Origin of the sequence: Ciceribacter sp. T2.26MG-112.2 (assembly GCF_900492205.1) — a bacterium.
Lineage (GTDB): Bacteria > Pseudomonadota > Alphaproteobacteria > Rhizobiales > Rhizobiaceae > Allorhizobium > Allorhizobium naphthalenivorans_A.
Genome location: NZ_UEYQ01000002.1, coordinates 1 through 112,435 on the forward strand (window position 1 = coordinate 1; position 112,435 = coordinate 112,435).

The 112,435-nt window shown below is 63.6% G+C and carries 102 protein-coding genes; 48 read left to right on the forward strand and 54 right to left on the reverse strand.

Features of this window, described 5'->3' with window-relative positions; translation table 11 throughout:
* Window positions 1-76: 76 nt before the first annotated feature.
* Window positions 77-1,078 (reverse strand): zinc-dependent alcohol dehydrogenase, encoded by a 1,002-nt coding sequence (locus DYZ14_RS03595; protein ID WP_154719420.1) that lies wholly within the window; start codon window positions 1,076-1,078, stop codon window positions 77-79.
* Between the two features lie 281 nt (window positions 1,079-1,359).
* On the opposite strand from DYZ14_RS03595, the gene ribA reads away from it, so the two are divergent.
* The 3 genes from ribA to DYZ14_RS03610 are packed head-to-tail and all read left to right on the forward strand — an operon-like array spanning window position 1,360 to window position 4,001.
* Window positions 1,360-2,466: a GTP cyclohydrolase II RibA gene (ribA, locus tag DYZ14_RS03600; protein WP_154719421.1), complete on the forward strand. Its 1,107-nt coding sequence runs from the start codon at window positions 1,360-1,362 to the stop codon at window positions 2,464-2,466.
* Window positions 2,467-2,472: 6 nt separating this feature from the next.
* Window positions 2,473-3,252, forward strand: coding sequence for a CDP-alcohol phosphatidyltransferase family protein (locus tag DYZ14_RS03605; RefSeq protein ID WP_154719422.1), 780 nt, complete (start codon window positions 2,473-2,475; stop codon window positions 3,250-3,252).
* Window positions 3,249-4,001, forward strand: a complete 753-nt coding sequence (locus DYZ14_RS03610; RefSeq protein ID WP_154719423.1) for an FkbM family methyltransferase — start codon at window positions 3,249-3,251, stop codon at window positions 3,999-4,001. Before DYZ14_RS03605 ends, DYZ14_RS03610 begins: the two co-directional genes overlap by 4 nt.
* A 14-nt stretch (window positions 4,002-4,015) precedes the next feature.
* Here DYZ14_RS03610 and DYZ14_RS03615 read toward each other — a convergent pair whose 3' ends face one another.
* On the reverse strand, window positions 4,016-4,939 hold the full coding sequence (locus DYZ14_RS03615; RefSeq protein WP_154719424.1) for a lysylphosphatidylglycerol synthase transmembrane domain-containing protein: 924 nt from the start codon (window positions 4,937-4,939) through the stop codon (window positions 4,016-4,018).
* A 62-nt stretch (window positions 4,940-5,001) separates the two neighbouring features.
* On the opposite strand from DYZ14_RS03615, the gene DYZ14_RS03620 reads away from it, so the two are divergent.
* Entirely contained in the window at window positions 5,002-6,645 is a 1,644-nt protein-coding gene (locus tag DYZ14_RS03620) for a sulfatase (RefSeq protein ID WP_232365426.1), read from the forward strand.
* A gap of 59 nt (window positions 6,646-6,704) precedes the next feature.
* Here DYZ14_RS03620 and DYZ14_RS03625 read toward each other — a convergent pair whose 3' ends face one another.
* Genes DYZ14_RS03625 through DYZ14_RS03635 form a run of 3 tightly spaced genes read right to left on the reverse strand, consistent with a single transcriptional unit; the run spans window position 6,705 to window position 10,899 of the window.
* On the reverse strand, window positions 6,705-8,282 hold the full coding sequence (locus DYZ14_RS03625) for an acyl-CoA dehydrogenase family protein (protein ID WP_154719425.1): 1,578 nt from the start codon (window positions 8,280-8,282) through the stop codon (window positions 6,705-6,707).
* Window positions 8,283-8,287: 5 nt separating this feature from the next.
* A complete protein-coding gene (locus DYZ14_RS03630; RefSeq protein ID WP_154719426.1) occupies window positions 8,288-9,049 on the reverse strand; it encodes an SDR family NAD(P)-dependent oxidoreductase in 762 nt (253 codons plus the stop codon).
* Entirely contained in the window at window positions 9,046-10,899 is a 1,854-nt protein-coding gene (locus DYZ14_RS03635) for a feruloyl-CoA synthase (protein WP_154719427.1), read from the reverse strand. Before DYZ14_RS03635 ends, DYZ14_RS03630 begins: the two co-directional genes overlap by 4 nt.
* 141 nt (window positions 10,900-11,040) lie before the next feature.
* Here DYZ14_RS03635 and DYZ14_RS03640 point away from each other — a divergent pair, with 141 nt between their 5' ends.
* From DYZ14_RS03640 to DYZ14_RS03665, 6 genes are all read left to right on the forward strand, one after another.
* The gene (locus tag DYZ14_RS03640; protein WP_115671259.1) at window positions 11,041-11,835 is read left to right on the forward strand and encodes a crotonase/enoyl-CoA hydratase family protein; all 795 of its coding nucleotides are present in this window, start codon (window positions 11,041-11,043) and stop codon (window positions 11,833-11,835) included.
* A gap of 10 nt (window positions 11,836-11,845) precedes the next feature.
* Entirely contained in the window at window positions 11,846-12,319 is a 474-nt protein-coding gene (locus DYZ14_RS03645; protein WP_154719428.1) for a MarR family winged helix-turn-helix transcriptional regulator, read from the forward strand.
* Window positions 12,310-13,191, forward strand: a complete 882-nt coding sequence (locus DYZ14_RS03650) for an amidohydrolase family protein (protein ID WP_154719429.1) — start codon at window positions 12,310-12,312, stop codon at window positions 13,189-13,191. Before DYZ14_RS03645 ends, DYZ14_RS03650 begins: the two co-directional genes overlap by 10 nt.
* Before the next feature lie 43 nt (window positions 13,192-13,234).
* The gene (locus DYZ14_RS03655) at window positions 13,235-14,350 is read left to right on the forward strand and encodes a C4-dicarboxylate TRAP transporter substrate-binding protein (protein WP_154719430.1); all 1,116 of its coding nucleotides are present in this window, start codon (window positions 13,235-13,237) and stop codon (window positions 14,348-14,350) included.
* A gap of 69 nt (window positions 14,351-14,419) precedes the next feature.
* A complete protein-coding gene (locus tag DYZ14_RS03660) occupies window positions 14,420-14,935 on the forward strand; it encodes a TRAP transporter small permease (RefSeq protein ID WP_154719431.1) in 516 nt (171 codons plus the stop codon).
* Complete coding sequence (locus DYZ14_RS03665; RefSeq protein WP_154719432.1) at window positions 14,932-16,239, forward strand: TRAP transporter large permease; 1,308 nt, start codon at window positions 14,932-14,934, stop codon at window positions 16,237-16,239. Before DYZ14_RS03660 ends, DYZ14_RS03665 begins: the two co-directional genes overlap by 4 nt.
* 174 nt (window positions 16,240-16,413) lie before the next feature.
* Here DYZ14_RS03665 and DYZ14_RS03670 read toward each other — a convergent pair whose 3' ends face one another.
* Window positions 16,414-17,343: a methylenetetrahydrofolate reductase gene (locus DYZ14_RS03670; protein WP_154719433.1), complete on the reverse strand. Its 930-nt coding sequence runs from the start codon at window positions 17,341-17,343 to the stop codon at window positions 16,414-16,416.
* A 203-nt stretch (window positions 17,344-17,546) separates the two neighbouring features.
* Here DYZ14_RS03670 and purU point away from each other — a divergent pair, with 203 nt between their 5' ends.
* On the forward strand, window positions 17,547-18,395 hold the full coding sequence (purU, locus tag DYZ14_RS03675; RefSeq protein ID WP_154719434.1) for a formyltetrahydrofolate deformylase: 849 nt from the start codon (window positions 17,547-17,549) through the stop codon (window positions 18,393-18,395).
* An 18-nt stretch (window positions 18,396-18,413) separates the two neighbouring features.
* On the opposite strand, the gene DYZ14_RS03680 is transcribed toward purU, so the two are convergent.
* From DYZ14_RS03680 to DYZ14_RS03695, 3 genes are read right to left on the reverse strand one after another with little or no spacing between them, the layout of a single operon-like run.
* Window positions 18,414-18,734 carry a YciI family protein gene (locus DYZ14_RS03680; protein WP_154719435.1) on the reverse strand — a complete coding sequence of 107 codons (321 nt, stop codon included), beginning with the start codon at window positions 18,732-18,734 and terminating at the stop codon, window positions 18,414-18,416.
* A 4-nt stretch (window positions 18,735-18,738) separates the two neighbouring features.
* Complete coding sequence (locus tag DYZ14_RS03685) at window positions 18,739-19,581, reverse strand: class III extradiol dioxygenase family protein (RefSeq protein WP_154719436.1); 843 nt, start codon at window positions 19,579-19,581, stop codon at window positions 18,739-18,741.
* Window positions 19,574-20,626: an alpha/beta fold hydrolase gene (locus DYZ14_RS03695; protein ID WP_232365427.1), complete on the reverse strand. Its 1,053-nt coding sequence runs from the start codon at window positions 20,624-20,626 to the stop codon at window positions 19,574-19,576. The genes DYZ14_RS03685 and DYZ14_RS03695 overlap by 8 nt, the downstream gene beginning before the upstream one ends.
* A gap of 226 nt (window positions 20,627-20,852) precedes the next feature.
* On the opposite strand from DYZ14_RS03695, the gene DYZ14_RS03700 reads away from it, so the two are divergent.
* Complete coding sequence (locus DYZ14_RS03700; RefSeq protein ID WP_154719437.1) at window positions 20,853-21,587, forward strand: GntR family transcriptional regulator; 735 nt, start codon at window positions 20,853-20,855, stop codon at window positions 21,585-21,587.
* A 152-nt stretch (window positions 21,588-21,739) separates the two neighbouring features.
* Window positions 21,740-23,149, forward strand: coding sequence for a vanillate/3-O-methylgallate O-demethylase (gene ligM, locus DYZ14_RS03705; protein WP_154719438.1), 1,410 nt, complete (start codon window positions 21,740-21,742; stop codon window positions 23,147-23,149).
* A gap of 145 nt (window positions 23,150-23,294) precedes the next feature.
* On the opposite strand, the gene DYZ14_RS03710 is transcribed toward ligM, so the two are convergent.
* From DYZ14_RS03710 to DYZ14_RS03735, 6 genes are all read right to left on the reverse strand, one after another.
* Window positions 23,295-23,993 (reverse strand): ABC transporter ATP-binding protein, encoded by a 699-nt coding sequence (locus tag DYZ14_RS03710; RefSeq protein ID WP_154719439.1) that lies wholly within the window; start codon window positions 23,991-23,993, stop codon window positions 23,295-23,297.
* The gene (locus DYZ14_RS03715) at window positions 23,993-24,739 is read right to left on the reverse strand and encodes an ABC transporter ATP-binding protein (protein ID WP_154719440.1); all 747 of its coding nucleotides are present in this window, start codon (window positions 24,737-24,739) and stop codon (window positions 23,993-23,995) included. The genes DYZ14_RS03710 and DYZ14_RS03715 overlap by 1 nt, the downstream gene beginning before the upstream one ends.
* Window positions 24,736-25,767 (reverse strand): branched-chain amino acid ABC transporter permease, encoded by a 1,032-nt coding sequence (locus tag DYZ14_RS03720; RefSeq protein WP_154719441.1) that lies wholly within the window; start codon window positions 25,765-25,767, stop codon window positions 24,736-24,738. The genes DYZ14_RS03715 and DYZ14_RS03720 overlap by 4 nt, the downstream gene beginning before the upstream one ends.
* Window positions 25,764-26,624: a branched-chain amino acid ABC transporter permease gene (locus tag DYZ14_RS03725; RefSeq protein ID WP_154719442.1), complete on the reverse strand. Its 861-nt coding sequence runs from the start codon at window positions 26,622-26,624 to the stop codon at window positions 25,764-25,766. Before DYZ14_RS03725 ends, DYZ14_RS03720 begins: the two co-directional genes overlap by 4 nt.
* Window positions 26,625-26,681: 57 nt before the next feature.
* Window positions 26,682-27,845, reverse strand: coding sequence for an ABC transporter substrate-binding protein (locus DYZ14_RS03730; RefSeq protein WP_115671275.1), 1,164 nt, complete (start codon window positions 27,843-27,845; stop codon window positions 26,682-26,684).
* A 393-nt stretch (window positions 27,846-28,238) separates the two neighbouring features.
* Window positions 28,239-28,913: a GntR family transcriptional regulator gene (locus DYZ14_RS03735; RefSeq protein WP_115671276.1), complete on the reverse strand. Its 675-nt coding sequence runs from the start codon at window positions 28,911-28,913 to the stop codon at window positions 28,239-28,241.
* Window positions 28,914-29,035: 122 nt separating this feature from the next.
* Between DYZ14_RS03735 and DYZ14_RS03740 the strand changes: the two genes are divergently transcribed.
* The 5 genes from DYZ14_RS03740 to DYZ14_RS03760 all read left to right on the forward strand — a co-directional run bounded on the left by DYZ14_RS03740 (window position 29,036) and on the right by DYZ14_RS03760 (window position 34,975).
* Entirely contained in the window at window positions 29,036-30,040 is a 1,005-nt protein-coding gene (locus DYZ14_RS03740) for a TRAP transporter substrate-binding protein (protein WP_154719443.1), read from the forward strand.
* Between the two features lie 63 nt (window positions 30,041-30,103).
* A complete protein-coding gene (locus DYZ14_RS03745) occupies window positions 30,104-30,682 on the forward strand; it encodes a TRAP transporter small permease subunit (RefSeq protein ID WP_154719444.1) in 579 nt (192 codons plus the stop codon).
* Complete coding sequence (locus DYZ14_RS03750) at window positions 30,679-31,995, forward strand: TRAP transporter large permease (protein WP_154719445.1); 1,317 nt, start codon at window positions 30,679-30,681, stop codon at window positions 31,993-31,995. Before DYZ14_RS03745 ends, DYZ14_RS03750 begins: the two co-directional genes overlap by 4 nt.
* Window positions 31,992-33,428 carry a malonyl-CoA decarboxylase gene (locus tag DYZ14_RS03755; protein ID WP_154719446.1) on the forward strand — a complete coding sequence of 479 codons (1,437 nt, stop codon included), beginning with the start codon at window positions 31,992-31,994 and terminating at the stop codon, window positions 33,426-33,428. The genes DYZ14_RS03750 and DYZ14_RS03755 overlap by 4 nt, the downstream gene beginning before the upstream one ends.
* A complete protein-coding gene (locus DYZ14_RS03760; protein ID WP_154719447.1) occupies window positions 33,425-34,975 on the forward strand; it encodes a malonate--CoA ligase in 1,551 nt (516 codons plus the stop codon). The genes DYZ14_RS03755 and DYZ14_RS03760 overlap by 4 nt, the downstream gene beginning before the upstream one ends.
* Window positions 34,976-34,999: 24 nt before the next feature.
* Here the strand turns inward: DYZ14_RS03760 and DYZ14_RS03765 are convergent, their stop codons facing one another.
* The 7 genes from DYZ14_RS03765 to DYZ14_RS03795 form a co-directional block, all read right to left on the reverse strand.
* Complete coding sequence (locus tag DYZ14_RS03765) at window positions 35,000-35,395, reverse strand: RidA family protein (RefSeq protein WP_154719448.1); 396 nt, start codon at window positions 35,393-35,395, stop codon at window positions 35,000-35,002.
* 47 nt (window positions 35,396-35,442) lie between these two features.
* Window positions 35,443-37,248: an ABC transporter ATP-binding protein gene (locus DYZ14_RS03770; RefSeq protein WP_154719449.1), complete on the reverse strand. Its 1,806-nt coding sequence runs from the start codon at window positions 37,246-37,248 to the stop codon at window positions 35,443-35,445.
* A 2-nt stretch (window positions 37,249-37,250) separates the two neighbouring features.
* Window positions 37,251-38,105 carry an ABC transporter permease gene (locus DYZ14_RS03775; RefSeq protein WP_445292276.1) on the reverse strand — a complete coding sequence of 285 codons (855 nt, stop codon included), beginning with the start codon at window positions 38,103-38,105 and terminating at the stop codon, window positions 37,251-37,253.
* A gap of 5 nt (window positions 38,106-38,110) precedes the next feature.
* A complete protein-coding gene (locus DYZ14_RS03780; RefSeq protein WP_195949841.1) occupies window positions 38,111-39,052 on the reverse strand; it encodes an ABC transporter permease in 942 nt (313 codons plus the stop codon).
* Window positions 39,053-39,073: 21 nt separating this feature from the next.
* The gene (locus DYZ14_RS03785) at window positions 39,074-40,591 is read right to left on the reverse strand and encodes an ABC transporter substrate-binding protein (protein WP_154719452.1); all 1,518 of its coding nucleotides are present in this window, start codon (window positions 40,589-40,591) and stop codon (window positions 39,074-39,076) included.
* Window positions 40,592-40,658: 67 nt separating this feature from the next.
* Entirely contained in the window at window positions 40,659-42,140 is a 1,482-nt protein-coding gene (locus DYZ14_RS03790) for a M81 family metallopeptidase (protein WP_154719453.1), read from the reverse strand.
* A gap of 527 nt (window positions 42,141-42,667) precedes the next feature.
* Complete coding sequence (locus DYZ14_RS03795; protein ID WP_154719454.1) at window positions 42,668-43,756, reverse strand: D-TA family PLP-dependent enzyme; 1,089 nt, start codon at window positions 43,754-43,756, stop codon at window positions 42,668-42,670.
* A 191-nt stretch (window positions 43,757-43,947) separates the two neighbouring features.
* Between DYZ14_RS03795 and DYZ14_RS03800 the strand changes: the two genes are divergently transcribed.
* The gene (locus DYZ14_RS03800) at window positions 43,948-44,811 is read left to right on the forward strand and encodes a MurR/RpiR family transcriptional regulator (RefSeq protein ID WP_154719455.1); all 864 of its coding nucleotides are present in this window, start codon (window positions 43,948-43,950) and stop codon (window positions 44,809-44,811) included.
* Between the two features lie 12 nt (window positions 44,812-44,823).
* On the opposite strand, the gene DYZ14_RS03805 is transcribed toward DYZ14_RS03800, so the two are convergent.
* The 7 genes from DYZ14_RS03805 to paaN form a co-directional block, all read right to left on the reverse strand.
* Complete coding sequence (locus DYZ14_RS03805; RefSeq protein ID WP_154719456.1) at window positions 44,824-46,779, reverse strand: 3-hydroxyacyl-CoA dehydrogenase NAD-binding domain-containing protein; 1,956 nt, start codon at window positions 46,777-46,779, stop codon at window positions 44,824-44,826.
* Between the two features lie 6 nt (window positions 46,780-46,785).
* The gene (locus DYZ14_RS03810; protein ID WP_445292260.1) at window positions 46,786-47,532 is read right to left on the reverse strand and encodes an ABC transporter ATP-binding protein; all 747 of its coding nucleotides are present in this window, start codon (window positions 47,530-47,532) and stop codon (window positions 46,786-46,788) included.
* Window positions 47,474-48,259, reverse strand: coding sequence for an ABC transporter ATP-binding protein (locus DYZ14_RS03815; RefSeq protein WP_154719458.1), 786 nt, complete (start codon window positions 48,257-48,259; stop codon window positions 47,474-47,476). The genes DYZ14_RS03810 and DYZ14_RS03815 overlap by 59 nt, the downstream gene beginning before the upstream one ends.
* Window positions 48,256-49,212 (reverse strand): branched-chain amino acid ABC transporter permease, encoded by a 957-nt coding sequence (locus DYZ14_RS03820; RefSeq protein ID WP_195949815.1) that lies wholly within the window; start codon window positions 49,210-49,212, stop codon window positions 48,256-48,258. Before DYZ14_RS03820 ends, DYZ14_RS03815 begins: the two co-directional genes overlap by 4 nt.
* Before the next feature lie 2 nt (window positions 49,213-49,214).
* On the reverse strand, window positions 49,215-50,087 hold the full coding sequence (locus DYZ14_RS03825) for a branched-chain amino acid ABC transporter permease (RefSeq protein ID WP_154719460.1): 873 nt from the start codon (window positions 50,085-50,087) through the stop codon (window positions 49,215-49,217).
* Window positions 50,088-50,186: 99 nt separating this feature from the next.
* A complete protein-coding gene (locus DYZ14_RS03830) occupies window positions 50,187-51,329 on the reverse strand; it encodes an ABC transporter substrate-binding protein (protein WP_154719461.1) in 1,143 nt (380 codons plus the stop codon).
* 38 nt (window positions 51,330-51,367) lie between these two features.
* On the reverse strand, window positions 51,368-53,020 hold the full coding sequence (gene paaN / locus DYZ14_RS03835) for a phenylacetic acid degradation protein PaaN (protein WP_154719462.1): 1,653 nt from the start codon (window positions 53,018-53,020) through the stop codon (window positions 51,368-51,370).
* A gap of 107 nt (window positions 53,021-53,127) precedes the next feature.
* Here paaN and paaG point away from each other — a divergent pair, with 107 nt between their 5' ends.
* The 4 genes from paaG (at window position 53,128) to DYZ14_RS03855 (ending at window position 56,391) form a co-directional block, all read left to right on the forward strand.
* Window positions 53,128-53,922 carry a 2-(1,2-epoxy-1,2-dihydrophenyl)acetyl-CoA isomerase PaaG gene (paaG, locus tag DYZ14_RS03840; protein ID WP_154719463.1) on the forward strand — a complete coding sequence of 265 codons (795 nt, stop codon included), beginning with the start codon at window positions 53,128-53,130 and terminating at the stop codon, window positions 53,920-53,922.
* On the forward strand, window positions 53,919-54,356 hold the full coding sequence (gene paaI, locus DYZ14_RS03845; protein ID WP_210209274.1) for a hydroxyphenylacetyl-CoA thioesterase PaaI: 438 nt from the start codon (window positions 53,919-53,921) through the stop codon (window positions 54,354-54,356). The genes paaG and paaI overlap by 4 nt, the downstream gene beginning before the upstream one ends.
* Window positions 54,357-54,383: 27 nt before the next feature.
* On the forward strand, window positions 54,384-55,694 hold the full coding sequence (gene paaK, locus DYZ14_RS03850; protein WP_154719464.1) for a phenylacetate--CoA ligase PaaK: 1,311 nt from the start codon (window positions 54,384-54,386) through the stop codon (window positions 55,692-55,694).
* 97 nt (window positions 55,695-55,791) lie between these two features.
* On the forward strand, window positions 55,792-56,391 hold the full coding sequence (locus DYZ14_RS03855) for a TetR/AcrR family transcriptional regulator (protein ID WP_115671299.1): 600 nt from the start codon (window positions 55,792-55,794) through the stop codon (window positions 56,389-56,391).
* A gap of 97 nt (window positions 56,392-56,488) precedes the next feature.
* Here DYZ14_RS03855 and paaZ read toward each other — a convergent pair whose 3' ends face one another.
* From paaZ to DYZ14_RS03895, 8 genes are all read right to left on the reverse strand, one after another.
* On the reverse strand, window positions 56,489-58,552 hold the full coding sequence (gene paaZ / locus DYZ14_RS03860; protein ID WP_154719465.1) for a phenylacetic acid degradation bifunctional protein PaaZ: 2,064 nt from the start codon (window positions 58,550-58,552) through the stop codon (window positions 56,489-56,491).
* Between the two features lie 71 nt (window positions 58,553-58,623).
* Window positions 58,624-59,700 (reverse strand): 1,2-phenylacetyl-CoA epoxidase subunit PaaE, encoded by a 1,077-nt coding sequence (gene paaE, locus DYZ14_RS03865; protein ID WP_154719466.1) that lies wholly within the window; start codon window positions 59,698-59,700, stop codon window positions 58,624-58,626.
* A 20-nt stretch (window positions 59,701-59,720) separates the two neighbouring features.
* A complete protein-coding gene (paaD, locus tag DYZ14_RS03870) occupies window positions 59,721-60,242 on the reverse strand; it encodes a 1,2-phenylacetyl-CoA epoxidase subunit PaaD (RefSeq protein ID WP_154719467.1) in 522 nt (173 codons plus the stop codon).
* Between the two features lie 10 nt (window positions 60,243-60,252).
* Window positions 60,253-61,029 carry a 1,2-phenylacetyl-CoA epoxidase subunit PaaC gene (gene paaC, locus DYZ14_RS03875; protein WP_154719468.1) on the reverse strand — a complete coding sequence of 259 codons (777 nt, stop codon included), beginning with the start codon at window positions 61,027-61,029 and terminating at the stop codon, window positions 60,253-60,255.
* Window positions 61,029-61,313 (reverse strand): 1,2-phenylacetyl-CoA epoxidase subunit PaaB, encoded by a 285-nt coding sequence (gene paaB / locus DYZ14_RS03880; RefSeq protein WP_148155246.1) that lies wholly within the window; start codon window positions 61,311-61,313, stop codon window positions 61,029-61,031. The genes paaC and paaB overlap by 1 nt, the downstream gene beginning before the upstream one ends.
* Window positions 61,314-61,376: 63 nt before the next feature.
* Window positions 61,377-62,375 carry a 1,2-phenylacetyl-CoA epoxidase subunit PaaA gene (gene paaA / locus DYZ14_RS03885; RefSeq protein ID WP_154719469.1) on the reverse strand — a complete coding sequence of 333 codons (999 nt, stop codon included), beginning with the start codon at window positions 62,373-62,375 and terminating at the stop codon, window positions 61,377-61,379.
* A gap of 17 nt (window positions 62,376-62,392) precedes the next feature.
* Window positions 62,393-63,598, reverse strand: a complete 1,206-nt coding sequence (pcaF, locus tag DYZ14_RS03890) for a 3-oxoadipyl-CoA thiolase (protein ID WP_154719470.1) — start codon at window positions 63,596-63,598, stop codon at window positions 62,393-62,395.
* A 171-nt stretch (window positions 63,599-63,769) separates the two neighbouring features.
* On the reverse strand, window positions 63,770-64,645 hold the full coding sequence (locus DYZ14_RS03895) for a PaaX family transcriptional regulator C-terminal domain-containing protein (protein ID WP_154719471.1): 876 nt from the start codon (window positions 64,643-64,645) through the stop codon (window positions 63,770-63,772).
* Between the two features lie 283 nt (window positions 64,646-64,928).
* Between DYZ14_RS03895 and DYZ14_RS03900 the strand changes: the two genes are divergently transcribed.
* The 3 genes from DYZ14_RS03900 to DYZ14_RS03910 all read left to right on the forward strand — a co-directional run bounded on the left by DYZ14_RS03900 (window position 64,929) and on the right by DYZ14_RS03910 (window position 66,955).
* The gene (locus DYZ14_RS03900; protein WP_210209275.1) at window positions 64,929-65,543 is read left to right on the forward strand and encodes a TetR/AcrR family transcriptional regulator; all 615 of its coding nucleotides are present in this window, start codon (window positions 64,929-64,931) and stop codon (window positions 65,541-65,543) included.
* On the forward strand, window positions 65,540-66,319 hold the full coding sequence (locus tag DYZ14_RS03905) for an efflux RND transporter periplasmic adaptor subunit (RefSeq protein ID WP_195949817.1): 780 nt from the start codon (window positions 65,540-65,542) through the stop codon (window positions 66,317-66,319). The genes DYZ14_RS03900 and DYZ14_RS03905 overlap by 4 nt, the downstream gene beginning before the upstream one ends.
* A 240-nt stretch (window positions 66,320-66,559) precedes the next feature.
* Window positions 66,560-66,955, forward strand: a complete 396-nt coding sequence (locus tag DYZ14_RS03910) for a hypothetical protein (RefSeq protein WP_154719473.1) — start codon at window positions 66,560-66,562, stop codon at window positions 66,953-66,955.
* A gap of 21 nt (window positions 66,956-66,976) precedes the next feature.
* Here DYZ14_RS03910 and DYZ14_RS03915 read toward each other — a convergent pair whose 3' ends face one another.
* Complete coding sequence (locus tag DYZ14_RS03915; protein ID WP_154719474.1) at window positions 66,977-67,690, reverse strand: cyclic nucleotide-binding domain-containing protein; 714 nt, start codon at window positions 67,688-67,690, stop codon at window positions 66,977-66,979.
* A 234-nt stretch (window positions 67,691-67,924) separates the two neighbouring features.
* On the opposite strand from DYZ14_RS03915, the gene DYZ14_RS03920 reads away from it, so the two are divergent.
* The 9 genes from DYZ14_RS03920 to moaA all read left to right on the forward strand — a co-directional run bounded on the left by DYZ14_RS03920 (window position 67,925) and on the right by moaA (window position 80,692).
* Window positions 67,925-70,669, forward strand: a complete 2,745-nt coding sequence (locus DYZ14_RS03920) for a nitrate/nitrite transporter (RefSeq protein WP_154719475.1) — start codon at window positions 67,925-67,927, stop codon at window positions 70,667-70,669.
* Window positions 70,670-70,686: 17 nt separating this feature from the next.
* Window positions 70,687-74,445, forward strand: coding sequence for a nitrate reductase subunit alpha (locus DYZ14_RS03925; protein WP_154719476.1), 3,759 nt, complete (start codon window positions 70,687-70,689; stop codon window positions 74,443-74,445).
* Window positions 74,442-75,980 (forward strand): nitrate reductase subunit beta, encoded by a 1,539-nt coding sequence (narH, locus tag DYZ14_RS03930; protein ID WP_154719477.1) that lies wholly within the window; start codon window positions 74,442-74,444, stop codon window positions 75,978-75,980. The genes DYZ14_RS03925 and narH overlap by 4 nt, the downstream gene beginning before the upstream one ends.
* On the forward strand, window positions 75,980-76,693 hold the full coding sequence (gene narJ, locus DYZ14_RS03935) for a nitrate reductase molybdenum cofactor assembly chaperone (protein ID WP_154719478.1): 714 nt from the start codon (window positions 75,980-75,982) through the stop codon (window positions 76,691-76,693). Before narH ends, narJ begins: the two co-directional genes overlap by 1 nt.
* Before the next feature lie 11 nt (window positions 76,694-76,704).
* Complete coding sequence (gene narI / locus DYZ14_RS03940) at window positions 76,705-77,421, forward strand: respiratory nitrate reductase subunit gamma (RefSeq protein ID WP_154719479.1); 717 nt, start codon at window positions 76,705-76,707, stop codon at window positions 77,419-77,421.
* Between the two features lie 4 nt (window positions 77,422-77,425).
* Window positions 77,426-78,343, forward strand: a complete 918-nt coding sequence (locus DYZ14_RS03945; RefSeq protein ID WP_154719480.1) for a peptidylprolyl isomerase — start codon at window positions 77,426-77,428, stop codon at window positions 78,341-78,343.
* Between the two features lie 111 nt (window positions 78,344-78,454).
* On the forward strand, window positions 78,455-79,120 hold the full coding sequence (can, locus tag DYZ14_RS03950; RefSeq protein ID WP_154719481.1) for a carbonate dehydratase: 666 nt from the start codon (window positions 78,455-78,457) through the stop codon (window positions 79,118-79,120).
* Entirely contained in the window at window positions 79,117-79,665 is a 549-nt protein-coding gene (locus DYZ14_RS03955) for a DUF2478 domain-containing protein (RefSeq protein ID WP_154719482.1), read from the forward strand. The genes can and DYZ14_RS03955 overlap by 4 nt, the downstream gene beginning before the upstream one ends.
* Complete coding sequence (gene moaA / locus DYZ14_RS03960; protein ID WP_154719483.1) at window positions 79,655-80,692, forward strand: GTP 3',8-cyclase MoaA; 1,038 nt, start codon at window positions 79,655-79,657, stop codon at window positions 80,690-80,692. Before DYZ14_RS03955 ends, moaA begins: the two co-directional genes overlap by 11 nt.
* A 29-nt stretch (window positions 80,693-80,721) precedes the next feature.
* On the opposite strand, the gene DYZ14_RS03965 is transcribed toward moaA, so the two are convergent.
* Window positions 80,722-81,618, reverse strand: a complete 897-nt coding sequence (locus tag DYZ14_RS03965; RefSeq protein WP_154719484.1) for a helix-turn-helix domain-containing protein — start codon at window positions 81,616-81,618, stop codon at window positions 80,722-80,724.
* A gap of 175 nt (window positions 81,619-81,793) precedes the next feature.
* Here DYZ14_RS03965 and DYZ14_RS03970 point away from each other — a divergent pair, with 175 nt between their 5' ends.
* From DYZ14_RS03970 to DYZ14_RS03995, 6 genes are all read left to right on the forward strand, one after another.
* Window positions 81,794-83,020 (forward strand): amino acid ABC transporter substrate-binding protein, encoded by a 1,227-nt coding sequence (locus tag DYZ14_RS03970; protein WP_154719485.1) that lies wholly within the window; start codon window positions 81,794-81,796, stop codon window positions 83,018-83,020.
* Window positions 83,021-83,185: 165 nt separating this feature from the next.
* The gene (locus DYZ14_RS03975) at window positions 83,186-84,058 is read left to right on the forward strand and encodes a branched-chain amino acid ABC transporter permease (protein WP_154719486.1); all 873 of its coding nucleotides are present in this window, start codon (window positions 83,186-83,188) and stop codon (window positions 84,056-84,058) included.
* Complete coding sequence (locus tag DYZ14_RS03980) at window positions 84,055-85,008, forward strand: branched-chain amino acid ABC transporter permease (RefSeq protein WP_154719487.1); 954 nt, start codon at window positions 84,055-84,057, stop codon at window positions 85,006-85,008. The genes DYZ14_RS03975 and DYZ14_RS03980 overlap by 4 nt, the downstream gene beginning before the upstream one ends.
* Window positions 85,005-85,733: an ABC transporter ATP-binding protein gene (locus tag DYZ14_RS03985; RefSeq protein ID WP_154719488.1), complete on the forward strand. Its 729-nt coding sequence runs from the start codon at window positions 85,005-85,007 to the stop codon at window positions 85,731-85,733. Before DYZ14_RS03980 ends, DYZ14_RS03985 begins: the two co-directional genes overlap by 4 nt.
* A complete protein-coding gene (locus DYZ14_RS03990) occupies window positions 85,726-86,439 on the forward strand; it encodes an ABC transporter ATP-binding protein (protein WP_154719489.1) in 714 nt (237 codons plus the stop codon). Before DYZ14_RS03985 ends, DYZ14_RS03990 begins: the two co-directional genes overlap by 8 nt.
* A 19-nt stretch (window positions 86,440-86,458) precedes the next feature.
* Window positions 86,459-87,910 carry an aldehyde dehydrogenase gene (locus DYZ14_RS03995; protein ID WP_154719490.1) on the forward strand — a complete coding sequence of 484 codons (1,452 nt, stop codon included), beginning with the start codon at window positions 86,459-86,461 and terminating at the stop codon, window positions 87,908-87,910.
* A gap of 101 nt (window positions 87,911-88,011) precedes the next feature.
* Here DYZ14_RS03995 and treZ read toward each other — a convergent pair whose 3' ends face one another.
* Window positions 88,012-89,805: a malto-oligosyltrehalose trehalohydrolase gene (treZ, locus tag DYZ14_RS04000; RefSeq protein WP_154719491.1), complete on the reverse strand. Its 1,794-nt coding sequence runs from the start codon at window positions 89,803-89,805 to the stop codon at window positions 88,012-88,014.
* Between the two features lie 319 nt (window positions 89,806-90,124).
* Between treZ and DYZ14_RS04005 the strand changes: the two genes are divergently transcribed.
* Entirely contained in the window at window positions 90,125-90,892 is a 768-nt protein-coding gene (locus tag DYZ14_RS04005) for an SDR family oxidoreductase (RefSeq protein ID WP_154719492.1), read from the forward strand.
* A 60-nt stretch (window positions 90,893-90,952) separates the two neighbouring features.
* On the opposite strand, the gene msrA is transcribed toward DYZ14_RS04005, so the two are convergent.
* From msrA to denD, 4 genes are all read right to left on the reverse strand, one after another.
* The gene (gene msrA, locus DYZ14_RS04010) at window positions 90,953-91,462 is read right to left on the reverse strand and encodes a peptide-methionine (S)-S-oxide reductase MsrA (protein ID WP_154719493.1); all 510 of its coding nucleotides are present in this window, start codon (window positions 91,460-91,462) and stop codon (window positions 90,953-90,955) included.
* A gap of 122 nt (window positions 91,463-91,584) precedes the next feature.
* Window positions 91,585-93,369: an IlvD/Edd family dehydratase gene (locus DYZ14_RS04015; protein WP_154719494.1), complete on the reverse strand. Its 1,785-nt coding sequence runs from the start codon at window positions 93,367-93,369 to the stop codon at window positions 91,585-91,587.
* Window positions 93,366-94,283, reverse strand: coding sequence for an NAD(P)-dependent oxidoreductase (locus DYZ14_RS04020; protein WP_154719495.1), 918 nt, complete (start codon window positions 94,281-94,283; stop codon window positions 93,366-93,368). Before DYZ14_RS04020 ends, DYZ14_RS04015 begins: the two co-directional genes overlap by 4 nt.
* Window positions 94,280-95,263: a D-erythronate dehydrogenase gene (gene denD / locus DYZ14_RS04025; protein WP_154719496.1), complete on the reverse strand. Its 984-nt coding sequence runs from the start codon at window positions 95,261-95,263 to the stop codon at window positions 94,280-94,282. The genes DYZ14_RS04020 and denD overlap by 4 nt, the downstream gene beginning before the upstream one ends.
* Before the next feature lie 239 nt (window positions 95,264-95,502).
* Between denD and DYZ14_RS04030 the strand changes: the two genes are divergently transcribed.
* From DYZ14_RS04030 to DYZ14_RS04055, 6 genes are all read left to right on the forward strand, one after another.
* Entirely contained in the window at window positions 95,503-96,888 is a 1,386-nt protein-coding gene (locus DYZ14_RS04030) for an FAD-binding oxidoreductase (protein ID WP_445292278.1), read from the forward strand.
* 32 nt (window positions 96,889-96,920) lie between these two features.
* Window positions 96,921-97,637 (forward strand): FadR/GntR family transcriptional regulator, encoded by a 717-nt coding sequence (locus DYZ14_RS04035; protein WP_154719497.1) that lies wholly within the window; start codon window positions 96,921-96,923, stop codon window positions 97,635-97,637.
* 178 nt (window positions 97,638-97,815) lie between these two features.
* Window positions 97,816-98,991, forward strand: coding sequence for a fumarylacetoacetate hydrolase family protein (locus DYZ14_RS04040; protein ID WP_154719498.1), 1,176 nt, complete (start codon window positions 97,816-97,818; stop codon window positions 98,989-98,991).
* 11 nt (window positions 98,992-99,002) lie between these two features.
* Window positions 99,003-99,536 (forward strand): TRAP transporter small permease, encoded by a 534-nt coding sequence (locus DYZ14_RS04045; protein ID WP_154719499.1) that lies wholly within the window; start codon window positions 99,003-99,005, stop codon window positions 99,534-99,536.
* Entirely contained in the window at window positions 99,536-100,813 is a 1,278-nt protein-coding gene (locus DYZ14_RS04050; RefSeq protein WP_154719500.1) for a TRAP transporter large permease, read from the forward strand. The genes DYZ14_RS04045 and DYZ14_RS04050 overlap by 1 nt, the downstream gene beginning before the upstream one ends.
* A 50-nt stretch (window positions 100,814-100,863) precedes the next feature.
* Window positions 100,864-101,868 carry a TRAP transporter substrate-binding protein gene (locus tag DYZ14_RS04055; protein ID WP_154719501.1) on the forward strand — a complete coding sequence of 335 codons (1,005 nt, stop codon included), beginning with the start codon at window positions 100,864-100,866 and terminating at the stop codon, window positions 101,866-101,868.
* 178 nt (window positions 101,869-102,046) lie between these two features.
* On the opposite strand, the gene DYZ14_RS04060 is transcribed toward DYZ14_RS04055, so the two are convergent.
* The 10 genes from DYZ14_RS04060 to DYZ14_RS04105 all read right to left on the reverse strand — a co-directional run bounded on the left by DYZ14_RS04060 (window position 102,047) and on the right by DYZ14_RS04105 (window position 112,228).
* Complete coding sequence (locus DYZ14_RS04060) at window positions 102,047-102,967, reverse strand: DMT family transporter (protein ID WP_232365429.1); 921 nt, start codon at window positions 102,965-102,967, stop codon at window positions 102,047-102,049.
* Between the two features lie 32 nt (window positions 102,968-102,999).
* Window positions 103,000-104,202: a mandelate racemase/muconate lactonizing enzyme family protein gene (locus DYZ14_RS04065; RefSeq protein ID WP_154719502.1), complete on the reverse strand. Its 1,203-nt coding sequence runs from the start codon at window positions 104,200-104,202 to the stop codon at window positions 103,000-103,002.
* Between the two features lie 20 nt (window positions 104,203-104,222).
* Complete coding sequence (locus DYZ14_RS04070) at window positions 104,223-104,939, reverse strand: FadR/GntR family transcriptional regulator (RefSeq protein WP_154719503.1); 717 nt, start codon at window positions 104,937-104,939, stop codon at window positions 104,223-104,225.
* A gap of 107 nt (window positions 104,940-105,046) precedes the next feature.
* Window positions 105,047-105,892 carry a fumarylacetoacetate hydrolase family protein gene (locus tag DYZ14_RS04075; protein ID WP_154719504.1) on the reverse strand — a complete coding sequence of 282 codons (846 nt, stop codon included), beginning with the start codon at window positions 105,890-105,892 and terminating at the stop codon, window positions 105,047-105,049.
* A gap of 23 nt (window positions 105,893-105,915) precedes the next feature.
* Entirely contained in the window at window positions 105,916-106,662 is a 747-nt protein-coding gene (locus DYZ14_RS04080) for an SDR family oxidoreductase (RefSeq protein WP_154719505.1), read from the reverse strand.
* Window positions 106,663-106,843: 181 nt separating this feature from the next.
* Entirely contained in the window at window positions 106,844-107,869 is a 1,026-nt protein-coding gene (locus tag DYZ14_RS04085) for an Ldh family oxidoreductase (RefSeq protein ID WP_154719506.1), read from the reverse strand.
* Window positions 107,870-107,957: 88 nt separating this feature from the next.
* On the reverse strand, window positions 107,958-108,869 hold the full coding sequence (locus DYZ14_RS04090; RefSeq protein ID WP_154719507.1) for a dihydrodipicolinate synthase family protein: 912 nt from the start codon (window positions 108,867-108,869) through the stop codon (window positions 107,958-107,960).
* A 158-nt stretch (window positions 108,870-109,027) separates the two neighbouring features.
* Window positions 109,028-110,170, reverse strand: coding sequence for a M24 family metallopeptidase (locus DYZ14_RS04095; RefSeq protein WP_154719508.1), 1,143 nt, complete (start codon window positions 110,168-110,170; stop codon window positions 109,028-109,030).
* 34 nt (window positions 110,171-110,204) lie between these two features.
* Window positions 110,205-111,467: an NAD(P)/FAD-dependent oxidoreductase gene (locus tag DYZ14_RS04100; RefSeq protein ID WP_154719509.1), complete on the reverse strand. Its 1,263-nt coding sequence runs from the start codon at window positions 111,465-111,467 to the stop codon at window positions 110,205-110,207.
* Window positions 111,468-111,517: 50 nt separating this feature from the next.
* Window positions 111,518-112,228: a GntR family transcriptional regulator gene (locus tag DYZ14_RS04105; protein WP_154719785.1), complete on the reverse strand. Its 711-nt coding sequence runs from the start codon at window positions 112,226-112,228 to the stop codon at window positions 111,518-111,520.
* Window positions 112,229-112,435: the final 207 nt, after the last annotated feature.

The window sequence follows — 112,435 nt, forward strand, 5'->3', positions numbered from 1 at the left end:
GGGCAGGCTGTGGGCGATCATGATGTGATCACGGACTTCAACGGCGAACATGGGGCCTCACTCTCAAGTATTGGTCTCAGTAGTGGATACGATGACAAAGGGTTTCCGGATCGGCGAGTATGGCCGGATAAGCCTTCTCGAGGTCGGCGAACAGGGTCTCGCCGGAAATCAGGGCATCGAGGCGGTCGTCGCGCAGCAGGTCGAGGGCCTTGGCAAGTCGTCTTGCATAGGTCCAACGCGCACGCCGCGACGGCGGTACCGACCCCACCTGGGAACTGACGATGGTCAGCCTTCGCGCATGGAAAGCGCCGCCAAGCGGCAGGCTGACGGGTCTGTCGCCGTGCCAACTCGCCTCGACGACGCGTGCCTCCTGCCCGGCCAGTTCTATTGCGCGGGCCAGCGCCTCGGCTGAACCGGACGCGTTGACAGTCACGTCGAATTCGCCGGTGACCTCGTCGCCCGAGGCAAAGTCGAGACCGAGACTTGCGGCCAGTGCCCCTCTTGCCGGGTTCCGGTCGATGAGCAAGACCTCGGTTCCGGCGATGCGCGACGCGAGATAGGCGACGAGGGCGCCGACGACGCCCGCGCCGAACACCGCGACCCGGTCACCCGGCAGGATGTCCGCGTCCCAGACGATATTCAGTGCCGTCTCCATGTTCGCCGTGAGCACTGCCCGCGCCGGCGGCAATCCGTCGGGCAGGACAGTCACGGCGGCCTCGCCGACGGCGAAGACATCCTGATGCGGGTGAAGGCAGAATACGGTCCTGCCGAGAAGCGATGCATGGCCTGCTTCGATCCGCCCGACGGCCGAATAGCCGTACTTCACCGGAAAGGGGAATTCTCCGCCCATGTGGGGGCCGCGCATGCGCTCGAATTCGCTCGTGGGCACACGGCCGTTGAAGACAAGGTTCTCCGTACCGCGGCTCACGCCGCTGAACAGCATACGCACGAGCACCTGGCCCTCCGCCGGCTGTGGCAGGGCCTCGTCCCTTATCTCGCATGTGCCGGGGCTCGGGAGCCACAACGCGCGGGCGCTTCCGCCTCCCGTCTTGCTGGCTGTCCTGGTGTCCAGGTTCATTCATCTCCTCCTCAGCGACGCAGCGCGGCCAGCATTGTAGAACGGGACCTTTGCGCGGAATGCGGAATTTGCGGCAACGATGCCTCGAATTATCGGATGACGCCACGGAGTTCTCGCCAACCGGTGGGTTCAGATATCACCGCTCATAGCGCGATGCCGCAAGGCGCGATTGCGCCGGCGTGCAGATTCCTTGTCACTTTGTGCGCGGGGCAGGGCAACATGAATGATCCGGCCGGGCCTTCCACGCGTAACTTTGGTACCGGACATTTTGGAGAACTCTGATGACACCGTTTGATGACCAAGGCTTTCAGTTTGCCTCGCCGGCCATGCAAGTGGAACGCGCAGTCGCCGAATTGCGGTTCGGCCGGCCGGTCATCCTCGGGGAAGGCGCGCGCCGGATCGCCGTATTGGCGCTCGATAGCGCGGCCCCGTCCGTCTACGACCAATTCGCCGCCGCCGTCGACGGGAAGCATTCGCTTTTACTGACATCGCACCGCGCCGCAAGGCTGTTGCCGGGCACGCGCGGCGACATTTCGGTCCCGCTGGACGGGGTCGCGTTCGCCGAGGCGTCGCGCCTCGCCTACGGGCTTCAAGCGCCGGCACCGGCCCGCTGGCGCGCGGCCGACCCGTTGATGGGCGCCTCTGCCGAACTGGCTCGACTGGCGCTTCTGCTGCCGGCCATGGTCTGCGCCGACATAAACGGTTTCGAACACCGGTTCGCGGCCTGCTGCACGCTCGACCGATCGCTCCTCGCGACCGCCGCCGCCGGAAGACAGAAATTCGATATCGTGGTCCGCACCCGCGTTCCCCTGCGTGATCTCGGCGATGCCGAGTTCGTCGTCTTTCGTGGCGGAGTGGCGCAGAAGGATCAGGTCGCGATCGTGGTAGGCCAGCCCGATCTCAGCGCCCCGGTGCCGATCCGCATCCATTCCTCCTGCATCACCGGCGATCTCTGCGGTTCGCTCAAATGCGATTGCGGTGACCAGCTGCGCAACGGATTGGCAGCGCTGAAGGAGGCAGGCGGGGGCGTGCTTCTCTATCTCGACCAGGAGGGACGTGGCACCGGCATCGGCGCCAAGATGCGGGCCTACGGCTACCAGCATCTCGGGCTGGATACGATCGATGCCGATGCCGAACTCGGCTATGGCAGCGACCACCGCCGTTACGAGGCGGCGATCGCGATGCTGCGCTTGCTCGGCATCGCCGATGTTGTCATATTTACGAACAACCCGGCCAAGATGGCAGCGCTTGCCGACGGTGGCATCGCGGTGGACAGCCGCGTTGCCATCACGGGCGAGGTGACGGCCGAGAATGCCCGCTATCTGCGGACGAAGAAGGCGCGGGCCGGCCACATGCTGGATATAGAGGCGCTTCTTGCCGCGGAATAGGCGAACATGACGACGAAGGAACGATCAGTCGTACAGGCGGCCGTCGCGGACGGGAGAGCATCTCCGGCGCTAAAGACGAGCGCGCTGATGGTTCTTGGCAGCGTTTTCGCCGTAGCGCTCGTCGGTTATGGGCTGGCGGCCGTCCAACTGTCGCTCGGCCGTGACGCGCTCGTCGCGGCGACGGTCCTGCTCCTGTTGATCTTCGCGCTCGTCGTCAACGGACTGCATCACCACGGCTTCGAGCGCTTTGGGCTGGCCAATGCGGTGACGGCCGTTCGTGCCGCTCTCGTCAGCATGGCCTGCGCTATCGTCGTCTTTCCCGACGCCCTGCAGCAGGCGCAACCCACTCTATGGGCGCTTGTCGCGCTCGTGCTCGTGGCCCTCGCGCTCGACGGCGTCGACGGTCACTTGGCCCGTCGCTTTTCACAGGAGTCCGAGCTTGGTGCCCGGTTCGACATGGAGGTCGACGCGCTGCTGATCCTCTGCCTGTCCGCGGCGGCGTTCCTCCTCGACAAGGCGGGAGCTTGGGTGCTGCTGATCGGGTTGATGCGCTACGGCTTTGTGCTGGCACAATATCCTTTGCCGCGCCTCGCAGGCTCGCTGCCGCCGTCTCTCAGGCGCAAGGTCGTCTGTGTGGTGCAGGTCGCGGTGCTGTGCCTGATCCTCTTACCTGGCATCGCCCCGCCCGTTTCGTCATGGCTCGCCGCCCTGGCCCTGCTGTTGCTGTCCTATTCCTTCGCCATCGATTGCCTTTATCTCCTCGGCAAGGCGGAGGCCGACGAATGAGCGGCAGGAACAGCGTCGACACCGCGATCGGCGTCGCCCGCTCGCTTCTGATCTATTACGGCCAGCCATGGCGCCGATGGCAGCTCAGGCGCTTCTATGGCGGCCTGATCACGCCGGGCGACCTCGTCTTCGACATCGGCGCCCATGTCGGCAGCCGCAGTCGCACGCTGCTTTCACTCGGCGCCGAAGTGGTGGCGGTGGAACCGCAGCCGGTCTTTGCCGACTTGATCGAGATGCATCTGGCGAAACGGTTGAAGGGTTTCGAGCGGGTGGCGGTTGGCGCAGGCGAAGGCGAGGCGGTGCTGCATATTTCAAGCCGCCATCCCACGGTGACGACCATATCCGACCGCTTCATCGAGGGCGCCAGCCATGCCGATGGTTTCAGGAACGTCATCTGGGACAGGGAAATCCGGTTGCCGATGACGACGCTCGACCGGCTGATCGACAAGTACGGACCGCCCGCCTTCTGCAAGATCGATGTCGAAGGAGCGGAAGCGGACATCCTGCGCGGCCTCTCCCGGCCGATCGGGCTCATCGCGTTCGAATACACACCCGCTCTGCCTGAGATCGCCCGCGAAGCCATTGACCGGCTCCGGCATCTCGGCAACTACCGTTTCAACCGGGTGATCGGCGAAAGGCACAGCTTCGTCGAAGCGGAATGGACCGACGCGGATACAGTCCTGAAGGCTCTCGCCATGCTCGCACCGGAAAGCCCGTCCGGCGATGTCTACGCCCGACTGACGCCATGACGCCCGTTCCGGCCCTATTTGCGGAGGCGCAGCCCGCCGAGCAGGGAGCCGGCCAGGACGAGCAGGCCGGGCAGGGCAGTGCCCGCAAGAGAGAACACGCCATACAACAGGCTCGCGGCGAGGCCTTCCGCGCCGGTGAAGCCGAAGAGCGGCCAGAGCGCTGCGGCGGCTGCTTCCCGCGTGCCCCATCCGCCAATGCCGATGGGAACCAGCATGGTGAGAAGGCAGAGCGGAACCACGGTTACGGCGGCGATCGACGGCAGCGTCGCGCCGACCGCGTCGGAGGCCAGCAGGAAGGTCAGGACATAGCTTGCGACGATCAGGGCGCTGAGGCCGGCCTGCACCCCCAGCGCCCCGTCCTTCCAGAACGCGGCGTGAATATCGGGGCCGAACCGGCCAAGCCGAGCCTTGAGGGGGACGGCGAACCATCCGACGGCGGCGCCAAGAGCGACAACGACGGCCATCACGGTCCAGATCGCCGGCGAAAGGGAGATCGGCAGACGGTCGGGCATGAGGATCGGCCAGGCGATCAGGCCGAGGCAGGTGAGCAGGAAAAAGGCGAGTTGGCCGGACAGGCGCTCCAGCACGACGGCGGTCGCGGCCCGTTTCCAGCCGCCCAAATTTTCTTGTCGGCTACGGTAGACGCGGGTTGCATCGCCGGCGATGCCGCCCGGCAGGATCTGGTTGAGAACGCCGCCGAGATAATATTCGCGGACGGCGATCCGAACCGATATAGGATGACCCAGCCGGGCGGCGGTGAAACGCCAGCGCAGCGCCGACAGCACGATCTGCACCTGGACCACCAGAACGGCTGCCAGAATGTGTCCCAGCGGTACCCGGCCGAGCGCTTCGATCACGCTCACCGGATTGACGGCGAAAAGGAGGGCCGCGAGAAGCAGGAGACCGGCGGCGATGGTGAATGCCTTCAGCTTTCGCATCGCGGTCTCGTTTCGGGGCGATCTTTCAAGATTACATTCCACTCTGCAGGAAGGTGAACCGGATGACGTGGCAAGGATCGGACGGTGGGCGCATGCATGTCTCCGGACGGCGGGCCGTGCTTTCGGTCCTCATATTCGCCTTCATCGGGTTTGCAGCCTGCATGATGCCGGACAATCCGGGCGCTTTCCATCCCGCCGCCTTCTTGCGGATACCGCTTGAGGTTCCGCTGCTCGCGCTCGCCTTGCTTCTGTTGCCGCGGCGGATGGCCGCCCTCGTCGCGCTTCTTGCCACGGCCGTCGTGTTTTGTCTTCTGTTTCTGAAGCTCGCGGATGTCGGAGTGCTCTCCGCCTTCCAGCGGCGCTTCAATCCCTATCTCGACCTTAAGATGCTGTTCGACGGCTGGAACCTGCTTTCCGGGGCCGTCGGCAAACTTGGCGCGGCTCTGGCGATTGGCTTGGTGGCGGCAGCCCTGACCGCGCTGATCGGCGCTTTCTGGTGGGCCTGCATCCGGATGACGCGGCTTGGCCGGCAAGCCCGGCGCGCGGCGGTTGTCGGTTTCGCGGTCATCCTCGCCGTTGGCCTCGGTTTGCTGGCGGGCGGTTCCCGGGTGGGGCTGAAGGATGTCGCCGAACTGCGGGTGGCTTCCTATCTCGGTGAACGACTTTCGCTCGTGGCCCGCTCCGTCGCCGAGATCAGGCGATTCGAAAGCGAGCTCGCGGCCGACGCAGGATATGCCGGTGGCGACGGTCTCTTCGCCCGCATCAGGGGACGCGACGTGATCCTCGTCTTCATCGAATCCTACGGGCGCAGCGCCATCGAGGATCCGCGCTATGGTGCTCTGATCAAGCCGCGCCTCGACAGCGTCGATCGGCAGTTGCAGGCGGCGGGTTTCTCTGCTGCCAGCGGCTGGACGCGTTCCCCGACCGTCGGGGGCCTCAGCTGGCTTGCCCACGGCACGCTGCTGTCGGGCCTGTGGGTCGACAGCCAGGCGCGCTATGACCTCTTGATGAAGAGCGAGCGGGCGAGCCTCAACCGGCTGTTTCGCGACGCCGGATGGCGGACGGTGGCGGTCATGCCGGCGATCACCATGGACTGGCCGGAGTCCGCCTACTACGGTTACGACCAGATCCTCGCGTCGAAGGATCTCGGCTATCGTGGCAAGCCGTTCAACTGGGTGACCATGCCGGACCAGTACACGCTTTCTGCCTTCGATCGCCTCGCCCGCCGGCCGGCGCGTGACGCGGGCGAGCCCGTCATGGCCGAGATAGCGCTCATTTCCAGCCATGCGCCGTGGACGCCGGTGCCGAAGCTGATCGATTGGCAGGCTGTCGGCGACGGCACTGTTTTCAACGACCAGGCAGAAAGCGGAGACTCGCCACAGGTGTTATGGGCCGATCACGACCGCGTCCGCCGGCAGTATATCGAGACCATCGACTACACGCTGGAAACCTTGGGTGATTACATCGCCCGCTTCGGCGGGGATGCCGTCTTCATCGTGCTCGGCGATCACCAGCCCGCCGCGCTCGTCACCGGACCGGATGCCTCGCGTGCTGTGCCGTTCCATGTCGTCAGCAGGGATGTCTCGCTCATCGAAGCCTTCCGATCGGATGGCTTGACGATGGGGATGACGCCGGATGGCCAGGGTCCGGAACCGTCGATGGATAGCATGCGAGACCGTTTGATACGCCATTTCAGCGCGCGGTGAGGCCGAGGTCCCGCGCCTTCCGTTAAATCCTGTTACCGCTCCATTTCGAGGGGCGCCGACTATTCGGGGCCGACCATTTCGAGTCTCAGGGCCATCCAGCCCGAAACCGCCCGCCAGGCCGCGCTCATATAGTCGTTCGCCTGGTAAAGAGCGGTGTCCGGGTCAGCCTGCAGGGCCATCATGCGTGTGCTGAAATCATCGAAGTCATCGAGTATGCGAAGGACGTCGGCAACCTTCTCCGGGTGTCGGACCGCCAGTCCATCGATCTCCTGTCGCGCCCGCCTCAGGAAGGCACGCAGGCCGCGACCTTGCTCCCGCCAGAGCCTTCGGGTCAGGAAATCCAGCGCCTGCATGCCGGTCGTGCCCTCGTAGATCGTCATCACGCGGGAATCTCGCAGATATTGTTCGAGCGGCCAGTCCTTCGTGTAGCCGGCGCCACCAAGCACCTGAATGGCAGCATTGGCGACGTCGAAACCGGCGCCTGCACCGAAATTCTTGATGAGCGGCAGCATCCAGCCCGCCAGGTCGCCAAGTTCCCGGCGGAGCTCGTCATCCGCTTCGAGACGGGCTAGATCCATGATGGTGGCTAGCTCCAGCACCGCCGCCCGCAGCACCTCCGTGCGTGACCGGATCTCATGCAGTTGGCGGTGCACGTCCGGATGGTCGGCGATCGGCACGGCGGGCTGTTCGGGCGGGCCCCCCTGGCGGCGATCGGCGGCGTAGCTTTCCGCAATATCGGCCGAAGCCGACGCAATGCCGAGCCCCTGGCAAGCCGTCAGCAGGCGCATCAGCTCGATCATGGCAAAAAGCTCGGGCAGGCCCCGGCCCTGTTCGCCGATCAGAATGCCGCGTGCGCCTTCGAAGCGCAGGGCGCAGGTGGGGGAGCCGTGCAGCCCCATCTTGTCTTCGATCCGGTCGAGCGAGATGCCATTCGGTCGGCCATCGATCAGATTGGGGACGAGAAACAGGCTGAGGCCCCTTGTGCCCGGCAGGTCGCCGGTGCGCGCCAACAGGCAATGGCCGATCCGCTCCGTCATGTCGTGATCGCCAAAGGAGATCCAGATCTTCTGTCCGCTGATGCACCACGCGCCATCGATCAACTCGGCCCGGGTGCGCAACCGCCCGACGTCCGAGCCGGCCTCCGGTTCGGAAATACAGATGGTCGCGGCCCATTCGCCCGAGGCCAGCCGCGGCACCCATTCGGCGGCAACCTCCGCATCCGCCGCCTTGGCCAGCAGGTGAGATGCCGCACGAGCCGATCCGGCCGCCATCATCAGCGCCACGCAGCCCCGCTCGAAGAGCGGCGCGCAGGCGGCGTGAACGGTGAGCGGCAGGCCCTGGCCGCCAAACCCCTCCGGCACATCCATGCCGAGCCAGCCGGCCTGCGCATACTGGCGATAGGCGTCGGCAAACCCGGCCGGCGTCCGGACGCGGCCCTCGGTCACGGTGCAGCCTTGGCGATCGCCCGGCGTGTTCAGCGGCTGAAGCACGCCCTCGGCAAAAGCGGCGGCCTCATCGAGGATGGCTCGCGTGGTCTCGTCGTCGCAATCGGGGTGCAATGCCTGCAGCCGTTTCCAGCCGGGGGTTACCTGAAGCAGTCGCGCGGTCCGTGCCGCCTGTCGTGCGAATGCCGACATGTGCGTCACTTCGGCTGCATGCGGATCGCCCCGTCGAGGCGAATGACTTCGGCGTTAAGATACTGGTTCTCGACGCAGAAGCGGACGGCATCCGCATATTCCGCCGGATCGCCGAGCCGCGAGGGATAGGGAATGGAAGCGGCGAGACTCTGTTGCACTTCGGCCGGCAGAGATTTGAGCAGAGGCGTCGCGAAAATGCCGGGTGCGATGGTGTTGACCCTGATGCCGAAACGGGCGAGTTCGCGCGCCGCCGGCAGGGCCATGGAGACGATCGCGCCCTTGGAAGCCGAATAGGCCACCTGACCGATCTGTCCGTCGGTGGCGGCGACCGAGGCGGTATTGACGATCGCGCCCCGCGCCTTGTCGTCAAGTTCCGGCAGATCCGCCATATGCGCCGCTGCAAGCCGCATCATGTTGAAGGTGCCCATCAGATTGACGCGGATGACCTTTTCGAAATCGCCAAGCGGCATCGGGCCATCGCGGCCGATCACCCGGGCGGCAGGACCGATGCCGGCGCAGTTGACGAGGATTCTGAGGCCATCGCCTGCCTCGCCGGCGCGGCTGATCGCGCGATCGGCATCGGCCTCGCTGGCGACGTCGCCGGCAATCGCCACGCCACCGATCTCCGCTGCGACCCGCGCGGCGGCATCCTCGTTGAGATCCATGACATGAACAATGGCGCCACGGGCGGCGAGCATGCGCGCGGTTGCCTCGCCAAGACCCGATCCGCCGCCCGTTACCAATGCGCTGCTGCCCTCGATCTTCATGCTGCCATCTCCTTTTCGAAACGTATGACGTCTTCGCCGCCGTGATAGAGGGCGGCCACCAGATCGGCTCGGTGCGACAGCATCGCACGCTGATTGATCGAACCCTTGTCGGTCACCTCGCCGCGCTCGAAGCGGGGTGGCTCTTTGAGCAGCATGATCCGCATGACGCGGGTCGCCGAGCCGGATGCCGAGCGTGCGTGCCCGGCGAGCTTTTCGGCGAGTGCCGTACGGACCTCGGGGGATGCCAGGATATCCGCATCGCTCAGGCCGTCGCCGCCGGAAACCACGGCTCTCAGCGCGGGAAGGAACGGCACGACGAGTGCGCCGAGTTCCTCGCGGTCGGCACCGGTGATCACGGCATCGCGGATAAGGCCGCCGAATTGGTCGACCAACTGGGCGCGCAGTTTGCCGACGGCGACCCATGTGCCGGTCTGCAGCTTGAAGTTCTCGGCGATCCGGCCGTCGAAGAAGAAGCCGTGCCTGGGGTCGTGGTCGACGGCGAACTTCACCGCGTCGCCGATCATGTAGAAGCCCTCGTCGTCAAAGGCGGCGGCCGTCAGTTGCGGGCTGCGCCAGTAACCGGGCGTGACATTGGGCCCCTTCAACCGCAGTTCAAACTTGTCCTCGACCGGTACCAGCTTCAGGGTGATCCCCTGCGCCGGAATGCCGATATTGCCCGGTCTTTCCTGCGGCTCGGTGCAATAGAGCGAAAACGGCGCCGTCTCGGTCGAGCCAAGGCCGGTACCGATATGCACCGGCTCGCCGCCTGCCTGTTTGGAGAGTTCCTTGAGGCTATCCCAGGTGTGCTGCGCCATGCCGGCCCCGGCATACATCAGCATCTTCAGGTCGCGGAAGAAGGTATCCCGGAGCACCTCGTCGTCGTGCATGGCATGAACCAGCATCTCGTAGCCGGCCGGCACGTTGAAGTACCAGGTAGGGGAGACCTCGCGCAGATTGGCGATCGTTTCCTTGATCCCCGTCGGCGTCGGCCGCCCTTTGTCGATGTAGAAGGTGCCGCCATGGTAGATGATCATATTGAACACCTTGTTGCCGCTCGCCGTGTGGTTCCACGGCGCCCAGTCGACGACGATCGGCGGATCCTCGCGCAGGAAGGCATAGCAATCGGCGATCATCTCCTGGTTTGAGCACAGCATGCGCTGGGTCTGGATCACGGCCTTGGGCGAACCGGTGGTGCCGGAGGTGAACAGGAACTTCGCCACCGTGTCGGGGCCGACGGCGGCATGGGCCGTATCGACCGCAGGGCCGGGTTCGACATCGAAGAGCTCTGGCAGGCGATGCGATGGCCGGCCCGGTGGCGGATTGCGCAGACAGACCACCGGCACATCGGGCGGGAAGGCCGCAGCGATGGCGGCATGGAAAGGGGCCGCATCCTCGACGAAGACGAGGCCGGGGGTGATCTGGCCGACAATGTCCTTCAGCTTGTCGAATTCGTTCGATGCGGTCGCATAGGCCGGCGAGATCGCCGCCGACGGAATGCCGACGTGCTGTGCGGCCAGCGCGACCAGCGCATGGGCGATCGAGTTGTCCGAAAGGATGATCAGCGGACGTTCCACCGAAAGGCCGAAATCGAGAAAGGCCTGGGCGAGTGCCCGTATACGGGCCATGGCCTCCCCATAGGAAAGCTTGCGCCATGAGCCGTGCTCGTCGCGCTCGGCCATCCATGTCCGGTCGGATGCTGTCTTGGCCCAATGGACGAAACGCTCGGTGATCTTGTCGGGATAGGGCCCGAGCGCATCGCAGCGCCAGATCAGGATGGAGCCATCGGGTCGCTCCTGCCACTCAAGCTTGGGTGACCACAGCTTGATGGCGCGCATGTGCCTTGTCGTCATGACTCTCCTCCCAGAATGCCAGCAACGATATCAATAGCCCCTCCCGGGCGTTGGAATTTTGTTTACAAAGAAACAATCCCCTTGTAAACAATCGACAAGAAAACAAAATCAAAACACATTTGATCCAAGGAGCTGCCGACGATGGGCGTGGATGTTGCATCGCATTTCGTAACCTATGAAACCGTGGGCGAGATCGCGCATATCGGCCTGAACCGGCCGGAAAAGCGCAATGCGATCAGTGACCGTTTCGTCGAAGCCATTGCGGACGCCGTTGCCAGGGCCGAGCGCGAGGCGAAGGCCGTCGTGCTCTACGGACACGGCAATCATTTCTGCGCGGGCCTCGATCTGGCTGAACATGTGAAGAAGACGGCGATCGAAGGCGTGCGCGGCTCTCGCCGCTGGCATGCCGTTTTTTCCGGCATCGAACACGGCACTATCCCGTGGTTCTCGGCCTTGCATGGCGCGGTTGTCGGCGGTGGCCTGGAACTGGCCGCCTCCACCCATATTCGTGTCGCCGACGAGACCGCCTTCTTCGCGCTTCCTGAAGGGCAGCGCGGCATTTTCGTCGGCGGTGGCGGATCGGTGCGAGTGGCACGGCTGTCGGGGGTGGCGCGCATGACCGACATGATGCTGACCGGTCGCGTTGCATCGGCCGCCGAGGCGGAGCGCTGGAACCTCGTGCAATATGTCGTTCCGGCCGGCGAAGCGCGCAAGAAGGCGCATGACCTGGCGGTGGTCGCGGCCTCGAACGCGGCGCTGTCGAACTATGCCGTCATCAATGCCTTGCCGCGCATCCAGGACATGGCCAAGGAGGACGGCCTCTTCGTCGAATCCTTCATCTCCTCCTTCACCGCCACCAGCCCGGAAGCTGAAGAACGGCTGCAGGCCTTCCTCGACAAACGTGCGGCGCGCCTGAAGGCGCCCGGCGCGAATTGAGGAGAGCATCGTGGATCTGTCTCTCCGCAGCGTCGATCAGGTCAAGGTGGGGGCGCTTTCCGGTTCGCTCGGCTTTCTCTTGCGGCTGGCGCAGTTGCGCGCCTTCGAGGATTTCTTCTCCGACCGCGGCCCACGTGGCCTGAAACCCGGCGAGTTCTCGGTGCTCTGGGTCATCGCCCGCAATCCCGGCATCCGCCAGAGCGCGCTCGGCCAGCGGCTGATGATCAAGCGGGCCCACATGACTAAGCTGATCCGCGTGCTGGAGGAGCAGGGTTTCGTTTCGCGGGAGATCCCGGATGCCGACCGGCGCGCGGTCGAGCTGACATTGACGCGGGCAGGCGAGGATGCCGTCGAGACGGCCGCCGCGGCCTTCTTCGGCTACGAGGAAACGACCGGCGCTCCGCTCAGCAAGCGCGAGCAGGCGCAGTTGATCGCGCTTCTGCAAAAATATGTCGGTCTGGAGGAGGAGCAGACATGCCGTTAAACATCGACGATCTGGTCGCGATCGACTTCCACACCCATGCAGAGGAGCCGTGCTGCGGCCCACGCGACGACGGATATGACGAGTTCCAGGCCGGCATGGCCAATTACTTCAAGAATCCGGCCGGGGCACAAGGCATGCTCCCGACGGTTCAGGAGACGGCAACCTACTACCGCGAGCGCAAGATCGCCTGCGTGATCTTCCCCGTCGATGCCGAACGGGAGACCGGTTTTCGCCGCTACGAGAATGAGGAAGTGGCGCGGATCGCCGCGGAAAACACCGACATCATGATCCCCTTTGCCTCGATCGATCCGGCCAAGGGCAGGCTCGGCGCCCGCGAGGCCCGCCGTCTGGTACGCGAATTCGGCGTCAAGGGCTTCAAGTTCCATCCGACCATGCAGGGCTTCTACCCCTATGACCGTAGCGCCTATCCGCTCTATGAGGCCATCGCCGAGGAAGGTGCGATAACCCTGTTTCATACAGGGCAGACCGGCGTCGGCGCCGGTATGCGCGGCGGCATGGGCATGCGGCTGAAATATTCCAATCCCATCCATCTGGACGATGTGGCGGCCGATTTTCCCGACATGCCGATCATTCTCGCCCACCCCTCCTTCCCCTGGCAGGAGGAGGCGCTGTCCGTCGCGACCCACAAGCCCAACGTCTATATCGACATGTCCGGCTGGTCGCCGAAGTATTTTCCGCCGATCCTGATCCGCTACGCCAATACCATGCTGAAGCACAAGATGCTGTTCGGCTCGGATTGGCCGGCGATCACACCGGATCGGTGGCTCAAGGATTTCGAGACAATCGACATCCGTGACGAAGTCCGTCCGCTTATTCTCAAGGAAAACGCGCGGAGACTGCTGAAGCTTTAAAATCTATCGCCCGTAACGTGTTCTGAACTGGGAGGAAATGAACATGAAACGCATGCTGCATATGATCATGGGGCTTGCTGCCCTGGCTGCCACGACCGCCGATGCCCGCGAATTGCGCGTCGCACCCGGCGCACCGCCTGCCCATCCGTCCAACAGCCATCTCTATGGAAAGCTCGTCGAATATCTGCCGGAGGTCTCCGGTGGAAACCTCACCGCCCAGATGCTCGGTCCCGAAGTGGTGGGCCTCGGCCAGATGAAGGATGCGCTCCAGAGCCAGCTCGTCGAAGTCGGCAACCTGCTGCCGCTCTATTTCCCGGCCGACCTGCCGAACATGTCGCTGGCCGGGGAACTGGCACTTTCCGGTCGCGAGCCGCACGCCATGGCGGCGGCGATGACGGAATACATGGTGACCTGCGACACCTGCCAGGCGGAGCTGAAGAAGTTCGGCGTTGTCTATCTGGGCTCGGGCTCCTCGGACGTCTATGCGCTCCTGACCAAGACACCGGTCAAGACTGCGGCCGACATCAAGGGCCTCAGGCTTCGCAGCGGCGGTGCACCCTTCTCGCGCTGGGCCGAGAATTTCGGCGCGGTGCCCGCCAATATCGGGGTCGGCGACACCTTCGAATCCATGTCGCAGGGCGTGATCGACGGCTCGATGGCGTCGATCGGCGATCTCCTGTCGTTCCGGCTTGTCGAACTGGTGAAGAACATCACCTTCATTCCGCTCGGCACCTATCATGCGACCTCGGATTTCACCGTCGCCAACTCCGCCTGGACAGATCTTTCGCCCGACGAACGCAAGCAATTGGCGACCGCCGCCAACAAGGCCAATGTCGTCTTCACCCAGCGCTGGGGCTATGAAATGGCCTCGATCGCCAAGGAGGCCGCGCAAAAGGCCGGCATCCAGTTCCTCGAGCCTGATGCCGAGTTCCTCAAGGCGTCGGAAGCATTCGCCGAGGCCGACAAGGCGACCGCTGCCAAGGTCTCGCAGGAGCGCTTCGGCTTCGACGATGCCCAGGCCCGTGTCGACCGCTTCGTCGGTCTGGTCGAGAAATGGAACGGCATCGTCAAGGAAGCGAACGGCGACACCGACGCGATCACCAAGCGTCTCGACGAAGAAGTCTGGAGCAAGGTCGATTTCGCCACCTACGGCCTTTGAGGCCGGGGCCGGCGGGCAGCCACCCGCCGGCCGCTCTTCTTTCGACAATGCCATTTCAAAGGGTCTTCCATGCCCCAGATATTTTCTCTTGCCGACAGACTGTCGCGCATACTGGCCTTCGTCGGTGCCGTCGGCGTCATCCTGATGATGGTCCATGTCTGTGCCGACATCGTCGCACGCACGATCACCGGCGCTTCGTTGCCCGCCACGGTCGAAATCGTCTCCTATTACTACATGGTGCTCGTCGCCTTCCTGCCGCTGGCATGGGTCGAGCGCAGGGGCGGCATGATTTCGGTCGAACTGATCGAGTTCATGATGTCGCCGCGCATGATGAAGATCTCCGACGCCATGGTCGCCGCGCTCGGCACGGTCATCTATGCGGTGATGGCCTATGCGACCTGGATCACGGCAGTGAAGAACTACGTGACCGGCACCTTCGTCGTCGCGCTGCAGGTGAAAATCATCACCTGGCCCGGCTATTTCCTGCCGTCCATCGGCTTTGCGCTCGCGGCGGCCATCCTGGCCGTCCGCTTCCTTGAGATCACCACAGACAGCGTCGATGGAACGCGGGAGAGCGAGGCATGAGCGTCGAAACCGGTCTCTACGGCATCGGCATACTGGCGCTGCTCCTGCTCCTGCGGATACCCGTGGCGCTGGCGATGATCTCCGTCTCGTTCGGCGGCATCGCGTTTCTGCTCGGCTTCAAGCCCGCGCTCGGGATGATCACCTCGACGCCGTACAGTTTCGTGGCAAGCTGGACCATGAGCGCCGTGCCGATGTTCCTGCTGATGGGTTTCATCTCCTTTCACGCCGGGCTCACGACCAATCTCTTCGATGCGGCAAAGGCGATCCTCGGGCGGGTTCCCGGCGGGCTGGCGATTTCCTCGATCTTCGCCTGCACCGGCTTTGCCGCCGTCAGCGGCTCGTCGATCGCCTGTGCCGCCGCCATGGGCCGGATCGCCATCCCGGAAATGGTGGCTGCCGGCTATCGGCCGAGTTTTGCCGCAGGCGCACTTGCCGCCGGCGGCACGATCGGGGCGCTGATCCCGCCCTCTATCCTGATGATCGTCTACGGCGTCTTTGCCGAGACCTCGATCACGCAGATCTTTGTCGGCGGCATCGGCGTCGGCCTTCTGACCGCACTCTCCTATTGCATCGTCGTGCTTGTGGTCTGCTGGTTGAGGCCCGACATCGTGCCGCGCACGCTGACGGCCGTAGCGGGGGAGGGCGGCAACCGGGCGGCTATCCTGCGCATATGGCCGCTGCTCATCCTGGTGCTGCTGGTGTTCGGCGGGCTGTTCTCCGGCTATTTCACCGCGACGGAGGCGGGCGCGGTCGGTGCCGGAGGCGCGTTCCTGCTGTCGGCGATCACCGGCAAGCTCAGCATGCAGGTCGTACGCGTCTCGCTTTTGGAAACGCTGACCACCTGCGCATCGCTGTTCATCATCGGCATCGGCGCCTCGATGTTTACGCGCTTCCTGGGCGTGACCGGGCTCTCCTCCTTCATCGGCACCTTCGTCGCCGGTGCGGATCTCGGCTATGCCGAACTGATGACGATCATCGTGGTGATCTATCTCATTCTCGGCATGTTCATGGAGCCGTTCGGCGCCCTGCTGGTGACATTGCCGGTGCTGCTGCCGGTGCTCAAGGCCGAGGGGATCAGCCTCGTCTGGTTCGGCGTTCTGGTGGTCAAGCTCTTGGAGATCGGCATGATCACGCCGCCCGTGGGGCTCAATGTCTTCGTCATCAAGAACGTGGCGTCCCGTTATGTCACGGTGGTGCAGGTGTTCAAGGGCGTCACGCCCTTCATGCTGGCCGATCTGCTGGTGGTGATCCTGACGATCGCCTTCCCGGCGATTGTCCTCAGCCTGCCGCAATTGTTCTTCTGACGAAGCGCGGGACCGTTCGCTCTCAAGGGTTCCGGAAGGCGGGAGCGACACCGCCTTTCTCTTCTTTGGCCATGACCCCGGCGCCGGTCGGTCGCGCAAGACCGTCGCCGGATTGATACCATGATTTGGTTTGAGACGGTGGCTGCGGGGCGAGCGATCGAACGGCGCAGCCGGTCAGAGTTCCTTGCGCGAAAGCCTGCCCGGCGACGTGTTTTCCTGGCGGTCGGCCCAATCTCCCGCCTCCTTGATTCCACCGAGGGGAAAGATATGCAACTGCTCGATCAGGCTGTCGGGATTACTCGCCTTGTAGTCGGCGAGCCCTGCCACGACCTCGGTCGGCTCGTAAGGAACGAGAAGGCGCGTCACATCCATGGCCCGCTTCTGGAGCACCTTCAGGGACGGCCCGACCCCGCATGCAAGCGCATATTTGAGCAACGTCTGCAGTTTGGCCGGCCCGGCGATGCCGACATGGATCGGCAGCGTGACGCCGGCGCGCTGTATGCGCTCGGCCCAGTCCGTGACGGAGCGCGCGTCGAAAGCGAACTGGGTGACGATCGCCATACGGGCATCGGTTCTTGAGGCAAAGTCCTGTTTCCAGGCAAGCGCCTGGTCGACGCCACGCGTCGAGCCGTCCCGGTCGATGTCACGGTTTCCCTCGGGATGGCCGGCGATATGGAGCCGGTTAAATCCGTATCGATCGAACAAGCCGGTCTCCATCATCTGGATCGAGCTGTCGAGACTGCCCGCGGGTTCCGGCTGCCCCCCGCCCAAAAGCAAGGCCTCTTGAACGCCCGCTTCGTTGCGATAGCGCTTGATCCAGTCCTCCAGCGTTGCAGCATCAGGAATGCTGCGGGCCGGGAAGTGCGGCATGACCGGGAAGCCCTCTTCGTGCAGCCGGCGCGCGGTCGCGATCATGTCTTCAATCGGGGTTCCGGCGATGTGGGCGATATAGACGCGCGTTCCGGCGGGCAGGAGTGCCCTGAAGTCGTCGACCTTGGCCGCGGTGCGCGGCATGACCTCGATCGACCAGCCCCCGAGGAGGTCGCCCAGACCGGGAGATGACACTTGCCGGTTTGCGCGGCTTTTGAAATTCAGCAATGCCATCTTTTCCTCCCAAGACCCATGAATGTATACATCGAGCGAAGCCGGAAAATCAAGTGATGTCGATGAAAGGCCAATTTCTATGAGAAAAGTGAAGTCTTGGCGTTGCCTTGCCCGGTTCAAGACGTCATAAAAGAATACATTTTGGCGGCTGCATTCGGGAGGTGGCCGCTCGCGCGCAGTCGCGGTCGCGACAGGGAGGAAGCATGACCAATTATGTTTTGACGCTGCGCTGCAACAACCGCAGCGGCATCGTCGCTGCCGTGGCAACGCGTATTGCCGCCCATGGCGGCGACATATTCGAGGCGCACCAGTTCGACGATGGCGAGACCGGCATGTTCTTCATGCGCGTGGCTTTCTTCATGGCGGGACCGGTCGAGGCCTTCCGGACGGCTCTGGCGGAAGACGAGAAGGTCTATGGGCTGGATCTGTCGCTGCGCGTGGCGGGGCTGAAGCGCAAGGTGCTGCTGCTGGTCTCCAAGTTCGACCATTGCCTCGGAGACTTGCTTTACCGCATGCGGATCGGCGAGTTGAACATGGAAGTCGTCGGCATCATCGGCAACCATCCGCGCGAGGCGCTGAACCTGACGCTGATGGAGGGGATTGCCTATCACCACCTGCCGGTCACGCGGGAGACGAAGCCGGCGCAGGAGGCGCAGATCCGGGCCATCTTCGAGCAAACCGGCGCGGAACTTGTCGTGCTTGCACGTTACATGCAGGTGCTTTCAGACGAATTGTCGGCCTATCTGTCGGGCCGCTGCATCAACATCCATCATAGCTTCCTGCCCGGTTTCAAGGGCGCGAAGCCCTATCATCAGGCCCATGAGCGCGGCGTGAAGATGATCGGCGCCACCGCGCACTACGTGACCGGCCACCTCGACGAAGGTCCGATCATTTGCCAAGACGTCGAGGCCGTTACCCATGCCGACACGTCGGAAGACCTGGTTCGCAAGGGGCGCGACATCGAGCGCCGCGTGCTCGCCCGCGCGGTCGCCTGGCATCTGGAGGACCGCGTCCTGCTCAACAAGGGCAAGACGGTGGTCTTCGCGCGATAGAGGGAGAAGAGCGGAGTCCTAGCGGCGCAAGGTCATCGGATCGGCGATGCGGTGGGCCTGAAATGTTTCCGGCAGCGGCGTCAACTCGATCGAGGCGACGATGCCGGCCCTGTTGAAAGGGTCGCCCTCGGCAAAGGCGCGGGCCTGGGCGGGGTCGGCGGCCTCGAGGATGCCGAAGTTGCCGATGGAGGCACCATTCTCGTCGAGCAGCGCCGATCCGATGAGCACGGTCGCAGCCCCGTCGCCGCCGGATTGCACCCAGGAACGGTGCGCCGGTCGATGAGTGTCGCGAGCCGCATCTTGTCCCGCATGGTGCAGGCAGCGCATGAGGAAATACATAAGCTCAGCCTGCGTTTTCGAGCACGACCATGCCCGCACCCGTCATCGAGGCCGGCGCGTGATAGTGCTTGTGGAGCAGGTTTACCTGCGGGTTCATCGCGGCGCGCATGACCAGCCACATGATCAATTCCGCCCCTTCCGAACCGAACTGTTCGACATAGTCCTCACGGCTCATGGCCCGATAGGGTTCAGGGTTCGCGGCGATGCCGTCGAGCCAGGCGCGGTCCGCCGGCTGGTTGATGAAGCCGGCGCGGGCGCCCTGAAGCTGATGCGACAGGCCGCCGGTCCCCATGATGACAACCCGCTCGTCGCCGGGCCAGCTTTCGATTGCCTCCCGCAGGACGAGGCCCATGTCCCAGCAGCGTTGCGGGGTGGGGATCGGATACTGGATCGTGTTGACCCAGATCGGCAGAATCTTGACCGGCCAGTGCTCCAGTCGGCCGAAGAACAGTTCCATCGGGACCTGCAGGCCGTGGTCGACCTCGATTTCGCGGCAGACCAGCGGGTCGAAATGCCGCTCAACGAGCTTGTCGACGAAATGCCAGGAGAAGTCGACCGCTCCCTCGAAGGGCGGAATGGCGCGTGGACCCCAGCCCTCGTCCACCGGCTGGTAAGTCTCGGCGACACCGACGGCGAAGGTCGGCACCTTGTCGAGGAAGAAGGTATTGCCGTGGTCGTTGAAGATGACGACGGCGATGTCGGGTTTCGCGTCCCGCATCCACTGCTTGCCGAATTCGTAGCCGTCGAAGAAGGGTTTCCAGTCGGCGCTATCGCGCAGGCCCTTGTCGAGTGCCGCGCCAATCGAGGGGACGTGGCTCGTGCCGATGCCGCCGATGATCCTAGCCATTGCGTTTCTTCCCCAATCGTTCGTAGAGAAAATCGTCGTGCGACATGCCGGCCTGCGCCGCGCCGATCTGCGTGATCGGGGTCGGATCGACCGCCGCGATCTTCAAAATGAAGAACAGGTTGCCGCCCAGCCGCACCATCTCGTGCCAGTCGCGCCGCATCACGGCCGCCTTTTCCTCAGGCGTCAGGCCAAAGCGGTCGAGATAGGCTTCCTCATTGGCCTTGAAGGCCTCGCGATTGGCCGGCTGGCCAAGCGCCATGGCCATCTTGTTGATCCTGTAGCCGCGGATCGATCCCGCGCGATCGAATAGTGGCGTATCGGGTATGGCTTCCTTCTCGGGCGTCCTCCTGCCAAATCTGCGGTGGAGCCAGTCGCAGATGGCGCTGGCAACGTCCTCGGCGCGCTCCACCGGGGCAAAATGTCCAGCATGCTCGATGATGACCAGTTCGGCGTCCGGCACCACCTCGGCGATTTCCCGGTGCTGCGCGATGGGGCTCCAGCCGTCCTCACGCGCTGCAATGAGCAGGACCGGGCACTTGAAATTTGCCATATAGGCGCCGGCATCGGGGCGGTCGAGCAGGGCGCGGATCTGGCGCTCGTGCACGACGGGGCCGGCGCGCAGGACCATGGCTTTCAGGCGGCCAAGCAGTTCCGTGTCGTCCGTGCGGGAAGGGGCGAGCATCGGTGGCAGCCACTGGTCGGCCAGCGCCGCCATGTCGTGATTGCCCAGATCGATCATCTGCTGACGCTTGGCTTCTTCGCCCTCTCGCCTGGGCTGATAACCCGTGTTGGCAAGTACCAAGCCGCGAATGCGTTCCGGCGCCTGCCGCGCCATCTCCATCGCTACCCGTCCGCCCATCGAGTGACCAATGGCGATCAGATCGCCGTCGATCTCGTCAAGAATGCGCGAGGCCATGGTGGGTATCGAGGTGTTCCCTGTCACTTCGGCGTGACGGATCGGCATCACCGTCTTTGTGGCCTCGGCAATCGGCCCCCACACCGTCGAATCGGACAGCAGTCCGGGAATGTACACCAGCGTCGTCATAACCATGATCCTCCCGGGCAAACCTGCCGCGTGTATACAGTGAAGTCAAGTGAATGTATACATAATGCCGACAAAATTGCCGTGACATGCGAAAATCCGCGCCACTTTCGCGATCTCCCTCTCCTTTGTGAATACATGTGGAAAGGGCGGGCGGTGTGATTCCCAGGTGGCTTTTGTGATGTGCTGTAGCAATGCTATAGAATCCCAAGGAAAATGAGGTGTATTCATGAAGGTTTCCGAAGTCGCGACGCATGGCCGCCGGGCGGTGATCGAGTTGCGCGAGAAGATCGTCAGCGGCGAGTTGCCGGGCGGCACGCGTCTGTTCGAGGTGTCGCTGGCCGAGGTGCTGGATATTTCCCGCACGCCGGTTCGCGAGGCGCTGTCGCGGCTGGCCGAGGAAGGGCTTCTTGATCGGCTGCCCAATGGCGGATTTATCGTACGCCGCTTCGGCTATGCCGACGTGATCGATTCCATCGAATTGCGCGGCGTCATGGAGGGTACGGCGGCCCGGCTTGCGGCCGAACGCGGGGTGACGCCCGAAGCCCTGGCGCGGATCAGCGACGTTGTCGGGCGGTTGGACACCTGTTTCGGTCCGGGCGCGGACGAGGTTGATTTCGACACCTATGCCGACCTGAACGAGGAGTTTCATCACCAGCTTGCGGCCCTTTCGGGTAGCGACATCGTTCGGCGCGAGGTGGAGCGTGCCAGTTCGCTGCCCTTCGCGTCGCCGTCGGCCTTCCTTCCCAACAAGACGGAGATCGAGGCCTTCCGCCGATCCTTGCGCTCGGCCCAGGAGCAGCACCATGCCATGGTCGAGGCCATCGCTGCGCGCGAGGGGGCCCGTGCGGAATGGATCGCCCGCGAACATGCGCGGACCGCCCGGCACAATCTCGAATACATTTTCAGCCAGGACCCCGAACTGCTGCAGAAGATCCCGGGCCTGGCGCTCATCCATCGTTAGGCGAGCGGATCGCGGCAAGGACAAGGGGAGGGCGGCCTGAAGGCCGCCCTCGGCGTTTCCGGGTGTCTCGGCTTGGAAGAAAGGGGCTTGCATTCTCGTTCGTGATCGGCATTGATGTATACATCAATGGGCAATACTCAGGGAGGAGTACCATGGCCAATTCCAGTCTTCATGATGTTTTGGGTGAAAATCAGGATGCGGTGGGATTGCTGCGCAATTCCCAGGTTGGTATCTATGTATACCCTGTCGTCGCGGCCGAGTTCGCCAACTGGCGCTCGGAGCAGGCGGCCTGGCGCAATTCCGCCGTGCTCTTCGACCAGTCGCACCATATGGATGAACTGATCGTCGAGGGACCGGATGCGGAGAAGTTTCTCGCCCATCACGGCATCAATTCCTTCGCCAATTTCGGCCTTAATCGCGCAAAGCATTTCGTCCCGGTCACACCGAACGGCCACGTCATCGGCGACCACATCATCTTCCGCGAGCGCGAGGACAAGTTCATTCTGGTCGGCCGCGCGCCGACGTCCAACTGGCTGATGTTCTGCGCCGCCTACGGCAAGTGGAATGTGCGCCTAAAGCACGATCCGCGTTCGCCGTCGCGGCCGGAAGGGGAGCGTGTGCTGCGCACCCATTACCGCTACCAGATCCAGGGTCCCGACGCGCCGAAGGTCCTCGAGCAGATGAATGGCGGCCCCCTGCCGGAGATCAAGTTCTTCCACGTCGACTGGATCAATGTCGGGTCGAAGAAGGTGCAGGCTCTGCGCCATGGCATGTCGGGCGCTCCGGGTCTCGAGATCTGGGGTCCGTACGAGGACAAAGCCTATATTCTCTCCGTCATCCTCGAATCCGCCAAGGCCGCCAAAGTCGATCTCGTCCGCTGCGGCAGCCGCGCCTATTCGACCAACACGCTGGAATCCGGCTGGATCCCATCGCCGCTTCCAGGCATCTACACCGGTGACGGCATGCTGGCCGAGTACCGCAAGTGGCTCGGTGCAGACAGTTACGAGGCGACCGGCGCGATCGGCGGCTCCTTCGTCTCCGACAATATCGAGGACTATTACGTCAATCCGTTCGAACTCGGCTACGACTTCTATATCGGCTGGAAGAAGGACGACTTCGTCGGCAAGGCCGCGCTTGAACAGATGAAGGAGCGGAAGAACCGCAAGAAGGTCACCTTCGAGTGGAACCGCGAGGACGTGCTCAAGGTCATCGCCTCCGGCTTCGAGGACGGGCTGCCCTACAAGTGGATCGACTTCCCGCAGCCGAACTATGCCTCGACCAGCGCCGACATGGTGATGAAGGGTGATAAGATGATCGGCATGTCGATGTTCAATGGCTACAGCTTCAATGAACGCTGCATGCTGTCGCTCGGTGTCGTCGATCAGGATGTCGAAGAAGGCGACGTGCTGACGTTGATCTGGGGCGAGCCGGACGGCGGCTCGCGCAAGACCTCCATCGAGCCGCACCGGCAGGCCGAGATCCGCGTCCGCGTGGCGCCGACGCCCTATGCGCGCGAGGCCCGCGAGAACTACGCCGACAGTTGGCGCAAGCGGAAGGACTGAAGGTCCATTCACATGCAAGTCAGGCGGCTCCTTCTGGGGCCGCCATTTTCTGGACTGGTTCAGGGTTGGTTGGAAACAGAACCGTTTCATCCAGCCCTGAATCCTTTTGGCGGCTCGGAGGATCGCCTTCAGTCTCTTCGGGAGATCAGATGCTCAGATGGGCGTCGAGCGTCTCAGGCGAAGCCAGCAGCGCCGCCGACGTGTCGTGATAGACGATCGCGCCGCGCTCGAGGAAGACGACCTCGTCGGTGAGCGGCAATATCTTGCGCGCCTTTTGTTCGACGATGATGGCCGAGATCCCTTCGTCGGTGACGATGCGGCGCATTGCGGCCAGCAATTCGTCGACGATGATCGGCGCCAGTCCCTCCAGGGGTTCGTCCAGCAGCAGAAGCTTCGGATTGAGCATAAGCGCGCGCGCGACCGCCAGCATCTGCTGCTCTCCGCCGGAAAGCTGGTTGCCGAGATTGCGCCGGCGCTCCTGCAGGCGCGGGAACATGCCGAAGGCGCGCGCAAGCGTGAAAGGTCCGGGCCGGGCCGTCGCCGCCAGGTTTTCCTCCACGGTCAGCGAGCGGAAGATGTTGCGTTCCTGCGGCACCCAGCCGATGCCGAGCGCCGCCCGTTGTTCGGGGCGAAGCCGGGAAATGTCCCGGCCGGCGAGACGGATCGCCCCGGAATGATAGGTCGTGGTGCCGACGATGGTGTCGAGCAGCGTCGTCTTGCCGGCGCCGTTGCGGCCGAGCAGCGCCAGCGACTTGCCCTCCTCGAGGGCAAGCTCGATGTTGAACAGGACGCGTGCCTCGCGATATCCGGCCGACAGCCCTTCGATGCGCAGCAGTTCCGGCATCAGGCGTCCTCCCCGAGATAGATCGCCTTGACGTGGCGGTCCTTGGATATTTCCTCCACCGTGCCTTCGGCAAAGAGGCTGCCCGCCGCCAGAACCGAAATGCGGTCGGCAAAGGAAAAGACGAGGTCCATGTCGTGCTCGATCAGTACCACAGTGACGTCCGGCGGAAGGTCGCGGACGATCGACAGAACCTCATGGCGTTCCTCCTCCGGAACGCCCGCCGCCGGCTCGTCCAGCAGCAGCACCCTGGGGCGGGTGGCAATGGCGAGCGCGATCTCCAGCAGCCGCTGCTTTCCGTAGGGAAGGAGGGTTGTTGGGACGCCCATCGTATCGACCAGGCGGAACCGCTCCAGCAGTTGTGCCGCCTCGTCCGCCACGTCGCGGTCGCCCGACAGCGGCTTCCAGGCGCGCCAGCCGTGCCCTTTACGTTCACCGATCGCCAGCATCATCGATTCCAGCGGGGTGAAATCGCCGAAGAGCTGATTGATCTGGAAGGTGCGCGACAGGCCGCGACCGACGCGGGCATGCGCCGGCAGGTTGGTGATATCCTCGCCGCCAAGCAGGACCTGGCCGTTGCTGGGGGTGAGGGCCCCGGTGAGCAAATTGATCAACGTGGTCTTGCCGGCACCGTTCGGACCGATCAGGGCGTGCCGCGCGCCCTGCCGGACGCTGAGCGAGACGTCGTTGGTGGCCATGAAGGCTCCGAAGCGCTTGACCAGGTTGCGGGTTTCGAGGGCGACCGTCATGACGCGTCCTCCGCAGCCTGTTCTTTCGCCTTCAGCCGGCCGGCCGCACCGGGCAGATAGGTCCGCCAGCGACCGAGGCGCTCACGGCCGACGAAGACGATGATGATCAGGATGAGGCCGATCCAGAACATCCAGTATTGCGGGGTGATAACGGAGAGCCAATCGCGCAGCACCGAGAAGATCACCGCGCCGAATACGCCGCCATAGAGATAGCCGACCCCGCCGATCACCAGCACCAGAAGCACGTCGGCGGAGCGGTGGAAGGCCAGCACATCGGGCGAGACGAAGCTGGTCGTCTGGGTCAGAAGCGCGCCGGCGATGCCGGCATAGGCCGCAGAAATCGTGTAGATGACGACGATCCGGCGCGTGGGCGAGATGCCAAGCATGGAGGCGCGTCGCTGGTTGCGCTTGATCGCCTTCAGGGACAGGCCGAAGGGCGAGTTCACGATGCGGCGCGCGATGTAGGTCAGTGCCATCAGCACCACGAGCGCATAGATGTATCCGTTGCGGCCCCAGAGATCGAACTCGAACATTCCGAGAATCGGCGTGACCGTCACGCCGCTGAGGCCGTCCGCGCCGCCGGTCAGCCAGGTGGCCTGATTGGCAATCTCGGCGAGTAGCATGGCGACGCCGAAGGTCGTCATCAGCCGGGTGAGATCCGAGCCGCGCAGCACGAGGAAGCTGGTGACGAAGCCGAACGCCCCGCTGACCAGGCCCGCGACCACAAGACCAGTCACCGGCTCGGAAAAATAGTCGCGGGCGAACAGCCCGGCGGCATAGGCGCCCATGCCGAAGAAGGCGGTGTGGCCGAGCGAGACAATGCCGGCATAGCCAAGGATCAGGTCGAGCGAGATGGCGAAAAGCGCCAGGATGGCGATCTCGGTCAGGATCAGCATCTTGGAGGGCAGGAGGAAAATCATCGCCACCGCCAGCAGCCACAGGCCCACCTCCCAGAGGCGCCAGCGGTTCGTCTGCCTGAGGAACGCCTGTGCTGTCTCGACGGCGGAGGGAGGTGCGCCGGCGCTCATCGGCCGCCCTCGCGCGCGAACAGGCCATAGGGCCTCAGGATCAGCATGACGATCATCACCGCATAGATGATGAATGAGCCCAACTGCGGCACGTAATATTTACCTGCCACATCGGCGATGCCGAGCAGGAGCGCGGCAATGAACGGGCCGGTGATCGAGGAGGTGCCTCCCACCGTGACGACGATCATGAAATAGATGAGGAACTTGAGCGGGAAATTCGGATCGAGGCCGAGGAGGTCGACCCCGAGCGCACCGCCGAGGCCGGCAAGGCCGGAGCCGAGCGCAAACGTCAGCGCGAAGATCACCGAGACATTGATGCCCAGTCCACGCGCCACCCGCCCGTCGTCGACGGCGGCGCGCAACTGGCTGCCGAACCGGGTGCGCGTCAGCGCCAGTTGCAGCGCCACGGTGAGCACTGCGCAAAGCAAGATGATGAACAGCCTGTAGTGGCCGACGCCGACGCCGAGGAACTCGAAGCGTCCGCGCAGGAGCGGCGGCAGGTTGATCATCTGCTGTTGGCCACCCATGAAGTAGTCGACTGCGGCAATCGACATGAAGACCAGGCCGATCGAAAACAGGACCTGGTCGAGGTGTGATACGCCGTAGAGATGCCGATAGAGCGTCCGCTCCAGGATGGCCCCGGCGAGCGCGGTGACGAGGAAGGCGGCCGGCAGGCACCAATAGAAGGAAATGCCGTAGCGGTTCATCAGGATCACGGTGACGTAGCCGCCCGCCATGGCGAAGGCGCCATGGGCCAGGTTGACGAAGTTCATCAGGCCCAGCGTCAGCGACAGGCCGCAGGCAAGGACGAAGAGAAGCATGCCATAGGCGATGCCGTCGAACAGGATTGTCAGCATGATCACTCGCAAGGGCGTGGAGGGCCCGATCTCAGGCCCTCCACGCGGTTGTGGCGCTTAGTTGGCGTTCGGATCGCGGATCTTCTCGTAGGTCTTGAGCTCGACGTTATAGAGCTCGCCGTCCACTTTCTTGACTTCGCGGATGTAGATGTCCTGGACGATGTCGCGCGTGGCCGGGTCGATCGCGATCGGTCCGCGCGGGCTCATCCATTCCATGCCCTTCATCGCCTCGACGAGCTTCGTTCCGTCGGTGTCGCCACCGGTCTTCTCCAGTGCCGCATAGGCGAGGTGCATGGCATCATAGCCGCCGACCGACATGAAGTTGGGGCGCATGTTGTTGTTGGCCTTGCGCACCTGCTCGACGAAGGCCTTGTTTTCCGGGCTGTCGTGGTTGGCCGAGTAGAAATGGCCCGTCACCACGCCCATCGCCGGATCGCCGATGCCGTTCAGCAGATCGTCGTCCGTGACGTCGCCGGTGGCGATCAGCTTGATCCCCGCCTCCTTCAGCCCGCGATCGGTGAACTGCTTCATGAACAGCGAGCCGACGCCCGAGGGGACGAAAACGAAGACGGCGTCGGGTTTGGCGTCACGAACGCGCTGCAGGAAGGGGGCAAAGTCCGGATTCTGCAGCGGTACGCGAACCGCTTCGACGATCTCGCCGCCCTCCTTCTTGAACTGGTCGGTGAAACCCTTCTCGATGTCATGGCCGGGGCCGTAGTCCGTCACCAGCGTGACGACGCGCTTCAGGCCGTTCTCCACAGCCCAGGTCGCAACCGGCACCGCGGACTGGGGGCCGCCCATGCTGGTGCGGACAAAATAGTCCGACTGCTTCATGATCGCCGAGGTCGTTGCCGAGGTGATGATGGCCGGGACCTTGGCCTGGTTGAGCACCGGTGCCACCGACATGGCAAGCGGGGTCAGGCCGAAGCCTGTGAGCATGGATACCCCCTCGTTGACCACGAGTTCCTGGGCGATGCGTCTTGTCTGGTCGGCGGTGCCGGCATCGTCGCGCAGCACAAGTTCGATCTTCTTGCCGGCGACCGTGTCGCCATGCAAAGCCATGTAGGCGCGAACGCCTGCTTCGACCTGTCGGCCGGTCGAGGCGAAGGGGCCGGTCATCGGCAGGATAAGCCCAATCTTGACCGCGTCCTGCGCCAGTGCAGACCCCGCAGCCAGCATCGAAAGCAGAGTGCTGGCGATGAAAACTCTTCTCGTAACCATGTATACTCCTCCCGTTTGTCCCATCCCGCGCCCAGGCGCCGGATCCGCTGCAGTGCAAACGTTTCTCGTCACTCCCAAGACGAGATACTGTCGCACGAAAATCGCATGCTGGAGTTTATGTATACATAGATCGCGGACGGCCACAAGGCAAACGAGCCTGGCAGGCGGGCAAATTCGCCGGGTTAGGATAGCCCGGCAATTGCTTGGCCGTCTATCACCCGAATGTGATGGCGGCCGCATGGAGTGCCTCGGGTGAAGATGGCGGTGATCATGGCGGTACCGCCGCCGACATGGCCTGCTGCCATGTGGCGGATGCCGATCCATGTCTCGAACACGTGGTGGATCATAGCCTCGCGTTCAACGGTGATGTTGACAACGGTGTCCGGGCTGTTTCTATGCCTGCCGGCTACCGCGGCGTTCGCGGTTCGAAAGGTTGGCGACGAGATCGCCGAAGCGGTCGCCCTGAACCGCGACATGGCCGCGCAGAAGGATTCGAGCCTGTTCCGCGTCGCCGGCGAGGATCGCATCGATGACTTCGCCATGCTCCTTGAACGAGACCTTCATCCGGTTGCGGACCCGCAACTGGAGCCGACGATAGGGTCGAAGGCGGCGATGCATCGCCACGCACTGTTCCTCGAGGAAGTCGCTTCCGCTCGCCGCATAGATCGCCCGATGGAAAACCTCGTTCTCGTAGTAGTAGCGGTCGGTGTCTTCGCTTAACAGCGCTTCCCTGCATTTTTCATGGGCGGCCAGGAGTGCGTGGCGATCCTCTTCGGTGTGCCGGCGGGCGGCGAGCGCCCCCGCCATGCCCTCCAGTTCGGCCATGACCTCGAACATTTCGAAGACTCGTTGCGGCGCCGGATCCGCGACGACAGCTCCGCGCCGCGGTCGGATCTCGACAAAGCCGATGGCGCTCAACTGCATCAAGGCTTCGCGGATCGGCGTGCGTGACACGCCAAAGCGTGCGGCCAACTGCGTTTCGTCCAGTCGCTCGCCCGGCTCGAACTCACCGGCAACTATCCCGTTTTCTATCTCGTCGCGCAGCTTGAAGAAGATGTTCTCGCTCATTGCCCATCCGGTCCTGATCCTACGTCCGTCATTCTTGTATACGAGAAGGTTGACTTTGCACACAAGATAACGGCACTCTTATACCAGACCGGCTGGAGGGCCGGAATACCAGGGAGGAAAAAATGAAGCGTTTTCGACGGAATCTGATGGCATTCTCCGTGGCCGCTCTTGCCGGCCTGACAGCGTCAACAGCCCACGCACAGACCGTGCTCAAGGCATCGCACCAGTTCCCGGGCGGCAAGGGCGACATCCGCGACGAGATGGTGCAGATGATCGCAAGGGATGTGGCGGCCGCCAATGTCGATCTGGAAATCCAGGTCTTTCCAGGGTCCTCGCTCTACAAGCCGAACGACCAATGGAATGCCGTCACGCGCGGACTGCTCGACATGACCTCGTTCCCGCTCGACTATGCGTCCGGCCGTCATCCGATCTTCTCCGCGACGCTCATGCCCGGACTGGTCGGCAATTTCGATCGGGCCACGCGCCTCAACGATTCCGAGTTCATGATGGACATCAAGAAGGTGATCGAGGACGCGGGCGCGATCGTGATCGCGGATGCATGGCTTTCCGGCGCATTCGCTTCGAAGAAGAGCTGCATCACATCGCCGGACACGATCAAGGGACAGGTCATTCGCGCCGCCGGACCGGCGTTCGAGGAGATGCTGGTCGCAGCCGGCGCCTCTATTTCCTCGATGCCATCGTCGGAGATCTACACCGGCATGCAGACGGGCGTCCTGGATGCCGCCAATACATCCTCGGCGAGCTTCGTGTCCTATCGCCTTTTCGAACATGCCAAATGCCTGACTGCGCCGGGAGAGAACGCGCTCTGGTTCATGTATGAGCCGGTTCTCGTCTCCAAGAAAGTCTTCGACGGCCTGACGCCCGAGCAGCAGAAGGCAATCCTCGCCGCCGGCGAGAAGGCCGAAGCCTATTTCAACGAGGAGGTCCGCAAGGGCGATCAGTTGATGATCGACACCTACAAGAAGGCCGGCGTCGAAGTCGTGGAGATGTCGAAGCAGGATTATGACGCCTGGCTCGCTGTCGCCAGGGAGTCTTCCTACAAGAATTTCGCGGCGAATGTGCTGGATGGCGACAAGTTGATCGAGAAGGCCCTGGCCGTCGAATGATCAGGATGCGAGGCGGCGCGCCCCGGCGCGCTGCCTTCCCCTCCGCAACGAAGGATGTCCGAAATGGTCAAGACCTATATTCAGGTCGTCGGTAACCTGTCGCGCGCGCTCGCCGTCCTGTCGACCGCCATGGTTATCGCCGCGATGCTTGTCGTCTGCCAGATGATCCTGACACGCTATGTCTTCCGTCAGCCAACGATCTGGCAGACCGACTTCGTGGTGTTTTCCGCCACGGCCGCCATGTTCCTCGGCGCGCCCTATGTACTGATGAAGGGCGGGCATGTCGGCGTCGACGTGATCGAGATGCTGCTTGGCGACCGGGCGCGGGCGAAGTTGAAACTCATCGGCAGCTTTCTCGGCCTGCTGTTCTGTTTCTTCATGCTGATTGCGACATGGATCCAGTTTCATGAAGCCTGGCTCGGCAACTGGAAGCATTCGAGCGTCTGGGCGCCGCCGCTATGGATACCCCTGCTCGCCCTGCCGGTCGGCTTCGGCATGCTGTGTCTGCAATATGTCGCGCAGATACTTGTCCTGCTGTCGGGAGACGCGCAGCAGGTGCAAGGCCACGCGCCGCTCACTCCGGAGCTTCCAACCGGTGTTCTCGAAAATGACAGTCATTCGATGAAGGGATCGATCCGATGAGCCCGACCCTATCCGGCCTGCTGATCATCGCGGCCCTGTTCGTTCTGCTCGGAACCGGCATGCCGATCGCCTTCGCACTCGGCCTGGCCGCCTTCGCCGCGCTCTATCTGCAGAGCGGCCTGGATATTTTCTACATTCTCGGCGACACGATGTTTTCCGGCATCGCCAACCTCGCCTATGTCTCCATTCCGATGTTCGTGCTGATGGGGGCGGCCGTTGCGTCATCGCCCGCGGGCTCCGATCTTTACACCGCGCTCGATCGCTGGCTGAACCGTGTCCCGGGCGGGCTGGTGCTTTCCAATATCGGCGCGTGCGCGATATTTTCCGGCATGACCGGCTCGTCGCCCGCCACCTGCGCGGCGATCGGCAAGATGGGCATTCCGGAAATGCTGCGGCGCGGTTATCCTGCTTCCGTCGCCACGGGCTCGATCGCCGCGGGCGGAACACTCGGCATCCTCATTCCGCCCTCCGTCACGCTTATCGTCTATGGCATTGCGACCGAGACATCGATCGGTCGCCTGTTCATGGCGGGCGTCATCCCCGGCATCATGCTGACGGCCATGTTCATGGTTTGGGCGATCATCGACTGCAAGCGCAAGGGGTATGAGTTCGATGCCCGCGCGATCCGCTATACGTTCAAGGAACGGCTTTCCGGCCTGCCGCGCATCCTGCCGTTCCTCCTCATCATCGGCGGCACGCTCTACGTGCTCTATGGCGGCATTGCCACACCGTCCGAAGCCGCCGGGGCAGGCGCGCTTCTGACGCTTCTCGTCGTCATCATCGCCTACCGCCTGTTCCGTTTCCGCCCGATCGCCAACATCTTCGGTTCGGCGATGCGCGAAAGCGTCATGATCATGATGATCATGGCGGCGGCCGAGCTGTTCGCCTTCGCGCTTTCCTCGCTGTTCATCACCCAGACGATCGCCACCGCGATCGGCGACATGGAGGTCAACCGGTGGGTGCTGATGGCGGTCATCAACGTCTTCCTGCTCGTCTGCGGCATGTTCCTGCCGCCGGTGGCCGTCATCGTCATGACTGCGCCGATGCTGTTTCCGATCGTCACCCAGGCAGGCTTCGACCCCTACTGGTTCGCCATCGTGCTGACGATCAACATGGAGGTCGGGTTGATCACGCCGCCGATCGGTCTCAACCTCTTCGTCATCAACGCCATTGCGCCGACGATCAGGACAAAGGACATCCTCTGGGGTGCCTTGCCCTATGTGCTGGTGATGTTCCTCGCGATCCTCCTGCTTTGCATCTTCCCCGAGATCGCGACGTGGCTGCCCAACCGGATGCTGGGAGCGGTCGAATGAACACGACATCCTTCTTCGGTGACATGCTTCAAACCATCACCGATCGCGGTCGTCGCTTCCTGTCGTTTGGGCCGCGCGAGGATGAGGGCGATCCGCTCGGTCATATCGAGGCCCTGTGCGAGACCTTGCTCTCCAGCCGGGGTGAAGCCTCCGGCATGGCGCTGGCCAAGGACATCCTCGACCGCTGGCAGCGGTTCGATCCCTCCATGCAGCGCGAGTTCATGGGGATGCTGCTCCAGCGCTTCGGGCCGAGGACGGAGCGCCTGGAGGCCGCCATCGAGAGCTATCGCGCCAGTCAAAGCCCGGCGGCGCTGCTCGAACTGCACGTGGCGGCGGAACCTCGCCGGCAGGAATTGATCCGTCGTCTGAACCTGGCGCCGAACGGGATTGCCACGCTGGTCAGGATGCGCGAGGCCCTGCTCAAACTGAAGGTGGACGATCCCGATCTGGAGGCCGTCGATTCCGATTTCGCCCACCTGTTCGGGTCGTGGTTCAACCGGGGCTTTCTGGTCTTGCGGCCGGTGAGCTGGTCGACCCCAGCCGACATTCTGGAAAAGATCATCCGCTACGAGGCGGTGCATCACATCGGCGGATGGGAGGAATTGCGCCTGCGCCTCGCGCCGGAGGATCGTCGTTGCTTCGCCTTCTTCCATCCCCAACTGATCGACGATCCGCTGATCTTCGTCGAAGTGGCGCTGACGCGCGAAATCCCCGGCAACATCGCCGATCTCCTCAAGGAGGATCGTGGGCAGATCAAGGCCGCTGAGGCGACCACCGCCGTCTTCTATTCGATCTCGAACTGCCAGGAGGGCCTGCGCGGCATTTCCTTCGGCAATTTCCTGATCAAGCAGGTGGTTGAAGATCTCAGGCGTGAATTGCCGAAACTCGACACCTTTGTCACTCTATCGCCGGTGCCGGGCTTTGCGGGTTGGCTCTCACGGGAGCGCCAGTCGGAAGCCTCCGAGGCGCTGACACCGGCGGAGCGGTCCAGGCTTGCCGTCCTGGACGAGCCGGACTGGGCGGACCGACCGGACGTTGTCGCGGCCGTCCAGCCGGTGATGACGAGCGCGGCGGCCTGGTATTTTCTCAAGGCGCGCAATTCGAACGGCAAGGTCATCGATCCGGTGGCCCGGTTCCACCTTGGCAACGGCGCGCGCCTGGAACGGATCAATTTTCTCGGAGACCGATCGCCGAAGGCGATGCGCCAGGCCTACGGCCTGATGGTGAACTATCTCTACAAGCTGGACGACATCGAGACGAACCACGAAGCATTTGCCGGCCGTGGCGAGGTGGTGGCAGCGCAGGCGATCCGAAGGCTGGTGCCCCCCGACAGAAGCGTCCGCAACCCAGGCACGGCTACGCCCCTTCTCACCTCCAAACCATTTCCCCTCGACGCCGAACGAAAGAAAGACAACAAGGAGTTCACGCCATGAGCAACCATCTCTTCGATGCCATCCGCCTGGCCTTGCGCCCTGACGCGGTCTTCATTCTGGGCGCGGATGGTCGTTCGTGGACCTATGGCGACATGCTGGCGAAATCTGGCCGTTTCGCCTCCGCGCTCGACATGCTGGGGGTTCGGCCGGGCGATCGGGTGGCCGCCCAGGTGGAGAAGAGCCCCGAGGCGCTGATGCTCTATCTCGCCTGTATTCGCGTGGGGGCGGTCTATCTCCCGCTCAATACCGCCTATACGCTTGCGGAGCTGGACTATTTCATCGGTGATGCCGAGCCGCGCCTGGTCGTCTGCACACCGAGCGCAAGGGCTGGAATGGAGACGCTTGCCGTCAGCCATGGGGCGCATGTCGAAACGCTCGACGAAGCCGGGGGCGGCTCGATCGCCGAACTGGCGAGGGACGAAGCCGCCGATTTCCTCGACGCCGAGCGCGGGCCCGACGACCTTGCCGCGATTCTCTATACATCCGGCACGACCGGTCGCTCCAAGGGCGCGATGCTCACCCATGACAACCTGTTGTCGAACGCTGTCACGCTCCGCGACCACTGGCGCTTCACAGCGAACGACCGGCTGATCCACGCACTGCCGATCTTCCACACCCATGGCCTGTTCGTCGCGTCGAATGTCGTTCTTCTCTCCGGCGCCTCCATGTATTTCCTGCCGAAATTCGATGCCGACGAGGCACTTCGCCTGATGAAGACGGCGACGGTGATGATGGGAGTTCCGACCTTCTATGTTCGACTGACGCAGCATGAGGGTTTGACGCGCGAGGCGGCGGCGCACATGCGGCTTTTCATCTCCGGTTCGGCGCCGCTGCTCGCCGAGACGCACCGAAAGTTCGAAGCGATGACCGGTCATGCGATCCTCGAGCGCTACGGCATGACCGAGACCAACATGAACACGTCGAACCCCTATGACGGTGATCGGATCGCCGGCACGGTGGGCTTTCCATTGCCGGGCGTCTCGATCCGCGTCACCGATCCGGAAACGGGGGTACCCGTTGCCGATGGCGAGACCGGGATGATCGAAGTGAAAGGTCCGAACGTGTTCAAGGGCTATTGGCGAATGCCGGAAAAGACCGCAGCGGAGTTTCGCGCCGATGGTTTCTTCATCACCGGGGACCTCGGCAAGATCGACGAACGGGGCTATGTCCACATCGTCGGGCGAGGCAAGGACCTGGTGATTTCCGGCGGATACAATATCTATCCGAAGGAGGTCGAGACGGAGATCGACCAGATGCCCGGCGTCATCGAGACCGCCGTGATCGGGGTGGCGCATCCCGATTTCGGCGAAGGCGTCACGGCCGTCGTGGTCAGGAAGCCGGGTGCGGCGATCGACGAGCGCAGCATCCTCGACGGATTGAAGGATCGGCTGGCGCGCTACAAGCAGCCGAAACGGGTGATCTTCGTCGACGAGCTACCGCGCAACACGATGGGCAAGGTTCAGAAGAACGTGCTTCGCGATACTTACGCCGATCTGTATGCGCCGGCAGCGTCAGGGGAGGGTGCGAAAGCCCGGGGCTCCGCCTGACAGCGAAGTATCCCGCATCCCCGCCTAACCCAAAGGCTTGTAGGCGATCACGTCCATCTCGACCTTCACATCGACCATCATCGGCGACTGAACGGTCGAACGTGCCGGCGGATGATCGATGAAATGCCGTTGAAATACCGCGTTGAAGCTGGAGAAGTCGCGCGCGTCGTCGAGCCAGACATTGACCTTGATCACGTCCTCGAGCGTGCAACCGGCAAGCGCCAGCACGGTCTTGATGTTGGCAATCACCTGTTCGGTCTGCGCGACGATATTGCCGACGATGACCTCGCCGTCGACGGTCGGGACCTGGCCCGACACATAGACGAAATCACCGGCGCGGACGGCCTTGGCAAAGGGGCGGCGCTGGCCGCCGGCCTGTGCGTCGGCCACGTCGTAGCGGATAAGTCTGTTGCTGGTCATGGGGTCGCCTTTCTGTTGTCGATGGGGCGGGGGAGGCAGGAGCCGGCTTACGACATGTCTTGCACGAAGTGACCGGGCGAGACTTCCCGGTAAGTGCGCTTCGGCACGACGTAGTCGAAGGGCCGGACGGGGCTCTTGATCTCCTCCAAGAGTGGTGGTGGCGCGTGACCGCGGCGCGCCGGATCCGGGATCGGAACGGCCGAGATCAGGCGACGCGTATAGGGATGCTGCGGGTCGTCGAAGATTGCCGCACGGGGACCGATTTCGACGATCTCGCCGAGGAACATCACCGCCACGCGATGGCTCATCCGCTCCACCACGGCCATGTCGTGGGAAATGAAGAGATAGGCGAGGCCGTGCTTTTGCTGCAGGTCGAGCAAGAGGTTGGAAACCTGCGCCTTGACCGAAACGTCGAGTGCCGAGACCGCTTCGTCGGCGACGATGAACTTCGGATCGAGCGCGAGCGCCCGGGCGATCGAGATACGCTGACGCTGGCCGCCGGAGAACTCATGCGGATGTCGATCGGCCATGTTTGCGGAAAGGCCGACCTGTTCCAGCAGTTCGGCGACGCGCGCCTTGGCATCCCGTCGTCCCATCAAACCGTGGGCGAGGATCGGCTCGGCAATCGCGGAACCCACAGTGATGCGAGGATTGAGCGAGGCGAACGGGTCCTGGAAGATCATCTGCGAGGTGCGTCGCATTACGCGCAATTCGCGGGTGCCTGCCTTCGTCACATCCTGGCCGTCGATGACGATCGAACCGGCGGTGGGTGTGAGCAGCCGGATGATGGCGCGGCCTGTCGTCGACTTGCCGCAGCCGGATTCACCCACCAGTGAGAGCGTCTCGCCCGGCCGCAGATCAAAGGAGACATTCTCCACTGCATGAACGCGGCCCTTCGGCAAATCGAAACGGACGGCCAGATTGTCGACCTTGAGGATCGGTTCGACGGTGCGAGATACCGGGCTCATCTCGATCCCGTCCGTCGCCACCCCCGTTGCCGGATCGACCTCCGGGAAACGCTTCGGCGCGGCAGCCGAACCCATCGTGCCGAGGCGCGGGATCGAGGCGAGCAAAGACTTCGTGTAGACTTCCTTCGGTGATGCAAAGATCTGAGATGTCGGGCCGGTCTCGATCATGTCGCCACGGAACATGACCACTGTGCGATCGGCGATTTCGGCCACGACGCCCATATCGTGGGTAATGAACAATACGCCCATATTCTCCTCCCGCTGCAACTCGCGCAGCAGGTGAAGGATCTCTGCCTGGATGGTCACGTCGAGGGCCGTCGTCGGTTCGTCGGCGATCAAGAGCTTGGGACGACAGGCGAGCGCCATGGCGATCATCACGCGCTGGCGCATGCCGCCTGAGAATTTATGCGGATATTCATGGAGGCGTGTCTTGGCCGCGGGGATGCGTACCCGCTCCATCAACCGCACGGTCTCCGCCTCTGCCTCTTTCCACGACAGCGCGCGATGGAGCACCAGCGCCTCGGCGATCTGGTTGCCGATGGTGAAGATCGGATTGAGCGAGGTCATCGGCTCCTGGAAGATCATGCCGATCGAACCGCCGCGGACTTTCCGCATCTCGGCTTCGCTGGAGGTAAGCAGGTCCTTGCCGTCGAGGAGGATGCGGCCTTCCGTGCGCGAGCGGCCGGGCGGCAGAAGCCGCATGGTCGATAGGGCCGTGACGCTCTTGCCCGAACCGCTCTCGCCGACGATGGCAAGGGTCTCACCTGCATCGACATGCAGGCTGATGTTGCGGATGACCGCCTTCCAGCCTTCCGGCGTCTTGAACGAGGTCGTCAGGTTCTCGACCGAGAGCACCGGCCGAACCGTGGTCGTTTTTTCGCTCATGATCAGCTTTCCTTGGCCAGCCGGGGATCGACGAGATCGCGCAGGCCATCACCCAGCAATTGCAGGGAGAGAACTGAAAGCACGATGGCGAGACCGGGAAACACCATCAGCCACGAGGCGTTGTTCATGTATTCCCGGCCGGAAGCCAGCATCGTGCCCCAGGTCGGCATGTCGGTGGAAACGCCGACGCCGAGGAAGGACAGGCTTGCTTCCGCCAGCATCGCCGAAGCGAAGACGAAGGTTGCCTGAACCAGGATCGGGGAGGCCAGGTTGAGCAGAACGTGTCGGGCCAGAATCTGCCAGGTCGGCAGGCCCATGGCGACGGCTGCCTCGATGTATGGCAGTTCGCGCAGAACCAGGGTCGAGCCTCGGACGATACGGGCAAGACGCGGCGCATAGGTTATGCCGAGTGCCAGGATGACGGTCGACAGCGAGGGGCCGAGGGCGGCGACCAGCGCGATGGCGAGAAGGATGTCCGGGAACGACATCATCGCATCGAGCAGGCGCGAGATCGGCGCATCGAGGCTGCGGAAGAAGCCGGCGGTGACACCGAGGAACACGCCGAGAACAGTGGAGATGACGACGACGCCGAGGCTGACGAGCAACGATATCCGCCCGGCAAACATGGCGCGGGAAAAGATGTCACGGCCGAATTCGTCGGTGCCGAAGAAGTTGGTCATCGATGGCGGCTTCAACCTGTTGACGATCGAAAGCTTGTTCGGTTCGTAGGGTGCAACCCACGGCGCCAGAAGTGCAGCCAGCACCACCACCGCCAGAATGATTGCCCCGAGCAGGATCGCCCGGTTGCCGAGCAGGCGGCGAAGGCCGGAGACGAACGGCATGGAAACGGAGGCCATGGTGGTCATTGGCGCACCCGCGGATCAACGAGAATATAGAGCATGTCGACAATGAAGTTGATGAGCACGTAGATCGCGGCGACGACGAGCAGCGCGCCCTGGATGACTGGATAGTCGCGGCGCAGGACGGCCGAAACGACGAGATTGCCGATGCCGGGCAGGCCGAAGACGGTCTCGGTCACGACCGCGCCGGCAACCAGCATGGCGATCGACAGACCGATGACGGTGATGATCGGGATCAGCGCGTTCTTCAGCGCGTGCTTCAGGATGACACGGCCTTCGCCGGCGCCCTTGGCGCGGGCGGTGCGGACATAGTCCTCACCGAGCACGTCCAGCATGGCGGCGCGGGTGAAGCGGGTGATCAAGGCGGAATTGACGACGCCGAGCGCCACCGCCGGCAGGATCAGATGATGCAGACGCTCGAGAAACGGCGTGTCCGGACCGCCGTAACCGGAGGCCGGAAACCAGCCCTGACCGACGGCGAAGACCTGAATCAGCATCAGGCCGAGCCAGAAACTCGGCACGCTTGCCGCCACCATGGTGAGCGTCACGACGATCTGGTCGAAGGTCGTACCGCGATTGACGGCCGACAGTATGCCGACCGGCAGCGCGATCGCCACCGCGATCAGGATCGAGAACAGGGTGAGGAAGAAGGTCGGCTCGGCACGCGCAGCGAGTGCCGTGGTGACCGGTTGGTTGAGAAAGATCGACTGGCCGAGATCACCCTGCAATATGCCCAGGACAAACTGGCCGTATTGCATGAGGAGCGGCGCATCGAGCCCCATGCGGGTGCGCAGCTGGGCGATATCTTCCGGGGTCGCATCCGACCCCAGCATGACAGCGGCAGGATCGCCGGGCGTTACGCGGACGATGATGAAGACCACCGTCACGACGAGGGCGAGCACGATGGCCATGCCCCCCAGCCGTTTCAAGAGTGCCTCAGCGATCCTTGCCATAGTCTATCGTCCTTACTTTTTCGGGCTTACGTTCCAGAAGTGCGGCCAATAGGTCGGCTCGTAACCCGACACACCATTGGCGAGACCGGAAACGGCATTGAAGTTGCCGACCTTGTAGAGCGGCGCATCATCATAGATGACCGTCTGGATCCCGTCCCAGGCCGTCTTCTTGGCCTCGTCGGTTGTCGCGTCCATGTAAGCGGCAACGGCCTTCGCCTTCTGGTCGGAAACGTACCAGCCCGGATAGGTGTCGGTGATCGTGTTGATCGTCGTCGGATCGCCCGGGAAGTTGGAATGGGTGATGAAGATGTCCCATTCCTTCGGATCGGCGCGGCGGGTGGTCAGCGTTGCCCAATCGACCACCTGAAGATCGACCTTGAAGCCGGCAGCTTCCAGATAGGCCTTGGCGACTTCGCCGATCTTGTAGTGGAATTCGTACTGGCGGCTGGTCATCAGGCGCAGCGGGGTGCCGTCATAGCTGGCCTGTTGAAGCAGTTTTCCAGCCGCTTCCGGATCGCCTTCACCGTAACGGGCAACGCCTGCTTCGGTGTGCCAGAAGGAGCCTTTCGGGAAGATCGAGGCATCGACGCTGAAGAAGCGGTCTTCGGAAAAGGCCGCCAGCATCATGTCGTTCGGGTTGAGCGCCGCCTGAACCGCCTGACGGAGTTCCTTCTTAACAAGCAGGCCTTCCTTCATGTTCATGTTCATCGAGGCCCAGCCGGCATCCTTGAAGATCACGGGCTTGGCATTGCCGCTCTGCTCGACGCGTTCATAGGCGCTGACCGGCAGCGAGTCGGCATAGTCGAACTGGCCGGAGATCAGGCCCTCGACGCGCGTATTGGCGTCTGGAACCGGAACGAAACGGATCTCCCTGGCGATCGCCTCGCGCTTGCCGGCATAATTGCTGACCTCGCCTTCCGGCGACTTGTAGCCCTCGAAACGGACAAGCTGGGTGTACTGGTCGGGCTTGCGCTCCTTCAGGGCATAGGGTCCGGTGCCGACAAACTCGGTCAGCGTGTCGGCAAGTTTCTCCGACGGCATGATCACCGATGCCTGTGACAGCGTGGCGAGCAGCGGCGCATAACGCGACTTGAGCTTGATGACGACGGCGTGGTCTCCGTCTTCCGTCAGGCTCTCGACGATGGCCGCAACCTGCTTGCCCTTGGAATTGATCGCCATCCAGCGCTTCAGCGAGGCCGTGACGTCCTTGGCGTCGAAAGCGCTGCCGTCGTGGAATGTCACCCCTTCGCGCAGCGCAATGCGGTAGGTCAGGCCGTCTTCGGAAAGGGTCGGCATGCCCGCTGCGAGCAGCGGCACGGACTTCCACTGAGCGTCATAGGTGTAGAGCGTCTCGAAGATGTGCTGGTCGATGGTCAGCACGATATCGGTCGGCGTCTGCATGACGTCGAGGGTCGGCGGCTCGCCGATCGTCGCAACGGTCAGAACGCCGTCATTGGCCTGGGCCAGAGCCAGGCTGCTGGTTCCGGCAAGCGCCGCCAGCGTGACCAGGACGAATGCACTCTTCTTCATTTTTCGGTTCCCTTCATTGGCATCGGTTGGTTTAAGATCCCGGCCGGCTTTCCTCCCGGTCGAAAATTCAGACATCCAGTCCCAGCGGATCGGCAACGCGCGGCCAGAGCTCGAGGCTGGCCTTGCGGTAGGGCGTGGTTGCCGGGTTGGTGGGATAGGAGGTCGGTGCGGCGATATAGACGATTTCGGAGGAGATCGGCTGAAAGCCAGCGTAGAAATGATTGGTCGACTTGATCAGCAGATAGGACTTCTCCGCGAAGTCGATGCCCTGGTTCAAGAAAATGTCGGGCTCGTAGGTCTGGGTGCGGCTGGTGATCAGCACGATGTCGATATTTGTTCCGACCGGACGGACGACGGCCGCGCTGCCGAGCGTGACCCGGCTGTTGCGGAAACTCTGCCAACCGGCGTCGAAGACCTTCCTGACTGTCACACGCAGGTCGAGCGGCTCTCCACCTTCCGGGGCGGATTTTCCGCCGACGCGCAGGCTGAGTTCCGCACCTTCGCCGGCCGCATGGCAGAAGGTCACGGCGATCGGATCCCAGATCGTCGCGACGGCGAAATTGTCCATGCCGCGCTTCAGCATCCGGCCCAGGATGTAGGTTGCATCGCCGGCGACGCCACCGCCGGGATTGTCCCAGACGTCGGCTATGGTGACCGGCATGTCAGGATGCGTGGCGCGCATGGCGATTGCCTTGTCGAGACCCGCCTCGGTATCGAACATCGGCATCGCGGTGGTCTTGCGCAGGCTGTAGAGCTCGCGGCCGAGCCGAGCGGCGAGAGCATCGCCCTTCGCCTTGTCGTTGTCGGTCACGACGACGATGCGAGTGCCCATGTCCGGCAGGTCCCCGGCCATGAAGCCGTGGATGACGGAGGCGGAAAGGACGCCGTCCTTGCCTTCCATCGCCTGCATGCGGTCGACGAAGGACCGCATCGGCTCGCGGCTGGTCGGGAAAATGGTGATCATCCGGCAGTCAAAGGTCGAAATCACCGGCTTGATCTCGCCACGCAGCGCCCGCAGCGCGAGTTCCACGACATGCTCGCCGCGCTGTTCGAAATCCGTATGCGGGAATTCGAGGAAGGCGGCCATGAGGTCGAGATTGGCGACCCTGAGAGCGGTCAGATGGCTGTGTGGGTCAAATTCGGCGGCGATCAGAACGTCCGGACCAACGATTTCGCGGACACGGGCCAGGAGATCGCCTTCCGGATCGTCATAGCCTTGAGCCGCCATCGCGCCATGCAGGCCGAGCACGACGCCATCAACCGGCAGTGCCGCCTTCAGTTCGGCCAGGATCAGGTCGCGCAGCGTCTCGTAGGTCTGGCGCTGGATGAGGCCCGCGGGTTCTGCCCAGCAGGATGTACCTTCGATCACGGTGAAGCCTTCTTCCCTGCCGCGACGGCGCAGGATAGGAACGACGGAGGAGCAGAGTGTCGGCGTATCCGGATGCTCGCCCGGCCCGGCATAGAAGGCCGCCTTGAACGCATTCATGTCCGTCGGCACGGGAGAGAAGGTGTTCGTCTCAGTCGCCAGCGAGGCGGTGAAGATGCGCATGTCTTAAATCCGAATACACTCCGGCCTTCGGCCGCCGCTACGGGGCTCGCTACCGTCGTCATGTTGTCTTGCTGACCAATTTCCGAACGCCGCCGACCTATGGGGTCATCTTTTCAGCGATAGCTGCTGCGTATTCGAAAATAGGAGTTCCCATGTTCTTCAGTTCGCCCGCTCACCATTTGGTGTAATTTATTTTCTCAATAATGCGATAAATCAGTGCGAAGTCAATGAATTTTCCGGGTATCTGTGGATTTGTGTAATTCATTTTCTTGGCGCTCGAAAGCGCCACCCAATTTTCATGGTCTAGAATGGCCCGTGAACCGGTCTGCGAGGGTGCGTGCAACACTTTTGTGTGGGAATCGAAAGTTTTAGCCGAGCCGGAAATGCAGGGTGAGGGCGATGGAACACTGTTTCGGCATGAAAAAGGGGGCCTGTTGGAGGCCCCCCTTTTTCATCGTTGTGTCAAATGTCCACAGCATGGTGTTTGCTTGAAGATTTGATGCGGCGGAATTTTTTGAGCGCAGCAGCTACCAGACCGTCCCGCGGGCATCCACATTCTCGACCCGCGTCACGATGCCATTGCGATGAAAGACCATCCGGTCGAAGAGATTGGTGACGACGCAGGTGTGGTTCGGCACCACTTTGACCATCGTGCCGATTTGTGGGAACGGCTCGGCGCAGCCCGACAAATCGACCACCGCATGCTCCTCAGACAGCGACACAATCCGCGCGCCCTCGAAATCGTGGATGGAACCGTAGTCGGTGAAGCCGAGCAGGTCGGAGGTCAGTGCCTTTGAGCCGCAATCCAGCACGGCACGATCCGCCGCCGGACGCGAAACCACCGTTGCAAGGATGTGCATGGCGAGATCGTCCACCGTGCAATGGCCGGCGCGGACCATGCTGCGGTCATTATAGACATAGGTTCCGGCGCGATGTTCGGTGGCGGACGGCACAAGGTGGGCGGCGAAGAGGTCCGGCGAACCACCGCTGGACCGGACGGGGCAGTCTATCCCCTTGTCCGACAGGAGCGCCATGGTGCGGGCCATGAAGGTCTCGACCTCGACCGCGCCGCCGACGGCGGGGTAGGTCATGATGCCGCCGAAACGCAGGCCGGGCGCCGAAGCGATCTTCTCGGCGAGCGCGACCGCCGCTTCCGGTGTCTGCACGCCGCAGCGCTTGGCGCCGGTATCGCATTCGACCAGAACCGTCAGCGGGCGATCGCCATCGAAGGTGGAGGCCAGACCGGCAAGCGTGATCTCGCTATCGGCCACGACCGCGAGCCTCGCGATCCGTTCGTTGAGCGCCTTCAACCGCGCGAGCTTGGCCGGCCCGAGAATATTGTAGGTGATCAGTATGTCGTCGAAGCCCGCATCCGCAAAGACTTCTGCCTCGGTCACTTTCTGGCAATTGAGCCCGACCGCGCCGGCCTCTACCTGCTGGCGGGCGACCGCGGCGATCTTGTGGGTCTTGATATGCGGACGGAATGCCTTGCCGTGTTGATCGCAATAGGTCTGGACGCGGGCGATGTTCGCGGCAAGCCGGTCTTCGTCGATGACCGGCATCGGCGTTGCGACCTGGTCGAGCGGCGTGCCGGATTCCGGCCACGGATAGTTCATGGTAGACCTCGTTGGGGAAGGCGCGCCATCGCAGGACGGGATTGTTGGCGCGGCAATGTTGCTTTTATTTTCAGGAATGAGACGAGTTTCGTTGATGCTTGTGCTCATTATGCTATCAAAAATGGCGCGAGTGAAATTCAATTTCACCGGCGCTCCAAATTTTCGCAACGCTGCAATGCAGGCAAGACCGAATGGACCTCTTTCACGCCCTCTCCGACGAGGATGGCCGACTTTCGGGCCTGGATGCCAAGCTGGCGAAGTTCGCGATGGAGAACGTGGACTTCGTCGTCAATTCGTCAATCATCGAGCTGGCCCATCGGGCGGGGGTGTCGCCGCCGACGGTCACCCGTTTCTGCCGGCGGCTGGGGTGCCAGGGCTATTCCGATTTCAAGGTGCAACTGGCCAAGCTGGCCTATGTCGGCCTGCGCTACCTGAAGCCGGAGGCAACGACTGCGACTGCCGAAGAGGTGGCTCGCGATATCGTTTCCAAGGCGCAGAATGCGCTTTTTGAGCTTCATCGCCAGCTCGACCTCGCCGCCATCGAAAAGGCGGCGCAGATCCTGCGGGCGGCCGAATTCGTCCAGGCTTTCGGCGCCAGTGGCAACTCGGCGATGATCGTCAACGAGCTGCACAATCGCCTCTTCCGCCTCGGTTGCCGAATCAACGCATCCAACGACCACGGCATGAACCTGATGATCTCGGCGGCCGTGCAGCCGGGAACGGTGGTGTTCGGGTCGTCGTTCACCGGCCGGGATATGGGCCTCGTCCATTGCCTGGAGATACTGAGGCAGAACGCCATTCCGACCATCGTGATGACCCAGGCCGGCTCGCCGGTCGCCATGGCCGCGGACGTGGTCATCGCAATCGACATGCCGGAGGGCAAGAACATCTTCCGCCCGACATCGACCCGCTACGCCTATCTTGCCGCGATCGACATCCTGGCCAACATGGTGGCCTATGCCGATCGCACCAAGGCACTGAAATCGCTGCGGAGCATCAAGGAGGAACTGGTGCGCAACCGTGATGGTGACGATCGCCAACTCCTCGGCGATTGAAGGCGGCGTGGTTCAGTAATTAGATCCCGCGCCTTTTTGGGAATGGAACATGGGGCCGCCGCGCCAGCGAGGGAAACCGTAGCCGTGGATTTCGACCAGATCGATGTCTGAGGCCTTTTCGGCAATCCCTTCCGCCAGGATCGCTTCGCCCTCCCGGGCCATGGCGCCGACCAGGTGTACGGCGATCGCATCGGCATTCAGTGCCGGGCCGGGTTCGATCCGGGCGCCGAGGAGGCGGGTCACCTCGTCCGAAGGAACAGGCCGGCGATCGCCCGGCTTGTAGTCGTACCAGCCGCCGCCTGTCTTCTGGCCTTTGCGGCCGGCCCGCACCAGAATGTCGCTGAGCGTCTCCGGGACATCCTGGCCCGCCGCCCGCGCGCCTTCCCGTTGCAGGAACGCGATGTCGAGGCCGCCGAGGTCCTGCGCTTCGAAGGGACCCATGGCGAAGCCGAAGGCTCGCATCGCGGCGTCAACGTCGGCTATCGCGACGCCTTGCCGGACCAGAGCCTCGGCCTCGGCGCGGTAGCGCTTGAGGATCCGGTTGCCGATGAAGCCTTCGCAAATGCCGGCGCGCACCGGCACCTTGCCGAGCATGCGGGCAAGGGCAAAGCCGGTCGCCAGCGTCGCGTCGGCGATCTGCGGCGTCGGCACGATCTCCAGGAGCTTCATGACATTGGCCGGGCTGAAGAAATGCAGGCCGATGAAGCGCCCGGGATTGGGCAGGCCCTCGGCGATCGACCGCGGATCGAGATAGGAGGTATTGGTGGCCAGCACCGCATCGGGGCGGCAGACGCGACCCAGTTGCTCGAACACCTGTCGCTTGACGGAAAGCTCCTCGAACACGGCCTCGATCACGAGGTCGGTATCGGCAAGGGCTGCATAGTCCGTCGAACCCGTCACGCCGGCAAGCCGCGCTTCGGCGGCAGCTTCGGTCAGGCGTCCGCGCTTGACTGCGCCGGCGAAGATGTCTCTCAGATTGGCGATGCCACGCTCGACGGCCGCATCGTCCCGCTCGATCAGGATGACCGGCAGGCCGGCATCGCGGAGCGCCGCGGCAATACCCGCCCCCATCGTGCCGCCGCCGATCACGGCGGCATTCCGGAGCGGAAAGGCCGGCACGCCGGACAAGCCCGCCGGCCGGGGGGCCGCCCGCTCGGCGAAGAAGACGTGACGCAGCGCCGCCGCCTGACTGGAGGCCCGCAATTCCAGGAAAGTGGCACGCTCGAACTGCATCGCTGCGGCAAAGTCGGCTTCGGTTGCCCGGCGCAGGCAGGCAAGCGCTTTCAGCGGTGCAACTTCGCCCTTGGCACGCTTGGCGACAGTCCCCTCGGCCTCGGTCCAGAAGGTGTCCGGTACTTCCGGTCCGGGACGCTGCGAGAGTGGCAGGGGGAGTGTATGCGAAAGCGCGTCGCGGGCAAAGGCGATGGCGGCCGTGCGCAGGTCGCCCTCGACGATCCTGTCGACGAGGCCAAGTTCCAGCGCTCGGGAGCCACGCACAGGTTTGCCCGTGGTCACGAGATCGACGGCCGCCTCGACGCCGGCGAGACGCGGCGTGCGCACCGTTCCGCCAGCACCCGGAACGAGCCCGAGCGTCACTTCCGGCAGGCCGACCGAGGCATCCGCTGTCGCAAGCCGGAAACGGCAACCCAGCGCCACCTCGAAGCCCCCACCCAAGGCAGACCCATGGATCGCTGCGATCCAGGGCTTGGCCGCGAGCTCGATGGCCGAGACGACGTCGGGCAGATGCGGCGGCTGCGGCGGCTTGTCGAATTCGCTGACATCGGCGCCGGCGATGAAGGTCCGCCCGGCGCAGGTGAGCACCACGGCCGAGACCTCGGGATCGCCGTCAAGCTCGCTCACCGCATCGACGAGACCCTGGCGCACGGCCTGGCTCAATGCGTTCACGGGCGGATTGTCGATCGTGACAACGGCGATGTTACCCTCGCGGGCGATAGTGACGACGGACATGAATGATCAAATTCCCAGATAGGCTTCTCGAATGCGGGGATCGGCAAGCAAATCGCCTGCCGGTCCTTCCATGGTGATCTTGCCGGTTTCCATGACATAGCCACGGTCGGCGACCGACAGGGCACCGAAGGCGTTCTGCTCGACCAGGAGCACGGTGACCTTGAGATCGCGCATGCTTTTCACCACGTCGAAGATCTGCTGGACCAGGATGGGTGCCAGACCCATCGAGGGCTCGTCGAGCAGCAGGCAGGACGGGCGCCCCATCAGCGCGCGGGCGATGGCCAGCATCTGTTGCTGGCCGCCCGACAGGCCGCCGGCGGCAAGGTTGCGCTTCTCCTTGAGGATCGGGAACATCTGGAAGGCATTTTCCATGTCCCGTTCGACCCGGTCGTCGGTGAAGAGAAAGGCGCCGAGGCGCAGGTTTTCCTCCACCGTCAGGTTGGTGAAGATCTGCCGGCCCTCGGGAGACTGGGCAAGCCCGCGCTTCAAACGCTTGTAGGCGGGCGTGGTGGCCAGCGCCTCACCGCGGAAGATGATCTGGCCGGCACTGATCGGCTGGAGGCCGGACAGGCAGCGCAAGAGCGTCGTCTTGCCGGCGCCATTGGCGCCGACGATGGTGACGATCTCGCCGGAATCGATGTGCAGGTCGATGCCGTGCAGCGCCTCGATGCGGCCATAGCGCGACCGCAGTCCCTCAACCGTGAGCATGGGACGCCTCCTGTGCCTGAGTTCCGAGATAGGCCGCGACGACATCGGGATTGCGGGCCACGGTGGCGGGATCACCCTCGGCGATCTTTACCCCATGATCGAGGACGACGATGTGGTTGGAGATGCGCATCACCATCTTCATGTCGTGCTCGACCAGAAGGATGGCGACGCCGGAGGCGGCGACCTCGGCGATCAGGTGGTCGATCTCCTCGGTCTCAACGGCATTGCAGCCGGCGGCCGGTTCGTCGAGCAGCAGGACCTTGGTGTCGAGGGCGAGCGCACGGGCGATTTCCAGCCGCTTCAGCGCGCCATAGGACAGATTGCCGGCCTCCAGTTCCGCGGCATTGGCGAGACCGACGCGGGCCAGCAGTTCGCGCGCCCCGGCCTGCGCCTCCCGCGAGCGCCGGCGCGACGCCGGCAGCCCGAGGAGGTCGGCGAACACCGAACCCTTTTCCCGCAGATGAAAGCCGGCAATGGCGTTCTCCAGCACGGTCATGTTCTGGAAGATCTGCAGGTTCTGGAAGGTGCGCGACATGCCGCGCCGTGCCAGAAGATGCGGGGAAAACCCGGTCACCTCTTCGCCGCTGAGTTTCACCTTGCCCGATTTCGGCATGTAGACGCCGGAGATCATGTTGAACAAGGTGGTCTTGCCGGCACCGTTCGGCCCGATGACCGAGACGATTTCTCCTGGATTGACGGAAAAGCTGACATTGTCGACGGCCTTCAGGCCGCCGAAGGCAATACCCAGTCCTTCGACGCTGAGAAGTGTCATGCTCCCCTCCCGGTGAATTGGCGCAGAAGCGACGGCAGCAGGCCCTCGCGCAGGAAGATCATCACCAGCATCATGACCAGGCCGAGCATGACCTGTTCATATTCGGCGAACACGGTGAGCACCTGTGGCAGGAGCGTCAGGATGCCGGCGCCGAGAATGGCGCCGAGCACCGATCCCGCGCCGCCGAGCACGGCCATGGTGACGAGCTCGATCGAGTGCATGTAGCCGGCGACATCGGGCGTGATGAACTTGTTCTGCAGGGCCAGCAACGAGCCGGAGACCGAGGCAAAAACCGCCGAGATGACGAAGGCCTGCAGCTTCAGCCGGGCGACGTCGACGCCGACCGTGCTTGCGGCGATCTCGGAGCCATGCAGGGCACGCAACGCGCGGCCCGTCGGGCTGTCGTAGAGATTGAGGGCCAGCCAGGCGCCGATCAGCAGGCAAAGCCCGCAGAAAAAGTACCAGAATTCCGGTGCAGAAAGCTTGAGCCCCATCGCACCGAGCGCCTGGCGAAGGCCGAGATCGGCAACGGCGATGCCGTCCGGCCCGCCGGTCAGCCAGGCCTCGTTGGACAGCACCATGGAAACCAGGATGCCGAAGCCGAGCGACGCGACGGCAAGATAGTAGCCCTTGAGGCGCAGGATCGGGCGGCCTACCCCATAGGCGATCGCAGCCGAGAGCGCCGCGCCAAGGAGTGCGGCGAACGCCGGGTGCAGGCCGAGATGCACGGGCGCCAGCGCCGAGGCATAGGCGCCGATGCCGGCAAAGCCGGCATGGCCGAGGCTGATCTGTCCGGCGAAGCCTGTCAGGATGACGATACCGAGCACCGCCACTCCATTGACGAAGAGCAGCGACCCGACGCGGAAATAGAAGGCCGAGGGGAAGAAGAAGGGCGTTACCGCGATCAGCAGCGCCAGCACCAGGAGGGTGGTCTGTTTTGTCGTGAGCCGCATCATCACACCCGATTGACCGAATTGCGTCCGAACAGGCCTTGCGGCATGGCGAAGAGGACGGCGAGGATGACGACGAAGGCAACGGCATCCTTGTATTGCGAACTGATGAAGCCGGCCGTCAGCGCCTCGAACAGGCCGAGCAGGATCCCGCCGACGAGCGCACCCTTCGGATTGCCCATGCCACCGAGCATGGCGGCGGCAAAACCTTTGAGCGCCAGCGCGATGCCGAGGTCGTAGCTGGTCAGCGTGATCGGGGTGACGAGCACGCCGGCCAGCGCACCGATGGCGGCCGAAAGCGCGAAGGAGAGCGTCATGACCCAGTTGGTGTTGATGCCGACGAGCTGGGCGGCGAGGCGATTATTGGAGGTGGCCAGCACCGCCTTGCCGGTCAGGGTGCGGGTGAAGAACAGCCAGAGGCCGACGAACACGACGACGGCGCCTGCAATGACCCAGATACTCTGCGGCAGGATGGTCGCGGCGAGGATCTTGATCGGCTCGTCGCCGGTGAAAGCCGGGAAACGGTGAAGCTGCTTGTCGAAGACGAGCTGCGTCACGCCGCGAATGAAGATCGATGCACCGATGGTGATGATGATCAGCGAGACCACAGGTGCGCCGCGCGCCGGTTCAATGGCGAGCTTGTTGAGCGCCACGCCGATGGCCGCCGTCAGGGCGATGGCGATCAACGCCGCCAGTGGCAGCGGCAGGCCGGCGTCGAAGGCAAACACCGTGATCATGCCACCCAGCATGACGAACTCGCCCTGGGCGAAGTTCACCACATCGGAGGCGTTGTAGATGATCGTGAAGCCCAGCGCGACGAGCGCATAGACCGCGCCGACCGTTAGGCCGGAAAGGAGGAACTGCATCAGTTCAGGCATCGAAGACCCCACTGTGGCCGATTGTTCTCGAGGTGGAGCCCGCATGCCTGCAGGCTCCACACCAATGTCGTCGCCCCGCAAACGGGGCGACCCGGGTGCTTACTCGATGATTGTCCAGCCGCCGTCCTTGATCTCCAGCATGCGGAATGCCGAGAGATCGAGGCCGAGGTGATCTTCCGCCGACATCGTCACGACACCGGTGGTGCCGACCAGGCCGGAGGTGGATTCGATCGCGTCGCGGATCGCTTCGGGTTCCGCCGAGCCGGCGCGGCCGATCGAATCGACGAGAATGCGCAGAGCGTCATGGGCATAGCCGCCGAAGGTCGAGACGGCAGAGCCGGTCTTCTTCTCGTAGGCGGTCTTGTAGGCGTTGACGACAGCCTTCTGGGCATCGCCGTCCGCCAGGATACCGGAAACCAGCAGGGCGGTACCGGGAAGGCGAACACCTTCAGCGGCCTTCGCGCCGGCAAGCTCGATGAAGCCGTCGGAGGCAACGCCGTGCGACTGGTAGAGCGGCAGGCCGACGGCCAGCTGCGAATAGTTGCGCGTCACGATCGACGGGCCTTGGCCGAAGCCGGCATTCAGCACGGCCTGCACGCCGGCCGTGCCCTTGATGTTGGTCAGCTGCGGGGTCATGTCCGCATCCTGCGGGCCATAGGTTTCGTCGGCGGCGATCTCGATGCCGTAGTCGCCGGCAACAGCGACGCACTGCTTGTGCATTGAGGCGCCGAAGCCGTCGGTGCCGGAAATCACGCCGATCTTGGTGATGGCGTTCTTCTTCATGTTTTCGAAGATCTTCTGGCAGGCCATGCGGTCGGTATGCGGGGTCTTGAAGACCCAGTGCTTGACGGGATCGATGATTTCGATCGCGCCGGCGAGCGAGATGAACGGAACTTCGGAGTCTTCGGCGACCGGAATGATCGACATGGTCGTGCCGGTCGTCGTGCCGCCGATGATGGCGACGACTTCGTCGTCCTCGACGAGGCGGGTGGCAAAGGTGCGCGCCTTGTTCGGGTCGCCGCCGTCGTCATAGAGCACGAGCTTCAGCGGCTCGCCGTTGACGCCGCCGGCGGCATTGATTTCCTCCACCAGCATTTCGAGCGTCTTGGCTTCCGGGTCGCCGAGGAACGAGGCGGGGCCGGTTGCCGAGACGGTGGCGCCGATCTTGATCTCGGCCTCGGCAGCCGTTGCAATACCCAGAGCCATCAGCGTGGCGAGTGCGGTTGTCGTGGTGATTTTCATTGTGTCTCCTCCCTGAGAACGTTGAATTAAGAAGTCGATTACGCCGCCTTTGGGCGGCGCCACATCGCCAGCCGGAACCGGTTGGCGACGAAGGCTGTGTCGGTCAGGCTGGCATTGCCGGCGGGATTGCCGCCGGTGACGTGAAAGTCGGAAAATGCCGCGGACTGGTTGACGAAAATGTTGCCGGTCAGGTTGATCGACAGGTTGACCCCGGCCCGGGCGAAGGCCTTCACCGCGTAGGCGATACGCGCCTCGTCGGTGTCGTACAGCGCGGCGGTAATTGCGCCCTTGCTGCGGGCCAGGCTGGCTGCGGCATCGATGCCGGCCTTAGCGCTGTCGACCGCGACAATGAAGGCAACCGGCCCGAAGCACTCGTCCTCATGAACCTGCGTCTCGGCATCGTCCACGGCGACGATCAGCGGGGTGGCGCTACAACCGGTGGCCAGCGGCTGCGAATCGCGGACGATCCGGCCGAAGCCGCGCGCCTTGTCGATCCGTGCCAACGTCGCCGGATTGGCGATCGCGCCGCAGACGCCCGAAGCGCGGGCGGGATCGCTCAGCAGAGCGTCGACCGCAGCGCCGATCGCGGTTGCCACCTCGTCGAAACTCTTGTGCCCTGCATTGGTCGAAATGCCTGCACGGGGCACGAAAATGTCCTGCGGGGCGGTGCACATTTGCCCGGAGTAGAGCGACAGCGAAAACGCGATGTTGGCGCACATGCCGGCAAAATCGTCGGTCGCGGCGACGACGATCGAGTTCACGCCGGCTTCCTCGGTGAACACCTGGGCGGAACGGGCATTGTTTCGCACCCATTCGCCGAAGACGCTGGAGCCGGTGTAGTCGATGATGGCGATCTCCGGATGGGTCACGAGGTCCTTGGTGATCTCGGCGCCGGCCTGATCGACAGCCAGCAGGACCACGTCAGCCGGGAAGCCTGCCTCGACCAGGACTTCGCGCGCCACTTTGACGGTCAGTGCGAGCGGCAGGATGGCGCCGGGATGCGGCTTGACGATCACGGTATTGCCGGTCGCGAGGCTCGCGAACAGACCCGGATAGGTGTTCCAGGTCGGGAAGGTCTGGCAGCCGATCGCAAGCGCGATGCCGCGCGGCACGACCTGCCAGTTCTTTTCCAGAACGATCGGTGCCGCCTTGCCCTGCGGCTTTTCCCAGGTGGCCTGGCCCGGCGTGCGGGTCATTTCCGCCCAGGCGGTGGCGACGGCTTCGAGCCCACGGTCCTGGGCATGCGGGCCGCCGGCCTGAAAGGCCATGGCGAAGGCCTGTCCGGTGGTGTGCATCACGGCATTGGCCATTTCGAAGCTGATGCGATTGAGCCGCGTCAGGATTTCCAAGCAGACGCTGACCCGCAACTCGGGCGAGGCATCTGCCCAGGCGTCTCCGGCCGCTTTGGAGGCGGCAACGAGCGTCGCGGCATCGGTGGCCGGATAAAGAATCGCGAGGTCTGGCCCCCAGGGCGATACTTCGGAACCGATGCGCGCATCTTCCGGGTGGCCGGGCAGTTCGAAACGCGTGCCGAGCAGGGCCTTGAAGAAAGCCTCGCCATCGTCCTTGGCGGTTTCGCCATAGATCTTGCCGCTCGGAACTTCCGGAAAGGGCGACCAGAAACCCCGGTCGGACAGGGCCTTGACAGCCGTCTCCAACAGACCGCGATGGCGGTCGAACATGTCGTTCATGGCAATTTCCTCCCTGCTCCTGCCTTTATCATTGACCGTCCGGTCGGTTTATGCAAGATCTTTTTACGCCCCCGGGAAAAATCGGAGCGGGGACGAGGGAGAGAGCGATGCACCAATCCGACACCGTGCTGGTGACGATGGATCACGGGGTTCTGCGGCTGACGCTGAACCGGCCGGACAAACTCAATTCGTTCAACGAGGACATGCACCGCGCCCTGCGTGCCGCCTTCGAGCGCGCCCATGAGGATGCGGCGGTGCGCGCCGTGCTTCTGACCGGCGCCGGCCGCGGCTTCTGCGCCGGCCAGGACCTCGGCGACCGCGATCCTCGCAAGGGCGGGCCTGCTCCCGATCTCGGCCATACGCTCGAAACCTTCTACAATCCGACGCTGCGTCTGATCCGTTCGCTGGATAAACCAGTGATCTGCGCGGTCAACGGGGTGGCGGCCGGCGCCGGCGCCAATATCGCCTTTGCCTGCGATATCGTGCTGGCCGCCCGCTCGGCGAAATTCATCCAGGCGTTCTCCAAGATCGGCCTGATCCCCGATGCCGGCGGCAGCTGGAGCCTCGCCCGCATTCTCGGCGAGCCGCGCGCCAAGGCGCTCGCCATGACCGCCGAGCCGCTGATGGCGGAGCGCGCCGCCGACTGGGGCCTGATCTGGAAGGCCGTCGACGACGACCAGTTGATGACGGTGGCCGAAACGCTCGGCCGCTCGCTGGCCGAAGGTGCCACACGGGGCCTCGGCCTCACCAAGCGCCTGATCCAGGCCGCGGCGACCAACAGCCTCGACGAACAGCTCGACATGGAGCGCGACTGCCAGCGCGAAGCCGGCCGCACGGCCGACTATGCCGAAGGCGTCACCGCCTTCCTGGAAAAGCGCAAGCCGGAGTTTTCGGGCAAATGACGATGAACGCACAGGAAATGGCGGAAGCCTGCGCCAAGGCGATGTGGGACCTCGACACGGCGTCGCAAAATCTCGGCATGCGCATCGATCACATCGCGCCGGGGCAGGCGACCCTGTCGATGGAAATCACCAAGATCATGTCCAACGGCCACGGCAACTGCCACGGCGGCTACATTTTCACGCTGGCCGACAGCGCCTTTGCCTTCGCCTGCAACGGCTACAATCAGCTGACCGTCGCGCAGAACTGCTCGATCACCTATATCAGTCCGGGGAGGATCGGCGACCGGCTGACGGCGGAGGCACGCGAGGTCTCACGCAAGGGCCGGTCGGGCATCTACGACATTCGCATTTCAAATCAGAACGGCGACCTTGTCGCCGAATTTCGCGGCCTGTCGCGAACGGTGAAGGGCACCCACTTGCCCGATCCCGCCTGAACCAAGACGCTTTCCAGGGAGGAAACCATGCTCGACTTTGTCACCCGTCCCCAAGATCTGGACCCGATCGAAATCGCCTCGCGGGATGAAATCTCGGCGCTCCAGTTTCACCGGATGAAGCGCTCGCTGAAGCATTCGTATGAGAACTCGCCGTTCTATCGCCAGCGATTCGACGAGCACGGCGTCCACCCGGAAGACCTGAAGACCCTGTCAGATCTGTCCAAGTTTCCCTTCACCACCAAGACCGACCTGCGCGACACCTATCCCTTCGGCATGTTCGCCGTTCCCCGCGAAAAGCTGGTCCGCATTCACGGCTCGTCCGGCACCACCGGCAAGCCGACGGTGGTCGGCTACACCAAGCATGACATCGATGTCTGGGCAGACGTCGTCGCCCGCTCGATCCGCGCGTCCGGCGGCCGTCCGGGTGACATCGTGCATGTCGCCTATGGCTACGGCCTGTTCACCGGCGGCCTTGGCGCGCACTATGGCGCCGAACGGCTCGGCTGCACCGTCGTGCCGATCTCCGGCGGCATGACCGAGCGCCAGGTCACGCTGATGAACGATTTCAAGCCGCGCATCATCATGGTCACGCCCTCCTACATGCTGTCGATCCTCGACGAGTTCCGCCGCCAGGGCATCGATCCGCGCGAAAGCTCGATCGAGGTCGGCATCTTCGGCGCGGAGCCCTGGACCAATGCGATGCGCAGCGAGATCGAACAGGCCTTCAACATGCACGCCGTCGACATCTACGGCCTCTCCGAAGTCATGGGGCCGGGCGTCGCCAATGAATGCGTGGAAACCAAGGACGGCCTGCACGTCTGGGAAGACCATTTCTATCCGGAAATCATCGACCCCGTGACGGGCGCCGTATTGCCGGACGGCGAGCTCGGCGAACTGGTCTTCACCACGCTCACCAAGGAAGGCCTGCCGATGGTGCGCTACCGCACCCGCGACCTGACCCGCCTTCTGCCGGGCACTGCGCGTTCGATGCGGCGCATCGAGAAGATCACCGGCCGCAGCGACGACATGATCATCCTGCGCGGCGTCAATGTCTTCCCGACGCAGATCGAGGAGCAGATCCTGAAATGCGGCGGCCTTGCCCCGCACTTCCAGATCGAGCTCACGCGCGCCGGCCGGATGGACAACATGATCGTCCATGTCGAATGCGCGACCGATTCCACTGACGCGGCGGCGCGCGCCCAGTCGGCCAAGGAACTGGCGCACCACATCAAGAGCGTGGTCGGCATCACCACCAAGATCGAGGTTCAGGATCCGACGTCCATCGCCCGTTCGGAAGGCAAGGCCAAGCGTGTGGTGGATAACCGCCCGAAGACCTGAAACGCGACCCATGACAGGGCAAAGGCAATTGATATATTCAGGCGGGGGCGACAAGGCCCCCCTTTTGCAGGCGTTCTGCGAGTAGGAAAGTGAAAATATGGCTCGCACCCGGGCAACCGATTTTGAGGAAAAGCGCCGCGGCCTTCTCGACAATGCCGCCGCCGTGTTTGCCGAGCAGGGCATGGAAAAGGCATCCATGTCCCAGATCGCCAGTCATTCCAGCGTCTCCAAGGCACTGCTCTATCACTACTATCCGAGCAAGGATGCGCTGATCTACGCGATCATCATCACCCATCTGGAAGAGCTCGATCAGGCGATCGAGGCGGCCGACGATGCGAACGATTCACCGGAGAAGCGACTCCGCCGGCTGGTCGGCGTGGTGCTGGAAAACTATCGCGGGGCCGACAATCAGCACAAGGTACAGCTCAACGCCACCTCGGCCCTGTCCGACGAGCAGAAGGCAGGCATTACCGCGATCGAACGACGGATCGTGCGCCGGTTCTCGAATGTGCTCAAGGAAATCAATCCGGAACTCGACAGCAGGGAGCGACCTCTGCTGATGCCGGTCACCATGTCGCTGTTCGGCATGATGAACTGGGTCTACATGTGGTTCCGCGACGGCGGCCGCATCACCCGCGAAGACTATGCCGACGTGGCGACGACCCTGATCCTCGAAGGCATCAAGGCGGTTCGCTAACCTCCGCCCGCAAGCTTCAACCGGCGGCCATTCCTCCTGACAGAATTCTTCAAACCGACGGCCAGGCTAATGCCGGCCGTCGGTTTTTTGGATGTCCTCAAGCCGCGTTCCAGGTCTTGGCGACCATGGTCAGGACGTCGTATTGCGCGACGACTGCGCCATTCTGGTTCGTCACCTGGCAATCCCAGCGGACTTCGCCATGATCGGCATTGGCGCGCGGATTGATCTCCTTGCAGGTCAATCGAACCTGCAGCGTGTCGCCCGGATTGACCGGGGTGAGGAAGCGCAGGTTGTCGACGCCGTAATTGGCAAGCACCGGACCCGGATCCGGATCGACGAACAGGCCGGCGGCAAACGAGACGATCAGGTAGCCGTGGGCGACGCGCCCGTCGAAGAAGGGATTGGCCTTGGCCGCCGCCTCGTCCATGTGGGCGTAGAAGGTGTCGCCGGTGAAATGGGCGAAGTGCTCGATGTCCTCGAGCGTCACGGTGCGTTTAGCCGTGACAATCTGGTCGCCGATCTTGAGTTCGGCGAGCGACTTGCGGAACGGATGAACGCTCGTGTCCCCGGCGCCGGCACCCTCGATCCAGCGGCCGGTGACGGCCGAAAGGAGACGCGGGGTGCCCTGGACGGCGGTGCGCTGCATGTAGTGCTTGACGCCACGCATGCCGCCCATTTCCTCGCCGCCGCCAGCGCGGCCGGGTCCACCATGCACCAGCCCTGCGAGGGGCGATCCATGGCCCGTCGAGGATTTAGCCGAGGCTCGGTTTCCGATCAGGACACGGCCATGATAGGGCGCCATGCCGATCACCATTTCTTCTGCCACCTTCGGATCATTGGTGAAGACCGAGGCGACCAGTGAACCCTTGCCCTTGTGGGCGAGCGCAATCGCTTCCTCGATCCCCTCATAGGGCATCACGGTTGAGACAGGCCCGAATGCCTCGACATCGTGGACGGCAGACGCGGTAAACGGCTTTTCGCAGTAGAGCAACACCGGATTGAGGAAGGCGCCCTTCTCGGCATCGCCGGAGAAGACGCGGACATTGTCCGGATCGCCGGAGACGATCTCGGCATCGGCGGACAGGTCGCGGATGCGTTCACGTACTTCGTCGCGCTGGGCAAGGCTTGCCAGCGGTCCCATGCGCACGCGCTCGTCGGCAGGATTGCCGAGCGCGGTCTTCGACAGGCGATCACCGAGCGCTTCGACGAGCGACTGGACATGGGCCTTGGGCGCGATCACACGGCGGATTGCCGTGCATTTCTGGCCGGCCTTCGAGGTCATCTCGCGAGCCACTTCCTTGACGAAGAGATCGAACTCCTCCGTGCCCGGCCCGGCATCCGGCCCGAGGATCGACGCGTTCAGGCTGTCGGCCTCCATGGTGAAGCGCACGGAATTGGCCACCACCGCCGGATGCGACTTGAGCTTGCGGCCGGTCCAGGCCGAACCGGTGAAGGTCACGGCGTCCTGGCCCTCGACATGGTCGAGCAGGTCGCCGACCGATCCGGAAACGAGCTGCAGCGCGCCGTCCGGCAGGATGCCGGTCTCGATGATCCGACGGACCACGAGTTCCGTGAGGTAGGCGGTCTGGCTTGCCGGCTTGACCAGCGAGGGCACGCCCGCGATCAGCGTCGGGGCGATCTTTTCCAGCATGCCCCAGACGGGGAAATTGAAGGCGTTGATGTGGACGGCGATGCCGTGCAGCGGGGTGAGGATATGCTGGGCGGAGAAGCTGTTGTCCTTCGACAGCAGTTCCACGTCGCCGTCGAGCAGCACGCGGGTATTCGGCAGTTCGCGGCGCGCCTTGGAGGAGTAGGACAGCATGGTACCGATGCCGCCCTCGATGTCGACCCAGCCGTCGGCGCGGGTCGCGCCGGTCAGCGCGCTCTCGGCGTAGAATTCCTCTTTCATGTCCATCAGGACCTGGCCGAGAGCCTTCAGCATCTGCGCCCGTTCATGGAAAGACAGGGCACGCAGGTTCGGTCCGCCGACCTCGCGGCCATAGGCGAGTGCCGCGGCAAAATCGATACCGGTCGAGTCGATGAATGCGATTGCGGCACCCGTCGAGGCATCGAGCAGCGGAACGCCCTGCTTGTCGCCGGGTGTCCAGCGGCCACAGACATAGCTTTCGAGACGGCGCGGAACGCGGGCCGAAACATTCATGAAGTCATCCTTCCTGGATCGGTTTATTCGGTGCGGTCGGCGGGGCACCAATGGCCCCGCCGCCTGGGAGGTTATTCGTCGTAGGAGAGCACGACCTTCTCGGTCAGCGGGTGACACTGGCAGGTGAGCACGTAGCCGGCTTCGACCTCGTAGTCCTCGAGCGCGTGGTTGGTGTCCATCTCGACCTCGCCTTCGAGCACCTTCGCCCGGCAGGTGGAGCAGACGCCCGCCTTACAGGAGAAGGGGGCGTCCATGCTCTGGGCGATCGCCGCCTCGAGAATGCTGACGCCGTGCTTGGGCATTTTGAAGGTCCGCGTGGTGCCGTCGAGCGTGATCGTCGCCTCTACCACGGCCGCCGCTTCCTCGGCGCTGACCGAGGCGACACGGTTCTTGGCGCGGCCCGGCTGGCCAGAGGCGAAGAGTTCGAACTTGATCTGCTCGTCCTTCAGTCCATGCGCCTTGAGGCTGGCGACGATGGTCAGCATCATCGGCTCGGGCCCGCAGATGAAGGCGGCGTCGATCGACTTCGGATCGATCCAGCTGCTGAACAGCGCAGAAAGCTTGTTCTCGTCGAGACGGCCGGTGAACAGGTCGATCTCCTGCACTTCGCTTTCCAGAACGTGCAGGACGGAGAAGCGGCCGAGATAGGTGTTCTTCAGATCCTCCAGCTCCTCGCGGAACATGATCGAATTGATCTGGCGGTTGGCATAGACCAGCGTGAACTGCGACTTCGGCTCGCGCGCCAGAACCGTCTTGATGATCGACAGCAGCGGCGTGATGCCGGAGCCGCCGGCAAAGCCGAGATACTGCTTCTCGGCGGCCGGATCGATGTCCATGTAGAAACGACCCATCGGCGGCATGGCCTCGATCACGTCGCCCGGCGCCAGATTGCCGTTGGCCCAGTTGCTGAACGCGCCGCCGTCGACGCGCTTGATGCCGACGCGCAGGACACCCTCGTCCTTGCCCGCGCAGATCGAGTAGGACCGGCGCAGTTCTTCCCCCTCGAAATTGCGGCGGAAAGTCAGGTACTGGCCCTGGGTGAAATCGAAGGCTGCGCGATCCTCCTCGCGCGGCTTGAGTGTGACGACCACCGCATCACGGGTCTCGTGGCGGATGTCGGTCACGGTCAGGGGGTGAAAGCGTGCCATGAGTTATGTCCTCCGCATCCTCAGATGCACTTGAAATAGTCGAAGGGTTCCAGACAGTCGCGGCATCGGTAGCTCGCCTTGCACGGGGTCGAGCCGAACTGGCTGACTTTTTCGGTCCTGCTCGAGCCGCAACGCGGGCAGGCGACGGCGAGGTTCGAACCGGCAAGCCGGCTGGCCCGGGCCATCAGCCGCCCGTCGGCGGCTGTACCGTCGATCGGCGGTGCAATGCCGTAGGCGCGAAGCTTCTCCCGCCCCTCGGCGCTGATCCAGTCCGTCGTCCAGGCGGGCGACAACCGTCGTTCGAGACGCAGCTTGTCGATGCCACGGGCTTTCAGCGCCGATTCGATGTCGAGGTTGATGACCGTCGTTGCCGGACAGCCCGAATAGGTCGGGGTGACGGCGACGACGAGGGTATCGCCATCCCAGGCGACATCCCGGATGATGCCGAGATCGGTCAGGCTGATGACGGGAATTTCCGGATCCGGCACCTCGCCCAGCCAGCGCCAGACCTCTTCCGTTTCGGGCAATGTCCTGGCGTCCATCGCACCGCCCTCACCAGACCGAGTTCGGATAGGCCCGCTGCAGGAACTGCATGTCGGCGAGGATATAGCCCAGATGCTCGGTATGGACCCCGCGCTTGCCGCCCTTGTGCTGGTAGCTGCCTTCCGGGCGAACGAGCGTCGCTTCCGCGAGCACTTCGCCGACCGAGCTGTCCCAGGCTGCCTTCAGCGCCGAGGGAAGGGGCGCGATGCCGGCCTCAGCCACGGCTTCGTCGGCGGGATCGTCGAGGAACATCTCGGCCGTATAGGGCCACAGATCATCGAGTGCCTTCTGCATCCGGCGATGGCTTTCCTCGGTTCCGTCGCCGAGACGGATGACGAGGTCGGCCGAGCGCTCGAAATGGTAGGACACTTCCTTCAGCGCCTTCTGGGCGATTTCCACCACGCGCGGATCGCTCGAGGCGACGAGCGCGCGGAGCATTTCGATGTGGTAGGCGTCGAACAGGAACTGCCGCATCAGCGTCTTGCCGAAATCGCCGTTCGGGCGCTCGACGAGCAGCACGTTGCGGAAGGCCGCGGCATCGCGCAGATAGGCGAGATTGTCGGCGGTGCGCCCCTTGCCTTCGACCTCACCCGCCAGACCCAGCCAGAACTGGGTCTGGCCGATCAGGTCGAGCGCCACGTTGGCGAGCGCGATATCCTCTTCCAGCACGGGCGAATGACCGCACCATTCGGACACGCGGTGCCCCAGGATCAGCGTGTTGTCGCCCATTCTGAGTAGCCATTCGAAGAATGCGGCCTGATCGACCGCCGGGATCGCGGTCGCCATCACATATGCCCCACTTCAGCCGGGATGTCGAAGAAGGTCGGGTGACGGTAGACCTTGGAGTTCGATGGTTCGAACAGCGGGCCCTTTTCCGACGGCGACGAGGCTGTGATCTCGGCCGACTTCACCACCCAGATCGACACGCCTTCGTTGCGGCGGGTGTAGACGTCGCGGGCATTGCGGATCGCCATTTCGGCGTCCGGGGCATGCAGGCTGCCGACATGGCGATGGTTGAGGCCATGTTGACCGCGGATAAAGACTTCCCAAAGGGGCCATTCGCTGGACATTGCTATTCCTCCCAAGTTCAGGTGACGGACGGGAGCGGGTGCGCCGTTCCCGAATTGGATTGATCAGGCAGCCTTGCAACCGGCCCGGCGCGCCTCTTGCTTTTCGGCATGGGCCATCAGGCCGTCGCGGAACCACGCGCCCTCTTCCCAGGCGGTGACCCGGGCGCCGAGACGCTCGGCATTGCAGGGACCGTTGCCGGCGATGACGTTGAAGAACTCTTCCCAGTCCGGTTCGGAGAAGTCGTATCCGCCCTTCTCCTCGTTCCAGCGCAGGTTCTCGTCGGGAATGGTGAGCCCGAGATACTTGGCCTGCGGCACCGTCTGGTCGACGAACTTCTGGCGCAGTTCGTCATTGGTGTTGATCTTGATCTTCCACTGCATCGACTGCGCGGAGTGCACCGAATCCTTGTCGGAGGGACCGAACATCATCAGCGACGGATACCAGAAGCGGTTGAGCGCATCCTGCGCCATCGCCTTCTGCTCGGGCGAGCCGGCGGCCATCTTCATCATGATGTCGTAGCCCTGGCGCTGGTGGAAGCTCTCTTCCTTGCAGATGCGGATCATCGCGCGGCTGTAGGGACCGTAGGAGGTCTTCTGCAACTGCACCTGGTTCATGATCGCAGCACCATCGACCAGCCAGCCGACCGCACCGATATCGGCCCAGTTCAAGGTCGGATAGTTGAAGATCGACGAATATTTCATCTTGCCGGAATGCAGCAGCGCCAGCAGCTCGTCGCGGCTGACCCCGAGCGTCTCGGCGGCGGAATAGAGATAGAGGCCGTGGCCCGCCTCGTCCTGCACCTTGGCCAGCAGGATCGCCTTGCGCTCGAGCGTCGGCGCACGGGTAATCCAGTTGCCTTCCGGCAGCTGGCCGACGATCTCGGAATGGGCGTGCTGGCCGACCTGACGGATCAGCGTCTTGCGATAGCTTTCCGGCATCCATTCCTTGGGTTCGATCTTCTCGCCGCGGTCGATGCGCTCCTGAAAGGCTCGCTCCTCCGGCGACATCTCGTTCAGCGACTTCACCCGATCACTGTCGGTCTTGACCATTTGCGCATACATGGCGGTTTCCTCCCTGCTCAGATCCGTTCAATGATGATGGCGATGCCCTGGCCCACCCCGATGCACATGGTGCAGAGCGCATAGCGGCCCCCGGTGCGGTGAAGCTGGTACATGGCGGTGGTGACGAGGCGGGCGCCGGACATGCCGAGCGGATGGCCGAGCGCGATGGCGCCGCCGTTCGGATTGACATGCGCGGCATCGTCGGGGAGCCCGAGTTCCCGAAGGACGGCGAGCGCCTGGGCCGCAAACGCCTCGTTGAGTTCGATGACGTCCATCTGCGAAAGCGACAGGCCGGCGCGGGCCAGGACCTTGCGGACCGCCGGCACCGGGCCGACACCCATGATGCGCGGCTCGACGCCGGCTGCGGCCATGGCGACGATCCGGGCGCGGGGTACCAGACCCTGTTCCCTGGCCATGGCTTCCGAGGCGACCACCAGCGCGGCCGCGCCATCGTTGACGCCGGAGGCATTGCCGGCGGTGACGCTGAGATCCGGGCCGTTGACGCCCTTGAGCTTCGACAGCTGCACGGCGGTGGTGCCGGGACGCGGATGTTCGTCGATCGAGACGACCAGTGGCTCGCCCTTCTTCTGCGGGATCGTGACGGGGACGATCTCGTCGGCAAAGACGCCGGCGGCCTGGGCTGCGGCCCAGCGGGCCTGGCTGCGGGCGGCAAAGGCGTCCTGGTCAGCGCGGCTGACATTGTACTGCTCGGCGACATTGTCGGCCGTCTCGGGCATGGAATGGGTGCCGAACTTCTTCTTCAGTTCCGGATTGGGGAAGCGCCAGCCGATCGTCGTGTCGTAGACCGCGTTCGAACGGGAAAAGGCTGCGTCCGCCTTCGGCATGACGAAGGGCGCGCGCGTCATGCTCTCAACGCCGCCGGCGATCACCAGGTCGCAATCGCCGCCGCGGATCGCCCGCGCGGCCATGCCGACGGCATCCATGCCGGAACCACAGAGGCGATTGACGGTCGTTGCCGGAACATTGATCGGCATGCCGGACAGGAGAACGGCCATACGGCCGACATTGCGATTGTCTTCGCCGGCCTGGTTGGCACAGCCGTAGATAAGGTCGTCGACCTTGGACCAGTCGACACTCGGATTGCGCGCCATCAGCGCAGCCAGCGGCAATGCTGCCAGATCATCCGCCCGCACGGATGCGAGGACCCCGCCATAGCGGCCGACGGGTGTTCGCACGGCATCGCAGATAAAGGCTTGGCTCATCGATCACTCCTCCACGAGTATCAGCTGCAGCTGGCACGTCTCCAATTCGCCAACCGATCGGTCAGCTTATAGCGCCAAAACATCACACAGGAAAGCGGTTTTTTGATGTGTGCGTGATGTTTTGGGTCGATTGCCGGGCCGAGCAGGAATTATCCTTTTCCTTTCTGCTACTTAGTCTGCAGTCTCGAGCGACAGTGATTGCAGCCGTGCCGCGGTTTCGGCCGTTTCCGCCGGCAGATGGCCATCTCGGCCTTCGAACCGGGCCGCGATATGGGCGTCGGCCAGGGGGGAGAGCGAGCGGTAGAGACGGGCAAAGAGCCGGCGGGCAGCAAGACCCGGCCAATCGAGGGGAAGTGCGTCGGCGGGCAGCCGTGGATCACGCAGTAGCACGGCGCGATAGACCTGAACCAACAGAAGCCGCGCGCTGACCGCATCGGCCGGCAGCAAGGTCTCGCCTTGCTCCAGCGCCGCCGAAAGCGGCGAGAACAGATCGATCATCGCGCGGTACTCGTCGGCAAATGACCCGAGATCCCAGAGCGTTGCCGCATACTCGGCCAGCAAGCCGCCGTCCTTCATGACGTCGGCGCTAAAGGTGAGGCCGGAAAGCGTAGCATTTTCCGGATGATTTGGCCGAAGGTAGAGGTCCGGCCCCATGCGGCCGAGACGAAAGCGGCGGGCAACCTCGTCGGAAAGGCCCGGCGCATGATGAATGAGGAAACCGTCGGCCTCGGCCTGCGGGCCATAAAGCAGCCTTGCTGCGGCGGCGAACTCCGTCCGTGCACCGGATGCCAGCCTATAGTAGGATCGCCGGCCATCACGCTCACCGACCAGTTGCTCGGCCGCGACCAGACGCGAGACAGCGGTGCGCACCAGCGTCTCGCTGATCCCGAGCCGCGCGCAGATCTCCACCAGCGTGCCCATCCACAACACGCCGCCGCGCGGCACGACGATATCGCCGTAGATCGTAACGATCATCGCGGGCGCGCGAATGGTCAGGCCCTGCTGCAGCAGCGGCAACCATGTGGTTCCAGGCAGCGCAACGGACATTTCGCCTCCAAACATGCAGTCGGGTAAATACGCTCGGCCGGACGGCCGGCGGTTCAACGCGTTGATTTTCCGAGGTAGGCGCACCGCAGATGAATGTCAAATTGCCGGCCATTATCCGCTTTCAGGCGCGGATGCCGAGTGGCCGGATCGGTGGATCTGGTTCGACGTTTCCCCGGCTCATACCCCCCCCAATGATTGGCGCGATTGCGCAAAAAGCTCCTCGACTTTTGTTCGACATCTCGCTAGTTAGTGATTGATAACTAACTAGCGGACCGGATTGTCGATGGTGCGTAAGACGGCGGATGAGCGCAAGGACGAGATATTGCGGGCGGCGCTGCGGCTTGCCGACGAGTTGGGCCCCGACCGGCTCACCACCAATGCGGTCGCGGAAGCTGTCGGGCTGACGCAACCGGGGATCTTCAGGCACTTCCCGACAAAAACTGTCCTGTGGCAGGCCGTGGCGGCGGATATTGCCGATCGGCTGCAGGCGGCCTGGGGTGAGGCCCGGGCCTCGAGCGCGACGCCGGAGGGCCGAATTGTAGCGCTGGTCGATGCCCAGCTCGGGCTAATCGATGCCAGCCCTGCCATACCCGCGATCCTGTTCTCGCGCGAACTGCGTGTCGAGAACGACGTGCTCCGCCAGTCCTTCGTCGGTTTGATGACGGCGTTTCACGGCATCCTTGCCGGCGAACTGACCGCGGCGCGCGATGCCGGTACGGTCCGCCAGGACCTCGATCCGGCGGACGGTGCAGTGCTGCTGATCTCGCTTGTCCAGGGGCTGGCGATGCGATGGTCGCTCGGTGGGCGCGGCTTTGCCTTGCGGCCGGAGGGCGCGCGGCTACTGACCGTGCAGATGGCGTTGTTCCTGGGGTCGGCGATAGAGGGGAAGCAGTCATGATGGGCGGAAAGATCAAAGTCGTTCTGGTGGCCGTGGCGGTCGTCGCTGCAGGTGTTCTAGCCTATGTCCTTTTGACCAAGCGGCCGATCGTCGTTCCGGTTGCCGCCGTCGAGCGGAATGTCGCGGTGAAGGTGTACGGGCTCGATACGGTGGAGGCGCGGATCGTATCGAAGATCGGGTTCGAGGTCGGCGGTGCGCTGGCCGATCTCTCCGTCGATAGCGGTGACGTCGTGACGCGCGGCCAGGAGCTGGCGCGATTGCATCGGGATGCGCAGCAGGCCCGGGTGGCGAGGGCTAAGGCGGCAATTGCCGCTACGGCGGCAAATACCCGCAAGGCGGGGGCCAATGTCGAGAAGGCCAGGGCAGTGCTTGCGCAACGCCAGGCGGACGACACACGCCAGCAGGAACTGGCTGGTCGAAATGCGATTTCTCGTCAGACCGCCGAGGAGGCGAAACGCGACGTCGAGGTTGCAGCCGCCGAACTCACCGTCGCGCAGACGGAGGTGGATGTTCTCGTTTCACAAGCGGCCGATGCCGCCGCGGCACTCGATTACGAGACCGCCGTGCTCAAGCAGCATGTTCTGCAGGCACCCTTCGACGCGGTCGTCGTCGCTCGCCATGCCGAAGCTGGTGCCGTCGTGCGGACCGGTGATGCGATCTTCACGCTCATGGATCCCAAGACCGTCTGGACTCTGGCATACATCGACGAGGAGCGCGCCGGCGCGCTGGCCGTCGGACAGCCGGCCGATGGTTCGGCTGCGATCCATGCCGCATGACGTCTACAGGGGGAAGGTGGCGCGCATCGGCATCGAAAGCGACCGCGCCAACGAGGAGCGAACCGACCGCGGCGCTCGATTCCAAGCGGGCCGGGATCGTCATGGATCTGCTGCGCAAGCTCGCCGCCGAACAGGACGCCTGCATTGTCGCGGTGACCCATGACGAAAAGATCTACGACCGTTTCGATCGGCTTTTCCATCTGCGCGATGGTAAGTTGGAAAACCAGGAAGGAGCACGGCATGAGCACGATTCCACAAGGCGGCTGGGGGCTGAAGGTGGCAGGCGCCTTCGGTCTTGTCTTTGGCCTGTTGACGATCTTCTCCGGCGGTACGGCGCTGTTCGGCGACGAGGCGGCACGGGCGGCCGTGGGCAATGCCGTTCCGTTCGTCTTGTGGTTCAATTTCATCGCCGGATTCTTCTATGTCCTGGCCGGGCTGGGGCTCCTGCTGAAACGGCGCTTGGCGGTCTGGCTATCCATTGCGATTGCCGTGGCGACGGCATTGGTGCTGGCGGCTTTCGGGCTGCATGTGGCAGGCGGCGGGCTCTACGAGATGCGTACCGTCGGCGCGATGCTTCTGCGCACGGCCGTATGGGCGTCCATCGCCGCTGTTTCGTGGCGGTCCACGCGTCCGTAGCCGAAGTCTCGCAGCGGTCAGTTAGTCTCGCGGCAATCGCGGTTCGCCGTCATCGATCAGCGGCGATGGCCGGGCATAATCGATGAGCTTGCCGATATCGACAATGTCGACCTGCAGTCCCTTGATATTGACGCCATGCGCCGACAGGGCAGAAAACCCGCGCGACAGGTTTTCCGCCGTCATGCCGAGATAGGCGGCCAGGATCCGCTTTTCGTACGGAATGGTCAGGCGCCCTTCGCCGCCCTGGCTGCGCTCCTCCCGGAGCAGCCAGTTGGCCAGACGTTCCGCTCCGCTGCGCAGTTTCTGATTCTTCAATTCCTTGACCGTGCGCCGGTAGGCGCTTGCCAGTTCGAACACCACCGCCTTCATGAAATCGTGATCCTCTGCCAGCAGCTCGCGAATGAGGTTGGCGGGGATCATCAGGATCCGGGCAGGCGTCAGGGTTCTGGCGGACTGAAGACAGATGTCGTTGTTGAGCACGGCCGCAAGTATGAACAGATTTACAGGCCCGAGTATTTCAATTACCGTTTCGTCACCAGTTGCAGACGACGACATTTCTACCAGTCCGTCGAGGACGATGTAGAGAAAATCTGCTGGCCTATTCTCCTCGAGGAGTATCGTTCCGGCAGGGAATGATTGCAGGAAGCTGGGGGCTATTGCCCGTTGGAAGGTGTTTTCCTTCACCCCCCTGAAGACGTTCAGACATTTCAGCTTTTCGATATCTTCAGCGCGCATCGCATGGGTCCCGGCTCGTTGCCGCGGATATCAATCCATGGAACGAAAAATGTCAAATCGACAGGCAAACTAAGTAAAGCATACAATCAAAATAATAATATCCAAATATTGCCAAATGCAGTCTAGAAAAAATATCGCATAAAAACAATACCGTTGACCCAGATCAACAAAAACAATCCGCGACTGGTCTCTTATTGCTTGGAAATACGTGTAATCCGAACCAGGAGCATGGCTATGCCAAACCCATTGGATGGCAATCCGCAGGGGCAAAGGACCGCTTTGGCGATGAGTACCATCGCCTTTACTGTCTGTTTCGCCGTATGGACGATCTTCGCAATCATCGGCATTCAGATCCGCAAGGATCTGAATCTCTCCGAAACCCAGTTCGGCCTGCTGGTCGGCACGCCGATCCTCACCGGATCGCTCATCCGCGTTGTGCTCGGCATCTGGACGGACAGGTACGGCGGCCGGGTGGTCTTCGTCGCCACCATGCTGGCCGCAGCGGTGGCAACCTTCTTCCTGACCTACGCCACCAACTATCCGCAGATGCTGATCGCAGCGCTCGGCGTCGGCATCGCCGGCGGCTCCTTCGCGGTCGGCGTGGCCTATGTGTCGCGCTGGTATCCGCCGGAAAAGCAGGGCACGGCGCTTGGCATCTTCGGCGCCGGCAATGTCGGCTCCGCAGTCACCAAGTTCCTGGCGCCGCTGGTGCTGGTCGCCTTCGGCTGGCACGCGGTCGCCCAGGTCTGGGCCGGCGCGCTGGTGGTCATGGCGATCGTCTTCTGGTTCACCACCAAGGATGATCCGGTTCTGGTCGAGCGCCGCCGCACCGGCGAAAAGCCGAAGAGCACCTGGCTCGAGCTCGAGCCGCTGAAGAATGTCCAGGTCTGGCGCTTCTCGCTCTATTATTTCTTCGTCTTCGGCGCCTTTGTCGCTCTGGCGCTCTGGCTGCCGCAATATCTGATCAAGGTCTATGGCGTGGACATCCGGGCCGCAGGCATGATCGCCGCCTTCTTCTCGGTCCCCGCCAGCCTGTTCCGCGCCTATGGCGGCCATCTCTCCGACGTCTATGGGGCGCGCCGCGTCATGTACTGGACCTTCCTGGTCTCCGTCGCCGCGACCTTTGTTCTGTCCTATCCGCCGACCGATTATGTCGTGCAGGGGGTCAACGGACCGATCGCCTTCCATGCGGAGATGGGACTGATCGGCTTCACCGTCACGGTCTTCATCCTCGGTTTCTTCATGGCGCTCGGCAAGGCCGCGGTATTCAAGCACATCCCCGTCTACTATCCCGGCAATGTCGGTTCCGTCGGCGGCCTGGTCGGCATGATCGGCGGCCTCGGCGGCTTCATCCTGCCGATCGTCTTCGGCCTGTTGCTCGACCTCACCGGCCTGTGGACCAGCTGTTTTATGCTGCTGTTCCTGATCGCGCTCGGCTCGCTTACCTGGATGCATTTCGCCGTCCGCCACATGGAACAGGAGGCTGCGGGCGAAAAGCTTGGCGAACTGCCATCCTTCCCGGAAATGCAGGGCATGGAGAAGGGAGGCCTCAAGGCTGTCAAGGAAAGCCATGCGGTGCTGACCGACTGGCGCCCGCAAGATCCGGTCTTCTGGGAGGAAAAGGGCCGCAAGATCGCCCGCCGCAATCTGTGGCTCTCGATCCCGGCTCTGCTTTTGTCCTTCGCCGTCTGGCAGGTCTGGTCGGTCGTCGTCGCCAAGCTTCCGCTGGTCGGCTTCACCTTCACCACCGATCAGCTGTTCTGGCTGGCTGCGCTTCCGGGCCTGTCGGGTGCGACGCTGCGCATCTTCTATTCCTTCATGGTGCCGGTCTTCGGCGGGCGCCTGTGGACGACGCTCACCACCTGGTCGCTGATCATCCCGGCACTCGGTATCGGCTATGCCGTGCAGAATCCCGACACGCCCTATGCGATCCTGCTGTTGCTCGCGCTGCTGTGCGGCTTCGGCGGCGGCAATTTCGCCTCCTCCATGTCGAACATCTCCTTCTTCTTCCCGAAGGCGGAGAAGGGCAATGCGCTGGCTCTCAATGCCGGCCTCGGCAACCTCGGCGTCAGCGTCGTGCAGTTCGTCGTGCCGCTTGCCATCACTGCCGGCATCTTCGGCAGTCTTGGCGGTGACCCCGCCATGGTCAAGTCCGCGACCGGAGAGGCGCCGCTCTGGCTGCAGAATGCCGGCTTCTTCTTCGTGCCCTTCATCATCCTTGCCGCGCTTGGCAACTGGTTCGGCATGAACGACATAGCCTCGGCCAAGGCGTCGTTCTCGGAGCAGGCCGTGATCTTCCAGCGCAAGCACAACTGGATCATGTGCTGGCTCTATACCGGCACCTTCGGTTCCTTCATCGGCTATTCGGCAGGCTTCCCGCTTCTGACCAAGACGCTCTTTCCGGACGTCAACGTGCTGCAGTTCGCCTTCCTCGGTCCGCTGGTCGGCGCTCTGTCGCGCTCCGGTACCGGCTGGCTTGCCGACAAGTACGGCGGGGCGAGGGTCACCTTCTGGGCTTTCGCCCTGATGATGATCGGCGTCTCCGGTGTGCTGTGGTTCATCGGCATCAAGGAACAGCCGAATGCCTTCTGGGGTTTCTTCGCCTCCTTCCTGCTGCTCTTCTTCGCCACCGGCGTCGGCAATGCGTCGACCTTCCAGATGATCCCGGCGATCATGGGCAAGGAAATGGGCCGGCTGATGCCACAGGCAACCCCGGAACAACGTCGCCTGCAGGCCGAGAAGGAATCGGCCGCGATCACCGGATTCACCTCGGCGATCGCCGCCTTCGGTGCCTTCTTCATCCCCAAGGGTTACGGCACTTCGATCGCCATGACCGGCGGGCCGGAAGCAGCGCTCTGGGCCTTCCTGTTCTTCTACATCACCTGCCTGGCGATCACCTGGGCCGTCTACACCCGCAAGGGCGGACTGCTCCATGACGTCGAGCGAGGCCGGGTCAGCCCGACCGCAGCAACCGCCTGAATTCGGAGGACAATATCATGAGCCATCTCCTCGATCGCCTCAACTTCCTGGCGCGCAAGAATGCCGATACCTTCTCGGACGGCCACGGCGTCACCACGACCGAAAACCGGGATTGGGAAGACGCCTATCGCAAGCGCTGGCAGCACGACAAGATCGTGCGCTCGACGCACGGCGTGAACTGCACCGGTTCCTGCTCGTGGAAGATCTATGTGAAGGGCGGGATCGTCACCTGGGAAACCCAGCAGACGGACTATCCCCGTACCCGGCCGGACCTTCCCAACCACGAGCCGCGCGGCTGCGCGCGCGGCGCCAGCTACAGCTGGTACATGTATTCGGCCAACCGGGTGAAATATCCGCTGATCCGCTCGCGCCTGCTCAAGCTGTGGCGCAAGGAACGCATGATCAAGACCCCGGTCGGGGCCTGGGCGGCGATCCAGGAGAATCCGGAAAAGCGTGCCGACTACATGAAGATGCGCGGTCTCGGCGGCTTCGTGCGCGCCACCTGGGATGAGGTCAACGAGATCATCGCCGCCGCCAACGCCTATACGGTCAAGACCTATGGCCCGGACCGGGTAGTGGGCTTCTCGCCGATCCCGGCCATGTCGATGGTCTCCTATGCGGCCGGCTCGCGTTACCTGTCGCTGCTCGGTGGGGTCTGTCTGTCGTTCTACGACTGGTACTGTGACCTGCCGCCTGCTTCGCCGATGACCTGGGGCGAGCAGACCGACGTTCCGGAATCGGCCGACTGGTACAATTCCGGCTTCCTGATCCTGTGGGGCTCCAACGTGCCACAGACGCGCACGCCCGATGCCCATTTCTATACGGAGGCGCGCTACAAGGGCGCCAAGTCGGTGGTGATTTCGCCCGACTATTCGGAAGCGGCGAAATTCTCCGATCTCTGGCTGCATCCGAAGCAGGGAACCGATGCCGCGCTCGCCATGGCGATGGGGCATGTCATCCTGCGCGAATTCCATCTCGACCGGCAGGCCGAGTATTTCGAGGACTACTGTCGTCGCTATACCGACATGCCGATGCTGGTCAAACTGGTCGGCAAGGACGGTCATTACATCGCTGATCGCTTCGTCCGTGCCTCCGACTTCACCGGCGCGCTCGATGAGACGAACAATCCGGAATGGAAGACGGTCGCAGTCGATGCCAAGACGAAGCAGTTCGTCTCGCCCGGTGGTTCGATCGGCTATCGCTGGGGCGAGCAGGGCAAGTGGAACCTCGAGGCCAAGGACGGCAAGGGGGCAGACGTCGATCTCGCCATGAGCTTCATCCTCGACGGCGAGCACGACACGATCGCCAATGTCGGCTTCCCCTATTTCGGCAATCGCGAGCACGATTACTTCGAAGGCACCGACCATGCCAGCGTGCTGGTGCGCAAGGTGCCGGCCCGCAAGGTCAAGCTCGCCGATGGCGAGGCGCTGGTCGCCACCGTGTTCGACCTGTTCGTCGCCAATTATGGCCTCGATCGCGGGCTCGACGATCCGAATTCGGCCAAGTCCTATCAGGAGAACCTGCCCTACACGCCGGCCTGGGCCGAGAAGATCACCGGTGTTCCGCGCGACCAGATCATCGCGGTCGCCCGTGAATTCGCCAGCAATGCGGAAAAGACCAATGGTCGCTCCATGGTCATCCTCGGTGCCGGTCTGAACCACTGGTACCACATGGACATGAACTATCGCGGCATCATCAACATGCTGGTGATGTGCGGTTGCGTAGGCCAGTCCGGCGGCGGGTGGAGCCATTATGTCGGCCAGGAAAAGCTGAGGCCGCAGACCGGCTGGACGGCGCTCGCCTTCGCGCTCGACTGGAACCGGCCGCCGCGCCACATGAACGGCACCTCGTTCTTCTACGCGCATACCGACCAGTGGCGCTACGAGACGCTGAAGGTGGACGAGATCCTCTCGCCGACCGCGCCGGAAGGGCCCTGGGATGCGACGCTGATCGACTACAACATCCGTGCCGAGCGCATGGGCTGGTTGCCGTCGGCGCCGCAGCTGAAGACCAATCCGCTTCAGGTGTCGAAGGATGCGGCAGCGGCCGGCAAGGAAGCCAAGGACTATGTCGCCGAGCAGCTGAAGGCCGGCACGTTGTCGATGTCCTGCGAGGACCCGGACGACAAGGCCAACTGGCCGCGCAACCTGTTCGTATGGCGTTCCAACCTGCTCGGCTCGTCCGGCAAGGGACATGAATATTTCCTCAAGCACCTGCTCGGCACCAAGCACGGCGTTCTCGGCAAGGATCTCGGCGAGGAAGGTCGCCAGATCACCAAGGAAGCCGCCTGGCACCAGGAGGCGCCGGAAGGAAAGCTCGACCTGCTGGTGACCCTCGACTTCCGCATGTCGACCACCTGCGTCTATTCCGACATCGTGCTTCCGACGGCCACATGGTACGAGAAGAACGATCTCAACACGTCCGACATGCATCCCTTCATCCATCCGCTGTCGAGTGCGGCGGATCCGGCCTGGGATGCGCGCAGCGACTGGGAGATCTTCAAGGGCATTGCCCGCAAGTTCTCGGATGTCGCGCCGGAGGTTCTCGGGGTGGAGAAGGACGTCGTCCTCGTGCCGACGTTGCACGATACCGCCGGCGAACTCGCCCAGCCGTTCGACGTCAAGGACTGGAAGAAGGGCGAGATCGAGCCCATCCCGGGTCGGACCATGCCGACGGTCGCGGTGGTCGAGCGCGACTATCCAAACCTCTACAAAAAGTTCACCTCGGTCGGCACCCTGCTCGAAAGACTCGGCAATGGCGGCAAGGGCATTGCCTGGAACACCGAGCACGAAGTCGATCTGCTCGCCCGCCTGAACGGCGTCGTGCAGGAGGAGGGCGTCACCAAGGGCCGGCCGCGCATCGACAGCGATATCGACGCGACCGAAGTCATCCTGTCGCTTGCGCCTGAAACCAACGGCGAAGTAGCGGTCAAGGCCTGGGAGGCGCTGTCGAAGTTCACCGGCCGCGACCACACCCATCTCGCCATCCCGAAGGAGGACGAGAAGATCCGCTTCCGCGACGTGGTCGCCCAGCCGCGCAAGATCATCTCCTCGCCGACTTGGTCGGGCCTGGAATCGGAGAAGGTCTGCTACAATGCCGGCTATACCAACGTCCACGAGCTGATCCCGTGGCGGACGCTCACCGGCCGCCAGCAGCTCTATCAGGATCACCTGTGGATGCGCGCCTTCGGCGAAGGCTTCTGCGTTTATCGGCCGCCGATCGACACCAAGACCGTCAATCCGGCGATCGAGGCCAAGTCGGACGGCAAGCCGCATCTGGTGCTGAACTTCATCACGCCGCACCAGAAGTGGGGCATCCACTCCACCTATAGCGACAATCTAATGATGCTGACGCTCAATCGCGGCGGCCCTGTCGTGTGGATTTCCGAGCCCGACGCCAAGCGGGCCGGCATCGCCGACAATGACTGGGTCGAGGTCTACAACGCCAACGGCGCCATCGTCGCCCGCGCGGTGGTCTCGCAGCGCATGAAGGACGGTACGATCTTCATGTACCACGCCCAGGAAAAGATCGTGAACACACCCGGTTCGCCGATCACCGGCCAGCGCGGCGGCATCCACAACTCGGTCACGCGCGTCATCACCAAGCCGACCCACATGATCGGCGGATACGCCCATCAGTCCTACGGCTTCAACTACTACGGCACGGTCGGCGCCAATCGCGACGAGTTCGTCGTGGTCCGCAGACTCGACACGGTGGACTGGCTGGAAGGGCCGCACACCGAAAGCGTCGCATACAACAAGGAGGCGGCAGAATGAAAATCCGCGCGCAAATTGGCATGGTCCTCAACCTCGACAAGTGCATCGGGTGTCATACCTGCTCGGTCACCTGCAAGAACGTCTGGACCAATCGCGAAGGCGTCGAATACGCCTGGTTCAACAATGTCGAAACCAAGCCCGGCATCGGTTTCCCGAAGGAATGGGAAAACCAGAAGAAGTGGAACGGCGGCTGGGTCCGCAAGTCGAACGGCAAGATCGAGCCGAAGATGGGTGCCAAGTGGCGCATCCTCGCCAAGATCTTCGCCAATCCCGACCTGCCGGAAATCGACGACTATTACGAGCCGTTCGACTTCGACTACGGCCACCTTCAGACAGCCGGCGAAAGCCGTGCCATGCCGACGGCCCGTCCCCGCTCGATGATCACCGGCGAGCGGATGGAAAAGATCGAATGGGGTCCTAACTGGGAGGAAATCCTGGGCGGCGAATTCGAGAAGCGCTCGAAGGACTACAATTTCGAAGGCGTGCAGAAGGAGATCTACGGCCAGTTCGAGAACACCTTCATGATGTACCTGCCGAGGCTGTGCGAGCACTGCCTCAACCCCACCTGTGCGGCTGCCTGTCCGTCGGGGGCGATCTACAAGCGCGAGGATGACGGCATCGTCCTGATCGACCAGGAGAAATGCCGCGGCTGGCGGATGTGTGTTTCCGGCTGTCCCTACAAGAAGATCTACTACAACTGGAACTCGGGAAAATCCGAGAAGTGCATCTTCTGCTATCCGCGCATCGAGGCTGGTCATCCGACGGTCTGTTCGGAAACCTGCGTCGGACGCATCCGCTATCTCGGCGTCATCCTCTACGATGCCGACCGGATCTCGGAAGCCGCATCGACCGCCAATGAGCAGGATCTCTACGAGGAACAGCTGAAGATATTCCTCGATCCGAACGATCCTGCCGTCATCGAGCAGGCGCGCAAGGATGGCGTTCCGGACGCCTGGCTGGAAGCGGCGAAGCATTCGCCGGTCTACAAGATGGCGATGGACTGGAAGATCGCCTTCCCGCTCCACCCGGAATACCGCACGCTGCCGATGGTCTGGTACATTCCGCCGCTTTCGCCGCTGCAGTCGGCGGCCCAGTCGGGCAAGCTCGGCATGGACGGCCCGCTGCCGGATGTGCGGTCGCTGCGCATCCCGGTCCGCTACCTCGCCAACCTGCTGACGGCCGGCAAGGAGGCCCCCGTGGTCTCGGCGCTGGAGCGCATGCTCGCCATGCGCGCCTATATGCGCTCCAAGACGATCGACGGGGTCATCGACACCTCGATTGCCGCGAAGGTCGGCATGAGCGCCGAGATGATCGAGGAGATGTACCACATCATGGCGATCGCCAATTACGAGGACCGCTTCGTTATCCCGACGACGCACCGCGAAGTGACCGAGGACGCCTATGACGTCCGTGGTTCCTGTGGCTTCTCCTTCGGCAATGGCTGCTCGGGCGGCACGTCCGACAGCGACCTCTTCGGCGCCAAGCGCCGCAAGGTCGTCCAGACCCCGACCGACCTGTTCAAGGAGCGCGTCTGATGCACAAGGCACTGAAGGCAATATCGCTGTTGCTCAGCTACCCGACCGAGGAACTCATCGAGGGGGTGCCGGAACTCAAGGCGGCGCTCGAAGATGACGGAACGATCTCCCGGGAGGTCAGGCTGCTGCTTGGCCGCCTGATCGACGATCTCGCCGGACAGGACCTTTACGAGGCTCAGGAGCGCTACGTCTACCTGTTTTACCGCAGCCGGTCGCTGTCGCTCAACCTGTTCGAGCATGTCCATGGCGAGAGCCGCGACCGCGGCCAGGCCATGGTCGACCTGAAGACCATGTACGAGGACCAGGGTTTTGAAATCGACGCCAAGGAACTGCCGGACTATCTGCCGCTGTTCCTGGAATTCCTTGCGACCCTGACAACGGAAGAAGTCGATGACCTGCTCGCCCAGACCGGCCATATCACGGCGGCGATCGGCGAGCGGCTGAGGAAGCGGGATTCGGTCTATTCCAACGCCTTTGCCGCGCTCGGCCTCGTGTCGAAGAGCAAGCCGGACCAGAAGCTGCTGAAAGAGTTGCTGGACGGCGCCGAGGACGATCCGAACGATCTCGAGGCGATGGACCGCATCTGGGAGGACGAGGTCGTCACCTTCGGCGGCAATGCGGGCGACAACAGCTGCGGCCCCGACAGGCTGCGCACACAGATGAGGGCGGCGGCGCGCAAGCCGAACGATCCCTTGAACACGATACCGGTTTAGGAGGGCAGGGCATGTCTGGTTTTCTCAATTCACTCTTGTTCGGCATCTATCCGTACATCGCGCTCGCCGTGCTGATCCTCGGCTCGATCATCCGCTATGACCGCGAGCCCTATACCTGGCGCTCCGGGTCGAGCCAGCTACTGCGCCGCAAGCAACTGATGTGGGGCTCCGTGCTGTTTCATCTCGGCGTGCTGTTCATCTTCGCCGGCCATCTGGTCGGCTTGCTGACGCCGATCGTGATTTTCGACACGCTCGGCATCAGCCACAGCGCCAAGCAGACGCTGGCCGTGGTCGCCGGCGGCATTGCCGGCGTGATGGCGATCATCGGCGCGACGCTTCTCGTCCATCGCCGGCTGTTCGATCCGCGCGTGCGCGCCTCATCGAGCACGACCGACACGCTGATCATCATCCTCCTGTGGGTCCAGCTCTTCCTCGGGCTCTCGACCATCCCGACTTCGCTTGCCCATCTCGACGGCCATGAAATGGTTAAGTTCATGAACTGGGCACAGGGCATCTTCACCTTCAATCCGGAGGCGGCCTCCTATGTCGCCGAGGCGCCGCTGGTGTTCAAGCTGCATCTCTTCCTCGGGCTGACGATCCTGCTGCTCTTCCCGTTCACCCGGTTGGTGCACATGCTGAGCGCACCGGTGCGATATCTGTGGCGTCCCGGCTATCAGGTCGTGCGGCAGCGCAACGGCAGTTCCGTCAACCGTGCTCCGGCGGAGTAAGCCCATGGTCACGCTCTTCAACAATGTGAACACGGGTCCGGCCGCTTCCGGAGAGACCGGGCACAAGGACAGCTATTCGACCTACCAGGAGCCGGACACCCGCGTTCCGCCGAAGGCCCGACCGGTGCTCGACGCCGTGTCGGTCAATGGGGTGGAGATCGCTGAAAGCGAGATCCTCGCCGAGGCGCAGAACCATCCGGCCGAAAACCCTGGCGCGGCCCTCCTGGCGGCGGCAAGGGCGCTGGCCGTGCGTGAACTCCTGCTGCAGCGGGCGGTCGAACTGGACCTTATCCCGGCGCCTGAACAGAATGCGGATGGGCGTCGTGAAACCGACGAGGACGCAGCCATCCGGATACTGATCGAGAGAGAGGTTGCGGTTCCATCGGCCACGTCGGAAGAATGCCTGCGTTTCTACGAGAACAACAGGGCGAAATTCCGCAGCGAACCGATCTTCGAGGCAAGCCATATCCTGATCGCCGCCGATCCTGCGGACGCGCGCGCCCGCGATGCGGCCCGCAACGACGCGGAACGGCTGGCGGCGGTCCTCGTCGAGCACCCTAGCGAGTTTGCAACGATGGCGCGAACCCATTCGGCCTGTCCCTCGGCCGCACAGGGCGGCAATCTCGGCCAGCTGACCCGTGGCAGCACGGTTGCGGAGTTCGAGCGTTGCCTTGCCCGGATGGAAGAGGGCCAGATTACCTCCGCACCGGTCGAAAGCCGGTTCGGCTTCCACATCATCCGGCTGGAACGGCGGATCGATGGTGACCAACTGCCGTTCGACTTCGTGCAGGACCGGATCGCCGGTTGGCTCGAAGCCTCCGCCTGGTCGAAAGCCGTGTCGCAGTTCATCGCCATACTGGCCGCCGATGCCACCATCACCGGGATCGACGTGCTCGGTGCCGACGGACCGTTGATGCAGTGACGCAATGGCGATGACGCAAATGCGTGGCAAGGCGAAGCGGGCAAGGCCCCTGCATGTTTCGCCAAACCTTGCCACGCATCCCGGAAGGGACGTCATGCCCGGAGTAACGTGATGCTTTCTGATCTCTTCGACCACAATGTCCGCTGGGCGGCGGCGAAACGCACGGAAGACCCCGATTATTTCGACAGGCTGTCGGCCCTGCAGCGGCCGGAATATTTGTGGATCGGCTGCTCCGACAGCCGGGTTCCCGCCAATGTCATCACCGGGCTCGAGCCCGGCGAGGTCTTCGTCCATCGCAACGTCGCCAATCTCGTCCACCGGGCCGACCTGAACCTGCTCTCGGTGCTCGAATTTGCCGTGGAGTCCCTTGAGGTCAAGCACATCATCGTCTGCGGGCACTATGGCTGCGGAGGTATCCGCGCGGCCATGGACGGGCATCGCCACGGCATCATCGACCACTGGCTGCAGCCGATCCGGGATGTGGCGCAGGCGAACTGCGCGGAACTGGCGAGGATTGACGAGACGGAAGAAAAGCTGAACCGGCTCTGCGAACTGACGGTCGTGGGGCAGGTCGAAAGCCTGTCGCGCACGCCGATCCTGCAATCGGCCTGGAAGCGTGGGCGCCCGCTCACCATCCACGGCTGGATCTACGGCCTGAAGGACGGTCTGCTGCGTGACCTAAAATGCGACTGCGACAGCAGTGCGGCGGAGTTTCGTTGCGACGAGAGCATCGTGCCGCCGGTCGATACCTTAGGAATGTCCAGGACAATATCATGAAAGACTTCGATTTCCCTCTCCAGGCCGCCATCCGCGTCGAGCGGGATCGCCCGGTGGACGATGTTCTCGAAGCGGTCGCCCGCGTCTTGCAGCAAGAGGGGGTGACCGTTGCCGGTTTCCTCCAGCGGGAAAGTACCGGCGATGGCGAATGCTGTAACCGGATCGATCTGGAGGACATTGCGAGCGGCGAGCACCACATCATCTCCCAAGCCCTTGGCTCAGGCGCGCGCGGCTGCAGGCTCGATCCGCAGGCGCTGGCGGGCGTCGCCGGTCCGCTGCTGTCACGGCTCGACGCGCGGCCGGACCTTCTGATCCTCAACCGTTTCGGCAAGGGGGAATCCGAGGGGCGAGGGTTTCGCGCCGTCATCGAGGAGGCTTGCGTGCGGGGCATACCCCTGCTGACGGCAGTCCGGGAAAACTATATCGAGGCATGGCAAGGGTTTGCCGGCGAACTCGGCGTGGTGCTGGCGCCGGATGAGGCCGTCGTGGTCGCATGGGCACGCGCAGCCATCGATGCGACGAGGAAGTCTTGCGATGCGGCATGAACGTCAGGTTATCACCGATCCCGGGGCAGGACCTTCCCCGCTGATCGATCAATTCGGCCGACAGGTCACCTATCTTCGGCTCTCCGTGACGGATCGTTGCGATCTCCGCTGCACCTATTGCATGGCCGAGCACATGACCTTCCTGCCGCGCCGGGACGTGCTGTCGCTGGAGGAACTCTATGACCTGGCGCAGGTCTTCATGCGCGGCGGGGTGCGCAAGATCCGGCTGACCGGCGGGGAGCCACTGGTGCGCAAGAACATCATGCAACTGTTCGAGCTCTTGTCGCCCCATCTGCAGAACGGCGATCTGGACGAGGTGACCCTGACCACCAACGGCACGCTGCTGGCGCGTCATGCGGAGGGGTTGTTTGCCGCGGGCGTCCGTCGCGTCAATGTCTCGCTCGACAGTCTCGATCCCGCCCGCTATGCGCAGATCACCCGCTGGGGCCGGCTCGATGCCGTGTTGAAGGGGATCGACGCGGCGCTTGGCGCCGGGCTCAAGGTCAAGCTCAACGCGGTCGCGTTGCGCGGCGCCTTCGAGCACGAAGTCGACGATCTCATCCGCTTTGCCCACGGCCGCGGCATGGACCTGACGCTGATCGAGGAAATGCCGCTCGGCGAAGCGGGACATGATCGTGGCGAGAGTTTCCTATCGCTGACCGATCTTCGCCGATCGCTCGCGGAACGCTGGACGATGGTCGCCGTCGAAGACCGTACCGGTGGCCCGGCCCGCTATGTTCGCCTTGCCGAAACCGGCGGACGGCTCGGCTTCATCACGCCCTTGTCCTGCGACTTCTGCGCGAGCTGCAATCGCGTCCGCGTCAGTTGCACCGGCGATCTCTTCACCTGCATGGGGCAGGAGGGCTCGGTCGGGCTTCGCGACGCCTTGCGTGGCGAAGATTCGGCCGCCGTTGTCGGTCGCATGATCCGGGATGCGCTTGGCCGCAAACCGAAGGGCCATTCGTTCGAGATATCAGGCCAGGCCATCAACGGAATAGCGCGCCATATGTCGGTTCTGGGAGGATAGAAACGCAGGCACGGGATTGCTGTGCGGCTTTACGGCCAGGCGGCGAAGCTCGTGTCGCGCGGGCGGTTGCGATTGCTTGCGCCTTCGCGGTGGGCGCGGGGGGAAATGCCGGAAAGCCGTTTGAAGAAACGGCTGAAATAGGCGGCGTCCTTGAAGCCGAGGATGGTGGCGATCTGGCCGATCTGCAATGTCGAGCCGTCGAGCAGAGTGGCGGCCTCGGTCATGATGCGGGCATGGATCAGGTCTTGCGGGGTTCGGCCGGCCGCGCGACGGATCGCCGTGTTCAGCCGGTCGGCCGGAACGTCGAGTGCGGCTGCATAGTCTCCAACCGTCCAGTGATCACGGATATGCAGTTCCATCAGATGCACGAAGCCACGCACGATGATGCGCGGCGAGGGCTTCGGCTGGCGGGTCTCGATATTGGCGAGCCGCCAGATGGCGATGACCAGAAGCGCCAGATGATGACGGATCACCTCCTGGGCACCAGGGCCGTTTTCCTTCAGTTCCTCCTCGATCGTTCCGATGGTGGTGCACAGGCGCCGCGCGTCGGCGGCGGAAATGCGCGCGCCGAGGATCGGCTGGGACAGGGCATTGCGGACCTCGGCGAAAACGGCGCCGGCCGGCATGGCGGGGCCGAGTTCCAGTTCGGGGATCGCCAGCGCCGCCCCTTCCGTGCCGGCGTCGATGGTCACGGCCCCCCTGTCGCCGGCCGGCGTCCACAGGATCGCCGGCGCTGCAAGCGACACTTCGCTATCGCCGATGGTGATGCGTCCCGAGCCCGACAGAAGGATGATCAATCGGTTCCTTCCACCGCGAAAGGTCCAGCCGAGCGGCGACAGTGACACGCCGAACAACCGCGCCTCGGTCGGGCTTGAGGTGGCTGTGGCGCCGCGGTGTCGCGCGACGAAAAGGCCGGAAGCTGGCATAACATCTCCTCCATCCGTGAAAAGTACAAATAACTCCTGCAAAAGTCTATTCATTCGCCGGGGAGGTGGGGCTAGTCTGATGATTGTCAGGAAACCGCAGCGGATCGGAGGAGACGAAACCGCCGTGGGGACAGGACGGAACGCCTGTGGAGGCAGGCCATTTGGGAGGACTACCATGACACTGTTTCAACGCAGACAGGTGCTTGGCGTTATCGCCGGCACGGCGGCCATGCTGGCAGGCGGGGTCGCGACCGGCGCGCTGGCGCAAGAGCGGACCTCGGTGAAGATCGGCTATGCGCTGTCGCTGACCGGCCCGAATGCCGGTGGTACGGGCATTACCACGCTGCCCAACTACCAGCTCTGGGTCAAGGAAGTGAATGCGGCCGGCGGGCTTGAAATGCCAGACGGCAAGAAGCTGCCGATCGAAGTCGTCGAATATGACGACCGCTCTTCGGCCGAGGAACTGGTTCGCGCGCTGCAGCGGCTCGCGACCCAGGACGAAGTGGACTTCATCCTGCCGCCGTGGAGCACCGGCTACAACCTGGCCGCCGCCCCGCTGCTCGACCGCTACGGCTATCCGCATCTGGCCGCCACATCGGTGACGGACAAGGCGCTGGAATTCGTCAAGCGCTGGAAGAAGAGCTTCTGGCTGCTTGGTGGCGGTCATGACTATACGGGCGCGCTGGCCAAGGTGCTGCTTGACGCCGCCGACAAGGGAACGATCAACAAGAAGGTGGCGATGATCTCGATCGCCGACGGTTTCGGCATCGATCTGGTGACGGCGGCGCGTCCCGCCTTCAAGGACGCCGGCTTCGAGGTGGTCTACGACAAGACCTATCCGGTCGGCACCACCGATTTCACGCCGATGATCAACGAGGCAAAGGCGAGCGGCGCCGACACCTTCATCGCCTTCTCCTATCCGCCGGAGACCTTCGCGCTGACCCAGCAGGCGCAGGTCGCCGACTTCAACCCGAAGGTTCTCTATCTCGGCGTCGGCACGGCCTTTCCGGTCTATGCCAAGAACAACGGCGAGGCGATCACCGGCGTGATGGGCATCGGCGGGATCGACGGCACCAGCGAGAAAATCGCCGACTATCGCAAGCGCCACGAGGCGGCCACCGGCAAGGTGCCGGACTACTGGGCAAGCGTGGTCACCTATGCTTCCCTGGAGATCCTCCAGGAGGCGATCAAGCGCAAGGGACTGGACCGCGAGGCGGTCGCGGCCGAAATATCTTCCGGCAGCTTCGAGACCGTGCTCGGAGAGACGATGCTCGAAGACAATCAGTTGCGCGATCTGTGGTGGGCTGGTCAGTGGCAGAACGGCCAGTTCGTCGCCATCGCACCAGGTGATCGAGCCGGCGCCAGCCAGCCGCTCATCCCACGTCCGGCCTGGAAGAAATAGGCGGGCCGGAGCACCGCTCCCGCCGTCGCCGACCGCCTCCCTCTTCCCGCTCGGCGGGGAGGGGGTTCGGTCGCCATGCTTTTATACCGCCAAGAATGAGTGCCCGGCAGTCCGGTCGGCCCGAAGGGGTTGCCGCAGGCTACAAGTCGCAAGGAGGAGCAGGACATGCTCGTCACCACCATCGTCTCCGGCCTCGTGCTCGGCGGCACCTATGCGCTGATCGCCATGGGGCTGACGCTCCAATACGGCATCGCCCGCATCATGAATCTCGCCTATGGCGAGACGATCATTGCCGCCGCCTTCCTCGCCTATGTGCTGTTCGGCCAGTGGGGCATCAATCCGGTGCTGGGGTTGCTGGTTGCGGTGCCGATCGGCTTCGTGTTCGGTCACCTGGTCTATGGGCTGATGTTGCGGCCGCTGGTGGCCCGTGCCGCCAATCGCGAAAGCCTGGAAATCGATTCCATCCTTGCCACGTTCGGCCTGCTTTTCGTTATCCAGGGCGTCATGCTGGTGGTGTTTGGCTCCAACTATACCAGCTATAATTACCTCAATGTCGGCATCAACGTGTTCGGCGCGGTGATTGCCGCCAACCGGCTACTGGCCTTGGGCTTGGCCGTGGTATTGGGCGGCGGTCTCTACCTTTTGTTCACCCGCACACTGTGGGGCACGGCGCTGCGCGCCGTTGCCGTTTCGCCCACAGCCGCGCCCCTGGTCGGCATCGATGTCGACCGGGCCGCCCGCCTGGCTTTCGCCATCGGTTGCGGACTTTCTGCCGCCGGTGGCGTGGTGATCTCCACCTACCAGACCTTCACCGCCACGGCCGGCGTCGTCTTCACCATGAAGGCCCTGGTCGTCGTCATCATGGGCGGGGTCGGCAACATCCTCGGGGCGCTGTCCGCAGGCCTGATCCTCGGCCTCGTCGAGACCTTCGTCGCCACCTATCTCGATCCCGGCCTGACGCTCGCCGCCACCTATCTCATCTTCCTGTCCGTGCTGCTGTGGCGCCCGGCCGGCCTGTTCGGGAGGTCCTCGCGATGACCCTGCGTTTCCTCGGCTCTGCCGCCTTCTTCCTGGCACTTCTCATTGGCCTTGCCTGCCTGCCTCTTTATGCCGGCGAATATACCGTGACGCTGATGATCGGCATGACCGGTTATGTGGTCCTCGCCACCGCCTGGGGTCTGTTTTCCGGTCCGACCCGCTATGTGTCGCTGGCCACCGTCGCCTTCTTCGGCATCGGCGCCTATACGGTGGGCGTGCTCAGCGAGACCTTGCCCTATCCACTGGTCCTGCTGGTGGCCGCGCTGGTCGGGCTCGTCATCGCGCTGCTGGTCGGGCTTGCAACGCTGAGGCTCGCCGGCGTCTACTTCGTCATCTTCACCTTTGGCCTTGCCGAACTCGTGCGCCAGCTCGTCACCTGGTACGAGGTCAACATCACCGGGACGCTCGGCCGCTATATCTTCCTGCCGGTCACGCCCGAGGGCATCTACTGGCAGCTTCTGGTGCTGGCTGCCGTGACTTTGTTCGTCTCCTTCCTGATCGGCCGCAGCCGGCTTGGCCTTGCGCTCAAGGTCATCGGCGACGATGAAGTGGTGGCGAGCCATTGTGGCATCAACATTGCCGGGGTGAAGCTCGCGCTGTTTTCCTTGAGCGCGGTGATCATCACCCTGGTTGGCGCGATCCAGGCGCCGCGCTGGACCTATATCGAGCCGAGCATGGTGTTCAATCCGACGACCTCGTTTCTGACCCTGATCATGGCGCTGCTCGGCGGGGCCGATCGGCTGTGGGGCCCGCTTCTCGGCGCCATACCGCTCTTTCTGCTGTTCGAATGGCTGTCGGCCAATTTCCCCAACCATTATCCGATCATTCTCGGGCTGATCTTCATTGCCATCGTCTTTGTCCTGCCCAAGGGTGTGCTCGCGGCGGCCGAGAAGGCATTTGCGGCAAGGCCGGCCGCTCCGGCGCGACCGAATGCGGAGGTGTCCCGATGACCGAAATCCTCGCGCTTTCCGGCATCACCAAGCGTTTCGGCGGGTTGACAGCCGTCAACGAGCTCAGCTTCTCGCTGACGGCGGGAGAGGTGGTCGGGCTGCTCGGGCCGAACGGCTCCGGCAAGACCACCGTGATGAACATGATCTCCGGTTTCCTCGCCCCGAGCGAAGGGCTGATCGCCTTCAAGGGCGAGCCGATCTCCGGGCTGCCGGCGCATCGCATCGCGCCCAAGGGCGTGGCCCGGACCTTCCAGCTGGTACGGGCCCTTCCGTCGCTCACCGTTGCCGAGAATGTCGAGACGGCGCTCGCCTTTGGCCGGCACAAGCTGTGGGGCGCTGTGGCACGCGAACGCGCCCTTCATCACCTGGAGGAGGTGGGCCTTGCCGGTCGTGCCGGCGAGAAGGCTTCCGCGCTCACCTATATTGACCAGAAGCGTATGGAACTGGCCCGGGCGTTGGCCGCGGAGCCGGAACTGCTGCTGCTCGACGAATGGCTGGCGGGCCTCAATCCGACCGAACTCCTGACCGGCATCGACCTCATCCGTTCGCTGGAAAAGCGCGGCATGACCATCCTTCTGGTCGAGCATGTCATGGATGCGATCCGGGCGCTGTGCGGCCGCTGCGTGGTGATGAATGCCGGCCGCAAGATCGCCGACGGACCGACGTTCGAGGCGCTCCGCGACCCGGAAGTGGTGCGTGCCTATCTGGGAGACGACCATGCTTGAGATTGCCAATCTGTCGCTGCACTACGGCCAGCACCTGGCGCTCGACCGGGTCTCGCTGTCGGTTGGTCCGGGCGAAACCGTGGTCGTGCTCGGCGCCAATGGTGCCGGAAAGTCATCTCTGCTCAAGGCCGCCGCCGGCCTGGTGCGGCCTGATATCGGCTGCGAAGTGCGCTTTGGTGGGCGTCAAATCGTCGGTCTGGCGCCGCATCTGGTGCTCGAGGCGGGCATTGCGCTTGTACCCGAGGGGCGCGGGGTGTTCGGCGACCTGACCGTTGCCGAGAACCTGGCGCTCGGGGCCTATGCCAAAAGGGCGCGCGCCAGCGATGCCGAAAGCCGCGAGCTTGTCTACTCGCTCTTTCCCAAGCTTGCCGAACGACGCGGCCAGTTCGTCAATACCATGTCGGGTGGCGAACAGCAGATGGTGGCAATAGCGCGTGCCCTCATGTCGAAGCCCGATCTTTTGATGCTGGACGAGCCGAGCCTCGGGCTCGCGCCCGTGGTGGTGGGCGAACTCTTCGCAGCGCTTGGGCGGGTCCGCAAGAGCGGTCTGGCGCTGCTGATCGTCGAGCAGAACGTCAAGATGAGCCTGTCGATCGCCGATCGCGGCTATCTGATGGAAGCAGGGCGGGTTGTCGGAGAGAACAGCGCCTCGGGCCTGATGAATGATGACGCGGTCAAGCGGGCCTTCCTCGGTGCCGCGGCCTGATGCAAGAATGGAGCAGAACATGACCGTGCTTGGCCTGAAGATCAACAATCTCGATCAGGGTGCTTCCGATGGACGCACATTCACCCGCATCAATCCGATTTCGGGCGAGGTCGCGTCGGAAGTGGCCGCAGCCTCGCTGGAGGATGCGCGACAGGCGGTGAATGTGGCCGCCAAGGCATTTCCCGCCTGGGCGGCGACAGGACCCGGACTGCGTCGCAAGATTCTTCTGGCCGCGGCCGACAAGCTCCAGGCGCGGGTCGATGATTTCATCAAGGCGATGGCCGAAGAGACTGGCGCGACGGCCGGCTGGGCAGGCTTCAATGTCAAGCTCGCCGCCGACATGTTGCGCGAGGCGGCCGCGATGACGACGCAGATCACCGGGGAAATCATTCCGTCGGAACGACCCGGATCGTTGTCGATGGGGGTGCGGCAGCCGGCGGGCGTCGTCCTTTCGATCGCGCCGTGGAATGCGCCCGTGATCCTCGGCGTACGGTCGCTCGCCATGCCGCTTGCCTGTGGCAATACCGTGGTGATGAAGACCTCGGAAATCTGCCCGCGCACGCACCGGCTGATCATCGACAGCCTGCACGAGGCGGGGCTGCCCGAGGGCGTGCTGAATGCCGTCTCCAACGCGCCGGAGGATGCCGCCACGATCGTCGAGACGATGATCGCCCATCCGGCGGTCCGCCGGATCAATTTCACCGGCTCGACCCGGGTCGGGCGGATCATCGCCGAGACGGCCGGACGCTATCTCAAGCCTGCGCTTCTCGAACTCGGGGGCAAGGCCCCCTTCGTCGTGCTCGACGATGCCGACATCGATCAGGCGGTCGCGGCGGCCGCCTTCGGCGCCTATATGAACCAGGGCCAGATCTGCATGTCGACGGAGCGCATCGTCGTCGACGAGACGATTGCGGACCGGTTCGTCGAGGCGCTTGCCGCGAAGGCCAAGACACTTGTCGCCGGCGACCCGCGCGTCGGCAATACCCCGCTGGGGTCGGTCGTCGATGGTCACGCGGCGCGGCGGATCGACCAACTGATCCGCGATGCGTTGGCCAAGGGCGCTGTTCTTTGCGCGGGCGGCGGCATGAACGGTACGATCGTCGAGGCGACGCTGCTCGACCGCGTGACACCGGCGATGCGCATTTATGCGGAAGAGAGTTTCGGTCCGGTCGTCTCGGTGATGCGTGTCGGCTCGATTGACGAGGCCGTGCGGGTTGCCAACGATACCGAATATGGCCTGTCGGCGGCGGTCTTCGGCCGCGACGTCAATCGTGCCATGCAGGTGGCGCGGCGGATCGAATCCGGGATCTGCCATATCAACGGCCCGACCGTGCACGACGAGGCCCAGGTCCCCTTCGGCGGGGTCAAGCAATCCGGCTATGGCCGCTTCGGCGGGAGGGCGGGGATCGCCGAATTCACCGAACTGCGCTGGATCACGGTTCAGGACGGACCGATCCATTATCCCATCTGACACCTTACCTATTTCCGGGGCGGGGGAACGACGGGGGGCGAGCCGCCGAGAGACCGACGCGTTTGAACGGATATTCCACCTTGCGCGCCGCCACGCGGCCTTCATCCCTGCAAGTCGGCCTGGCCGGACGATGCAAATATGGCGCCTCCAGGCGGCAGCGCCTTCGTCCCGGGCTCGGCCAACAGGCTGTAGAATACCTCGCCGGACGTCGTCGGGCTGGTGGCGACTTCGCGACCCAGATTGCATCGTAACTCCAGCTTGTGATTGCCAAGCCTCCAGTCCACGGCAATGACCTTGTCGGGGGCCGGCAAAACCAATGCTTCCGTCGAGGGAAGTCTCTCCAGCATGGGCCATATCCACGAACGGCGCTTTGCCAGGAGCTCTCTCACGAATTCGCGCCAGGACGTCGATCGTGCGTCTTCGGCGAGCGGCCGTTGGAGCTTTGAGGCGAGAAACGTGGTGCGCTTATTGGGGTCCGGGGCGCGGAATTCCTTTTCATAGAGGCTTCCGCCGAAATTTCTGGCTTCTTCCATGCGCGCCTTGAGTGCGGCCTCATGAACCTCGGATGGGTAGTCGCTGAAGAAGTAGAAGCTCTGCCTGGTGCCGAACTCATCCCCCATGAAGGCCAGGGGGATCTGCGGTGATAGATAGAGCGTGGCGGTCAGCGCCTTGAGAATATCTTCTTCAACCAGGGCCGACAGCCGGTCACCCTTTAGCCGATTGCCGATCTGATCATGGTTTTGCAGGAAGTTGACGAAGCAGGTCGGCGGCAGGTGCCCGCTGGGTTCACCATGTCGCTTGCCCTCCTTCGAGGGACGGGCCTGCCCCTGATAGATGAAGCCTTCCGCCAGGGCGGTACGGACGCCGACACTGGGCTCGGCGGCAAAATCGGCGTAGTGTCCGACGGTTTCTCCCGTCGCCAGGACGTGAACTGCATGATGAAAATCATCGTTCCATACCGCCCGGCATGAGGGAGCTCGCCCGCCTTTCCACTCCAGCGGGCTTGTAACATGGCGGGCGTCTTCGGCGACGAGATGAAGTGTCCGATACGGAAGAAGATTTCTCGCCCGATCTGCGATTTCGTCCACCAGCCACGGCTGGTCTTGTGCCACCAGCCGGTCGGCGGCGTCGAAACGGAGCCCGTCGAATCGGAAATCCGACAGCCAGTACAGAGCGTTTTCGATGAAATAGCTTCGTGTCTCCTTGCGCGAAAAGTCGGGAGCCGGTCCCCAGGGCGTGGAGTCCTTTAGAAAGAACTGCGGAGCATATTGCTCGAGCATGTTTCCGTAGATGCCAAAGTGGTTGTAGACCACGTCTAGGATGACCATCATGCCGGCGCCATGAGCGCAGTCGACCAGGTGTTTCAGGTCATCGGGCTTGCCATAGGCGGGATGGGGCGCGTAGGCGAGCACGCCGTCATAGCCCCAGCCCCGCTCACCGTGAAAAGCGGCTACCGGCATCAGCTCGATCGCGGTGAAGCCCAGTTCGGCCAGTTCCTTCAGCTTGCGAGCAGCGGCGAGGAAGGTGCCCTCGGCGGTGAACGTACCGATATGGAGTTCGTAAGTGACGGCCTCGTGCCAGGGTCGTCCCGGCCAGTCGCGATGAATCCAGGAATAGGCTTTCGGATCTGTCACCAGGGAAGGGCCGTCAACCGTTCCTGCTTGCCATCTGGAGGCGGGGTCCGCCACTTTGCGCCCTTCCTGCGTGACGAAGCGATAGGCTTCGCCAGCGACCGGCTGGTCCAGATGGGCTTCGAACCAGCCAGTCTCGTCCCTATCCATGGGAATGGTTCGGGCGCCAATTTCCAGGGACATATGCTCGGCTGCAGGTGCCCAGATTCGGGCTTTGCCATGGCCGTTCTCCAGCAGGTGGAACCCCCACAGATCTGCGTTCATCGTACTCCTCGAAGGCTGAGTTTTCCCGCGCCGAATGTCCTAAGATTTCAGCAACGATCCAACTCGTGACGCCCCGTCATGTTCCCCGCTGATCGGTCTAGCGATCCGAAATTCGGCCGTCCTCGGGGGCGGATCGAGCGTCTTGAATGCCGGACAGGATTTTGTGATTGGCCGACCACAGGAAAGCCGCCCCTTGCGGCTGTCTTCCCGTGTCGCGTCTTCTATAGTCGGACGGGGCGCCTCATATCGACGGGGCGCCGGGCCTGTCCGGCGGGAAGCTGGAGAAGGTGCGTGCAAACCGACATTGGGAGTGAGATAGTTGAAGAAACCGCTGTTCAGCCTTGAAGGCAAGACCGCTCTTGTGACCGGTTCGTCGCGCGGCCTCGGACAGGCGATCGCTACTGGTCTTGCCGAAGCCGGGGCGCGGCTGGTGCTGAACGGCATCGATGCCGATCGGCTGGCAAAGGCCGCTGACGCCATGCAGGCGCAGGGTCATGCCGTTCTCGCCGAGCCCTTCGACGTGACCGACGAGGCAGCCGTCGTTGCGGCCTTCCAGCGTCTCGATGCCGCGGGTGTCGAAATCGATATCCTCGTCAACAATGCCGGTATCCAGGTGCGAAAGCCCCTCGTCGAGTTTCAGGCCGAGGAGTGGCGACGGGTGATCGACACGAATCTTTCGAGCGCCTTCTTTGTCGGCCGGGAGGCCGCCAAGCGGATGATCCCGCGTGGGCGCGGCAAGATCGTCAATATCGGCTCGCTGATGAGCGCCTTTGCCCGCCCGACCGTCGCTCCCTACACGGCGGCCAAGGGCGGTATCAAGTTGTTGACGCAGGCGATGGCGGCTGAGTGGGCCGAGCACGGCATCCAGGCCAATGCCATCGGCCCCGGCTACATGCTGACCGACATGAACGAGGCGCTGACCAGCAATCCACAGTTCGACGCCTGGGTTAAGGGGCGCACGCCGTCACGGCGGTGGGGGCGTCCGGAGGAACTGGTGGGCGCTGCCGTCTTTCTTGCCTCGTCCGCTTCCGACTATGTCAACGGGCAGATCATCTATGTCGACGGCGGCATGAGCGCCGTCCTCTGACACACAGAAGCGCCGCCGAACCTGAGGTGTCGGCGGCGTCGATGATGTCGGCCTGACCTGTCAGGCGGCGCGGCGGGGCAGTTTCCAGTTCGGCCGCGGGAAATGGCAGGTATAGCCGTTCGGAATACGTTCCAGGTAGTCCTGGTGCTCCGGCTCCGCTTCCCAGAAATCGCCGACCGGCTCGACCTCGGTCACCACCTTGCCGGGCCAGAGGCCCGACGCGTTGACGTCGGCAATGGTGTCGTGGGCGACCTGCTTCTGCTCGTCGCTGGTGTAGTAGATCGCCGAGCGATAGCTCATGCCGACGTCGTTGCCCTGGCGGTTGGGCGTAGTCGGATCATGGATCTGGAAAAAGAATTCCAGAAGGTCGCGGTAACTGATCTTCGCCGGGTCGAAGGTGATCTCGATGCCTTCGGCATGGGTGCCGTGGTTGCGGTAGGTGGCGTTGGCCACGTCGCCGCCGGTGTAACCGACGCGGGTGGCGAGGACGCCCGGCATTCTGCGGATCAGTTGCTGCATGCCCCAGAAGCATCCGCCAGCCAGTACGGCGCGTTCGGTGTTTGTCGTCATGCCATCCTCCTTCGGGTGTGGGTTCCGCTCTTAGATGGGGCTCGCGGCCCGCAAGGTCAAACCGGCGGGCCGCGAGGAACGAGGGTGTGATCGGGGATCGGTTTCCCGCGATCGAACCGGCGTCAGTGGTTGTGGCGCGGCGGCGTCTTCGCCAGTTGGCGGAATTCGTCCGCGCCCTTGATCGTCGCTCCCTCGGAGAGCTGTGTGACCGTCTGGCGGTAGATGCGCTGCCACGGGGTCGCGTCAGCCGGCACCTTGGGGATGCCCTCACCCTTGCGGCGGGCGATTTCCGCCTCGTCCACCAGCATGTTGCAAAGACCCTGGTTGAAGTCGATGCGGATGATGTCGCCGGTTCGCACCCAGGCGAGCCCGCCGCCGGCCGCACTTTCCGGCGAGGCGTTGAGGATCGAAGGGCTGTCGGCCGTGCCGGACTGGCGGCCGTCGCCGATCGTCGGCAGGCTCATGATGCCTTTTTTCAGCAGGTGATCCGGTGGCTGCATGTTGACCACTTCGGCCGAGCCCGGCCAGCCCATGGGGCCTGCGCCGCGGATCACCAGGATGGTGTTCTCGTCGATATCCAGGGCGGGATCGTTGATGCGGGCGTGATAGTCTTCCGAACCGTCGAAGACGACTGCCTTGCCTTCGAACACGCCTTCACGGCCCGGCTCCTGCAGGTAGCGCTCGCGGAAGCCCTCCGATACGACGCTCATCTTCATGATGGCGAAGTCGAACAGATTGCCCTTGAGCACCAGGAAGCCGGCGCGTTCGCGCATCGGGGCGTCATAGGGCTTGATGACTTCGCGGTCTTCCGATTCGCGGCCTTCAAGGTTCTCGGCCATGGTCTTGCCGGTGACCGTCGGACAGGAGCCGTCGAGCTTGCCGGCCTTCAACAGTTCCCACATGATCGCCGGTACGCCACCGGCGCGGTGGAAGCGTTCGCCGAGATAGGCGCCGGCCGGCTGGATGTTGGCGAGCAGCGGAATGTCGAAGCCGTGGACCTGCCAGTCGTCGGGATGAAGCTCGACGCCGGCGTGCTTGGCCATGGCCGCGAGATGCGGCTGGGCATTGGTGGAGCCGCCGATTGCCGAATTGACCCGGATGGCGTTGAGGAAGGCCGAGCGCGTCAAAATGTCGGACGGCTTGATGTCCTGGAGGACCAGTTCGACCGCACGGCGACCGGTGCGATAGGCCATCTGGCCGCGTTCGCGATAGGCGGCCGGAATGGCGGCGCAGCCGGTCAGCGACATGCCGAGCGCCTCGGCCATGGCGTTCATCGTCGAGGCCGTGCCCATGGTGTTGCAGTGGCCGACCGAGGGCGCCGAATCGAGCGCCGCCTCGAGGAATTCCTCGCGGGTGATCTCGCCGGCGGCGAACTTGCGGCGCGAACGCCAGATCACGGTGCCGGAGCCGACGAGGTCGCCGTCATGCCAGCCGTCGAGCATCGGCCCGCCGGAGAAGACGATGGCCGGCAGGTCGACGGTCGAGGCGGCCATCAGGGCCGACGGGGTGGTCTTGTCGCAGCCGGTGGTGAGGATGACGCCATCGAGCGGGTAGCCGTAGAGGATTTCGACGAGGCCGAGATAGGCGAGGTTGCGGTCGAGCGCCGCGGTCGGGCGCTTGCAGTTCTCGAACAACGGATGGGTCGGGAATTCGATCGGGATGCCGCCGGCGTCGCGAATGCCGTCGCGCAGGCGCTTGGCGAGGTCGAGATGGTGGCGGTTGCAGGGGTTGAGGTCGCTGCCGGATTGGGCAATGCCGATGATCGGCTTGCCCGAGCGCAACTCTTCCGGCGTCGTGCCGTAGTTCATGAAACGCTCGAGATAGAGCGCGGTCAGGTCGAGGTGGTCGGGATTGTCGAACCAGTCCTGCGAGCGCAGGCGGCGGGGCTTGTTCTTGTCGTCGCTCATAATTTTTCCTCACCCATGCGCTGATTGATCTTTTCGAGATGCAGCAGAAGACCACTATGATCGGTATCGCCGCCGCCGTCTGCGACGAAATCGCGGAACTCGTCGCGTATCATGGCGGTCAGTGGCAGGTCGAGACTGAACAGGTCCGCCATTGCGGCGACCGCGTCGAGATCCTTCAGTTGCAGCCGCGAAGGGCCGCCCGGAGCGAAGCTGCGGTTCACCATGCGGCCACCATGCAGATCGAGGATGCGGCTTTCGGCAAAGCCGCCGCGGATCGCCTCGCGGAATTTCTCGCGGCTGGCGCCACCGGCCTCGACCAGGATCATCGCTTCGGCGACGGCACCGATGGTGATCGCGACGATCTGCTGGTTGGCGAGCTTGCAGATCTGCCCGGCGCCGGAGGGGCCGACATGGGTGACGCGGCCAAGCGCTGCAAAGACCTTGGCGAGGCTTTCGACGATTGCGGCATCGCCGCCCGCCATGATGGCGAGCGTACCCGCCTCGGCGCCCACCACCCCGCCGGATACCGGCGCATCGATGTGGTGCACCTGCTGCTGCCGAAGCGCTTCTGCATGCTCGCGGGCGATCGGCGGGGCGATCGATGACGTGTCGACGACGATTGCACCGGGTTTCAGCAGGCCGGCAACGCCCTGGTTGAACAGCACGTCGGTGACTGCCTTGCCGTCGCTCAGCATGGTGAAGACGATATCGGCGCCCCGGACGGCATCCGCTGCGGAGGCGGCAACGGCAGCGCCTTCAACGGACAACGCTTCGGCCTTGGACCGGTCGCGATTCCAGACGGTGACGGGGAAGCCTGCCTTGAGAAGCCGCCGCGCCATCGGCGCGCCCATCAGCCCGGTGCCGAGAAAGGCGATCTGGCGCGGTTTGGCGCCGGCACGGTCGGAAAGGGTCACAGCTTGCCCCCCAGTTCGTCTTCGATATGCACGCGGATGATCTCGTCGAACGAGGCTTCGGCGGTGAAGCCGAGTTCGCGAGCGCGTTTGGCCTCGAAGCCGGGGGCCCAGCCGGCGCACATGCGCATGATCATCTCATCGGGTTCGCGGCGAATGAGCTTGACGGCCTTTTCGCCGGCAATGCGACGAAGCGCCTCGATCTGTTCGCCCACGGTGGCGCTCAAGCCCGGCATGGAGAGGTTGCGGCGCGGGCCGACCGTGTCGACGTCGATGGTCGCGCCGTGGATGAGGAAGCCCACCGCCGAGCGGGGTGAGGCATGCCAGTGGCGCACGTCGTCGGAGACGGGAAGCACGGCTTCCTGGCCGACCAGCGGCTCGCGCAGGATGTTGGAGAAGAAGCCGGAGGCGGCCTTGTTCGGCTTGCCGGGGCGAATGCAGATCGTCGGAAGACGGATGCCGATGCCGTCGAAGAAGCCGCGGCGCGAATAATCGGACAGCAGGAGCTCGCAGATGGCCTTCTGGGTGCCGTAGCTGGTGAGCGGCGTGGTGTGGAATTCGTCGGGGATCGGATAGGGCAGGGGCGCGCCGAAGACGGCGATCGACGAGGTGAAGACGACCCTCGGCTTGTAGCCCTCCTTGCCGTTGGCAATGCGGATGGCGTCGAACAGATAGCGCGTGCCGTCGAGATTGATGCGGTAGCCTTTCTCGAAATCGAGCTCGGCCTCGCCGGAGACGATGGCCGCCAGATGGAAGACCACATCGGGACGGCCGGCAATCAGGCGGTCCGCTTCGCCTGGCGCCGAGAGGTCGACGGTTTCGAGCGTGACCTTGCCGGAAAAGCCAGCCGGAGCTTCAGGCGTGACGACATCGACCAGGGTCATGGCATCGATCGTCTTGCCGCCGAGCGCGCCGTTGCGGGTCAGCCGATCGGCGAGTTTACGACCAACCATGCCGGCTGCGCCGATAATCAGGATATGCATGGATTTTCCTCCTCCTGCGGGCCGCTCCAGTCAAGCTTGGACAAAAGACAGGCCACTGAAAACAAATATTGTAAGGTTGTCTGATAACCTTATATGATGGGTTTGAAAACACAATTATTGGCAATGTCGCCGCGCGCCTCAATTGCGAAGTTCTGCGGCCAACGGAGAATGCGATCTTGAGCGAACGGGGCGAGGCGGTGGTGGTGTCGGGTGACCAGCAGGAGGCGCTTCGCCGGGCGCTGGGGCCGGACATGGTGCTGGTCGGCGATGAGGTCGCACGTTATTGCCGGGACTGGCATGGCGATGTGGCGACCGGCGCGGTTGCCGTGCTGCGGCCTCGCACGACCGAGCAGGTCGCCGACGCCGTGCGGGCCTGCGTTTCGCTCGGCCTTTCCATAGTGCCGCAGGGCGGCAATACCGGTCTCGTGCTCGGCGCGACGCCGGACCAGCCCGAACGCCAGGTGGTGATCAGCCTCGAGCGCATGGCCCAGATCCGACGCATCGACGCAGACGATTTCTCCGCCGTGGTCGAAGCGGGCTGCATCCTTTCGGAATTCAAGGATGCCGTGGCGCGTCAGGGCATGTTCTTTCCGTTGGCGCTCGGCGCGCAAGGGTCCTGCCGGATCGGCGGCAATGTCTCGACCAATGCCGGTGGCATCAACGTGTTGCGCTATGGCATGACGCGCGAACTGGTGCTCGGCCTCGAGGTCGTCCTGCCCGACGGCACGATCTTCGACGGACTGTCGACGCTGCGCAAGGACAATCGCGGCATCGATCTGAAGCAGATATTCATCGGCGCGGAAGGAACATTGGGGATCATCACGGCGGTCTCCGTCAAGCTCATGCCCCAGCCGGACCAGGTCGCGACGGCGCTTGTTGGCCTCAACGCGCTGGACGACGTCATTTCCCTGTATCGCCGGGCCCGCCGCGATTGCTGCGACCTGCTCTCGGCCTTCGAGTTCATGCCGCCGCTGGCCTTCGTCCTGGCGCGCGAGGCGATCCCCGATCTCGCCATGCCGATGGCAGGCGACTATCCGGCCTATGCGCTGATGGAAATCTCCGGATCCGGGCTGGTCGACATTGCCGACCTGATGGAGCGCTTCCTCGGGGGCGTGATGGAAGAGGGGCTGGTCGCCGACGGCGTCATCGCCACATCGGAAAGCCAGGCGCGCAATCTCTGGCTCTTCCGTGAAGGAATGAACGAGGGCCAGGCCAAAAGGGGGCCGCATCTGCGCACGGATATCTCCGTGCCCCTGTCGCGGCTTGCCGATTTCGTCCGCGATGCCGAGGCGGCGGTGGCCGAGGCGCTGCCGGATTGTGTCAGCGTCTCCTACGGCCACGTCGGTGACGGCAATGTCCACTTGAACGTGCTGCCGCCCGCAGGTCTCTCCCCCCAGGAATGCGCCGCGCAGATCTATGCCGCGAAGGGGGCGATCAATGCCGTGCTTGACACCTACCAGGGCTCGATCAGTGCAGAGCATGGCATTGGACGGTTGAAGAAGGCGGATTTCGAGGCCCGCTTGCCGGCGGTTCGGCGCAAGCTGCTGACGGCGCTGAAGGGAGCGGTCGATCCGACTTTCGTCATGAATCCGGGTTGCCAATTGAACTTTGTGGACAATTCGTAGACAAACGCCGGAGACGGCCAGGAGGGGGCGGCATGACGGTGGGTTTCGGTCAGATCAGGCGTAACGAGCATTTGCCGGCGCGCATCTCCTCGCAGATTGCCCGCGACATTGCGGAAGGCCGCATCCTGCCCGGCGAGAAACTGCCGACCGAGCATGTTCTTGCCAAGGGTTTCGGCGTCAGTCGTTCCGTCGTGCACGAGGCGATTGCCCAGTTGCGCAACGAGGGACTGGTGGAAACCCGTCAGGGCGTCGGCGCCTTCGTCACCGAGCATCGGGGCCGGCAATCGATCCGCATCGAGCAGGACGACCTGCATGACCGCGAGAGCTTTCGCGAGTTGTTCCAATTGCGCCTCCCGCTCGAGATCGAGGCGGCCGGCCTGGCGGCGGTGCATCACGACCGGGGCGACCTCGACAAGCTGGACGAGACGCTGACGGCCATGACGGGCGCCGACAAATGGACGGACCAGGGCATCGTTGCCGACCTCGCCTTTCATCGCGTTGTCGCCGCTGCCACCAAGAACGAGTATTTTTCACTGTTCATCGGCTTCATTGCCGAACGCATCAGCCTTGCGATCAATGCCGCGCGGGCCGCGGCGGTGCTGGAGGAAATCGTCGAGGTGACGATCGCCGAACATCTGGCGATCCGCGAGGCCATTGCCAGCCGCGATCCGCAGCGGGCGCGCGAGGCGATGCGCCGTCACCTGCTGGGAGCCACCGGAAGGCTCGGCCTGACGCTGGAATCCTACTGACCTCGCCCTTGTCGTCCGCCCGAGAGACGTCCGGGCTAAATTGAGTCGGGAAAGCGGCATTTCGCTGCTAGACAGGTGCGACGAGACCGATTAAAACGGTTTAGGTTCTGTTGTCAGACATCCTGACAATTAGGCAAGGCTCCCTGGAGGGTGAGCCTGATGGGAATAAGACGGGAGGATGGTTTTGAGTTCCACGCATTCGTTGAGCGCCGGGCAGATCTTGCCGGACGATGCCGTCGAGGCCTTGTTGGTCGGACGCGTGTGGTCGGCGGCGCTCTCGGGCCCTTGTCCCGTTCTGGTCCGCAATGGCCGGCTGCTCGACCTGTCGTCCATCGCCGCGACCGTATCATCGCTCCTGGAGATCGACGGCATCGCGGCCCGCCTGAAGAGCGCAAGCGACCTTCCCGAGCTCGGCTCGCTGGATGACTTCCTGTCCGGTAAGGCTGGAACGCTTCTGGCGCCGGTCGACCTGCAGGCCATCAAGGCGGCGGGCGTCACGTTTGCCGACAGCATGCTGGAGCGGGTGATCGAGGAGCAGGCCAAGGGCGACGCGACCCGCGCCCTGGAAATCCGCCAGCGACTGGCGCCGGTCCTCGGCGACAGCCTGCGCGGCGTGGTGGCCGGGTCCGAGCAGGCCGCTCATGTCAAGGTGCTGCTGCAGGACATGGCTCTGTGGTCGCAATATCTCGAAGTCGGCATCGGCCCGGACGCGGAAATCTTCACCAAGGCTCAACCTATGTCGGCCGTCGGTTGCGGCGCCGAGGTGGGTATTCACCCGATCTCGGAGTGGAACAATCCCGAGCCGGAAGTCGTGCTCGTTCTGCGCTCCACCGGCGAAATTGTCGGTGCTACTCTCGGCAACGACGTCAACCTGCGCGACGTCGAGGGTCGCTCCGCCCTGCTTCTCGGCAAGGCCAAGGACAATAACGCGTCGTGCTCCATCGGTCCCTTCATCCGCCTGTTCGACAGCGGCTTCTCGCTCGACGATCTCGGCCGGGTCCGGGTCTCGCTGCTGGTCGAGGGCAAGGACGGGTTCGTCATGACCGGGGAAAGCCCGATGGAGGCGATCAGCCGCAAGCCGGCCGATCTTGCCCGCCAGTTGCTCAATCGCAATCATCAATATCCGGACGGCGCGGTGCTGTTCCTCGGCACCATGTTCGCGCCGGTCAAGGATCGCCGCGGTGCCGGTCAGGGTTTTACCCACGAGCTCGGCGACCGCGTGGAAATTGCCACTCCGAAGCTCGGACGGCTTGTCAACTGGGTCGAGCGCAGCGACACCTGTGGCGAATGGACCTTCGGCGTGACGGCTCTGATCCGAAATCTGGCCGCCCGCGGCCTTCTGGACAAGGTGTGAGGGGGATGGCCATGCAAAAGGCAATCGACACATTCTATCGAATTCTTGAATTCTTGCTGATCTTCCTGCTCTCGTCCATGGCGGTGATGGTCTTCGTCAACGTGGTGATGCGGTACGGCTTCAATTCGGGCCTCAATATCTCCGACGAACTGTCACGCTACTTCTTCGTCTGGCTGACCTTCATCGGGGCAGTCGTGGCGTTTCGCGAGCATTCGCATCTTGGCGTGGAAACGCTGGTCATGCTGTTCGGCCGCAAGGGCCGGATCGTCTGCATGATCCTGTCGAACATCGTCATCATCGCCGTATCGGCGATCTTCTTCTGGGGCACCTGGAAGCAGGCGCCGATCAATGCGAGCATGACCTCACCGGTGACCAAGCTGCCGATGATCTGGATCTACGGTATCGGCTTCTTCACCGGCGCCGGGATCGTTCTGATCGCGCTGGAGCGTCTGTTCCGCCTGTTGACCGGGCGCGTCACCGAAGAAGAGATTGCCGCGTTCGCCGGCGAGAACATGTCCCTCGAGCATCTCTCGGAGCGTGCCTGATGACTTTGCTCGTATTCATCGTTTCGCTCCTGGGCGCGATGGCAGTCGGCGTGCCGGTCGCCTTCTCGCTGATGTTCTGCGGCGTCGTGCTCATGTGGTTCATGGGCATGTTCAACACCCAGATCATTGCCCAGAACATGATCGCGGGCGCAGACACCTTCACGCTGCTCGCCATTCCGTTCTTCATCCTCGCGGGTGAATTGATGAATGCCGGCGGCCTGTCGAAGCGCATCATCGATTTCGCCATCGCCTGCGTCGGCCACATCCGTGGCGGTCTCGGCATTGTGGCGATCATGGCCGCCGTCATCATGGCCAGCATTTCCGGCTCCGCCGCGGCCGATACGGCAGCGCTTGCCGCCATTCTCATTCCCATGATGGCCAAGGCCGGCTACAACGTGCCGCGTTCCGCCGGCCTGATTGCCGCGGGCGGCGTCATCGCGCCGGTCATCCCGCCCTCCATGGCCTTCATCGTTTTCGGTGTCGCCGCCAACGTGTCGATCACGCAACTCTTCATGGCCGGCATCGTGCCGGGCCTGATGATGGGCATAGCCTTGATCGTCACCTGGCTGATCGTCGTGCGCAAGGACAACGTGGAAGCCCTGCCGCGTGCACCGATGAAGGAACGTCTGCGGGTCACCGGTCGCGCCCTCTGGGCACTCGGCATGCCGGTGATCATTCTCGGTGGTATCAAGGCCGGCGTCGTCACGCCGACCGAAGCCGCTGTCGTGGCCGCCGCCTATGCGCTGTTCGTCGGCATGTTCATCTATCGTGAGCTTTCGCCGAAGCAACTGCCGCATGTCATCCTTCAGGCCGCCAAGACGACGGCCGTGATCATGTTCCTGGTCTGTGCAGCGCTCGTTTCGGCCTGGCTCATCACGGCTGCCAATATTCCGGCCGAGATCACCGGCTTCATCGAGCCCCTGATCGACCGCCCGACGCTGCTGATGTTCGTCATCATGCTGGTGGTGCTGGTCGTCGGTACCGCGCTGGACCTGACGCCGACCATCCTGATCCTGACGCCTGTGCTGATGCCGATCATCAAGCAGGCGGGCATCGACCCGGTCTATTTCGGCGTCCTGTTCATCATGAACACCTGCATCGGCCTTCTGACCCCGCCGGTCGGCGTCGTGTTGAACGTCGTCAGCGGCGTCGGTCGCGTGCCGCTTGGCAAGGTGACGATCGGCGTCTGGCCCTTCCTGCTCGCTCAGGTCTTCGTTCTCTTCATCCTGGTCCTGTTCCCGGACCTGGTTCTCGTCCCCGCCCGCTGGCTGCATTGACAGCCCGCGAGCACCAGACTTCTCACTCAACAATCCAATGGGAGGATAATATGAGAAAGCTTCTTCTGACCACGACTGCCATCGCATTCGCATGCTCGGCCGCCGCTCCGGCCTTCGCCGAGTTCTCCGAGCGCAACATCCGCGTTTCGAACGGCATCAATGCCGATCACCCCGTCGGCAACGGCATCAAGGCCATGCAGGCCTGCCTGGACGAGAAGTCGGGCGGCAAGCTCAAGCTCACCGCCTTCTGGGGCGGCGCGCTCGGCGGTGACCTTCAGGCAACCCAGGCCCTGCGCTCGGGCGTTCAGGAAGCCGTCGTCACCTCGTCCTCGCCGCTGGTCGGCATCGTGCCGGCACTCGGCGTCTTCGACCTTCCGTTCCTGTTCGCCAGCGCTGACGAGGCCTACAAGGTTCTCGACGGCGACTTCGGCACGCAGATGAACAAGAAGCTCGAAGAAGCAGGCCTCATCAACCTCGCCTACTGGGAAAACGGCTTCCGCAACCTGTCGAACTCCGTTCGCCCGGTCACCAAGTGGGAAGACTTCGAGGGCATGAAGGTTCGCGTCATGCAGAACAACATCTTCCTCGACACCTTCCAGAATCTCGGTGCCAATGCCACCCCGATGGCGTTCGGCGAAGTGTTCTCGGCGCTGGAAACCAAGGCGATCGACGCCCAGGAAAACCCCTATGTGACGATCGACACCTCGAAGTTCTACGAAGTGCAGAAGTTCGTCACCGAGACCAACCACGCCTACACGCCGTTCCTCTTCCTCTTCTCGAAGGCGATCTTTGACACCTATTCCGCGGAAGAGCAGGCAGCCCTTCGTGATTGCGCCGCAGTCGGACGTGACGAAGAGCGCAAGGTCATCCAGGATCTGAACAAGAAGTCGCTGGAGAAGATCAAGGCCGCCGGTCTCGAGGTCAACACCCTGTCGGACGAGGAACAGGCCCGCATCCGCGAGAAGTCGATGATCGTCTACGAAAAGCACAAGGCCGAGATCGGCGCCGATGTCGTCGATGCTATCCTCGCCAACCTGGCCGAGATCCGCAAGTAAGTCGATATCGATATGCCGGCCGCGCCAGTCGCGGCCGGACAAGAATGAAGACGGCCCGGGAGGATAACCTCCCGGGCCGTTTCGTTTTGGCAGCCTTGACCGATCGGAGTCCCGGCAGCGAAAAGGGGCCGCATCGGGGGCGGCCCCTTTTCAATCCACCGGGCGGATGCGCGTCGGTTCAGGGAAGGTCGAGCGGGCGATCCGGCTCGCGACGCTTCAACTGCTGTTCGCGGAAGAAGATGAACATGCCGGAGCCGACGATCAGAGCGGCACCGAGCAGCATGGTGAGACGCGGCACGTCGCCGAAGAACATCCAGCCGAACAGGATCGCCCAGAGCAGCAGGGTATATTGCAGCGGGGCAACCGTTGCCGCATCCGAGATCTTCAGGGCGCGGTTGACCAGCATATGCGCGCCCATGGCCACGACGCCGAGCAGGCCGAGAAGCGCGATCTCGGACACGGACGTCAGCGGCGTCCAGTCGAACGGCGCAAAGACGAGGCCGGCAAGGCCGGCCCCGCCCACCTGGAACAGAACGAGCGTCTTGTCGGGCGTGCCGCGCAGGCTGCGGCCGGAGAGCAGCATGAAGGCGAAGGCGAAAGTACCGATGATGGAGATGATCGCCGGCATGGTGAACATGGCGCTCGACGGCTCGAGCGTGATGATGACGCCGACGAAACCGATGAAGATCGCGCTCCAGCGGCGCCAGCCGACCTTTTCGCCGAGCAGAAGCGGCGAGGCGGCAGCGACATAGATCGGGGCTGCCAGCCAGTAGGTCATGACGTCGGCTAGCGGCAGGTACATGACCGCGTAATAGAAGCAGAAGACCTCCATCGTCGAGAAGACGACGCGCGCCAGCTGCATCAGTGGCTGCTCCGCCTCAAGGATCGGCTTCCTGCCGGCAAGCCAGAGGAAAGGCGAAAGGATCAGCAAGGCGGCTATGCTGCGGATCAGGATGACCTGGCCGAGGCCATAGCTGGCGACGAGCCATTTGCCCATCGCATCGTTGAGCGCGAACATCAGCATGCCAAGCAGCATGACCGCCGGTCCTGCCATGGCGCGGTATCGGCTGCTGCCGTAGGTTTCAGAGGTGTTTGCCATTTCTGTCTTCTTCCGTCGAGTTCTTGCGGCGTTCAGATGGTGGATGCATCGGAGATGCGGCGGGAGACCGTAAAGGCCCGCTCGAGATCCGGGTTGAGTTCCATGCCGAGACCGGGGCCCGGCGGCACGGTGATCATGCCGTTCTTCACTTCAGGCAGGGCGGTGACCAGATCCCTGTACCAGGTCCGATAAAAGGCGCGCACGCTTTCCTGCACCAGCGCGTTGGGGGCATTGAGCGACAGATGGGTCGAGGCGCAGAGCACCACCGGGCCGGTGCAATCATGCGGGGCGACCGGCAGGTGCCATGCCTCGGCCATGGCGGCGATCTTGCGGGCTTCCGACAGGCCGCCGCACCAGGAAATGTCGAGCATGACGACGCCGGCGGCACCGGTCTCCAGATAGTCGCGGAAGGCCCAGCGCGAACCGAGCGTCTCCGAAGCGGAGATCGGGGCGGGGGACACTTCGGCATAGCGCTTCAGGCTCGAAAGGCTGTCCATCTTGATCGGGTCTTCGTGCCAGAAAGTCTGGTAGGGGGTGAGCGCCTTGGCGATCTGCATGGCCGGCAGCAGCTGCCACATGGAGTGGAACTCCACCATGATGTCCATCCTGTCGCCGACGGCGGCACGGATCTTCTCGAAGGGTTGAAGCGCCTGTTTCAGATCCGGCATGGAGATGTACTGGCCGCGCGATTTTTCGGCGGCGGCGTCGAACGGCCATATCTTCATCGCCGTGATGCCTTCCTCCAGCAGTGAGTGGGCCAGTTCGTCGGCGCGATGGAGGAAACCGTTCAGGTCGTCATAGTCGCGGCCTTCGGCAAGCCCGTAATTGGCCGTCGTCTGTCCGGTCGCCTTCTTGATGTATTCGGTGCCGGCGCAGGTATTGTAGGTGCGGATCTCGCGGCGGGTGAAGCCGCCCAGAAGCTGGGCGATCGGCTGGTTGGTCGCCTTGCCGAACAGATCCCAGAGCGCAATGTCGAAGGCCGAATTGCCGCGCACCTCGGCGCCCGACGAGCGGAAGCCGAGATAGCCGACGAGATCGGCGGACAGCCTGTCGATCTCCAGCGGATCGCGGCCGATCACACGCGGCGCGATATATTCATGCACATAGGCCTCGACCGTCTCGGCGCCGAAAAAGGTCTCGCCGAGCCCGGTCAATCCTTCATCGGTATGGACGAGCAGCCAGAGAAGATTGGCGCGCTCGGCGACGCGCACCGTTTCGAGGCGGGTGATTTTCATGGAGGGCTCCTGTCTGAATGCTAAAGCAGGCCGGCTGAGGCGAGCGCCTTCAGGCTCTCGTCGAAATGCCGGTTCATCAATCGTGTGGCGGCTTGGGGATCGGAATCGGCGATCGCCTGGGCGAGGTCGAGATGCAGGCGGTTCATCGCCATGCGCTCGTGATCGTCGGCGCGGCTCTTCCAGCCGATCGGCCAGGTCTCGACGATCACCCCCTCGATGGCGCCGATGATGAGAGCGAAGACGGGATTGTGCGAGGCGCGGGCAATGGCAAGGTGGAGGGCCAGGTCGTGTTCCATGACGATGGCGGGGCGATCGAGCGCATCCTGCATCGCCTGGGCATGACGGAGAATCTCGGCCGCCTCGCGCTCGGTGCGCAACAGGGCGGCGAGGGTCGCGGTGCGCGCCTCGATCGTGCGGCGGGCATCGAGCAGCTGGCGGATGTCGATCTGGTCGGTGAACAGGCCGTGGCGGAAGGTCAGCGCCATGGAGCTGTCGTCGAGCACGGCGACGGTCGGGCGCTTGCCGGCGCCCAGGTCGATCAGGCGCAGCGCGGCGAGCGAGCGCAGTGCCTCGCGCACGACGGTGCGGGAAACCTTGAGCTCCTGGCTCAGGCTCGCTTCGGAGGGCAGCCTGTCGCCTGGCCGCAGTTCGCCCTGCCGGATAAGGGAGGAGATATGCGCGACGGCGCCGGTGACGAGATCGCCCGTGATCGGCGCCGAAGAATGGGGAATGCTCATGGCTAATCCTACGGGTTTCAAAAACCTGTACTACAGGTTTCTGAAACTGCCAAGAGCGTTTTGAAGGGAGGAGGGCCGTGTTGACAGCCCACCTGCCACATCTCGTCTCAGCGGTCGGCCTTGAAGGTTTGCTTCTGGGTTCCGAGGCCGTCGATGCCGAGTTCGACCACGTCTCCGGCTTTCAGATAACGCTGCGGCTTCATGCCCATGCCGACGCCGGGGGGCGTGCCGGTGGAGATGACATCGCCGGGGTGAAGCGACATGAACTGGCTGAGATAGGAAACGAGGTGGGCGATGCCGTAGACCATGGTGGCCGAGGTGCCGTCCTGCATGGTCTCACCGTTGACCTTGAGCCACATCTTCAGGTTCTGCGGATCGGCTATCTCGTCCTTGGTGACAAGCCAGGGGCCGATCGGGCCAAACGTGTCGCAGGACTTGCCCTTGGTCCACTGGCCGGCACGCTCTGTCTGGAAGGCGCGCTCGGAGACGTCGTGGCTGACGCAGTAGCCGGCGACATAGTCCATGGCCTCGGCCTCGGAAACATACTTGGCCGTCTTGCCGATGACTACGCCCAGTTCGACCTCCCAGTCGGTCTTTTCCGAACCGCGGGGGATCAAGACGTCGTCGTTCGGGCCGCAGATGGCCGAGGTTGCCTTCATGAAGATCACCGGCTCGGGCGGGACGGCCATGCCGCTTTCGGCGGCGTGATCGGAATAGTTCAGCCCGATGCAGATGAACTTGCCGGTGCCGGCGACGCAAGCGCCGATGCGCTCGTCCGCCGACAGTTCCGGCAGCGAGGCCGGGTCGAGGGCAGCGATCTTCGCCAAGCCCTCGGACGAGATGGCTGCGCCACCGATGTCGGCGACATGGGCGGACAGGTCGCGGATCTTGCCGTCCTTGTCGAGCAGGGCGGGCTTTTCCTGGCCGGGCTGGCCTACGCGCATGAGTTTCATGGGATTTGTCCTTTCCAGAAGAATTAGATGGTCCAGCCGCCGTCGATGGCGAAGGCCTGGCCGGAAGTATAGGTGGCACCGGCGATGTAGACGGCGAGATCGGCGATCTCGTCTGGCGTGCCGAGGCGGCCCATGGGCTGGCGGGCGATGAAGGCGGCGCGCGCGGCGTCATAATCACCCTGGGCGCGCATGCGGTCCTGCAAGGACGGGCTTTCCACCGTGCCGGGGCAGATCGCATTGCAGCGGATGCCCTGCGTTACGTAGTCGGCGGCGACCGATTTGGTCAGCCCGACGACGGCGGCCTTGGTGACGGTGTAGGCGCAGCGGTTGGGCACGCCCTTCACGCTGGAAGCGACCGAGGCCATGTTGATGATCGACCCGTCACCGCGCTCCAGCATGGCGGGCAGCACGGCGCGGATGGTGCGGATCATGGCGCGGACATTGAGATCGAAGGCGAAGTCGAGATCCTTGTCGGCCATGTCCATCACCGTGCCGCCATGCACGACGCCGGCGCAATTGAACAGGATGTCGAAGGGACCGTTCTCGGAAACGACCGTCTCGACGCCTTCGTCCTTCAACACGTCGAGCACGCGGGTCTCGATCGCAAGGCCGGCTTCCTTCGCTTCGGTCGCCAGGCTGTCGAGCGCATCGGCGTTGATGTCGGTCGCCACCACGCTTGCGCCCGCGCGGGCAAAGGCAAGCGCGCTTGCCCGGCCGATCCCTTGGCCCGCTGCCGTGATCAGGGCCTTCTTGTCGCTCAGCGACGTCATGATGGATGCTCCTCCCGTGTTGTCATGTTGTCAGACCTCTTAAGTCGACGATCGACAATGTGACCGTGAACGATCATCAGCACAACCCTTTTTTCAAGAGTTTCGACGGCTTTTCGATCAGCCTCGATCATTGGCCCGCCAGAGTTCTCCGACCGCGCGTCGGGACCATCACATACGAGGCTCAGACGAGCGAGGGCAACAGTGCCCTCAATTCATCGAGCAGGGTGGTCTGCACCGGAACGCCAAGGCTTTCATTGCGGGCGCGGGCGTCGTAGCGGCGCTGAGAGGGTAGGCGGGCGCCCTGGCCGGTGATGGCGTCAAACATGTCCTCGGCCCGGCGCATATGCTCTTCCATGGCGCCGCCGAGGAAGACCTTGGGGTCGAGCGCGAGGATCAGTTCGCCGTGGCATGGAGCGACGCCTGCGCCGTCGTCGAAAGCCATGGATTCGGCGCTCGTCATGTCGGCGATCAGCGGGCCGGCCATCAGTTCGATCATCGCCGACAGCGCCGAACCCTTGTGCCCACCGAAGGTCAGCATGGCGCCATTCATCGCCTTGGCCGCATCGGTCGTGTCATTGCCGTCGCTGTCGATTGCCCAGCCCAGCGGTATGGGCTTGCCGGCGCGGCGATGCAATTCGATCTCGCCACGGGCGGCAGCGCTGGTGGCAAAATCGAAGACGAAGGGATGGGGTCCGACGCGCGGCCAGCCGAAGGCGATCGGGTTGGTGCCGAAAACCGGCTTCTTTGCGCCGGCCGGCGCCACCCAGCTGTGGCTCGGCGTCATGGCGAGCGCCACCAGGCCGGCCTCGGCGATTTCCTCGACCTCCGGCCAGAGTGCCGAGAAATGATAGCAGTGGTTGATCGCCATGGCGGCGATGCCGAGGTGGCTGGCCTTGGCGATCAGTTCGGGCAGGCCTTCCCGGAAGGCGAGCAGGGAATAGCCATATTTGGCGTCGACCTTGACGATGCCGGGTGCCGAAGCGTCAACCGTCGGCACGGCCTTCGGATCGACCTTTCCCTTGCGCACCGTGGCGACGCAGCCGAGCAGGCGCCACAGGCCGTGCGAATAGCACTCGTCGCGCTGGGCCGAAACGACGGACTTCGCGATCGCTTCGGCATGCCCTTCGGAAAGTCCGGCCGCGCGAAGCAGGTCGATGGCGAGGCGCCTGGCGTCTTCGAGCCGGATGTATTGGAGATCCTGGGGCATGGGTGGCTTTCTGTCGGATTGAAAAGAAAGGGCCGCCAGCGCGATGCGGCTGGCGGCCCGGAGTTCTGCAGGACGGGCCGGATGCGGCTCAGGCGGCCTTTGCCGTCTTCGACGGACGGGTGGCGGCGGCCTTTTCGACCATGGCGGTGATCTCGGCGCGACGGGCGCCCTGGAGGATCATGCGCGGCATGCGGACGCGTTCGGAGCCGCGGCCCATGATCTGTTCGGCGAGCTTGATGGTCTGGACCAGGTCATGCTCGGCGTCGAGGTGCAGCAGCGGCATGAACCAGCGGTAGATGCGGCGGGCCTCTTCCCAGTCGCCGCGGTCGATTGCCGCGACGAGCGCGACCGATTCCTGCGGGAAGGCGCTGGTGAGACCGGAAACCCAGCCCTTGGCACCGAGCATCATGCCTTCCAGCGCCACGTCGTCGAGGCCGGCGAAGATGTCGAAGCGATCGCCGAATTCATTGATGAGGTCGGTGAAGCGGCGGGTGTCCGGGGCGCTTTCCTTGACGGCCTTGATATTGGCCACGCCTTCGAGCGCGCGCAGTACGTCCGTGCCGATGTTGACGCGGTAGGCCGGCGGGTTGTTGTAGAGCATGATCGGCAGCGAGGTCGCCTCGGCCACGGTCTTGAAGTGAGCGACCAGTTCTTCCGGCTTCGGCACATAGACCATGGCCGGCAGCAGCATCAGGCCGTCGGCGCCGGCCTTTTCGGCGTCGCGGGCATAGGCGACGGCGCGGCGGGTGTCGAATTCGGAGACGCCGGTGATGACCGGAACGCGGCCGGCGACCACTTCGACGGCACCCTTGAGGATGGCGCGCTTTTCATCCGGATCGAGCGAGTTGTTCTCGCCGCAGGTGCCCATGACGATCAGGCCGTGCACGCCGTCGTTGACCAGCGCGTCCTGCACCCGGCGGGTGTTTTCGAAATCGATCGACAGATCTTCGTTGAATTGGGTCGTTACAGCGGGAATAACGCCGCGCCAGCCAGTGGTCATCGCAATCTCCTTGGGTTGGTGTGATATATCAGTATACAATTTGTCGACAGACGGCAAGGAGGGGTGGCGCAGGAATTTTCATGGAGTGGGAGGCAGTGTGAGCGAGCCTTAATTTCCCACAGGGGTGCCCGGCTTCCTCCGGGCGCCGATGCTGGCGATCAAGCGAAGGGCTCGGTCGGGCCCTTGGCGGGCGGGGTGAACCATTGCGGCCCGCTCTCGGTCATGTGGATATGGTCCTCGAGGCGGATGCCGAAGCGGCCGGGGACGACGATCATCGGCTCGTTGGAGAAGCACATTCCTTCTTCCAGCGGCGTCCGGTTGCCGCGGACGATATAGGGCTGCTCATGGATCTCGAGGCCGAGACCATGGCCGGCCCGATGGGGCAGGCCGGGCAACGTGTAGTCCGGGCCGAGACCGTGGCGGACGAGAACGGCGCGGGCGGCCGCGTCGAGGCTTTCGCACGGGGCGCCCAGATGAGCTGCATCAAACACCGCCTGCTGCGCCTCCCGCTCGATCGCCCAGATCCGCGCGAACTCGGCGGTCGGCTCGTCGAGCATGTAGGTGCGCGTCAGGTCGGAATGATAGCCGTCGAAGCGGCAGCCGGTATCGACCAGCACGACGTCGCCTGGCTTGTAGACCTGGTCTCCGTCGGCACCGTGCGGCAGGGATGTGGCCTCCCCGAAGGAGACGATGCAGAAGGTCGAACCGCCCTCGGCTCCCGCCGCGCGGTGCTGGTCGTCGATGAAGCGGACGACTTCGGAGGCGCGGATGCCCGGTCTGATCAGGGCGTGAACACGCTTGTGGACCTCGAGCGTGAGATTCATGGCATACTGGATGATGGCGATCTCGGCTTGGGACTTGCGCAGGCGCTGGCGGCGAATAACCGGGGCGCCGTCGATCAGGCGGTCCGCGCCGAACCGCCTTGCGAGCGCGTGATAGACGAACAGCGGCAAGGCATCGTCGAGCGCCAGCGTGTCGCGCGGCCCGACGAGCGAGGCGACGAGGGCGGCGCTATCCTCCTCTTCCTGCCAGACATGGATCTCGCCCGGCAGGTGCGGCAGGCTTTCGACGCGGCTCTGCTCGAACCCCGGCACGATGTAATGCAGCGCGGTCGGCGTGACCACGGCGCCGAGCAGGCGCTCGCTCTGATGCCAGACCAGTCCGGTGTAGTAGCGCAGGCTTTCGGTCGAGCCGAGCAGCACGGCGCCGATCCCCTTTTCGACAATGGTTGTCCGAAGTCGCGCCAGGCGCTCGGTTCTTTCCTCGGGCGAGATCGGGACAAAGGTCGGGTGGGCGGTCATTGGCATTGTCTTTCGGATCGTCGGGACAGTGGGTTCAGGCGCGCCGGCGGAAACGGCCGGGGCGGAAGGGGGCAAGGGAAAGGCTGGCGGGGCGGCCGGCGGCAAGTTCGCCGATCAGCCTGCCGGTCGCGGCCGACTGGGTGAGGCCGAGATGGCCATGGCCGAAGGCGTAAAGGACGGCGGGGCTGGCGCTGGAACGGCCAATGACCGGCAGGCAATCCGGCATGGAGGGACGGAAACCCATCCATTCGCGTCCGCCCTCGGTCTTCAGGTCAGGCAGGAAGCGCGCGGCCTTGGCTAGCAATGCCTTCGAGCGGCGATAATTGGGGGCAAGTTCCAGGCCGCCCAGTTCAACTGCCCCACCGACACGGATACCCTCCGAAAGCGGTGTGACGACGAAGGCATGGTCGTTGAAATAGAGCTGGCGTTGGAGGGGAAACGCCTGGGCGGGGAGCGTCGTGTTGTAGCCGCGCTCGGTTTCGAGCGGCACCGGATCGCCCAGCCGTGCGGCCAGCACCTTCGACCAGGCACCGCCCGCGACAACAACCGACGTAGCCTTTATCGTCGCTCCGTCGTCAAGCGTGATCGTCGCACCGTCTGCATGCGGTGCAATGTCCCTGACTTCGCCCTTTCGCAGTACGCCGCCACGGGCGGTCACGAGATCGGCGATCGCCCGGGTCAGGCCTTTGGGATCATTCACCTGGATGCCGGCGGGTGAATACATGGCATGGCGGAACTGCGGGGCGAGGCCCGGTTGCAGCCGATCGATCTCCGCCCGTCCGACGCTGGTGAACTGGAACCCGGCCTTCTCTTTCTCCAGCCAGTCGGAGGCTGCCGCGTCAAAACTCGCTTCGCTGTCATAGAGATCCAGCGTTCCGGTCGTGTCGAAGAAGCTGGCAAGCTCCGGGGTTTCGCGAATATGCAGCATTTCGGCGGCGGCGAGGCGCATCATCTCCGTTTGTGCGGTGATGCCATGGGCGAAGGCCTTGCGCGAACTGGCGCGCCAGAAATGAAAGAGCCACGGGGCGATTTTCAGCCCATAGGCGGGCGGCACGCTCAAAGGGCCCAGGGGATCGAGCAGCCATTTCGGCGCCTTGAACATGATGCCGGGCGAGGCAACGGGAATGATCTCGGGAAAGGCGAGGATGCCGGCATTACCGGCGCTCGCGCCGGCGGCAACCTCCTCGCGCTCGAGGAGCAGCACCTGGCGCCCCTCGGCCTGCAGGTAGAGGGCGGCCATGACGCCCACGATCCCGGCCCCGACGACGACGGCATCGGCATTTGTCTCGGCAGTCATATCTTCTTCCCGTTCAGCTGTTTGGTGGATGAAACGGTCGGCCCTTCGCGTCACGGATTCCCGATCGCCACCGCCTTGTGCATGTCGCGCGCGACATAGTCCTGGATCTGCCGGACGATCTGGGCTGCATGGGCAATCGCCAGCCGGTCGGCCTTTTCGATGTCTCCGGCCTCGATCGCGGCGATCATGTCCTCGTGCTCTTCGACGTATTGCAGCGGCAGCCGGTCGTCGAAGGTGGAATAGTAGAGCCGCAGAATGCGCCGGCCCTCGTCGAGCAGGCGGCCGAAGAAGCCGGTGTAATAGGGATTGCCGGCGAGTTCGGCGATGGCGACATGGAACTCGCGGTTGGCCTCGATCATCGCATAGGCGTCATGCGCCCGAACCGCGGCCTCGAACTCGCACTGACGCTGGCGGATAACGGCCATGCGCGCCGGATCCTTGCGGCCGGCGGCTCCACGTGTGGTGACGCGGTACATCAGCGTCAAGGCGTCGAAGTAGGGTGGCAGGCTGGCGAAATCGATCGTCGAGACGATCGTGTTACGGTTCGGCAGCGTCGTCACCAGGCCATCGGAGGACAGCCTCAGGAGCGCTTCGCGCACGGGGGTCCTGGACATGCCGAAGCGTTCCGAAAGCCGCACCTCGTCGAGCGGGCTGCCGGGCTCCAGGCGCATGGAAAGAATCTCCTGGCGCAGGCGGTCATAGACCGTCTGGGTGCCGGAGCCTCTCAACCTCGGCGTTTCGGGTCTGCCGTCGTTATCCATATCGCTCATGTCTGGGCCTGCATGGGGTCGTCTGCGAGAATGGTCTCGCCTGCATGCATATTGTCGACAGACGCACTGCGCAACTGTTTTCATCAATCCGGTTCCAGCGGACGATGGAGTTTGGGCCTGGAAAGCTGGGCCAGCGGCACCGCGTTCTTCTCACACGTGCAGAGAGGAGTGTCGCGATGGTGCGTTCCGCTCGCGTGG

What these genes read in the sequence shown, in the direction of transcription:
- DYZ14_RS03595 (WP_154719420.1), bottom strand. Translation starts at nt 1,078, where the DNA reads ATGAACCTGGACACCAGGACAGCCAGCAAGACGGGAGGCGGAAGCGCC.
- ribA (WP_154719421.1), top strand. Translation starts at nt 1,360, where the DNA reads ATGACACCGTTTGATGACCAAGGCTTTCAGTTTGCCTCGCCGGCCATG.
- DYZ14_RS03605 (WP_154719422.1), top strand. Translation starts at nt 2,473, where the DNA reads ATGACGACGAAGGAACGATCAGTCGTACAGGCGGCCGTCGCGGACGGG.
- DYZ14_RS03610 (WP_154719423.1), top strand. Translation starts at nt 3,249, where the DNA reads ATGAGCGGCAGGAACAGCGTCGACACCGCGATCGGCGTCGCCCGCTCG.
- DYZ14_RS03615 (WP_154719424.1), bottom strand. Translation starts at nt 4,939, where the DNA reads ATGCGAAAGCTGAAGGCATTCACCATCGCCGCCGGTCTCCTGCTTCTC.
- DYZ14_RS03620 (WP_232365426.1), top strand. Translation starts at nt 5,002, where the DNA reads ATGACGTGGCAAGGATCGGACGGTGGGCGCATGCATGTCTCCGGACGG.
- DYZ14_RS03625 (WP_154719425.1), bottom strand. Translation starts at nt 8,282, where the DNA reads ATGTCGGCATTCGCACGACAGGCGGCACGGACCGCGCGACTGCTTCAG.
- DYZ14_RS03630 (WP_154719426.1), bottom strand. Translation starts at nt 9,049, where the DNA reads ATGAAGATCGAGGGCAGCAGCGCATTGGTAACGGGCGGCGGATCGGGT.
- DYZ14_RS03635 (WP_154719427.1), bottom strand. Translation starts at nt 10,899, where the DNA reads ATGACGACAAGGCACATGCGCGCCATCAAGCTGTGGTCACCCAAGCTT.
- DYZ14_RS03640 (WP_115671259.1), top strand. Translation starts at nt 11,041, where the DNA reads ATGGGCGTGGATGTTGCATCGCATTTCGTAACCTATGAAACCGTGGGC.
- DYZ14_RS03650 (WP_154719429.1), top strand. Translation starts at nt 12,310, where the DNA reads ATGCCGTTAAACATCGACGATCTGGTCGCGATCGACTTCCACACCCAT.
- DYZ14_RS03655 (WP_154719430.1), top strand. Translation starts at nt 13,235, where the DNA reads ATGAAACGCATGCTGCATATGATCATGGGGCTTGCTGCCCTGGCTGCC.
- DYZ14_RS03660 (WP_154719431.1), top strand. Translation starts at nt 14,420, where the DNA reads ATGCCCCAGATATTTTCTCTTGCCGACAGACTGTCGCGCATACTGGCC.
- DYZ14_RS03665 (WP_154719432.1), top strand. Translation starts at nt 14,932, where the DNA reads ATGAGCGTCGAAACCGGTCTCTACGGCATCGGCATACTGGCGCTGCTC.
- DYZ14_RS03670 (WP_154719433.1), bottom strand. Translation starts at nt 17,343, where the DNA reads ATGGCATTGCTGAATTTCAAAAGCCGCGCAAACCGGCAAGTGTCATCT.
- purU (WP_154719434.1), top strand. Translation starts at nt 17,547, where the DNA reads ATGACCAATTATGTTTTGACGCTGCGCTGCAACAACCGCAGCGGCATC.
- DYZ14_RS03680 (WP_154719435.1), bottom strand. Translation starts at nt 18,734, where the DNA reads ATGTATTTCCTCATGCGCTGCCTGCACCATGCGGGACAAGATGCGGCT.
- DYZ14_RS03685 (WP_154719436.1), bottom strand. Translation starts at nt 19,581, where the DNA reads ATGGCTAGGATCATCGGCGGCATCGGCACGAGCCACGTCCCCTCGATT.
- DYZ14_RS03695 (WP_232365427.1), bottom strand. Translation starts at nt 20,626, where the DNA reads ATGACGACGCTGGTGTACATTCCCGGACTGCTGTCCGATTCGACGGTG.
- DYZ14_RS03700 (WP_154719437.1), top strand. Translation starts at nt 20,853, where the DNA reads ATGAAGGTTTCCGAAGTCGCGACGCATGGCCGCCGGGCGGTGATCGAG.
- ligM (WP_154719438.1), top strand. Translation starts at nt 21,740, where the DNA reads ATGGCCAATTCCAGTCTTCATGATGTTTTGGGTGAAAATCAGGATGCG.
- DYZ14_RS03710 (WP_154719439.1), bottom strand. Translation starts at nt 23,993, where the DNA reads ATGCCGGAACTGCTGCGCATCGAAGGGCTGTCGGCCGGATATCGCGAG.
- DYZ14_RS03715 (WP_154719440.1), bottom strand. Translation starts at nt 24,739, where the DNA reads ATGACGGTCGCCCTCGAAACCCGCAACCTGGTCAAGCGCTTCGGAGCC.
- DYZ14_RS03720 (WP_154719441.1), bottom strand. Translation starts at nt 25,767, where the DNA reads ATGAGCGCCGGCGCACCTCCCTCCGCCGTCGAGACAGCACAGGCGTTC.
- DYZ14_RS03725 (WP_154719442.1), bottom strand. Translation starts at nt 26,624, where the DNA reads ATGCTGACAATCCTGTTCGACGGCATCGCCTATGGCATGCTTCTCTTC.
- DYZ14_RS03730 (WP_115671275.1), bottom strand. Translation starts at nt 27,845, where the DNA reads ATGGTTACGAGAAGAGTTTTCATCGCCAGCACTCTGCTTTCGATGCTG.
- DYZ14_RS03735 (WP_115671276.1), bottom strand. Translation starts at nt 28,913, where the DNA reads ATGAGCGAGAACATCTTCTTCAAGCTGCGCGACGAGATAGAAAACGGG.
- DYZ14_RS03740 (WP_154719443.1), top strand. Translation starts at nt 29,036, where the DNA reads ATGAAGCGTTTTCGACGGAATCTGATGGCATTCTCCGTGGCCGCTCTT.
- DYZ14_RS03745 (WP_154719444.1), top strand. Translation starts at nt 30,104, where the DNA reads ATGGTCAAGACCTATATTCAGGTCGTCGGTAACCTGTCGCGCGCGCTC.
- DYZ14_RS03750 (WP_154719445.1), top strand. Translation starts at nt 30,679, where the DNA reads ATGAGCCCGACCCTATCCGGCCTGCTGATCATCGCGGCCCTGTTCGTT.
- DYZ14_RS03755 (WP_154719446.1), top strand. Translation starts at nt 31,992, where the DNA reads ATGAACACGACATCCTTCTTCGGTGACATGCTTCAAACCATCACCGAT.
- DYZ14_RS03760 (WP_154719447.1), top strand. Translation starts at nt 33,425, where the DNA reads ATGAGCAACCATCTCTTCGATGCCATCCGCCTGGCCTTGCGCCCTGAC.
- DYZ14_RS03765 (WP_154719448.1), bottom strand. Translation starts at nt 35,395, where the DNA reads ATGACCAGCAACAGACTTATCCGCTACGACGTGGCCGACGCACAGGCC.
- DYZ14_RS03770 (WP_154719449.1), bottom strand. Translation starts at nt 37,248, where the DNA reads ATGAGCGAAAAAACGACCACGGTTCGGCCGGTGCTCTCGGTCGAGAAC.
- DYZ14_RS03775 (WP_445292276.1), bottom strand. Translation starts at nt 38,105, where the DNA reads ATGGCCTCCGTTTCCATGCCGTTCGTCTCCGGCCTTCGCCGCCTGCTC.
- DYZ14_RS03785 (WP_154719452.1), bottom strand. Translation starts at nt 40,591, where the DNA reads ATGAAGAAGAGTGCATTCGTCCTGGTCACGCTGGCGGCGCTTGCCGGA.
- DYZ14_RS03790 (WP_154719453.1), bottom strand. Translation starts at nt 42,140, where the DNA reads ATGCGCATCTTCACCGCCTCGCTGGCGACTGAGACGAACACCTTCTCT.
- DYZ14_RS03795 (WP_154719454.1), bottom strand. Translation starts at nt 43,756, where the DNA reads ATGAACTATCCGTGGCCGGAATCCGGCACGCCGCTCGACCAGGTCGCA.
- DYZ14_RS03800 (WP_154719455.1), top strand. Translation starts at nt 43,948, where the DNA reads ATGGACCTCTTTCACGCCCTCTCCGACGAGGATGGCCGACTTTCGGGC.
- DYZ14_RS03805 (WP_154719456.1), bottom strand. Translation starts at nt 46,779, where the DNA reads ATGTCCGTCGTCACTATCGCCCGCGAGGGTAACATCGCCGTTGTCACG.
- DYZ14_RS03810 (WP_445292260.1), bottom strand. Translation starts at nt 47,532, where the DNA reads ATGTCGTCGCGGCCTATCTCGGAACTCAGGCACAGGAGGCGTCCCATG.
- DYZ14_RS03815 (WP_154719458.1), bottom strand. Translation starts at nt 48,259, where the DNA reads ATGACACTTCTCAGCGTCGAAGGACTGGGTATTGCCTTCGGCGGCCTG.
- DYZ14_RS03820 (WP_195949815.1), bottom strand. Translation starts at nt 49,212, where the DNA reads ATGCGGCTCACGACAAAACAGACCACCCTCCTGGTGCTGGCGCTGCTG.
- DYZ14_RS03825 (WP_154719460.1), bottom strand. Translation starts at nt 50,087, where the DNA reads ATGCCTGAACTGATGCAGTTCCTCCTTTCCGGCCTAACGGTCGGCGCG.
- DYZ14_RS03830 (WP_154719461.1), bottom strand. Translation starts at nt 51,329, where the DNA reads ATGAAAATCACCACGACAACCGCACTCGCCACGCTGATGGCTCTGGGT.
- paaN (WP_154719462.1), bottom strand. Translation starts at nt 53,020, where the DNA reads ATGAACGACATGTTCGACCGCCATCGCGGTCTGTTGGAGACGGCTGTC.
- paaG (WP_154719463.1), top strand. Translation starts at nt 53,128, where the DNA reads ATGCACCAATCCGACACCGTGCTGGTGACGATGGATCACGGGGTTCTG.
- paaI (WP_210209274.1), top strand. Translation starts at nt 53,919, where the DNA reads ATGACGATGAACGCACAGGAAATGGCGGAAGCCTGCGCCAAGGCGATG.
- paaK (WP_154719464.1), top strand. Translation starts at nt 54,384, where the DNA reads ATGCTCGACTTTGTCACCCGTCCCCAAGATCTGGACCCGATCGAAATC.
- DYZ14_RS03855 (WP_115671299.1), top strand. Translation starts at nt 55,792, where the DNA reads ATGGCTCGCACCCGGGCAACCGATTTTGAGGAAAAGCGCCGCGGCCTT.
- paaZ (WP_154719465.1), bottom strand. Translation starts at nt 58,552, where the DNA reads ATGAATGTTTCGGCCCGCGTTCCGCGCCGTCTCGAAAGCTATGTCTGT.
- paaE (WP_154719466.1), bottom strand. Translation starts at nt 59,700, where the DNA reads ATGGCACGCTTTCACCCCCTGACCGTGACCGACATCCGCCACGAGACC.
- paaD (WP_154719467.1), bottom strand. Translation starts at nt 60,242, where the DNA reads ATGGACGCCAGGACATTGCCCGAAACGGAAGAGGTCTGGCGCTGGCTG.
- paaC (WP_154719468.1), bottom strand. Translation starts at nt 61,029, where the DNA reads ATGGCGACCGCGATCCCGGCGGTCGATCAGGCCGCATTCTTCGAATGG.
- paaB (WP_148155246.1), bottom strand. Translation starts at nt 61,313, where the DNA reads ATGTCCAGCGAATGGCCCCTTTGGGAAGTCTTTATCCGCGGTCAACAT.
- paaA (WP_154719469.1), bottom strand. Translation starts at nt 62,375, where the DNA reads ATGTATGCGCAAATGGTCAAGACCGACAGTGATCGGGTGAAGTCGCTG.
- pcaF (WP_154719470.1), bottom strand. Translation starts at nt 63,598, where the DNA reads ATGAGCCAAGCCTTTATCTGCGATGCCGTGCGAACACCCGTCGGCCGC.
- DYZ14_RS03895 (WP_154719471.1), bottom strand. Translation starts at nt 64,645, where the DNA reads ATGTCCGTTGCGCTGCCTGGAACCACATGGTTGCCGCTGCTGCAGCAG.
- DYZ14_RS03900 (WP_210209275.1), top strand. Translation starts at nt 64,929, where the DNA reads ATGGTGCGTAAGACGGCGGATGAGCGCAAGGACGAGATATTGCGGGCG.
- DYZ14_RS03905 (WP_195949817.1), top strand. Translation starts at nt 65,540, where the DNA reads ATGATGGGCGGAAAGATCAAAGTCGTTCTGGTGGCCGTGGCGGTCGTC.
- DYZ14_RS03910 (WP_154719473.1), top strand. Translation starts at nt 66,560, where the DNA reads ATGAGCACGATTCCACAAGGCGGCTGGGGGCTGAAGGTGGCAGGCGCC.
- DYZ14_RS03915 (WP_154719474.1), bottom strand. Translation starts at nt 67,690, where the DNA reads ATGCGCGCTGAAGATATCGAAAAGCTGAAATGTCTGAACGTCTTCAGG.
- DYZ14_RS03920 (WP_154719475.1), top strand. Translation starts at nt 67,925, where the DNA reads ATGCCAAACCCATTGGATGGCAATCCGCAGGGGCAAAGGACCGCTTTG.
- DYZ14_RS03925 (WP_154719476.1), top strand. Translation starts at nt 70,687, where the DNA reads ATGAGCCATCTCCTCGATCGCCTCAACTTCCTGGCGCGCAAGAATGCC.
- narH (WP_154719477.1), top strand. Translation starts at nt 74,442, where the DNA reads ATGAAAATCCGCGCGCAAATTGGCATGGTCCTCAACCTCGACAAGTGC.
- narJ (WP_154719478.1), top strand. Translation starts at nt 75,980, where the DNA reads ATGCACAAGGCACTGAAGGCAATATCGCTGTTGCTCAGCTACCCGACC.
- narI (WP_154719479.1), top strand. Translation starts at nt 76,705, where the DNA reads ATGTCTGGTTTTCTCAATTCACTCTTGTTCGGCATCTATCCGTACATC.
- DYZ14_RS03945 (WP_154719480.1), top strand. Translation starts at nt 77,426, where the DNA reads ATGGTCACGCTCTTCAACAATGTGAACACGGGTCCGGCCGCTTCCGGA.
- can (WP_154719481.1), top strand. Translation starts at nt 78,455, where the DNA reads ATGCTTTCTGATCTCTTCGACCACAATGTCCGCTGGGCGGCGGCGAAA.
- DYZ14_RS03955 (WP_154719482.1), top strand. Translation starts at nt 79,117, where the DNA reads ATGAAAGACTTCGATTTCCCTCTCCAGGCCGCCATCCGCGTCGAGCGG.
- moaA (WP_154719483.1), top strand. Translation starts at nt 79,655, where the DNA reads ATGCGGCATGAACGTCAGGTTATCACCGATCCCGGGGCAGGACCTTCC.
- DYZ14_RS03965 (WP_154719484.1), bottom strand. Translation starts at nt 81,618, where the DNA reads ATGCCAGCTTCCGGCCTTTTCGTCGCGCGACACCGCGGCGCCACAGCC.
- DYZ14_RS03970 (WP_154719485.1), top strand. Translation starts at nt 81,794, where the DNA reads ATGACACTGTTTCAACGCAGACAGGTGCTTGGCGTTATCGCCGGCACG.
- DYZ14_RS03975 (WP_154719486.1), top strand. Translation starts at nt 83,186, where the DNA reads ATGCTCGTCACCACCATCGTCTCCGGCCTCGTGCTCGGCGGCACCTAT.
- DYZ14_RS03980 (WP_154719487.1), top strand. Translation starts at nt 84,055, where the DNA reads ATGACCCTGCGTTTCCTCGGCTCTGCCGCCTTCTTCCTGGCACTTCTC.
- DYZ14_RS03985 (WP_154719488.1), top strand. Translation starts at nt 85,005, where the DNA reads ATGACCGAAATCCTCGCGCTTTCCGGCATCACCAAGCGTTTCGGCGGG.
- DYZ14_RS03990 (WP_154719489.1), top strand. Translation starts at nt 85,726, where the DNA reads ATGCTTGAGATTGCCAATCTGTCGCTGCACTACGGCCAGCACCTGGCG.
- DYZ14_RS03995 (WP_154719490.1), top strand. Translation starts at nt 86,459, where the DNA reads ATGACCGTGCTTGGCCTGAAGATCAACAATCTCGATCAGGGTGCTTCC.
- treZ (WP_154719491.1), bottom strand. Translation starts at nt 89,805, where the DNA reads ATGAACGCAGATCTGTGGGGGTTCCACCTGCTGGAGAACGGCCATGGC.
- msrA (WP_154719493.1), bottom strand. Translation starts at nt 91,462, where the DNA reads ATGACGACAAACACCGAACGCGCCGTACTGGCTGGCGGATGCTTCTGG.
- DYZ14_RS04015 (WP_154719494.1), bottom strand. Translation starts at nt 93,369, where the DNA reads ATGAGCGACGACAAGAACAAGCCCCGCCGCCTGCGCTCGCAGGACTGG.
- denD (WP_154719496.1), bottom strand. Translation starts at nt 95,263, where the DNA reads ATGCATATCCTGATTATCGGCGCAGCCGGCATGGTTGGTCGTAAACTC.
- DYZ14_RS04035 (WP_154719497.1), top strand. Translation starts at nt 96,921, where the DNA reads ATGACGGTGGGTTTCGGTCAGATCAGGCGTAACGAGCATTTGCCGGCG.
- DYZ14_RS04040 (WP_154719498.1), top strand. Translation starts at nt 97,816, where the DNA reads ATGGTTTTGAGTTCCACGCATTCGTTGAGCGCCGGGCAGATCTTGCCG.
- DYZ14_RS04045 (WP_154719499.1), top strand. Translation starts at nt 99,003, where the DNA reads ATGCAAAAGGCAATCGACACATTCTATCGAATTCTTGAATTCTTGCTG.
- DYZ14_RS04050 (WP_154719500.1), top strand. Translation starts at nt 99,536, where the DNA reads ATGACTTTGCTCGTATTCATCGTTTCGCTCCTGGGCGCGATGGCAGTC.
- DYZ14_RS04055 (WP_154719501.1), top strand. Translation starts at nt 100,864, where the DNA reads ATGAGAAAGCTTCTTCTGACCACGACTGCCATCGCATTCGCATGCTCG.
- DYZ14_RS04060 (WP_232365429.1), bottom strand. Translation starts at nt 102,967, where the DNA reads ATGGCAAACACCTCTGAAACCTACGGCAGCAGCCGATACCGCGCCATG.
- DYZ14_RS04065 (WP_154719502.1), bottom strand. Translation starts at nt 104,202, where the DNA reads ATGAAAATCACCCGCCTCGAAACGGTGCGCGTCGCCGAGCGCGCCAAT.
- DYZ14_RS04070 (WP_154719503.1), bottom strand. Translation starts at nt 104,939, where the DNA reads ATGAGCATTCCCCATTCTTCGGCGCCGATCACGGGCGATCTCGTCACC.
- DYZ14_RS04075 (WP_154719504.1), bottom strand. Translation starts at nt 105,892, where the DNA reads ATGAAACTCATGCGCGTAGGCCAGCCCGGCCAGGAAAAGCCCGCCCTG.
- DYZ14_RS04080 (WP_154719505.1), bottom strand. Translation starts at nt 106,662, where the DNA reads ATGACGTCGCTGAGCGACAAGAAGGCCCTGATCACGGCAGCGGGCCAA.
- DYZ14_RS04085 (WP_154719506.1), bottom strand. Translation starts at nt 107,869, where the DNA reads ATGCCCCAGGATCTCCAATACATCCGGCTCGAAGACGCCAGGCGCCTC.
- DYZ14_RS04090 (WP_154719507.1), bottom strand. Translation starts at nt 108,869, where the DNA reads ATGACCACTGGCTGGCGCGGCGTTATTCCCGCTGTAACGACCCAATTC.
- DYZ14_RS04095 (WP_154719508.1), bottom strand. Translation starts at nt 110,170, where the DNA reads ATGACCGCCCACCCGACCTTTGTCCCGATCTCGCCCGAGGAAAGAACC.
- DYZ14_RS04100 (WP_154719509.1), bottom strand. Translation starts at nt 111,467, where the DNA reads ATGACTGCCGAGACAAATGCCGATGCCGTCGTCGTCGGGGCCGGGATC.
- DYZ14_RS04105 (WP_154719785.1), bottom strand. Translation starts at nt 112,228, where the DNA reads ATGGATAACGACGGCAGACCCGAAACGCCGAGGTTGAGAGGCTCCGGC.